Genomic DNA, 115343 nt, shown 5'->3' with positions numbered 1-115343 from the left:
CGTACGCGGCTCCCGCGCCGAGGACAGAGCCGGCGAGCAGCGCCGAACCCAGTACGAGCGCGCCGGTGCGGCGGACCGCGCCGCCATCGAGAAGTGCCACTTTGGATCTCTTTCTGATCGTTCCAGTCCTTCGGGTCTTTCATTTGCCCCGAAGAGCACTTCATCGGAATGTCCGGCACATTGACTTCACCCCTTCCGGGGCTTTTCTGATCGTTGAGGAGCACTTTGCACCTTCGCGTAGAACTCCTCTTCGACGAGGAGAGAATGTGGTCAAAGTGTGTTTGAATTGCGAACAAGTCAGCCAGGTGGCTTGATCCGACCCCTGACGGTTCCTCAGAGGCCTCCCGACCGGAGGGCTGTTCATCGACTCCGCGCCACGGCGCGGTACCGCCCCCCGTCACGCAGGAAAAGGGACGCCCCGTCATGACCGCCAACGTTTCCGATTTCTACTACGGGGCCGCGACCCCGGTCGCGGCCTATCTGATGGCCTGCCTGGGAGCGGCCCTGGGACTGCGCTGCACGACACGGTCGCTGCAGCGCAGACGTCAGGACCGCAAGGCCGGCTGGCTGACGCTGGGCGCGGTGTCCATCGGCTGCGGCATATGGACCATGCACTTCATCGCCATGATCGGCTTCAGCGTCGGGGGCGCGCTGGTGAGCTACGACTCGGCGATGACCGTGCTCAGTCTGGTTGTCGCGATCGCCGTGGTCGCTGTCGGGGTCTTCCTCGTCGGCTATCGGGGCGCCGCGCCGCTGAATCTCGGCGTGGCGGGTGTCATCACCGGTCTGGGCGTGGCCGCCATGCACTACATCGGCATGGCCGCCATCCGTATGCCCGGGACCCTGCGGTACGACGTGCCGACCGTGGCGCTGTCCGTGCTGATCGCGGTGGCCGCCGCCACCGCGGCCCTGTGGGCGGCGGTCTCCATCCACACGCTGTGGTCGAGCCTGGGGGCGAGCCTCGTCATGGGCGTGGCGGTGACCGGGATGCACTACACCGGTATGGCCGCCGTCTCGGTGCACGTCACCCAGCAGGTCACGGCCTCCCAGTCGCCCGCCGGTCTGCTGTCGTTCCTGCTCTTCATGCTCGCCGGGCCCCTCGCCGTCCTCCTGATCGCCGCCGTGATCGTCATGTTCGATCCCGACATGGTGCTGGGGGACGGCGAGTGGAGCCCGCGCTGACCTCCGCCAAGGAGGGCGTTCAGAGGCCTACTCGGCGCAGAACTCCCCCTCGATCACCGCATCGCTGTCCCCGGACCAGTCCCCGTTGAAGTTGAAGGCCAGGGAGTGGCGGCCGTCCGCCGTCGTCACGGCGGAGGACGTCGAGCCGTGGATCCCGCCGTCATGGCCCCATACATGGACCCCGCAGCCGAGCTCGCGGTCGATGAGACCCAGGCCGTAGCGGGCGCCCGGGATCTCGTCGGCCTTCACCGTGGTCTTCATCTCCTTCAGCTGCTTCGGCGGAAGGAGCCGGCCGCCCAGCAGGGCCGTGTAGAAGCGGTTCAGATCGGCGGAGTCGGAGATCATCTCCCCGGCCGAGGAGGCCAGGGAGGGGTTGAGCCGCGTGACGTCGTACATCGGACCCGTCGTCGCCCGGGACAGTTTCGAGTACGCGTGGCCGCTGGGCCGCGGGAGCGTCGTCCGCGTGCCGGGGACGGACGTGGCGCGCAGGCCGAGCGGTTCGATAATGCGGCGGCGGATCTCCGAGGCGTACGAGTGGCCGGTGACCTTCTCGATCACCATGCCGGCCAGCACGTAGTTCGTGTTGGAGTAACTCCAGGACGCGCCCGGCGCGAAGAGCGGCTTGTGGGTCATCGCGATCGCCACGAGCTGCTCAGGGGTCTTCGTGTCGTAGCGGTGATCGAAGAAGCCGTCCTTCAGGAAGTACGTGCGGGCGAAGTCCTCGTCCGCCGTGTAGTTGAAGATGCCGCTGGTGTGGTTGAGCAGCCGGCGGACGGTGATCCGGCGTCCGTCGTGGCCGTGGCCCCGGACCACGCCCGGGAGCCACTTCTCCACCGTGTCGTCCAGCGACAGCCGCCCCTCCGCCTCCAACTGCAACAGCACCGTCGACACGAACGTCTTCGTGATGCTGCCCACGCGGTAGTGGTCGGCCGTGCCGCGGGGTGCGTGCGTGCGCACATCGTCCACGCCCGCCGTGGCCGACCATGTGCCGCCGGCGTCCCGCGCCGTCGCCGTCACACCCGGCACTCCGGCCTTCACCGCGGCGTCCATGGCGGCGCGGGTCGCACCGTGCCGGCCGGTCCCGGCGGGAGCCGCCACCGCGGGCCCCGCCAGAGCGGCCGCCACCGCCACCGCCGTCGCCGCCACCAGTCCCCTACGCACTGACATGTCGTTCCCCCTTCACCGGTGAACCTGGTCGGGGGGAGGGACTCGGCGGGCCGGTGTGAAGGTTGCCCGCCTGTACGCCAGTTGAGTGGGTTTCGGCCGTTCTTCGCGCTTCCTCAGGCCTTCTTCAGCACGAGTTCCGTGTTGCGGTCCCGCGAGGCGCCGGCCAGCTCGGTGCTGCGGCCCGGGGAGTTGAAGGCGAGCTCGCGGTAGAGGGCCGCGAGCCCGGTCTGGCTGAGGTCGGAGAAGTCCGTGCGGTGCGGGGCCGCCGACTCGATGAGGGTGGTGAAGAGGGAGAGCGTGCCGTCCTTGTTGTCGACGACCTCGATGATGCGGGCGAGGTGCGGGAAGTCGACGTGGGAGGCGGTGTTGATCTCCCAGAAGGAGCCGTGGTTCGGCGCGGAGTGCGCGATGATCTCGTTCTTGTGGGTGTGGCCGTTCACCCAGGCCAGCACGTTGCGGTGCTTGGCGAGCGTGGCGACCACGTCCTCACCGCCGTGGCGCTTGTCGCTCGGGTGCGCGGGGTCGGTGCGGCGGTTGGTCATCGACTTGCTGGTGTGGTGGCTGAAGACGATGGCGTACGAGTCCTTGTTGTCGCTCAGCGTCTTGTCCAGCCAGCGCAGCTGGGTCGTCCCGATGGAGCCCATGTAGTGGCCGCCCGGGTCGGTGGTGTCGATGCTGATGCCGATGATGTCGTCGGAGATGCGGAAGGCGTAGTACTGGGTGCCCGCGGCGAGGTTGGCCGCCGAGTAGCCGTGGCCGACCGGGCCGGGGCCGGTGTGCGCGGGGTCGAGGTGCGCCTTGAGGTACTCGGCGGGCGTGAAGGGGGCGCGCGACTCGTCCGGGGTGACCGCGCGCAGCTGCCGCGCCGGAGGTCCCTGAGCTGGGTGCCCTTGGGGTCCTTGTCGTTCTTGATGGCGGCCCGCAGGGCGACGCTCGCCGAGGCGGGCAGCGTCATCAGCTTCTTGCCGCCGACGGCGAACTCGGCGAGGAAGGAGTCGCCGTGCCGGTAGCAGCCCAGCGGCAGCGCGTCGTGGTTGCCGACCGTGGAGTACCACGGCAGGCCGAGGCCGGGGCTGCGCAGCTCGCGGATGGCGGCCGCGAGGAAGCCGTGCAGATGCGGGAAGCCACGCTGCTTGTCGGCGTCGCGCAGGGCCGCGTCAGGCTGCCAGTACAGCTTGAGGCCGCTGTTCTGGACACCCTCGTAGTGGCGCGGGTCGCCGCTGTTGGGGCTGATCCGGCCGCCGCTCATGACCTTCAGGAACCAGTCCAGCTCCGTCTTGGAGTTGTTGTCCGTGTTGTCCCCGGTGGTCATGACGAAGTGCAGTGGGGAGCCGGTGACGGGGGCTCCGCGCAGCGCGTTGACCCGCTCGACGAGCGAGACGGCGCCCGCCACGGTCAGCGACTCGTGCGGACGCCAGGCGTTCGCGGCGCCGGAGCGCAGGTATTCGAGCCGCAGCGGGTGCTGGACGTCGATCAGGTGCAGGTCGGTGAACTGCACGAACGCGGCGAGCGCGGTACGCCGGTCGGCCCGCCCGGACTTGGCCGCGGCCAGGTCGCTACGTACGACCCGCTTCCAGGCGGGGCCGTCGCCGAGCCGCCGGTAGCCGTCCGTGCCGGAGCGCGCCGCGGCCACGCTCTCCAGGGTGGTACCGCGCACGTAGGGGGCGAGGGGTGCGGCGGGTGCCATGGGGGTCCCCCCGCTCGAGCGAAGCCGAGAGTGGGGGAGGGACACGGCGATGGGCGCCTCACCCGCGTCCGTGGTGGCGGCGTGCGCCTCGGAGTCGGGCCGCAGGGCGCAGCCGATGCCCGCGGAGAGGGTCACCGCCCCGGTGGCGGCGAGCAGGGTACGGCGGTTCATGGCGGCGGAAGTGGCGACAGAGCGTATGCGCGACATGGCGCGATCTCCCCGAGTGCGAACGCGTCGGCAGTGGTCGCGGGGGGTTCGTTGCGGTAACTCCCCGCTCACTCTGGATCGTTGGCACCGGGGGTGACCTGGACGTTAACGAGGCGGCAACGGCCGACACCGATCACCGTACGTGGATCTTGGAGCACCCTGCGCGTCCACGGCCCCTCTCCGAACGGCCTAGAGGCGGTCACTCCGTGTTCATTTTCCGGGGTATGGGACCAGTTCCCGGCCGCCCCACCCCGGCCGCTACTCACTCGCCGCTACTCCCCCGCCGTTTCGGAGCCGACGCGCCCGACGGGCGGCCGCTCGCGCCACAGCCGCAGTCCCACGTCGACCAGTGCGACCCGGTCGAGGGCGGGTACCTCGTCGAGGGGGTGCCAGGCCGCCATGTCGGTGGAGCCGTTCGTCTCGTGGCGGAGTTCGCCGCCGGTGACGCGGGCCTCGTAGACGATCCGCAGGGCGTGGAAGTCGCCGGGCGGGCCGAGTCGGCGCGGATGGGAGCGCAGCATGGAGTCGACGCCGAGCAGCACGACGGGCTCGACGGCGTAACCCGTCTCCTCCTCGGCCTCGCGGATGACGGTGTCGTAGGGATCCTCGCCGTGGTCCATGCCGCCGCCGGGCAGGGTCCACCGCCTGCTTCCGTCACCCGCGACCCAGCGGGCCAGCAGCATCCGCCCGTCCCGCACGCATACGGCGTAGGCCGCCACCCTCAACTGCTTCGGCATGCCCAGACGTTACGGCACGGTGGCCCGGCAAGTCGCCTACGGCAGCGCCGGATTGGCCGGTGAGTACTCCGGCGGCGACCAGCACAGCGGGCTGGCGGCGGGCGTCTGAACGGCCTCGGTGACGGTGAAGCGGACCGTGCGCCGCCCGTCGTCCGCGTACTGCGTGCGGGCCCTGCCCGTCAGCTGCAGCACCGACCCCGACACCCAGTCCAGGAAGAGCAGCCCCGCCCGCGGGTCGACCTCCAGGTTGCCGAGGGTCAGGAACATGGAGTTGCCCGGGTAGTCGCGCCAGTGCAGCTCGTGCGGTGAGGGGGCGTGGACGAAGCCGGGGTTGCCGCCCCGGTGGCTGGCGTCGGCGCCGTGCGCGTGGACGGTGGCCAGGAAGAAGGTGTCGGCGGACTCGACGAACCGCCGCTGCCCCAGGGAGAGCTCGGCGGACCGACGGGGCGTGGCGGGCGAACGCTCGGCCTTCTCGTACGTCTCTCTCTTCTGGAGGTACTTCGGGCAGTTGGAGAAGACCTGGTCGGCCTCGACCGCGAAGCCGCGGGGGGTCGGGCGGATCCGGCCGTTGACGCGCATACGCCGGCGGGTGCGCGGGTCGAGCGCGATCGTGCCGACGGAGGTGCCTGGGGTGGCGAGCGCCGGCGCCAGGGGGTCGCCCTCGCGCGGGCCGCCGCCCGTGACCGAGATCTGCCGGACGCCCGTCGCCCGTACGAACCCGGGCTCGCCGGTGAGCAGCGAGGCCCACACCGCTCCGCTCACCGGGTCGGCCGCGCCCACCACCAGCATCGGCTGGAGTTCGAGGAACGCGGCGGCCACGGGACGAATGCCCTGTCCGACGGACCGCCCCACGTGATCGGCGAGCTCGCGCACACCCACCCGGTCCTGTACGGCCCGTGAACCGGAGTGGTAGGTCATGGCGCGCCTCTCTCTCGCGAGATCCTAGAAGAAACCGCAGGTGGGAGCGGTGGCGGACGGCACCGGGGCGTTTTCCGCCCCGCTCGGCGCGTAGATCTCCAGCCGGGTGCCGTCGGGGTCGTGGAAGAAGATGCCGCCGGACGCCGAGCCCTCGCGGTGAGCGACCACGCCCTCGTGCGCGAAGTCGACGCCGTAGTCGCGCAGGGCCGTCTCGTACTCCCTGACCTGGTCGACCGAGTCCACCTCGAAGGAGAGGTGGTGCAGACCGGCGCGGGCCTTGTCGTACGGCTCCCGCGCCTGCTGCCAGAGGGTGAGCACCGGGCGGCCGTCACCGGCGAGGGAGCCGAGGAACGCGTACCGCCGCTCCTCCTCCTTGCCCTCGGAGAGCACGCCGAAGCCCAGGACGTCGCGGTAGAAGGCGAGCGAGCGGTCGAGGTCGGTGACGTTCAGGCCGATGTGGCCGGTGCGCAAGGTCATGACGGTCCCGTCTGTCGTTGGCCGCCCCACGGAAGGACTAACCCTCGTCATCGAGGTTAAAGGTTAGAGTGGAGGGCGTCAACCAGTGACCTACTCTTGAGTGGTTAGCACCGAAGGGAGCTCCTCATGTCCACCACCGCCGACCCCCGTCCACTCACCGGGGAGCCGGTCTCGCTCGACCTGCTCAACACCCGCTGGAACCGCGAGGGAGTGACGCAGGACCTGCTGACGGACACCGAGGGCCTGGCGGTGTGGCTGGCGGCGAACGGGCTGGACTTCCCGGCCGACGACGCCGTGCTGCTGCATGTGCGGGAAGCCCGCGACGCCCTGCGTTCGGCCGTCGACGGGACCCTGGAGGAATCCGCCGCCCGGATCGACGCCGTCCTCGCGCACGGCCGCGTCCGCGTGACACTCACCGCCCAAGGACCCGGCGAGGAAGCGGAGTTCGGCGACCCGTCCTGGGGGCCCGCCTGGCTCGCCGCCCGCGACTACCTCGAACTGCTCGCCACCGCCCCCGACCGCATCCGCCACTGCGCCCACGACGCCTGCGTCCTGCATTTCTTCGACACCTCACGGAACGGCACCCGCCGCTGGTGCTCGATGGCGGCCTGCGGTAACCGCGCGAAGGCGTCCCGCCACTACGCGCGCACACGGGAGGCCTGAGCGGCCGGAGGATGATCGGCGAGCGGTCGCCGATTGGTTGACCATGTCCCGTCATATCATGCTTTGACCGGCGTGGCGTATGGCGGAAGTACGCCATGGTTCCATCCCGCCACGGTCAACTCTCCCCAAACAACTGCCCCTTAGGTAAAGCTGAGCGGTCATCCGGGTCCACATACCGGACTGATGTGATCGTGTCCCGGGGAACGTCGGGACCGGTCACTCCACGCTCGTTCCTTTACCTACAAGGGATGCTGATGACCGATCCTCAGCGCGCACCGATATCGGGCGCGAGACGCGTGGCCCGCATCGCCGTGGCCGCGGGCCTGGTGGCCGCGCTCTCCTCGGCCGGGCCGATACCCATGGCCTTCTCCGCGGACCACGCATCCGCCACGCCCGGCCCGGGCACCAAGTCCGCGAGCGTCAAGCTCGGTTCGGACGACGCGGACCTCCTCGCCGAGGCCAAGGCCGACGGCGCCAAGAACGTCACGATGATGATCGCCACCGCTCCCGGGCAGACCGAACAGGTCGCCAAGGAGATGGACGCGGTCAAGGGCGGCTCCGTCGGCCAGACGTACGACAAGGTCGGTTACGTCCGGGCCACGGTCCCGACCGCCAAGGCCGACGCGGCCATCGCCGCCGCCACCAAGCTGACCTCGGTGCACGGCATCGACCTGCGCCAGGACATCGCGCTCGACGACCCGACGCCGAGCGCCGACACGGCCAAGGGCGCCTCTTCGAAGGCCACGAAGACCTACGCCGCGCCCGACAAGAACACCCCCGCCGAGAACCCGTACAACCCGTCCTTCGAGACGGGCGCCGTCGACTTCGTGAAGAAGAACCCGAAGGCGGACGGCCGGGGCATCACCATCGGCATCCTCGACTCCGGTGTGGACCTGAGCCACCCGGCGCTGCAGAAGACCACCACCGGCGAGCGCAAGATCGTCGACTGGGTCACCTCGACCGACCCGATCCTCGACAACGACCTGAGCTGGCGGCCCATGGTCAGCGCGGTCTCCGGGCCCGCCTTCACCTACGGCGGCCAGAGATGGACGGCCCCGGCGGGCTCGTACGAGATCAGCACGTTCCGGGAGTCCGCGACCGCGGGCGGCGACGCCGCGGGCGACGTGAACCGTGACGGCGACACCACCGACGCGTGGGGCGTCCTGTACGACCCGGCGGCCGGCACCGTCACCGTCGACGTGAACAACAACCACGACTTCACCGACGACACCGCGATGAAGCCGTACAAGGACGGCTACCAGATCGGTCACTTCGGGACCGACAACCCGGCCACCGACGTCGTCGAGAGCCAGCCGTTCGTCGTGCAGATCCGCAAGGACGTGCCGATGGACCCCTACGGGGGCGACTGGGTCGGCAAGAAGGCCGACTTCGTCAACATCGGTCTGATCGCGAGCGAGCACGGCACGCACGTCGCCGGCATCACCTCCGCGAACGGCCTGTTCGGCGGCAAGATGAACGGCGCCGCCCCCGGCGCGAAGATCGTCTCGTCGCGCGCCTGCGTGTTCGGCCCGAGCTGCACCAACGTCGCGCTCACCGAGGGCATGCTCGACCTCGTCGTCAACCACGGCGTCGACATCGTGAACATGTCCATCGGCGGCCTGCCCGCGCTGAACGACGGCAACAACGCGCGCTCCGAGCTCTACACGCGTCTCATCGACACCTACGGTGTCCAGCTGGTGATCTCCGCGGGCAACTCCGGCCCCGGCGCCAACACCATCGGCGACCCCGGCCTGGCCGACAAGGTCATCTCGGTCGGCGCGTCCATCTCCAAGGACACCTGGGCCGCCAACTACGGCTCCGTCGTGGAGAAGAAGTACGCGATGATGCCGTTCTCCTCGCGCGGTCCGCGTGAGGACGGCGGCTTCACACCGACGCTGACCGCGCCCGGCGCCGCGATCAACACCACGCAGACCTGGCTGCCGGGCTCCCCGGTCGCCCAGGCCGGCTACTCCCTGCCGGCCGGCTACTCGATGCTCCAGGGCACCTCGATGGCCTCCCCGCAGGCCGCCGGCGCGTCCGCGCTGCTGCTGAGCGCCGCCAAGCAGAAGGGCATCGCCCTGACGCCCGCCGAGCTGCGCACGGCCCTCACCTCGACCGCCGACCACATCAAGGGTGTGCAGGCGTACGAGGAGGGCGCGGGCCTCATCAACATCGTGGACGCCTGGAAGTCGATCAAGGACGACGCGACCGCCCACGACTACACCGTCAAGGCCCCCGTCGACACCGCGATCGACTACGCGCTGAAGACCCCGGGCTTCGGCACCGGCCTCTACGACCGCGAGGGCGGCCTCAAGGTCGGCGTGAAGAAGTCGTACGAGATCACCATCACGCGTACGTCCGGCCCGGACAAGGCGATCCGCCACGAGCTGCACTTCGAGAACAACGCCGGTGACACCTTCAGCATCGCCGGCTCCGACGAAGTCAAGCTCGAACTGAACAAGCCGGTCACCGTCAAGGTCACCGCGAAGGCCTCCTCGGCCGGCATCAAGAGCGCGATCCTCGAGGTCGACGACCCGCGGACCGAGGGCGTCGACAAGCAGATCCTGACGACGGTCGTGGTCTCCACGCCGCTCAAGTACACGTTCTCCAAGTCGAGTTCGGTGCAGCGCAACAGCACGCAGTCGTACTTCCTGACCGTGCCCGAGGGCGCGAAGGCGCTGGAGGTCGCGATCGGCGGACTGAAGGACCTGAGCCAGACCCGGTTCATCTCCATCCACCCGTACGGTGTCCCGGTCGAGGACACCGGCACGCCGTACTGCTACAGCAACTACCCGAACACCAACGGCTGCAAGCCCGACGTGCGTGCGTACGCGGACCCGCAGCCCGGTGTCTGGGAGGTCGAGGTCGAGGCGCGCCGTACGTCGCCGCTGCTCGACAACCCGTACACGCTGGACGCCACCGTGCTCGGCGCGGCCTTCGACCCGGAGACCGTGACCGTGTCCGAGGCCAAGGTCGGCACCCCGGTCACCGCCTCCTGGAAGGTGACGAACAACTTCGCGGCGCTCGACGGCACCCTGAAGGGCGGCCCGCTCGGCTCCTCGAAGACGGCCCGGCCGACCATCGCCGACGGCGTCACGCAGACCAGCACGGTCGACGTGCCCGCGGGCGCCGCGTCGCTCGACGTCGCGATCGGCAACGTCTCGGACACGGCCGCCGACCTGGACCTGACGGTGTACGACTCCGCCGGCAACCAGGTCGCGCAGTCCGCGGACGGCGACGCGGAGGAGGCGGTCTCCATCCCCAACCCCGCCGCCGGTACGTACACCATCGAGGTCGTGGGCTACTCGGTCCCGTCGGGCTCGACCGCGTACGACTACCGTGACGTGTTCTTCTCCGCCGCGCTCGGCTCGGTCAAGGTCGACGAGTCCACGCCGGTCAAGCTCGCCACGGGCGGCACCGCGACGGTCTCCGGCGAGGTCACCGCGGCCGCGCCGGCTCCCGAGGGACGTGAGTTCTTCGGCCGGGTCCAGCTGGTGAACGCCCGCGGGACGGCCGCCGGCCTCGGCAGCGTGAAGATCGAGAAGGTCACGCCGTAACACCTACGGCGGTGAAGGGGCGGGCGTCCGGGAACGGGCGCCCGCCCTTTTTCACGGGCACGGGAAAGTACGGGTTTTCACGGGCACGTCAGACTGCCGGTTTTCACGGGCACGGGAGAGTGCGGGACTCGGGCAGCGCCTTGACGATCCACGCGCGTTCGTCCGCGATGGCCTTGCGCCCCGTGGTCCAGCCGGTGGGTGTCGCCGGGTCGTCGTGGAGGGCGACGAGCACCTGCTCGCCCTCGCGCGGCCGGGGAGCCACCTCCTCGTCCAGGACCAGGACGACCTCGGCCTTCCCCTTCTCCGGCTTGTAATAGCGGCCCACACGGAGCGTGATCCGGTTCTCCGTGGTGCCGGGGAGGGGCTCGACGTGGGCGACCGTGCCCTCGGCGACCAGCCGGGAGCAGGCGAGGTAACCCGGGCCGCTGAGCGAGTCCCCTGCCCCCGCGCTCCCGTTGTCGTCCGCCTTGGCGTCGCTGCTGTCCGACGTGCTCATCGCCCCGCCGCCCCCGTTGTGCGCGAGGAGCCAGCCCATGCCGACGACCATCGCGGCCACGGTGGCCACGACGAGCGTGCCCAGGGCGAAGGCTAGGGGACGCCGGCCGCGGTTCCTCGGGGCGCCTTCGGGGCGGCGGGTGCGCTTTCTGGGGGCCCGTACCGGGACCGGCTTCGCTTCCTCCGCACGGTCCGCCAGCGCGTCCCCGATGACCGCCAGCTGCTCCCGCAGCAGCGCCACATCGGCCACCGCCGACCGGTGCTCGGCCATGAACTCCGGGTCGTCGCCGACCCCTTCGGGCAGAGGCTCGTCAGTGATCGCGGCCAACAGCGCGTCCACTCCCTCATACTCGGCCACGTCACACCACCTCGTCCTCGTGCAGGCGGGCGCGCAGGGCGCGGACCGCCGAGTGCAGCCTGCTCTTGACCGTGCCCTCCGGGATGCCCAGCTCCTCGGCGATCCCGCGCACGGACAGATCGGCGTAGAAACGCAGGACGAGCACCTGGCGCTGGGCGTCGGGCAGCTCGTCCAGGCCCTGCGCCACGGCGAGCGAGAGCACGCTGGAGTCCTCGTCACGGGCGTCCGCGGGCTGCCGCAGCGAGGCCAGCCGCTCGCCGAGCCGCTCCTGACGCCGCTTGGCCCGGTGCCAGTCCATCGCCAGGTTCGAGGCGACGACCGCCGCCCACGCGGACACGTCACGCGGCGCCTCGTCCCCCTTCGCCGCGCGTTCCAGCAACCGCAGGCGGACCTGCTGCACCCCGTCCGGCAGGTCCGCCTGCGGTACGCCACCGAGCGCGAGCACGGCCCGCACCCGGCGTTCCTGGGCCGCGTCCAGGGGATCGTCCGCCCCCTGGGCACGGCGTGCCTTTCTGCGCAGCACTCCGCCCCTCCCCTCCCGCCGTTTCCTCTACGACGCCGGCGCGGGCCAAAACGTTCGGCCGTACCCCGACGAGTCGTACGTCACACCGGGCCGGGGCCCATGAGGACGTCGACGCCGCACGGCTTGCGGTCCCCGGCGGCCGACGGAAGGGTTTCTTTCGGATGCCGAACGGACACCGGACGGCGGACGCGTCCCATTCCTCGGGCGGTACGGGCAAAGGATTGGACACGCGGGCACAGGTCAGACGCATGATGGAAGCGCTGGACCATGGAAAACGCACGCTAAGGGAGTCGCCGTGAGGGTCGGAATCGTCGGAGCCACCGGTCAGGTCGGCACGGTCATGCGCAGGATCCTCGTCGAGCGGGAGTTCCCCGTCGAGGAGCTGCGGCTGTTCGCCTCGGCGCGTTCGGCCGGGACGGTGCTCGACGGTGTGACGGTGGAGGACGCGGCGACGGCGGACTACTCCGGCCTGGACATCGTCCTGTTCTCCGCGGGCGGCGCGACCTCCAGGGCGCTGGCCGAGAAGGTCGCCTCGCAGGGCGCGGTCGTCATCGACAACTCCTCCGCGTGGCGCAAGGACCCGCAGGTGCCCCTGGTGGTCTCCGAGGTGAACCCGCACGCGATCGCCGACCGCCCCAAGGGCATCATCGCCAACCCGAACTGCACGACGATGGCCGCGATGCCCGTCCTGAAGCCGCTGCACGAGGAGGCGGGGCTCGAGGCGCTGGTCGTCGCGACCTACCAGGCGGTGTCCGGCTCCGGCCTCGCGGGCGTGGCCGAGCTGCACGGCCAGGTACTGAAGGTCGCCGCGGACGCCGACAAGCTGACCCATGACGGCGGCGCGGTCGACTTCCCCGAGCCGGGTGTCTACAAGCGCCCCATCGCCTTCAACGTGCTCCCGCTCGCGGGGTCGATCGTCGACGACGGTCTGCACGAGACGGACGAGGAGCAGAAGCTCCGCAACGAGTCCCGCAAGATCCTGGAGATCCCCGCGCTCAAGGTCTCCGGCACCTGTGTCCGCGTCCCGGTGTTCACCGGCCACTCCCTCCAGGTGAACGCCCGCTTCGCGCGTCCGCTGAGCGTGGAGCGCGCGACCGAGCTGCTGGCCGGCGCCCCGGGCGTCGCCCTCTCCGAGATCCCGAACCCACTCGAGGCCGCCGGCCGGGACGCGTCGTACGTGGGCCGCATCCGCACCGACGAGACGGTCGAGCACGGCCTCGCCCTCTTCGTCTCCAACGACAACCTCCGCAAGGGCGCCGCGCTGAACGCGATCCAGATCGCGGAACTGGTGGCGGCGGAGCTCAAGGGCTGACGCCCGCACCACGTGCCCCAGGGGCGGTCACCGCACGGTGACCGCCCCTTCTCACGCCCGCCGCACCTCGTAGAGGAAGCACCCGTACTCCACGGCCCGCACATGGACCAGCGCCACCTCCGGATCGGCGAAGGCCTCCGCGAAGGCCTCGTCGAAGGCGTCGGAGCTCTCGGCGTTCTCAGCGCTCTCGACGTTCTCGACGTTCTCGACCAGACGACCGCCCAGGATGCGGCCCTCGGCGGAGTAGCGGCGGACCGTGCGGTGGGCGCCCTGGAAGGGGTGGCCGTGCGGGTCGGGGCCCGGGCAGTCGTCGGCGTGGATGAAGACCGGGCCCTGCTCGTCGTACGCGCCCGGGTCGGCGCCCGTGGCGGCGGCCCAGCGGCGCAGCGGCGCGTAGGAGACGAGGGCGATCCGCTCGCCCGGCTCACTGCGCCGAAGGCAGCAGCGCAGCGGTGCGCCGCCCTCCTCGTCCGGGAAGGGAACCATCGGGCGGTCCGCGTCGTCAGCTGTGCGGAGATCCTTCAGGGCCGCCGGGTCGATGGGACGTGCCGTGTACGTCGTCATGTCCGTCGTCGTGTACGTCGTCGTGTCCGTCGTCATGTCTCCAGGCTCGCGCCCGCGCCTGCCTGGCACCGGCGGGAAACGGACATCGCATCCGTGCAGGTCCCATGGAAGGATGGCGCAACCGTCACATAACGAGGAGATGACCGCGTGCCTGGCACAAACCTGACCCGCGAAGAGGCGCAGCAGCGTGCGAAGCTGCTCACCGTTGACTCGTACGAGATCGATCTCGACCTCTCGGGCGCGCAGGAGGGCGGCACCTACCGGTCCGTGACCACGGTGCGCTTCGACGTCGAGGAGACCGGCTCGGAGACCTTCATCGACCTGGTCGCTCCCGCCGTTCACGAGGTGACCCTGAACGGGGACCCTCTCGACCCCGCCGAGGTCTTCGATGACGCGCGGATCGCGCTTCCGGGGCTGCTGGAGGGCCGCAACGTCCTGCGTGTCGTGGCCGACTGCGCGTACACCAACACCGGTGAGGGCCTGCACCGCTTCGTCGACCCCGTCGACCAGCAGGCCTACCTCTACACCCAGTTCGAGGTCCCGGACGCGCGCCGGGTGTTCGCGAGCTTCGAGCAGCCCGACCTGAAGGCCACCTTCCAGTTCACCGTGAAGGCGCCCTCCGGCTGGACCGTGATCTCCAACTCCCCGACGCCCGAGCCCAAGGACGACACCTGGGTCTTCGAGCCGACGCCGCGGATCTCCACGTACATCACCGCGCTGATCGTCGGGCCGTACCACTCCGTCCACAGCGTGTACGAGAAGGACGGGCAGAGCGTTCCGCTCGGCATCTACTGTCGGCCCTCGCTCGCCGAGTTCCTCGACTCGGACGCGATCTTCGAGGTCACCCGGCAGGGCTTCGACTGGTTCCAGGAGAAGTTCGACTACGCGTACCCGTTCAAGAAGTACGACCAGCTCTTCGTGCCGGAGTTCAACGCCGGCGCGATGGAGAACGCGGGCGCGGTGACGATCCGGGACCAGTACGTGTTCCGGTCCAAGGTGACCGACGCCTCGTACGAGGTGCGCGCCGAGACCATCCTGCACGAGCTCGCCCACATGTGGTTCGGCGACCTCGTGACCATGGAGTGGTGGAACGACCTCTGGCTGAACGAGTCGTTCGCGACGTACACCTCCATCGCCTGCCAGGCGTACGCCCCCGACTCCCGCTGGCCGCACTCCTGGACCACGTTCGCCAACTCCATGAAGACGTGGGCGTACCGGCAGGACCAGCTGCCCTCCACCCACCCGATCATGGCCGAGATCAACGATCTGGACGACGTCCTGGTCAACTTCGACGGCATCACGTACGCGAAGGGGGCGAGCGTGTTGAAGCAGCTCGTCGCCTACGTCGGCATGGACGAGTTCTTCAAGGGCGTGCAGGCGTACTTCAAGCGGCACGCGTACGGCAACACGCGCCTCAGCGATCTGCTGGGCGCCCTGGAGGAGACCTCCGGGCGTGATCTGAAGACCTGGTCGGAGAAGTGGCTCCAGACCGCCGGCATCAACATCCTGCGCCCGGAGGTGGAGACCGACGCGAACGGCGTCATCACCTCCTTCGCGATCCGCCAGGAGGCTCCGGCGCTCCCGGCGGGTGCCAAGGGTGAGCCGACCCTGCGCCCGCACCGCATCGCGATCGGCCTCTACGACCTCGACGACGACAGCGGCAAGCTGGTGCGCGGCGAGCGCGTCGAGCTGGACGTCGACGGCGAGCTGACGGCCGTGGCACAGCTGGTCGGCAAGCGTCGCCCGGCGGTCTTCCTGCTCAACGACGACGACCTGTCGTACGCCAAGGTCCGCCTCGACGAGGACTCGCTCGCCTTCGTCACCGAGCACCTCGGCGACTTCGAGTCCTCCCTCCCCCGTGCCCTGTGCTGGGCCTCGGCCTGGGACATGACCCGCGACGGGGAGCTCGCCACCCGCGACTACCTGTCCCTGGTCCTGTCGGGCATCGGCAAGGAGTCCGACATCGGTGTCGTGCAGTCGCTGCAGCGCCAGGTGAAGCTGGCGATCGAGCTGTACGCCGACCCGACGGCCCGTGAGGCGCTGCTGACCCGCTGGACGGACGCGACGCTCGCGCATCTGCGCGCCGCCCAGCCCGGTGGCGACCACCAGCTCGCCTGGGCGCGCGCCTTCGCGGCGACCGCCCGTACGCCGGAGCAGCTGGACCTCCTGGAGGGCCTGCTGGAGGGCCGGGAGACCATCGAAGGCCTCGCCGTCGACACCGAGCTGCGCTGGGCGTTCGTCCAGCGGCTCGCGGCCGTCGGGCGCTACGACGAGGCGGAGATCGCCGGCGAGGCGGAGCGCGACAAGACGGCGGCGGGTGAGCGGCACGCGGAGACGGCCCGGGCCTCGCGCCCCACCGAGGAGGCGAAGGCGGAGGCGTGGACCGCGGTCGTCGAGTCCGACAAGCTCCCGAACGCCGTGCAGGAAGCGGTGATCGGCGGCTTCGTGCAGACCGACCAGCGCGAACTGCTCGCCCCGTACACGGACAAGTACTTCTCCGTGGTGAAGGACATCTGGGACGCCCGTTCGCACGAGATCGCCCAGCAGATCGTGGTCGGTCTCTACCCGTCCATCCAGGTCTCCGAGGAGACCCTCGCCAAGACGGACGCGTGGCTGGCCTCGGCCGAGCCCACCCCGGCCCTGCGGCGCCTGATCTCGGAGTCCCGCTCCGGGGTCGAACGCGCGCTGAAGGCCCAGGCGGCGGACGCGGCGGCGGCGTCCGCGTAGTCGGTCGTACGTGAGTGGGGGCGTCCGGCGTCGTGCCGGGCGCCCCCACTCGTACGCGGACGCGTGAGGTCACACCAGGGCGAGTACGAGCATCGTGCGGATCTGCAGCGCGGTCTGGTCGGCCACCGGGACCCAGCGGGCGTCGAAGGTGCTCGCCAGTTCACGGGACCAGCTCTCCACGAGGGTGTCCAGCGCGGGTGCGCCGCCCAGGCCCTGTCGCATCATGGCCGCCGCGCGCAGCGGGATGCGCCGGGCGGCGACACCGAGGGAGACGGAGTTGCCCACGGTGGTGGCGAGTTCGGCGGAGTTCCAGGTGTCCACGACTCCGGGGCCGATGTCCATGAGCTCGCGGGCGGCGGTGAAGTGGGCGATCTGGTCGGGGGTTCGCGGTGACCTGGGCCCCAGCTCCCCCACCACCGCCTCCAGTTGTTTGGCGCGGCCGAGCAGGATCTCACTCGCCTCCGCGATCTCGCGCCGGGGCTCGGCCACGGGCTGCGGATCGCTGACGCCCGCCACGCTCCAGAAGGGCGCCTCGACGACCGCCGACACGGTGCCGTGCCGCATCGCGTACAGCCAGGTCGCCTGCGAGGTGAAGCCGGACGGGTCCCGTTCCTCGGTGGGGCTCCCGTCCGGCAGGACCAGCACCCCCGGGCTCTCGGCCAGCCATCCCATGCCGTCGAACGGCCGGTGTTCCAGGGGAATGCCGAGGTCAGCCGCGATCCGGCGGTAGGCGGCCGCCGCCCCCGGCAGCGCACGAGTCAACTGCAGAAAGGATCCGCCCACTTCGACACCGTGCAGCGAGAACTGCACGACCGGCCGGAGTTCGTCGAGGAGCCGCACCAGCGCCTCGGACTCCGGCATCGCCGGACGCGGATCACTCGCGACGGGCGGAAACTCGGGCTGAGCGGCGAAGGCGGGCCGGTAGAAGCGCCGGTAGTAACCCCGGAGGGTCGGCGACGCCCCGGTCGCCCGCCCCTCGCCGGACCACCCCGTCATCCATCGCCCGGCGAGACTCGCGCCGTCGGGATCGAGACAGAGCAGGAAGTGCCAGGTGCAGCCGAGCTCCTGGAGCAGCGCCGGCTCCCGCGCGAACCTGTCGACCAGGGAGAGCGAGGTGACCCCGCCCACCGGTTCGTTCGCGTGCGCGCCGGCGACCGTGAGGATGTGCCGGGGGCCGTGTCCGGCCGACAGCAGCCACAGCGGCCGGCCGGCCCGCGAGGTCCCGACGACACGCAACCGCAGTACACCGGGCCGCGCCGCCACCGTCGCGCGAGCACGTCGCAGCAGCTCGCCGAGGGTGGGATACGGGGTTCCCCGCATGCCGGGCTCCGGTCAGGTGCCGTTCGTGTCGCTGTCGCCGGTGGTCTCCTTCTTGTCCAGCGGACGGATCACGATCTTGGCGCGCACACCGGCTCCTCTTCCAGTAGGGACGTTGAGCGCTGCGGCACGATCGCCGACCGCGTCTCGTCAAGACTCGACTTGCGGTATCAGAGTGTCAAGGCATGTCCCTGTAAAGGGGAGGGGTATTCGACCGGGGCTGTTCTTCTCACGGCGAGGGCGTTGGGCTGCTCGTCGGCGACTGCCACATGGGGGAGTCGGCCGCCCGCCACGCGGCCCGAGCTGCCCGAACACCGTCGCCCCGAACGCCAGCACTATCCCTGCCACCTGCACCGGCGTCAGTGTCTGCCCCAGCGCCGCCCAGCCGATGACGGCCGCGGTCAACGGTGACAGCGGGCCGAGGAAGGTGACCTGTGTGGCGCCGAGCCGGCCGATGCCCCTGAACCAGAGCCAGTACGCCACCGCCGTGTTCGCCAGCGCGAGGTACAGGTATCCGCCGACCGCCCGGCCGTCCAGCGCGGGCGGCGCGCCCTCGACGAGGAGGGCCACCGGGACGATCAGCAGCCCGCCCGCCGTCAGCTGCCAGGCGGTCAGCGCCAGCGGACCGACCCCGTCCGGCCGTCCCCACCGCTTGGTGAGCACCGTGCCGGTGGACATCGACGCGGTCGCGCCGAGCGCCGCGAGCACCCCCACCGCGTCCAGCGCACCCGCCGCTTTCAGCACGACGAGGCTGACCCCGAGGGCCGCGGCGATACCGGTGAGGAGCGTCCGCGAGGTCGGCCGGTCACCGAGCAGCGGCGCCGCGAGGCCCGCGACGAACAGCGGCCCGACCGAGCCGACGACCGCCGCCATGCCGCCGGGCAGCCGGTACGCGGAGAGGAACAGCAGCGGGAAGAAGGCGCCGATGTTCAGCGCGCCCAGCACCGCCGCCTTCCCCCACCAGGCGCCGCGCGGCAGCACCCGGGCCGACGCGAGGAGCAGCAGCCCGGCGGGCAGGGCTCGCGTCACCCCGGTGAACAGGGGCCGGTCGGCGGGGAGGAACTCCGTGGTGACGGCGTAGGTACTCCCCCACGAGATGGGGGCCAGCGCGGTCAGGGCTATGAGGGTGGGACGGTTCGTGTTCGCGGCCATGAGGGCACCCGATTCAAAAGTAGGTCAGCGGAAAGTAGCTTAGTTGCAAGTTACTTTCCGTCAAGTCACTTTCTTCCAAGCAACTCCCTCGTCAGCTACTTTCTTGCGGGCGATCGACCCCTCGACGGATACTCGCCCCCATGAAGACGCCCCAGGACCCCGTCGACGCGATCATCGAGCAGTGGGCCACCGTCCGGCCGGACCTCGACACCGCCGCGATGGAGGTCTTCGGCCGCGTCTTCCGGCTCGCGCGCACGATGGGCGACCGGATGGAGAAGGCGTACGCGCCCCACGGGATCTCACGCGGGGAGTTCGACGTACTCGCCACCCTGCGCCGCTCCGACGCCCCGTACACCCTCTCGCCCCGGCAGCTCTCGGCGACGCTCATGCTCACCACCGGCGGCATGACCGGGCGCCTGGACAAGCTCGAACGCGCCGGACTGCTGCGGCGCTCCCCCGACCCGCACGACCGGCGCGGACTCCAGGTGACGCTCACGGACAAGGGACTGCGGCTCATCGACGAGGCCGTCACCGCGGGACTCGCCGTCCAGACGGAGGCCCTGGCCCACCTCGACGAGGAACGCGCCGGTCAACTGGCCGACCTGTTGCGCGAGTTGCTGATGGGTACCGGAGCCTAGTCAGTCGCCCAGCGCCGCCGCCAGGGCCGACGCCACGGCCGGCGCATCGGGGGACTCCGCGGCCCAGGCCGCGTACCCGTCGGGCCGCACCAGCAGCGTCGTACGCCGGTCGCTCGCCCAGCTCTCCACGGTGAGGCGGTCCTCGCGGCCCTTGAGGTCGTCCAGGCCGTACGCCCGGACCACCGCCGCCGGTGCGACGAGGACGAACCGGCCGCCGCGCAGGGCCTCGTAGAGGCGGCCGCCCTTCAGAGCGACATCGGGGACGCGGGTGCCGACGAGGGCGTGGGAGCCGCGCGGGGCCGGGTAGGCGAAGCCGATGCCGGTGATCTGGCCCGCCGCCTTCCGGCCCATGGGACCGACGCCGTTGAGGACCGTGGTGAGCGCGGAGCGCAGCGCCAGCGTCCAGGGGTGCTTGGCCATCGCGAGTCGGACGATCCCGCCACTGCTGCGCAGCACCGCCTTTCCGACGGGGTGGCGCTCGGCCTGGTAGGTGTCCAGCAGGTCCGCACCCGCGTGGCCGTTGACGACCAGCGCGAGCTTCCAGCCGAGGTTCGCCGCGTCCTGAAGGCCGGTGTTCATGCCCTGGCCGCCGGCCGGGGTGTGGACGTGGGCGGCGTCCCCGGCGAGGAAGACCCGGCCCACTCGGTACGAGGGCGCCTGGCGCTCGTCACTGTGGAAGCGGGACATCCAGCGGGCGTCGTGCATGCCGTAGTCGCGGCCGAGGGAGAGCCGGACGATCTCCTTGACCTCGTCGAGTCCGAGCGGCTCGCTGTCGGGGACGTCGCGGCCGCGGTGCCAGCCGATCACGCGGTAGTAGCCGTCCCCGAAGGGCGCGATGAAGGCGAAGGCGTCACCGACGGCGTTGGCGGTGAGGATCGACTCCGGCTCCTCGGCGAGCAGGACGTCGGCGAGGACGACGGACCGGATGACCGACTTCCCGGGGAACGGCAGCCCCACCGCCTCACGCACCGCACTGCGCATCCCGTCCGCCCCGACCACGTACGCGGCCGCCAGCTCCCCCACCTCCCCGTCCGCACCCCGGACTTCGAGCGTGACGCCTGCCGCGTCCTGGCGCAGTCCGGTCACCTCGGTCTCGTACACGAACCGCACCCCGGCCTCGACCGCCCGCCGCTCCAACACCTTCTCCACCTCGTACTGCGGGATCACGAGCAGGTGGTTGAAGCGGGAGGGGAGAGCGTCGAGGGCGACGGAGAGCCGGCCGAAGAGACGGATGCGGTCGAGGGTCCGGCCGTGGCTCTCCAGTTCGTCGGCGAGACCGCGGGCGTCGAGCTGCTCCAGGGTGCGGGCGTGCAGGACGAAGGCGCGGGAGAGGTTGCTGATCTTGTGCGGGCGCTTCTCGACGAGGGTGACGGGGACACCGGCGGTGGCGAGGTCTCCGGCCAGCAGGAGGCCGGTGGGGCCGCAGCCGACGACGATCACGTTCCGGGGCGCGGTGGTGCCGGTGATGCCGGTCGTGTCGTTCGCCTTGCCGTTCATTGCGGCCTCCCTGTGCCAACACTTGTGGACCAACACCCGTGGGCCAACGCTTGTGGGCCAACGCTTGTGGGCCAACGCTTGTGGGCCAACGCTTGTGGGCCAACGCTTGTTCACCAACATAAGGTGACCCCTCTGGACTGTCAACAACTGTTGGCCTACGGTTGTTGGCATGCCGGACAAGGAACTCCCCGCACCCGCCCCGTCCCCCGCGGCCCGCCGCTCGGACACCACCCGCACCACCATCCTCACCGCCGCGCGCGAACGCTTCGCCGCCGACGGCTATGAGCGCGCCACGATCCGCGCCATCGCCAAGGACGCGCGGATCGATCCGTCGATGGTCATGCGGTACTACGGCTCGAAGGAAGGACTGTTCGCCGCGGTCCTCGACGTCGACCTGCGGCTGCCGGGCCCGGACGGGCTGAATCCGCACGAGGTGGGCCGCGTCCTGGTGAGCCACTTCCTCGACCTCTGGGAGGAGAACGAGGTGCTCACCGCGCTGCTCCGGGTCGGCGTGACCAATCCGGCGGGCGCCGAGCGCATGCAGGGCATCTTCCGGGACCAGCTCATGCCGGTCGCGCTGCGGGTGTGCCCCGACCCGGAGCAGGCGCCCGCACGGGCCGCGCTGACCGCCTCACAGGTGCTGGGCATGGCGATGGCCCGCTACGTCCTGCGTTTCCCGCCCGCCGTCGCGCTGCCGCGCGAGGAGGTCGTGGCGTGGCTGGCACCGACGGTGCAGCGGTACCTCACAGCGCCGCATCCGTAACGGGCCCCCGGTCGGCCATGCCGGCTCCTCACCATGTGTGCCGGAAGTCGTGAACACTAAACCGGTTTAGTGTTCACGACTTCCGAGGAGGATGCCCCGCCGGCGGAGCCGCCAACAGGTTCACAACACGTCGGGGTGCTCCGAAAACGCGTCGAGGGAGTCCGCGCACCCGGTGGGTGTGCGGACTCCCTCGATCGAGAAGGATTCCAGAGACCCCGGCGAGAGGCCGGGGCTGCGGGAAGCGGGCCGGAATCAGGTCCGCTTCGGCTGCTTGTCGGACTTGTCCAGGACCACCACGAGGCCCGCGATGATCAGGAACAGGACGATCGGCGTCGCGACGTAGAGGCCGAGCGTTTCGATCACGCTCAGGCCCTTGCCGGGGTCGTCACCGTCGTCTCGGGTCAGCGCGAGCGCGGGGGACGACATGAGCAGCATCATCAGCGTCGTACCGGAAGCCAGGGCGCCGGCGCGCAGGGCGTTCTTCTTGTCCACGGTGCAAACGTAGCGAACACCTGAATGAGTCGCGCGCCCGGGGTGCCGTACGGAGGCCTCACCCCCGCCCGCACCGCCCACCGAGGTCCCCGGACCGTCCTCGCAGCACATCGATCAGCGCGTGCAGCCGGGGCGAGGCCGCCAGCTCCTCCAGGGTCACCGGGCGGCCGTCGGCGTCGGCGATGGGCAGCCGCCAGTTCGGGTACTGGTCCCAGGTGCCCGGCAGGTTCTGCGGGCGCCGGTCCCCGACCGTGTCCGGGAGCCACACGCCGATCATGCGGGCCGGGGTGCGCAGCAGGAAGCGGTGCACGGCCTGGATCTCGGCCTCCTCCGACACCGCCGAACCCGCGTCGCTCGCCCCGTGCAGCAGCCCGAGGCGGGCGAGCAGCGCCAGCCACTCCCCCGTGTCCGCGGTGGCCGCGGTCCGTTCGTCCTCCAGGGAGCCGGTGAGCAGGCCGAGCCGGTCGCGGAGTTCGACGTGGTCGCCGGTGAGGCGGGAGGCGGTGGGCGGCAGGTCGTGGGTGGTGGCGGTGGCGAGGCAGTCGGGGCGCCAGCGCTCGGGCGGCAGGGGCTTCCCGTCGCCGTCCCAGTCGCGTTCGAACCACAGCACCGAGGTGCCGAGCACCCCGCGCTCGTGCAGCGTCTCGCGCACCCCGGGCTCGACGGTGCCCAGGTCCTCGCCGATCACCAGGGCCCCAGCCCGTGAGGCCTCCAGGGTCAGGATCGCGAGCATCGCTTCGGCGTCGTAACGGACGTACGTGCCCTCCGTGGGCGGCTGTCCCTGCGGCACCCACCAGAGCCGGAACAGGCCCATGACGTGGTCGATGCGCAGGGCGCCCGCGTGCCGGAAGAGGGCGCGCAGGAGGTGGCGGTACGGGGCGTAGCCCGAGGCGGCCAGCCGGTCCGGGCGCCAGGGCGGCAGGCCCCAGTCCTGGCCGCGCGCGTTGAACGCGTCCGGGGGCGCGCCCACCGACATGCCCGCCGCGAAGTACTCCTGTTGCGCCCACGCGTCGGCCCCGCCCGGATGCACGCCGACCGCGAGGTCGTGCACAAGTCCCACCGCCATCCCGGCGTCACGCGCGGACCGCTGGGCGGTGGCGAGCTGGGCGTCGGTGAGCCAGGCGAGACGGCTGTGGAAGTCGACGCGGTCCATCAACTCGCCGCGGGCACGGGCGGTCGCGGGTGAGCGCGGGTCACGCAGTCCCACGGGCCACCGCTGCCACTCGGGGCCGTACACCTCGGCGAGCGCGCACCAGGTGGCGTGGTCCTCCAGCGCCTCGCCCTCCTCGGCGAGGAAGTCGACGTAGGCGGCACGTCGGCCGGGCCCCAGCGGCACCTCGCGCACCAGTTCCAGCGCCTCGCGCTTGAGCTCCCACACGGCGTCGCGGTCGATCAACGCCCCCTTGTGCAGCACGGATGCGCGCAGTCGCTCGGCACGCTCCAACAGCGCCCGTACCCGGTCCGGGTCGTCGACATGGGCGAACTCGGGGATGTCCTCGACCCGCAGGTGGACCGGGTCGGGGAAGCGACGGGAGGAGGGCCGGTACGGGGAGGGGTCGGTGGGGGTGCCGGGTACGGCCGCGTGCAGGGGGTTGACCTGCACGAATCCGGCGCCGAGCGCCCGGCCGGACCAGGCGGTCAGTTCGGCGAGGTCGCCGAGGTCGCCCATGCCCCAGGAGCGCCGGGACAGGAGGGAGTACAGCTGGACGAGGAGTCCGTACGTGCGTCCGGGCGGTGCGGGCAGCCGGGCGGGGGCGGCGACAAGGTGAGCCTCGGCGGTGCGGCCGTCGGGGGCTGTGGCGTGCAGGGTGTGGACGCCGGGCGGGAGTTGCTCGGCCGCGGCGTGGGTCTCGCCCTGCTCGGTGGTGATGCGCAGCCGGGTGCCGGCGGGCAGTCCGGCGAGTGCGGCGGGCGGGCTGCCGCCCCAGCACACCACCGTCGGCGGCAGCAGCCGCTCCCGTGTCTCGGCCTCCTGGGCGGCGAGTGCCGCGCGGACGGCGTCCGGGGTGTTCGCGTCGACGCCGAGCGCCGCCAGGGCCGCGACGATCGCGGTGTCCGTGGCCGCGACCGTACGGTCCGGGGAGGGGCTGTAGGAGGTGGCGACGCCGTGCAGTGCGGCGAGCCGCGCCAGTGGTGCGTGCGGGTCCGAAGGCTCGGCCGGCGCGGAACCGGCGGGTGAGTGGTCCGCGGGCGGGCGAGGCGCCATCTATACCCCCGAGGCGTCCGTGGCGGCGCCGGTGGAGACGGGCTCGCTGGTCAGGTGCGCGGCTTCGGCCAGCGGCGGTTCGCTGGTCAGCGGCTCGGCGTCGGGGAGGGGAGGTTCGCTGGTCAGCGGCGGTTCGGTGCTGGCGCCCTCGGCGCTGAAGACGCACACGTGAGGCTCGACGGACGGCTCCGTCGGGCGTTTGGAGAGGGCCGAGAGCAGAAGGTGTGCCGACGCGGCCACGGGGGCCTCCTTGTCGTCGTACGGCGGGAAGTGGGTTATCGCAGCTCTACCCAGTAGGCGCCGGGGCAGACGTATGCGGACGTACAACGTGTGTCTGGTCACATCCTGTTCGGGCGGAGCCGCGACTCCCCCGAGCTTCCTGAGTTCCCGAGAACTTTTCGACGATCACTATTCACTGAGTACATATATCGAGTGCATACTGATCTCCATGAGCACCCGCCACATCCTGTTGGGGCTGCTCGCCGGGGGCCCCAGCCATGGCTACGACCTCAAGCGACGGCACGACGAACGCTTCCCGCAGGCCCGCCCACTGGCCTACGGGCAGGTCTACACGACCCTGCAACGCCTGGTCCGCGACGGACTGGCCGAGATCGACGGGACCGACTCGGACGGCGGCCCGGAGCGCACCATGTACCGCTCCACCGAGGACGGAACCCGTGAACTGGCCCACTGGGCCGGGGAGATCACCCCGCCCGCGCCCTTCGTGACGAACGAGATCTTCGCCAAGGTCGTCGTCGGGATCCTCGCCTCGACGGACGCCGCCGGCTATCTGCGGGCGCAGCGTGCCGCGCACATGGCGCGGATGCGCGAGCTGACCGGGGTGAAGACGAGCCCGGGCGCCGATCTCGCGACCGTGCTCTCCGCCGACTACGCCCTCACCCACCTCGACGCCGATCTCCGCTGGATGGACACCACCGCGGCCCGGCTCACCACTCTGACCGCGGAGGTCGACGCAGCATGAGCAGCAGTACGAGCAGCAGCGGTAGCGGGAGCACGGACAGTAGCTCGGGCACTCCACTGTTGGCGGCCCGAAGCCTGGTCAAGACGCACGGCTCCACCCCGGCCCTGCGCGGCGCCACGCTGGAACTGTGGACCGGCGAGATCCTGGCCGTCACCGGGGCCAGCGGCAGCGGGAAGTCCACGCTGCTGCACTGCCTGGCGGGAATCGTCCGCCCCGACGAGGGCACCGTGGAGTACGCCGGTGAACGCCTCGACCGGCTCCCCGAGAACCGGCTCAGCGAGCTGCGCCGTACCGACTTCGGAGTGGTGTTCCAGTTCGGGCAGCTGATCCCGGAGCTGACCGCCCTCGACAACGTGGCACTGCCCCTGCTGCTCGCGGGCACCGCGCGTACGGCGGCGCGGGAGCAGGCCGGTGAGTGGTTGGAGCGGTTCGGCGTACGGGGGCAGGAGGCGTTGCGGCCCGGCGAGATGAGCGGCGGCCAGGCCCAGCGAGTGTCGCTGGCCCGGGCGCTCGTCACCGGTCCGCGGATCGTCTTCGCGGACGAGCCGACCGGCGCGCTCGACTCGCTCGCGGGCGAGCAGGTCATGACCGCCCTCGCCCACACCGCCCGCGAGTCCGGCACCGCCGTCCTGCTGATCACCCATGACGCCCGGACCGCCGCGTACGCGGACCGCGAGGTGGCGCTGCGCGACGGGCTCGTGGTCGACGACGCGGCGCGGGCCTTCGCAGCCGGGACCTCCGTGGAGGTGTCCCGGTGAGGACCGAACTGCGGCTCGCGCTGCTGCTGACCCGCGGTTCCGACCGGCGGGAGTGGTGGCGGGTCACGCTCACGGCTGTGGGCGCGGGGCTCGCCACGGGCTTCGCCCTGGCCGCCGCCGCGGTCGCCTCGCTCGACGGGCAGAACAGTGTGTCCCTCGGCAACGGCCTGCTGGACCAGCCCGGCGAACGCTCGGGCATCGTCCTCGGGCTGCTGCTCCTGCTGGTCCCGGTGCTGGGCTTCCTCGGGCAGTGCGCCCGCATCGGTGCCCTGCACCGCGACCGACGGCTGGCCGGGCTGCGGCTGGCGGGGGCCTCCGCGGCCCAGGTGCGGCGGATAGCCGCGCTGGAGGCGGGGCTCGCCTGTCTCGTGGGCTCGGCGGTCGCCACGCTCTTGTCCACGCTGCTTCTGCTGAGCCAGTGGCAGCGTCCGCCGGCCGTCGTGTGGGCCGGGTTCGCGCTGATCTCGGTCGCCGTACCCGTGCTGGGCGCGCTGGTGAGCACGCTCGCGCTGCGCCATGTGGTCGCCTCGCCGCTGGGCTGGGTGCGCCGGGTGCATCCACGGACGGGCCGGGGCCCGGGGGGCGCGTTCCTGGTGGCGTCGCTGTTCCTGCTGACCCTGGGAATCGTGATGGCCCCAAGGACCTTCGGCGGGTTCAGTACGGCCCCGCTGCTGGCCTTCGCCCTGGTGATCGTCACCGGTATGGGGGCCGTCTGGCTGACCGGCGCCACGGCCCGACGCATCGGACGTCGGCTCCCGGCCCGTACCGGGAACCCGGCGGTACTGATCGCCGCCGAACGCCTGCGCAGCGACCCGTGGGCCGCCGCCCGCACCCACGCCGCCGTCCTCCTGGTGACCGTCGTCGGAACCGGCTTCCTCGGCATCCGCCAGGTGCTGCTCCAGGAGCTCGAAGGACGCGGGCCCGGCTCCCTCGCCGCGAGCATGTCCTTCTACACCACCGGCATCAACCTGACCGGCGCCGCCGTCCTGATCGCCCTCGCGATCACCCTCTCCGGCCTCGCCGTGGGCACCGCCGAGTCCCTGGCCACCCGCCGCCGGGGCCTGGCCGCGCAGGCCGCCGCCGGGGTGCCGGGGGCCGTACTGGGCCGGGCCCTGCTCCTGGAGACCGCCCTGCCGCTGGCCCCGGCGGTCGCGCTGGCGGGCCTCGGCGGCCTGGGCATCGGCGCCGGGTACGCGTCGGTCGCCGCGGGCGTGGAATCCGTACCGCTGCTCATGCCGCTGCTGGTGCCCATAGCCGTCTACGCGGCGTGTCTGCTCGCCGCGGCCACGTCACTGCCGCTACTGCGCCGCTCCGTGCACCCGGCGGAGCTGCGTTACACCTGACCTGCGGACATGGCCGGCTCCCCGGGAGGCACGGGGGTCCTCCTGGGGAGCCGGAACGGCACGACAGCGACGCGGCGGGAGAGCCGCAGGGAACACAAAGGCCCGGATCGTCAGGCGGAAATGCCGTCGATCCGGGCCATCGCATCCTCCGCGCCGTACGGCTGCAGGTACGGCAGCCAGCGCGGGTCCCTATGCCCCGTTCCGATGATGCGCCAGGCCAGCCCCGTCGGCGGGGCGGGTTTATGGCGCAGGCGCCAGCCGATCTCGACCAGGTGACGGTCGGCCTTGGTGTGATTGCAGCGGCGGCATGACGCCACCACGTTGTCCCAGGCGTGCTGACCCCCGCGGGAGCGCGGGATGACGTGGTCGACGCTGGTTGCGACGCCACCGCAGTACATGCACCGGCCGCCGTCGCGGGCGAACAGAGCTCGCCTGGTCAGCGGAACGGGCCCCCGGTAAGGGACCCGCACGAACCTCTTCAGCCGGACCACGCTGGGTGCGGGGACAGTAACGGTTGCACTGTGCATAAAGGCGCCGGATTCCTCGAGGCAGATGGCCTTGTTCTCGAGGACGAGGACGAGCGCGCGGCGGAGCGGTACGACGCCGAGTGGCTCGTACGACGCGTTGAGGACCAGGACATGCGGCACGGATGCCTCCTTGTACGCCGGCGGCGCGTGGCTCGCGCCGGGACGATCTGCAGTCAGTCTCCCCTCTTGCCTGGTGGAAGCGCCACCATGTCCCGGTAACGGGCTGGGAGTGTTTTCGACCACACCCTCTTTCATCCCCAGGTGAGTACGGTCTCTCCCCCGAACATTGCAACGAGCCTCGCGCGTTGCCCCGTTAGTGTGGTGGTTCTGCCCGCCGCTGCCCTCACTTGTCCCCGAGCCGCGGGCAGACCGCTACGCCTGGAGGTACCTACCGTGTTCTTGACCGCCCTGTCGGCCTTGGGGTCCACCCCGTCGCCGTCCCCCTCGGCGACGACGGACCCGACGACCGCCACGCTTCAGGACGCCCAGCAGAGCGCGACCAACGCCGCCGGCTGGGTCGAGCAGAACTGGTCCACGTGGCTGGCGATCGGTCTGCGCGTCCTGTTGATCCTGGTGGTCGCGGGGGTGCTCAGAGTGGTGGTGCGGCGGGCGATCACCAAGCTCATCGACCGCATGACCCGCACGGTCCAGGCGGTCGACGGCACGGCCCTGGTCGGCCTGCTGGTGAACGTCGAGCGCCGCCGGCAGCGCTCGCAGGCCATCGGCTCGGTGCTCCGCTCGGTGGCGTCCTTCCTGATCATGGGCACCGCCGCGCTGATGATCCTGGGCACGTTCCAGATCAACCTGGCCCCGCTGCTGGCCTCCGCCGGTGTCGCGGGTGTGGCGATCGGTTTCGGCGCCCGCAACCTGGTCACGGACTTCCTCTCGGGCGTCTTCATGATCCTGGAGGACCAGTACGGCGTCGGCGACACGATCGACGCGGGCGTCGCCTCCGGTGAGGTCATAGAGGTGGGCCTGCGCGTCACCAAGCTGCGCGGCGACAACGGCGAGATCTGGTACGTCCGCAACGGCGAGGTCAAGCGCATCGGCAACCTCTCCCAGGGCTGGGCCACGGCCGGCGTCGACGTCACGGTCCGCGCGAACGAGGACCTGGACAAGGTGAAACGCACCCTCGACGAGGTCGCCGAGGCGATGACCAAGGAAGAGCCCTGGAACGAGCGCCTCTGGGGTCCGATCGAGGTCCTCGGCCTCGACAGCGTCCTGCTCGACTCGATGGTCGTCCGCGTCTCGGCCAAGACGATGCCCGGCAAGGCGATGAGCGTCGAACGTGAACTGCGCTGGCGCATCAAGCGCGCCTTCGACGCCGCGGACATCCGTATCGTCGGCGGCCCCACGGCACTGCCCGAGGAGGAGCCCGTCGACCCGACGTCCGCGGTGGCGGCCCCGTCGGCCCTGGGGAACCCGGCCTCCCCTCAGTCGGAGGCGACCGCCCCCATCCCGGCCCCCGCCTCGATCCCGGCCCCGTCGAGCGCCCCGAAGTAGGCCCCGACCGTACGAGAAGGCGAAAGGGGGCGGCACCCGGGTGTTCCGGGCGCCGCCTCCTCGCCTGTACGACACCTTGGCCGCCGTAACGGTTCAGCACGCTCGTTCGAGTGAACGCTCACGCCGTTCCCAGGTCGGACGGCGTATCGGTGCTCCATGGTTCTGCCGCGGCACCCGGAGCGGGCGTAGCCTGGCATCGACGTGGCGAGGAGAACAGCGATGAGCGCCGAACCCATCACGGAGCCGGTCATGACGCAGCAGGACCCCATCGATCTGCTGATCGCGATCGAGGAGGCGTCACAGACGCCGATTCGACCCGAGTACGTCGAGGGGATGGCCATCGTGCCACCGGCACCGAACGACAACCACAACGACGGTACAGGCGAGCTCTTCTTCCAGTTCCGCGTCGCCGGACACCGTCTGGTGGGCATGGGCAACGGCTACCGAGCAGCCCACAGGGACGGCACCACCATGTCCTTGCTCATCCCTGACTTCTACGTCCGCCGCCGCAAGCCGAGCGAGCTCGACGAGTCGTACCTCAGAGCCCACAGGGGCTGGTACCCCATCGACATGATCGCGCTGGTCGGCGAGGTCACCTCCACCAACCACGAGACGGACACCGGCCCCAAGCTGCGCACCTACGCCGCCGCGGGCGTCCCCGTCTACGTCCTGATCAACCGCAACGCCAAGACGGCCCACTGCTACACCGACCCGGTCCTGCCCGGCGACGACCCCACGGAGGCGTACTACGACTCCGAGATCAAGGTCGCCCTGGGCGATCCGCTCCCGCTCCCCGCCCCGTACCCGATCCTCGAGACGGCTCCGTTCCTGGAGGGTTGAGGCGGCTCACGACGGCGTAGGACACACCGGACGCCGCACCACGACGGCTCATCCACGGGCGGTCGCGGACTCCAGCCCGGTGGCCTCGGCTATCTGACACACCGCGGCGAACGAGGACCCATTGCCCAGTCCGGCCACCCCCAGGAGTCCCTCACCGTCCCGGACGTCGAGGACGGCCTCTCCCGAGGGCGCGTCGAAGGACATCGATCCACAGACGGACTGCTTCCCCCGCCCGGGACGCCACCGGAAGTGGATCTCCTCGTGGCCCTTCCCGGCGACGAGGAACGCCCGCTCCGATGCCGCCAGTTCCTCGCGGACCCGCTCCTGCCAGCCGTCCGAGACCGGCGCCGGGCGCAGTACGTGCGTCTGCCGGTCGTCCAGCGCCTCGACGGAGAGCGCGATGCCGGCCGCACCGGCCCGCCGCCGCAGCGACCACACCCCGACGAGCGCCACCGCGAGCGTGAGGATCCCCCACACCAGAGGGGCGAAGACCACTTCCCCGCTCACGGAATCCCATGTGAAACCGTCGTTCACAAGGTCGATGAGCATCATGGTGAGCGCCAGCGACACGCACTTGGCCACGGCCGCGCGCCAGCACGCCATGAGCAGCTTCACGGGCCTCATGATGCCGCCGCCTCGCTCCAAACGGTTCACTCTCATGCGGCCGGATCCTATGAACAAGAACCTGTGAAGGTGACCGGATATCGACCCCGTCACCATCCCCCTCCGGCGTCGCATTACCGCCCTTGGCTGCATAGATCAACCCAAAGCTTCGCACCCCCTCCCACCTGTACATCTGTCGATCGTGACGAAGCCGTGACGCGCCTGCGGAGGCACCCTCGACAGGCCCCCCGCATTTCGGCCACATCCGGCGGCCGTCTGCTGTCGCCCCAACAGCGGGCCCTTGTTCTGGAGCTCCACGCCCAGGGGCCCGCTTCGAATGTGGGGAATCCATGCGCAAGTTCGCCATCGGCGCCGCCGTTTCCGGTGTCCTGGCGCTGTCCGCCCTGGCCGTGCCGTCCGCATCGGCCGCCACGCCGGACCTCACCTTCTCCAACGTGGTGGTCAACAACGGCAAGGCGATCGTTGTCGGCACCACCAGCACGGTGAAGGCCCCGATCACGTACACCCTGACCCACCCGGCCGACCTCGTCATCGACAACAAGACGAACATCGCGGGCATCGCGCTCTACCGCGGATCGTCGCTCTCGAAGATGCAGAACGAGATGGAGTCGGACGACATACCGAGTTGCACCACGGCCTCCACGACCGCCACCACGGTCACGAACTCCTGCACCGAGGTCATCGCCATCGAGCCGCAGGACTACCTCTACAGCGCGTCGGACGCCCGTACCTGGAAGGTGGCCGGCTTCTACGGCCGCGGCACCTCGACCACCGACGACTCCGGCGACCACCTCAGTTTCGAGTACGGCTACGGCATGTGGGGCGGCCTCGGCACCACACAGGTCAAGCGCGCCGCCAAGCTCACCACCGACGCGACCCCCGGGCCGGTGAAGAAGGGCCAGACCCTCACCGTCAAGGGCGCGCTGACCCGCGCCGACTGGGAGACCACCAAGTACTCCGGCTACACGGGCCAGCCGGTCGTCCTCCAGTTCAAGGCCAAGAACGCCACCGCCTACAAGACGGTCAAGCCCGTGACCTCCGCCGCCAAGGGCGCCCTGACCACCACGGTCAAGGCCTCGGCGGACGGCTCCTTCCGCTACCGGTTCGCGGGTACGGCCACCACGGGCGCCGCGACGGCCACGGGCGACTACGTCGACGTGAGGTAACCGAGGACGGGCCCTCACCCGGCTCACCCCAAGTCGCCCCCGCCGCAGACGGATTCGTCCGCGGCGGGGGCGACTTCGTGCGTCCGGGGCAGGCCCGGGGCGAGGTGCGGACCTCCGGCCCAGGTAACGACTCTGTTGCCTCGGGGGTGGTTTCTCTTGACGCCCCCGAGGCCCGCGGCCTACCGTCCTCCCACCAATAGGAAACCTTCCTAACAATGATCTTGCAGTGGACTTCCCCGCGGCCACCCTGGGAAGCTGAGCGACTGGGCAGTTGAAAGGCAGGTGTCGACAAACATGGCAGGATCCGCCGGTACGCCGGGCACCCCGCGCGTCCTGCGCGCCATGAACGACCGCGCCGCCCTCGATCTGCTGCTCGCGCACGGACCGCTCTCGCGGACCAGGATCGGGAAGCTGACCGGGCTGTCCAAGCCCACCGCCTCCCAGCTCCTCGCCCGGCTGGAGGCCGCCGGACTCGTGCTGGCCACCGGCACGAGCGAGGGCCGGCCGGGTCCCAACGCCCAGCTGTACGCCGTCAATCCGAGGGCCGCCCACGCGGCGGGCCTGGACGTCACCCCTGCGCGCATCCTCGCCGCCGTCGCCGATGTCACCGGCCGCACCGTGGGCGAGTACGAGCTGCCCACCCCGGGCCGGCACCCCGCGCACCCTGTCGTACGCCAGGTCACCGACGCCCTCGACGGCGCGGTGAAGGCGGCGGGGCTGGCCCGCGGCGACGTCCACCGGCTCGTCATCGGCACACCCGGCGCCTTCGACCCCAACACCGGCCGCCTGCGGTACGCCTCCCACCTGCCCGGCTGGCACTCCCCCAGCATCCTCGACGAGCTCGCGGCCACGCTGCCGATGCCCGTCGAGTACGAGAACGACGTCAACCTGGTGGCCATCGCCGAGCAGCGGCTCGGGGCGGCGCGGGGACACGAGGACTTCGTGCTGCTGTGGAACGAGGGCGGCCTCGGCGCCGCCCTCGTCCTCGGCGGGCGACTGCACCGCGGCTGGACCGGCGGCGCGGGCGAGGTCGGCTTCCTGCCCGTGCCCGGCGCACCCCTCGTACGCCAGGTGACCAAGGCCAACAGCGGTGGCTACCAGGAGCTGGCGGGCTCCCAGGCCATCCCCAAGCTCGCCCGCGAGCTGGGCATCCAGCCGGTGCCGGCCGGGCCCTACGCCGAGGTCGCCGCCGCCCTCGTCGAACAGGCCGCCCGTATCAACGAGGGGCCGCACCTGCGGCTCCTGGAGACGTACGCGACCGGTCTCGCCACCGGTCTCGCCTCACTCGTCTCCGTGCTCGACCCCGAACTCGTCGTGCTCAGCGGCGCCTCGCTCACCGCCGGCGGCGAACCGCTGCGCGTCCTGGTGCAGGCCGAGCTGGAGGAGCTGGCCGCCTCGCGACCGCGCCTCGTGGTCGGCGACGTACACGAACACCCCGTGCTGCGCGGCGCGTTGGAGAGCGCGCTGGCGGCCACCCGCGACGAGGTCTTCGACACCTCCCGCTGAGTCCCGCCCGCCACCGAGTCCGACCTGCCACCGAGCCCCACCCCTCGACCGACTCCCCCGCTCCGCGAACCGTCCCGCGAACACCACCGCCCCCGCCCTGCCCTAGGGAGATCCCGCCATGCCCGGAATATCCAGGAAAGTCGCCACTGCTCTCGCCGCTTCCGCCTCGCTCGCCCTCCTCACCACCGCCTGTACCGGCCAGTCGTCCTCGGGCGCGAGCGACGACGCCTCCAAGGACACGACAATCAACTTCTGGCACGCCTGGAGCGCGCCCGGCGAGATCGCGGGCGTGAAGGCCCTGGTCGCGGGCTTCGAGAAGACGCACCCCAACATCCACGTCAACATCGTCGCCAACATGACCGACGACAAGATCAACCAGGCCCTGCGCTCCGGCGGCGACAAGGCTCCCGACGTGATCTCCTCCTTCACCACCAACAACGTGGGCAAGTTCTGCTCCTCCGGCGCGCTCGTCGATCTCAACCCCTTCTTCAAGAAGGCGAAGATCGACCCGGCGACGACCTTCCCGAAGGCGATGAACGAGTACACCCAGTTCGACGGCAACCGCTGCACGGTGCCGCTGCTCGGTGACGCGTACGGGCTCTACTACAACAAGAACGCGTTCGAGAAGGCCGGGATCTCCAGCCCCCCGAAGACCTGGTCCGAATTCGAGGCGGACGCCAAGAAGCTCACCGTCTCCAAGGGCGACTCCTACTCCCAGCTTGGCTTCATGCCGACCTACCACGGCTGGGAGACCACCACCGAGCACTACTTCGGCCAGTTCTCCCCGACGTACTTCGACAGCAGCGGCAAGTCGACCCTCGCCAAGGACCCCGCTTTCACCGCCGGATTCACCCTCCAGAAGAAGCTCGTCGACGAACTCGGCGGCTACCAGAAGCTGGAGAAGTACCGCTCCAAGCTCGGTGACGAATGGGGCCCCAAACACCCCTTCCACACCGGCCAGGTCGCCATGCAGCTGGACGGCGAATGGCGGCTCGGCATGGCCGAGGACGCCAAGCCGGACTTCAAGATCGGCGTCGCCCCGCTGCCCGTTCCCGACGACCAGGCAGACCAGTACGGCAAGGGGTACATCACCGGCACCATCGCGGGCATCGCGGCCACCAGCAAGAAGCAGAACGCGGCCTGGGAACTGGTCAAATACATGACCACGGACACGGACGCGGTGGTCGGTTTCGCCAACGCCATTCACAATGTGCCCTCGACGCTGGCCGCGCTCAAGTCGCCGAAGCTGAAGTACGACCCGCGCTTCAAGACGTTCCTGGACATCGCGTCGAACCCGAACTCGACGACGACTCCCGCGTCCATCAACGGCGGTACGTACCTCGTGACGATCCAGCAGTTCGGATACGACTACGAGAGCGGCAAGGCGAAGGATCTGAAGGCGGGTCTGCGGACGACCGCCGCGCAGATCGACACGGACATCGCGCAGGCGAAGTAGCCCACGACCATGAGCACCGTCACTCTGGCTTCGAAGCGGCGCCGATCGGCACTGCGCACCCTCGCCTTCATGTCGCCGTGGCTGATCGGCTTCGCGGTCTTCTTCGCCTATCCGCTGATCTCGACCGTCTATTTCTCGTTCATGCACTACGACGGCTTCAAACCGCCGACGTGGAGCGGGACGAAGAACTGGACCTACGTCTTCGAGCACTACCCGCTGTTCTGGCCCGCGCTGCGCAACACCCTGTGGCTGGTGCTGGTCATGGTCAGCCTGCGGGTCGTCTTCGGACTCGGCGTGGGCCTGCTGATCACGAAGATAAGGACGGGCACGGGCGTCTTCCGCACCCTCTTCTATCTCCCCTACCTCGCCCCGCCCGTCGCCGCGACGATGGCCTTCGCCTTTCTCCTCAACCCCGGTACGGGACCGGTCAACTCGATCCTGGAGAAGGTCGGCATCCCGGCCCCCGGCTGGTTCAACGACCCCACCTGGTCCAAGCCGGCCCTCACCCTGCTCGCTCTGTGGGGCATCGGCGACCTGATGGTCATCTTCATGGCCGCGCTGCTCGACGTACCGACGGAGCAGTACGAGGCGGCGGAGCTGGACGGCGCCTCGGCGTGGCAGCGGTTCCGGTTCGTCACGCTGCCGAACATCTCGCCGATCGTGATGTTCGCCGTGGTCACCGGCGTGATCCAGACCATGCAGTACTACACCCAGCCGCTCATCGCCGGGAAGGTCGCGTCGGGCGTCATCCAGGGCGCCGGCACGCAGTTCGAGCCCGGCTACCCCGACAAGTCGACGCTCACCCTGCCGCAGCTCGTCTACAACCTCGGCTTCCAGCGCTTCGACTACGGCTCCGCCTGTGTGGTCGCGCTCGTGCTGTTCGCCCTGTCCATGGTGTTCACCGCGTTCCTGATGCGGCGCCGGGGCGGTCTCATCCAGGCAGGTGACTGACACCCATGACACAAGTACTCGACAAGCCCGTGGAGTTGCGCGCCCCGGTCTCGCCCGCCGAGCGCACCGCCCGCCGCAAGGCCCTCCTGGAGTGGGTCGCGATCCACGCCCTCGGCGTCGCCGCCGCCCTCTTCTTCGTCCTGCCCTTCGTCTTCGTCCTCCTGACCTCCCTGATGAGCGACTCGCAGGCACTCAGCCGCGATCTGATCCCGCACACCTGGGAGTGGGGCAACTACAAGAAGGTCTTCGACACCCCCGGCTTCCTCACCTGGTGGAAGAACACCCTGCTGTACGCCGGTGCCGGCACCGCCCTGACGGTCGTGTCGTCGATCCCGGTCGCCTACGCCCTCGCCAAGTTCCGCTTCCGGGGCCGGAACCTGTCCCTGATGCTGGTCATCTCGATGATGATGCTGCCGCCGCAGGTCGTCATCATCCCGATGTACCTCTTCTGGGCGAAACAGCTGGACCTGTCCGGCACGCTGTGGCCGCTGATCATCCCCATGGCCTTCGGCGACGCGTTCTCCATCTTCCTGCTCCGCCAGTTCCTGATGACCATCCCGAACGAGTACCTCGACGCGGCGAAGGTCGACGGCTGCGGGGACCTGAGGACCCTGCTGAAGGTCGTCCTGCCGATGGCGAAGCCCGGCATCGCCGCCGTGGCCCTCTTCCAGTTCTTCTACGCCTGGAACGACTACTTCGGCCCGCAGATCTACGCCTCCGAGAACCCCGGCGCCTGGACCCTCTCCTACGGCCTGGAGTCGTTCAAGGGCGCGCACCACACCGACTGGAACCTCACCATGGCCGCGACCGTGCTGGTCATGACCCCCGTGATCCTCGTGTTCTTCTTCGCACAGAAGGCATTCGTCGAGGGCGTCACGCTCACCGGAGTGAAGGGTTGACACACACATGAAACTCACCGTGGTCGGCGGAGGGTCGACCTACACCCCCGAACTCATCGACGGCTTCGCCCGGCTGCGGGACACCCTGCCCATCGAGGAGCTGGTCCTCGTCGACCCCGCCGCCGACCGCCTCGAGCTGGTGGGCGGCCTGGCGCGACGTATCTTCGCCAAGCAGGAGCACCCCGGCCGGATCGTCACGACCTCCGACCTGGACGCGGGCGTCGAAGGCGCCGACGCGGTCCTGCTCCAGCTGCGCGTCGGCGGCCAGGCGGCCCGCCGGCAGGACGAGACCTGGCCGCTGGAGTGCGGCTGCATCGGCCAGGAGACGACGGGCGCGGGCGGCCTGGCGAAGGCCCTTCGTACGGTCCCGGTCGTCCTGGACATCGCCGAGCGCGTCCGCCGCGCCAACCCCGACGCCTGGATCATCGACTTCACCAACCCGGTCGGGATCGTGACGCGCGCGCTGCTCCAGGCGGGCCACAGGGCGGTCGGGCTGTGCAACGTGGCGATCGGCTTCCAGCGGAAGTTCGCCGGAATGCTCGGGGTCGCCCCCGTGGACATCCATCTGGACCACGTGGGCCTCAACCACCTCAGCTGGGAGACCGGGGTGCGCCTCGGCGGCCCCGAGGGCGAGAACGTCCTGCCGAAGCTGCTGGCCGAGCACGGCGACACGATCGCCGACGACCTGCGCCTGCCGCGCACCCTCGTGGACCGCCTGGGCGTGGTCCCCTCCTACTACCTGCGCTACTTCTACGCGCACGACGAGGTCGTACGAGAGCTGCGGACGAAACCGTCACGGGCGGCGGAGGTCGCCGCGATGGAGCGGGAGTTGCTGAAGATGTACGGCGATCCGGCGCTCGACGAGAAGCCGGAGCTGCTCGCCAAGCGGGGCGGCGCCTACTACTCCGAGGCGGCCGTCGACCTCGCCGCCGCGTTGCTCGGCGGGGGAGGCAGCCCCTACCAGGTGGTCAACACCTACAACAAGGGCACCTTGCCCTTCCTCCCGGACGACGCCGTGATCGAGGTGCAGGCGGCCGTCGGTCCGCACGGCCCGACACCACTGCCGGTCCCACCGGTCGACCCCCTGTACGCGGGGCTGACGGCCGCCGTGACGTCCTACGAGGACCTGGCCCTGGAAGCCGCCCTGCGCGGCGGTCGCGACCGGGTCTTCCGGGCCCTCCTCGCCCACCCCCTCATCGGCCAGTACGAGTACGCCGACGCCCTCACCGACCAACTGATCGCGCACAACCGGGAGCACCTCGCGTGGGCATGACGCCATCCGGACCCGGCGCCAAGGCGGCCGCCGGGTCCGCCCCCGCGGGCATGGTCCTGGCCATCGACGCGGGGAACAGCAAGAGCGACGTCGCGGTCGTGTCCGTGGACGGGCGGGTGCTCGGGTCCGCGCGCGGCGGAGGGTTCCGGCCGCCGGTGGTCGGGGTCGCCGTGGCCGTGGACGCCGTGGGCGAGGCCGTCGCCCGGGCCTTCGCCGAGGCGGGCGTCGACTCCGTGGCCCATGTCTCGGCCTGCCTCGCCAACGCCGATCTCCCCGTGGAGGAGGAGCAGTTGGCGGCCGCGCTGCACGCGCGCGCGTGGGGCACGAGCGTGGCGGTGCGCAACGACACGTTCGCGATCCTGCGCGCCGGGGTGGCGGAGCCGCGCGGGGTCGCCGTCGTGTGCGGCGCCGGCATCAACTGCGTCGGCATGCGGCCCGACGGCCGCACCGCCCGCTTCCCGGCGCTCGGGCGGATCTCCGGGGACTGGGGCGGGGGTTGGGGCCTGGCGGAGGAGGCCCTGTGGCACGCGGCCCGTGCGGAGGACGGCCGGGGCGGCCCCACGGCCCTCTCCCACTCCCTCCCCGCGCACTTCGGTCTGCCGTCCATGTACGCCCTGATCGAGGCGCTGCACCTGGAGCACCTGGAGCACGACCGCCGGCATGAACTGACTCCGGTGCTGTTCGCCACGGCGGCGGAGGGTGACGAGGTCGCTCGCGCTCTCGTGGACCGGCTCGCGGACGAGGTCGTCGCGATGGCCACGGTCGCCTTGACCCGCCTCGACCTCCTCGCCGAGGAGACCCCCGTCCTGCTGGGCGGCGGGGTCCTTGCCGCCCGCCATCCCCAGCTCGACGACCGGATCCGCGAACTCCTGTCGGCCCAGGCCCCCAAGGCGGTCCCCCAGGTGATCTCGTCCCGCCCCGTACTGGGCGCCGCCCTCCTGGGCCTGGACCACCTCCACGCCCCCGCCGAGGTCCACACACGCGTACGGGCCTTCTACGAGGGGGGTTGAGAGGCTCCGCCCCAGGCTTTCAGGGGCGCGGGGCTGTGACATATGCGGCTCCGCCGCGTGGGCGCGACCGGCCCCCACCCACCCGCACCCGAAATGACCACCCCTCGCACATACCCCGCGTACCGGCGCATTCGAAAGGGAACCGAACACACACCGGCGGCGTATTCATGGCCAGGGGGGTGGCGCGAAGCGCCGCGATCGCGCTGCCGTCCGAACGGGCCACCACTGTACGAAGGGTGGGCTGCAATCCGAACAAGATCCAGTCAAGGCCTGTGCGGATGTCAGCCCCGGCGGCGATACTTGCGGCCGTGCACCTCTCTTCGTGCTCCCGCGTACGCGGGGGAGGTGACCGACGGATGACCATGGGGGAGGTCAAGTGACACAACCGCCGAAGGGCACCCCGGCGCCACCGGGGCAGCCGGCCACGCCCACGATGCCGGCTGTCCCGCCGCAGTCCGGCGCGACAGCGGCACAGTACGGCGCGACGGCGACAGCGACGGCGCCGCGGTCCGGGCCTTCCTCGCCGCCGGGCAGACCCGCCACGCCCGACGCCACCCCCGCACGCCGCACCGCCTGGGCGGAGGGCGTGGACCGTCTGCACGCCGCGGCGACCACGGAACCGGGTCGGCTGCGCCTCATCGGCGCCGTGCTCGCCCTCCTGGTCGTCGCGTTCGGCACGGTCACCGTCTGGCAGATGACGGAGCGTTCGAGCGCGGCGGACGACGTGCTGCACAGCAGCCAGCCGCTGAGCGCCGGCGCGGCGGACATCTACCGTTCGCTCGCGGACGCCAACACCGCGGCCTCCAGCGGCTTTCTCGCGGGCGGCCAGGAGAGCGCGGACACCCGCGACCGGTACGAGAAGGACATCCGGACGGCCGCGCAGGGGCTGATCACAGCCGCCGCCAACTCCGACCCGGGTTCCCCCTCCGCGGACACCATCGCCAAGCTCAACAAGCTGCTGCCGGAGTACAAGGGCCTGATCGAGCGGGCCCGCGCCAACAACCGGCAGGGCTATCCGCTCGGCGGCGCGTATCTGCGGTACGCGAACGAGAAGATGCAGGGCGGGATGCTCCCCGAGGCCCAAGAGCTCTACACGCGGGAGAACGCCCGGCTGAGCGCCGACTACGCCGACGCGAAGCCCTACCCGTGGGCCGCGATCGGTCTCGGGGTCCTCGCGCTCGGCGGGCTCTTCTGGGCCCAGCGGCGCCATTACCACCGTACGAACCGGGTGTTGAACCAGGGACTGGTCGCCGCCACGGCCGCCTCCGCGGTCGTGCTGCTCTGGCTGGTGGTCGGGCACAGCGTGGCCCGGGCCGGACTGAACTCCTCGTACAACCACGGGGTTCGCTCGCTGAACGCGCTGCACGACGCCCGGATCGCCTCCCTGAAGGCGCGGGGCAACGAGAACCTGACGCTGGTCAGCCGGGGCGCGGAGACCAAGCAGGTGTCCGCGACCGAGTCCGTGGACCTCTACGACTACGACTTCCAGCAGGACATGAAGACCCTCACCAAGGGGCTGGCACTGGCCGAGGGCCTCGCCGACGACACCGCGGGCCAGAAGCCCGTCGAGGCCGCGACGGCCAACATGAAGGTCTGGAAGGTCCGTCACCATGACGCCCGCGTGGCCGACGACGGGGGTAACTACCAGGGCGCCTTGAACAAGGTGATCGGCTCCAAGGCCGACAAGCCGACCGGCGAGTGCTTCGACGGCGTGGACAGGAATCTCGCGGCGGCGCTGACGCACGAGGAGAGTGAGTTCAAGCAGGCGGCCGGCGACGGCCGGGACGCGATGAGCGGGCTCCCGGCGGGCGCGGCCGTCCTCGCGGTGCTGGCCGCGTCGGGCGCGCTGCTGGGCATCGGGCGCAGGCTTTCGGAGTACCGGTGAGAGGGGGAGTGGTGAAAGGGGGCATGGCGATGACCGCACGACGTCTGAGGGCGAGCCTGAAGGGCTGGGGCGGCGTGGGTGCGATGGCCCTCGCCCTGGTCGTCACCGCGGTCTTCGCCCTCCTGTCGCTGCCGCTGAACAGCGCCCACGGGGACGGCAGTACGGGCACCGGCGGCCAGGGCGTGGCCCTGGGCATCCAGGCGAAGGCCACCGCCTGCACCGACCCGCAGGACCGCAGCCCCGCCCCGTCCGCCGACGAAGGCGGCAAGACGATCGCGGCCATCAAGCAGCGCGGCTATCTGTCTGTCGGCGTCGACCAGAACAGCTACCGCTGGGGTTACCGCGATCCGAACAACACGGCGAAGAGCAGCGACCTGGAGGGCTTCGACATCGATCTCGCGCACGAGATCGCGAAGGAGATCCTCGACGACCCGAGCGCCGTCCGCTTCCACGCCATCCCCACCAACCAGCGCATCCCCGCGATCAAGTCCGGCCAGGTCGACTTGGTGGTGCGCACCATGACGATCACCTGCACGCGCCTCAAGGAGGTGGCCTTCTCGGCCCCGTACTTCCTGACCGGACAGCAGGTATTGGCCCCCAAGACCTCGGACATCACAGGGTACGACAAGTCGCTGGCGGGCAAGCGGATCTGCTCGGCGGCGGGCTCGACGGCGCACGACAGGCTGTCGGCCGACAAGAAGGCGGGCACGCTCGCCTCCTCCACGGACATCACCACCACGGTGCCCAACCAACTCGACTGCCTGGTACGGCTGCAGCTCGGTCAGGTCGACGCCGTGGTGACCGACGGCGCGCTCGCCGCCAGCCAGGCGGCGCAGGACCCGACGGTCGAGCTGAAGGGCAAGACGTTCACCGACGACTACTACGGCGTGGCGATGAAGTTGGGCACCGAGGATCTGGTACGCCGGGTCAACCAGGTGCTCGTGGACTACCGCAAGAGCGGCGGCTGGCAGGCCTCTTACACCAAGTGGCTGTCCGCGACCCTGAAGGCGGACTCCCCGTCGGCGACGCCGCCCACGGCGCATTACAAGTAACGGAAACCGAGTAGCGGCAGCGGGGACAACGCTGCCGGCGGGAACGCGGACAACGGGCACGACCGAGAGCGAGAGGTGATCGATGGGCGTCACGGGACCCCCCGGGCCGGTGATGGACCGGGACGAGGTGGACCGTGCGCTGGCGCGGCTCGGCGCGGAGCACGAGGCCATCGAGACCTCGCTCCTCGCCCTGCAGGACCACGCGGGCCGCAGACTCCTCGAGGGCGCCGAGCTCACGGGTACGACCAAGGAGCGCTGGTCGACCGCGGACGCGTCGATCACGCTGCTGTGGGCGTACTTCGACGCGTACACGGACGCGCTGCGCTCCGCCCGTGACATCCGTTCCCGGCGGCGCTGGTCGAGCCGTGAGGACCTGGTCGACCTGACCGAGCTGCTGCGCGGCGCGAGTATCACGGTCGCCGGCTCGGCCACCGCCGCGGCGAACGCGCCGACGCTCGCCGGCACCGGGAAACTCAGCGAGCGGTTCTCGCTGGTGGCGCTGGTGGACCGGATGAACGAGCTGTACGCGTCGTCCCTCGACACGGTCGTCGCCGCGGACGCCGTCTGGTCCGCGCTGCCCGCCCGGATCGATTTACTGGCCGCGGAGCTCCAGCGCACCCGCCAGCTCGCGCACTCCGTGGGCGTACGCCCCGGTGAGCACCCGGCCGGCGACGACCTGGAGCGGATCACCCGAACCCTGAGCACCCTGCGTCAACAGGTCGTCTCCGACCCGCTGGCCTTCTGGACGCCCGCGAAGGGCAGTTCGGCGCCCGGCGGCGGACGTCCCGACACGACGACGTACGACCGCGAGGCGCGCGCCCTGGAGGACGTGCGCCGGGAGATCGACGCGGTGCTCACCGTCCGCCAGGACGCGGAGGCCCGGCTCGTGCGGCTGCGGGACGTGCTCAGCCGCGCCGACCGCACGCTCGCGGAGGCCAGGAGCGCCCGCGGCGAGGTGCTGGCGAAGATCGCCGCGTCCGAGGTGCCGGCCGTCAGCGGGCCGCCGACGGCGCTGCAGGAGCAGTTGGCGATGGCCGCGGAGTACCGCAGACACGCCCAGTGGCACCGTCTCTCGCCGCTCCTGGAGGCGCTGGAGGAGAAGGCCGAGGACGAACTGCTGCGCGCCCGCGATTCGTTGACCGCGGTCACCGCGCCGCTGGCGGTCCGCGCGGAGCTGCGCGGCCGCCTCGACGCGTACAAGGCGAAGGTGGCGCGGCACGGCCTCGCAGAGGACCCGTTCCTCATCGAGCGCTACGACGCGGCCCGGCGCATGTTGTGGAGCGCGCCCTGCGATCTGCGGGTGGCGGGGGAGGCGGTGCTGCGCTATCAGCGGGCCGCCGCCGATCTGCTCAGCCCGCGGGTGCCCGAGCAGGGCGGCCCCACCGACCGTAGGGGGCCCCACGCGTGAGCGTTGAAGGTGATGCAGTGTGAGTGAGCAGCAGAAGTGCCAGCGGCCCGGTTGCCCGGGGTCGTACGAGGACGTGGGCGGCGGCGAGCTGTACTGCGACACGTGCGGTCTGGCACCCGTCGTCTCGGCTGGGGGTCCCCCCTCTGGGGGACAGATGGTGGGCTCGCCCCCGACCGGACTCACCGCGGGCGGCGAGAGCTCGCGCGGCTCCAGCAGCAGTTCGCGGGCGAGTTCCCGCGGCTCCAGTTCCCGTACCTCCTCGCGTTCCTCCCAGTCGCGGCGCTCGGTCTCCGGACGTCTGTCGCGCTCGCTGTCCGGCAACGCGACCGGCCGCTCGGTGTCGGTGCGCAGTTCGGGCTCGACCGCCGCCTCCAGTGGCCGCGGCCGGCTCGGTGCCGGCCTGGTGCAGGTGCCGGACGTGCCGCGGCCCGACCCGCGCGCGATGGTGCTGGAGAACCCGGAGGTGCCCGAGCGGAAGCGGTTCTGCTCGCGCTCCGACTGCGGGGCGCCGGTGGGCCGTGCGCGTGGTGAGCGGGCGGGGCGCACCGAGGGATTCTGCACCAAGTGCGGGCACCCGTACTCGTTCGTGCCGAAGCTGCACGCGGGCGACATCGTGCACGGCCAGTACGAGGTGGTGGGCTGCCTCGCGCACGGCGGGCTCGGCTGGGTCTACCTCGCCGTCGACCGGGCGGTCTCCGACCGCTGGGTGGTTCTCAAGGGTCTGCTCGACACCGGCGACCAGGACGCGATGGAGGCGGCGATCTCCGAGCGGCGCTTCCTCGCGGAGATCGAGCACGCCAACATCGTGCGGATCTACAACTTCGTGGAGCACCTGGACCAGCGGACGGGTTCGCTGGACGGGTACATCGTCATGGAGTACGTGGGCGGCAAGTCGCTGAAGGAGATCGCCAACGGGCGCCGAACGGCGGACGGGAAGCGCGATCCGCTGCCGGTGGAGCAGGCCTGCGCGTATGGCATCGAGGCCCTGGAGGCGCTCGGCCATCTGCACAGCCGCAATCTGCTCTACTGCGACTTCAAGGTCGACAACGCGATCCAGACCGAGGACCAGCTCAAGCTGATCGACATGGGCGCGGTGCGCAGGATGGACGACGACGAGTCGGCCATCTACGGCACGGTGGGCTACCAGGCGCCGGAGGTGGCCGAGGTCGGTCCCTCGGTGGCGAGTGACCTCTACACGGTCGCCCGCACCCTGGCCGTACTGACCTTCGACTTCCAGGGGTACACGAACGTCTTCGTGGACTCGCTGCCGGACCCCGACAACATCGAGGTCTTCCGGACGTACGAGTCCTTCTACCGGCTCCTGGTGCGCGCCACCGATCCCGATCCGGCGCGCCGGTTCGCGTCCGCGCAGGAGATGGCGGAGCAGCTGACGGGTGTCCTCAGGGAGGTCGTGTCCCTCCAGACGGGGCGGGCACGCCCGGCCCTGTCCACCCTGTTCGGGCCGGAACTGAAGGTCACGGACACCGAGTTGTTCGGGAAGCTGGACGGAGACGTGTCGCGACTGGGGGCGCGGGTGGTGCCCCTACGGGGGAGAAAGCGCGCGCCCGCGCCGCCCCCCGGCAGCAACGGAGCGGGGGCGAACGGCACCCCGCCGCTCCCCCCGGCGCCCGCTCCGGCCCCGGCCCCGGCCGCTCTGGTCAAGCCGTTGAACGCCGCGGCCACCGCGCTCGCGCTGCCGGTCCCCCGCGTCGACCCGGGCGACCCCAACGCCGGTTTCCTCGCGGGCCTGATGGCCTCGGCGCCCGCGGAGCTGATCACCGCGCTGCACGCGGCGCCCACCGGCTCCCTGGAGCTGCGCCTGCGCGAGCTGCGGGCCCGGCTGGAGATGGGTGAACTGGCCAGCGCGAGCAGGGCACTGGAGGCGCTGGAGGCGGACCACCCCGACGACTGGCGGGTGGTCTGGTACCGGGGCGTCGCGGCGCTGGCGACCGGGGAGCACGAGACCGCGGCGCTGTCCTTCGACGCGATCTACGACGCCTTCCCGGGCGAGCCCGCACCGAAGCTGGCGCTCGGCCTGTGCGCAGAGGTGCTCGGGCAGCTGGACAACGCGGCCGAGTACTACCGCCTGGTGTGGACGACCGACCCCAGCTATGTCAGCTCGGCGTTCGGCCTGGCCCGCGTCCAGCTCGCGGCGGGCGACCGCCGCGGCTGCGTGCGCACTCTGGAGTCCGTACCGGAGTCGTCGATCCACTACACGGCGGCGCGGGTCGCCGCGGTGCGGGCGCGGCTGCGGCAGCGGCTGGCCGAGGAGGCGGCGGCAGCGGCGTTCCTGGACGATCTGACAGCGGCGGCCGGACAGGTCGAGGCCCTTGACGGATACGGTCTGGACGCGGTGCGACGCGAGCAGTTGTCGACGGAGGTCCTAGGCTGCGCCCTGGACTGGGTACTCTCCGGTAGCCAGAGTTCCGCCCCGCACTCCGGCGGCGGACGGGTGTTGCTCGGCAGTGAGGTGGACGAGCGCGGTCTGCGCTTCGCGCTGGAGCGCTCGTACCGCACGCTGGCCCGCCTCGCGCAGGGCGGCGAGGAAAGGATCGACCTGGTGGAACGTGCCAACCGTTACCGCCCCCGGACGTGGGTGTGATTGATGTCCCAGATGCCCCAGCCCACGGCCCTTTCGCGGTGCCCCAGTTGCGAGGAGCCCCTGGAGGCGGGTGACCGTTTCTGCGGTGCGTGCGGGTACGACCTGTCGGCGGTGCCCGCACCGCCCCAGGACCACCCCACGATCACCATGAACGGCTCGTCGCCACGCCCCTCCGAGGCCGCCGCGGGCCTGGACTGGCCCCTCGCACCGGAGCCCGCGAGCTCCGACACGCCCGCGCCGGTGCACCGGGCCGCCGACATCCGGGGCCTGGACTCGGGCGGCTCCGAACTCCCCCACCCGGATACGGAGTCCGCGGGGGTCCAACAGCCGGGCGGGCACCCTTCGGGCGCACAGCCTTCAGGCGTGCGGTTCGACCGGCGCCCGGAGGCCGACGAGTACCCACTCGCCCCGCCGGCCGGAGCCCCCGCCGGTCCGGTCGTCGATCCGCGGACCGCGGACCTCGGCGCGTCCGTCACGCCCCCCGCGGGCACCAAACTGTGCGTCGCCTGCCGCTCCGGCCATGTGGACAGCGACGGCTACTGCGAGAACTGCGGGCACGCCCAGCCGCGCGAACGGGACCACATGGAGCAGGAGTTGGGTGCGGTGTCCGCGGTCAGCGACCGAGGTCTGCGCCACCATCGCAACGAGGACGCGTTCGCGATCTCCTCGACCGCGCTGCCGGACGGCTCCCCCGCGGTCGTCGCGATCGTCTGCGACGGGGTCTCCTCGGCGACCCGCCCCGACGAGGCCTCGCTCGCCGCGTCCCGCGCGGCGAACGAGGCGCTGCTGGCGGCGCTGCCGCTCGGCACCCACCCGCAGCAGGCCATGCACGAGGCGATCCTCACGGCCGCCGAGGCCGTCAACGCGCTGGCGGAGGCGCCCCCCGCACACGAGGAGCACGCCCCGCACCAGAACGCGCCCGCCTGCACGCTCGTCGGCGCGGTCGTCACCCCCACCCTGCTGATCGTCGGCTGGGTCGGCGACAGCCGCGCCTACTGGGTTCCGGTGGACCGCGCCACACCGCCCGCCCGGCTCACCGAGGACGACTCCTGGGCCGCGCAGATGGTCGCCGCGGGCCTGATGAGCGAGGCGCAGGCGTACGCCGACGAGCGCGCCCACGCCATCACGGGCTGGCTCGGCGCGGACGCGTACGAACTGGAGCCGCACACCGCTTCCTTCAAGCCGGACCGGCCGGGTGTAGTGGTGGTGTGCACCGACGGACTGTGGAACTACGCGGAGGCGGCCGAGGAGATGGCCGAGGTCGTGCCGCTGGACGCCGCCGAGCGGCCGCTGCACAGCGCCCAGGTCCTGGTGGGTCACGCCCTGGACGGCGGGGGCCACGACAACGTAACAGTGGCCGTCGTCCCGTTCCCGGCCCCGCCACAGGGGGCAGGATCGGCCTGAGGCCGCGAAAGGGCGCAATCCGTACCCACGGGGACGGCCTCGGACCGGAGGGGACCGGTCCGCATACAGTCATCACCTCCGCCAACCACCGGAGGTCTTGAGGGGGACGAAGAAGGCATGGCCAATTTCTCGAAGTCGAACGTGCCGCAGTTCTCGGTCGACGTCTACCAGAACGAGTACCTGCCCGAGAGCGGCCGCGAGGTCAACGCGATCGTCACGGTGAGCGCCACCGGCGGCGGCACCATCGGGAGCGCGGTCGGCGCGCCCCACCTGTACGGGGCGGGCCGGGGCCCGGACGCCGCCGTGGCGATCATGGTCGACTGTTCCGGCTCGATGGACTACCCGCCGACCAAGATGCGGGGCGGCCGCGACGCCACGGCCGCCGCGATCGACACCCTGCGCGACGGCGTGCACTTCGCGGTGATCGGCGGCACGCACGTCGCCAAGGAGGTCTACCCCGGCAACGGGCGCCTCGCGGTGGCCGACGCGGCGACCCGCGGTCAGGCCAAGGAGGCACTGCGCAGGCTGAGCGCGGGCGGCGGTACGGCGATCGGCACCTGGCTGCGCCTCGCCGACCGGCTGCTGTCCTCGGCCGAGGTGTCGATCCGGCACGGGATCCTGCTCACCGACGGCCGCAACGAACACGAGTCGCCCGAGGACCTCAAGGCCGCCCTCGACTCCTGTGCCGGACGTTTCACCTGTGACGCGCGTGGAGTGGGTACGGACTGGGAGGTCAAGGAGGTCACCGGGATCGCCTCGGCGCTGCTCGGCACCGCCGACATCGTCGCGGACCCGGCCGCCCTGTCCGCCGACTTCACACAGATGATGGAGACGGCCATGGGCAAGGAGGTCGCGGACGTCGCGCTGCGCCTGTGGACGCCCGTGGGGACCGAGATCAAGTTCGTCAAGCAAGTGGCCCCCACGGTCGAGGAGCTGACCGACCGTCGCACCGAGGCGGGCCCACGCGCCGGCGACTACCCCACCGGGTCCTGGGGCGACGAGTCACGCGACTACCACGTGTGCGTCGAGGTCCCCTCGGCCGGAGTGGGCCAGGAGATGCTGGCCGCCCGGGTGTCGCTCGTCATACCGCAGGGCGACGGAGGCGTGCACAACCTCGGCGGGCAGGGGCTCGTCAAGGCGGTGTGGACCGACGACATGGTGGCCTCGACGAGGATCAACGCCCAGGTCGCGCACTACACAGGTCAGGCGGAACTGGCGCAAGTCATCCAACAAGGACTGGATCTGCGCAAATCGGGGGATGTCGACGGAGCGACGGCCAAGCTGGGCCGGGCCGTTCAGCTCGCGAGCGTGTCGGGCAACGCCGATACTGCGAAACTGCTTGCGAAGGTGGTGGACGTGGTCGACGCCGCGGCAGGTACTGTGCGATTGAAGGCAAGGGTCGAAGAGGCCGACGAAATGACCCTTGAGACGCGGTCCACAAAGACTGTTCGTGTAAAGAAGTAGCGAGCCCGGTTCCCGCTGGGAACTGGAGAAACCCGGTCACAACGGCCGGAAAAGGAGAGGGGGAAGCGCCGACATGCCGACCTGCCCGAACGGACACCAGTCGGGTTCCGACGACTGGTGCGAGGTCTGCGGTCACCGCATGGCCGGTGCCGTGCCTCCGCCCCCTCCACCGCCGCCCCCCGCCGGTTACGGCTATCCGCCGCCCGGCTCGCCCCCGCCCTCCGGCCCCGGTGGCCCCGGGGCCGGAGGCGGGCGCCCGCACCTGTCCGCCGTGCCCCCACACGAGCCGGAGCTCTGCCCGCAGTGCCGTACGCCCCGTGAGGGCGGTGCGCCGTTCTGCGAGGAGTGCCGGTGGAACTTCCTGACGAACACGGCGACCTCGTACACCCCGGCGGCGCCGCGTCCGCAGTCGCCCGCACCCGGGCTGCCCAATCCGGCGCTGCGCTTCCAGCAGCCCCCGCAGGGGCAGCCGGGCGGGACCGGCGCCGGTCCCGGTCCCGGTCCTGGTCACGATCCCTTCGAGTACCAGAGCTCGCGGCCCTCGCAGATGAACCGCCCCGCGGAACCGATTCCGCCCTACGGGCAGGATCCCTCGGGCTTCCGCGGTGATCCGTCCCGTCCGGGCGGCCCGGGTGGCCCCGGCGGTCCTGGTCGTCCTGGTGGTGGTCCCGGCGGCTTCGGCGCGGATCCGTCCCGTCCGGTTCCGCCGCCGCCCGGGCCCACGCCCGGTGGACCCGGTGGACCCGGTGGACCTGGCGCCCCGCAGGCGTTCACCCAGCAGCCGGCCGCGCCCGCGTTCCCGCAGCAGGGCCAGCCCGGGCCCGGCGGTCCGCAGTCCTCGGGCCCGTCCTTCGGCGGCGGTGACGACGACTGGGTGATCTCCCCGCCGGGCGGTTCGCCCGGCGGTCCTGGTGGTCCCGGTGGTCCTGGCGGCCGTCCCGGTGGTCCCGGTGGTCCCGGTGGTCCCGGTATGGGTCAGGGCGGCGGCTACGGCTATCCGCAGCCCGGCTCGACCCAGGCCCCGCCCGGCCCCGGTCCCGCCTACCAGCAACAGCGGCAGTCGCTGTCCTGGAGCGCGACGATCGGTCCCGACCGCGAGTACTTCATGGCGATGATGCAGCGCTCCGGCCCCGAGGCCGCGGGCCTGAACCTGCCCGCGTACTCCCCGGAGCAGCAGCGCCCCCTCACCGGCAACCAGTTGACGATCGGCCGCCGTCGGCACTCAACCGGCGACACCCCGGACATCGACCTCTCGGTGCCCCCCGAGGACCCCGGCGTCTCGCACCAGCACGCGGTTCTGGTCCAGCAGCCCGACGGCAGCTGGGCGGTCGTCGACCAGAACTCGACCAACGGCACCACGGTCAACGGCGGCGAGGAGCCCATCCAGCCCTTCGTGCCGGTCCCGCTCCAGGACGGCGACCGGGTGCACGTCGGCGCCTGGACGACGATCACCATCAGGCGAGGCTGACGGCGAAGCCTGCGGCAGGGGTCACGGCAGCGGCCAGGCGTACGGCCCCTCGGGGTCGTCCAGCCACGCCCAGGCGTCCGCGCCGTCGACCGTGACCCCGTACCGCTCGCGCACGGGCCGGTTCTCGCGCTCCCAGAGCTCGTACGCCTCGTACGGGGCGAGGCTGCGCGCCGCGAGGGTCAGCAGGAACCGGAGCAGCTCGTCGCCGCGGACCCGGCGCGGCAGCTCGCCCAGGTGCTGCGGCTCCAGTTCCTCGGGCCGGCTCGCGCCGCGCAGGGGCACGAAATAGGCGGGCGTGTGCAGGAAGCGCCCCTCGGCGTGCCCGGCGTCCCGGACGCGCAGCGCGATCAGGCCGGTGGCCAGCGGTGCCAGGATGCGGGCGCCGGGGCGGCACTGGGCGAGCCACGGTCGCGGGATCGAGGTCAGCGTGCAGGTCGCGATGATCCGGTCGAAGGGGGCGCGCTCGGGGACCCCGCGAGCGCCGTCTCCGGTGACGACGGTCGGGTGGTACCCGGCGGTGGCCAGGTGCCGGCGCGCGGACTCCGTGATCTCCGGGTCGAGGTCGATCGTGGTCACCAGACGGTCGCCGAGACGGTGGGCGAGCAGCGCCGCGTTGTACCCGGTGCCGGCGCCGATCTCCAGGACGGCGTCCCCCTCCCGTACCTCCAGCGCGGTCAGCATCATCGCCATCAGCGACGGCTGACTGCTGGAGGAGATCAGCTCGCCGTCGCGCACCCGGGTGGCCAGCGGGGCGTCCGCGTAGGCGCCGCGCACCCAGTGCTCCCGGCTGCGCGGGTCGGGGTCCTCGCCCCACACGCGCTCGAAGCCGCCCACGGCACCCACGTAGTAGTACGGCACGAAGAGGTGGCGCGGGACCTCCTCGAACGCCGCCCGCCACACCGGGTCGGCGGCCCAGGCGCCGCTCCGGTCGATCTCGCGCACCAGGGCGGCCCGCGCCAGCGTGGCGAGGTTGTCGAGGTCGTGGTCGTGGTCGTGGTCGAGAGCGTGGGCGCTCATACCTCCACTGTGCGGCGGGACGGGCCGCGAGGCGAATGCCTCACCCGCCGGGTCGCCGGGGCCGCTGGGGCCGCTGGGTCGCTGGTCCTAAGCCTTGCGTCCTCGGCCACCCGGTCTGAGACCATGGTGAGGTGAAAGAGATCCGGCGCGGCACGCTTCAGGAGCAGACCTTCTACGAGCAGGTCGGCGGCGAGGAGACCTTCCGGCGCCTCGTGCATCGTTTCTACGAGGGAGTGGCCGAGGACCCGCTGCTCAAGGCCATGTACCCCGAGGAGGACCTGGGCCCGGCCGAGGAGCGCTTCACCCTGTTCCTGATCCAGTACTGGGGCGGCCCGACGACGTACAGCGACAACCGCGGTCACCCCCGGCTGCGGATGCGTCACGCCCCGTTCGCCGTCGACCAGGCGGCGCACGACGCCTGGCTCGCGCACATGCGGGTGGCCGTCGACGAGCTCGGCCTCTCCGAAGAGCACGAGCACACGCTGTGGAACTACCTGACGTACGCGGCCGCATCGATGATCAACACAGCTGGCTGAGATCAGCGGACGCTGACGTCCAGCGCCCCGAGACCCGCCCTGCGCACGGCGATCGATCCATAGGGCGTACGAAGCCGCAGCCACGCCCCGGACGAGTACAGCCCCAACGGGCTCTCGCCTGGGTCGGCCTGCCGCACCGGGCGCAGGAACCCGAGCGACTGCGCCGCATGGGCGGCCCGTACCGGAAGTCCGGTGTCTCCGACCGGCCGGGACCAGATCTCCCGTCCGATGCGGTCGAGTTCGGCGCGGGTACGGGCCTCGGGCGCCAATTCCTGCGTACGGGACCGGAATTCGGCGACCGCGGTGGCGACCATCGCGCGTACGGCGTCCGGTCCGGGCAGTCCCGGCTCCGGCCGCCAGCCTCCGCGGGGCGGGAGGACCCCGGCCCACGGCGGCCCGGTGACAGCCTCCGGAACACCGACGGTGGCCGCCGACTCGTCGATGGACTCAAGGAGTTCACCGGCGGAGACGGTCACGTCGAGCGTGACGTCGAGCCCGTTCTCGTACGGCTTGGCGAGCCGCGCCGTACGGATCGCGAGGACCTCGAACGACGGCGGCCGGCCGAAGACCGCGAGCGCGGTGCCGTACGCCTGGAGGCGTACGGCGGCGGCGCGGTCGTAGTGGATCAGCCGGGCCAGGAAGGCGGCGAGGTCCGCCGCCTCCCCGTCGTCGGCGAGGTGCAGGGCGGTCACGGTCATGCCGCGACGGCCTCGTCAGGCTGGTCGTCCCGGTACTCCTCCAGGAACTCCCGCTCCTCGGCGGTGAGGCGTCGCGGGCGCTGGGCCTCGAAGTCGAACGGCACGACCACGGTCGCGGCCCGGACGTAGAGCTGGTCCGCGTCCTTGACCTCGTACGTGATCGTGAACGCCGCGGCCCTTATCTGGGTGATCCACAGCTCGATGTCCACCGGCTCGCGCCGGTGGACGAGCTGCCGCTTGTAGTCGATCTCGTGGCGGGCCACCACGGACCCCTGCTTGAACTGCTTGTCCGGGCGGGTCAGGAAGTCGATACGTGCTTCCTCCAGGTAGCGGAGGAAGACCGCGTTGTTGACGTGGCCGTACGCGTCCATGTCCGCCCAGCGCAGCGGGCAGCGGTAGATGTGCCGCAAGATCGATCAGCCCCGGGTCAGCTTCTTGTAGGTGGCGCGGTGGGGGCGCGCGGCGTCCGCACCGAGGCGCTCGATCTTGTTCTTCTCGTAGGACTCGAAGTTGCCCTCGAACCAGAACCACTTCGAGTCACCCTCGTAGGCGAGGATGTGCGTCGCGACCCGGTCCAGGAACCAGCGGTCGTGGGAGACGACCACGGCCGCACCCGGGAACTCCAGCAGCGCGTTCTCGAGCGAGGACAGCGTCTCGACGTCGAGGTCGTTGGTCGGCTCGTCGAGGAGCAGCAGGTTGCCGCCCTGCTTGAGGGTGAGGGCGAGGTTGAGACGGTTGCGCTCACCACCGGAGAGGACACCGGCCGGCTTCTGCTGGTCGGGACCCTTGAAGCCGAAGGCGGAGACGTACGCGCGCGACGGCATCTCGACCTGGCCCACGTTGATGTAGTCCAGCTCGTCCGAGACCACGGCCCACAGCGACTTCTTCGGGTCGATGTTCTCGCGGCTCTGGTCGACGTAACTGATCTTGACGGTCTCGCCGACCTTGATCGTGCCGGAGTCCGGCGTCTCCAGACCCTGGATCATCTTGAAGAGCGTGGTCTTGCCGGCGCCGTTCGGGCCGATGACACCGACGATCCCGTTACGCGGCAGCGTGAAGGAGAGGTCGTCGATCAGGACCTTCTCGCCGAAGGCCTTGGAGAGGTTGTTGACCTCGACCACGATGGAGCCCAGACGCGGGCCCGGCGGGATCTGGATCTCCTCGAAGTCCAGCTTCCGCATCTTGTCGGCCTCGGCGGCCATCTCCTCGTAGCGCGCCAGACGCGCCTTGGACTTGGCCTGCCGCCCCTTGGCGTTGGACCGCACCCACTCCAGCTCTTCCTTGAGCCGCTTGGCGCGCTTGGCGTCCTTCTGGCCCTCGACCTTGAGGCGGGAGGCCTTGCTCTCCAGGTACGTCGAGTAGTTGCCCTCGTAGCCGATGGCGCGGCCGCGGTCGAGCTCGAGGATCCAGCCGGCGACGTTGTCGAGGAAGTAGCGGTCGTGGGTGACGGCGACGACGGTGCCGGGGTACTTCGCGAGGTGCTGCTCCAGCCACTGCACGGACTCGGCGTCCAGGTGGTTGGTGGGCTCGTCGAGGAGCAGCAGGTCGGGCGCCTCGATCAGCAGCTTGCACAGCGCGACGCGGCGCTTCTCACCACCGGAGAGGTTGGTGACCGGCCAGTCGCCGGGCGGGCAGCCCAGGGCGTCCATGGCCTGCTCCAGCTGGGCGTCCAGGTCCCACGCGTTGGCGTGGTCCAGGTCCTCCTGGAGCTTGCCCATCTCGTCCAGCAGCGCGTCCGAGTAGTCGGTCGCCATGAGCTCGGCGACCTCGTTGAAGCGCTTGAGCTTGCCCATGATCTCGGCGGCGCCGTCCTGGACGTTCTCCAGGACCGTCTTGGACTCGTCGAGGGGCGGCTCCTGGAGCAGCATCCCGACGCTGTAGCCGGGCGACAGGAACGCGTCACCGTTGGAGGGCTGCTCGAGCCCCGCCATGATCTTGAGAACGGTGGACTTACCGGCACCGTTCGGACCGACCACACCGATCTTCGCACCCGGCAGGAAACTCAGGGTGACGTCGTCGAGAATCACCTTGTCGCCGTGCGCCTTGCGCGTCTTGCGCATGGTGTAAATGAACTCAGCCAAGAGAAACCGTCCGGACGCTTGAAATCGGCAGTGGGCAGATACACCCCATCTTGCCTGACGGCTACCCCTCGGGGGAAACCCGTTCGGTCAGGGGGCCGTGACCTGGCCGTTCGTCGACCGCCCTGGTAGCTGACCTGTCACTGGTTGTCGCCGCCGGTCACTGTCGAGCGGCCTCGCACGGCCCAGGGACGGCCCAGGAGACCGCCCACGGTCGCCGACGTGACGCAGGTCGCGCCCGCCCAGGGCCGTCACTCGAGCGGCTGGGGAGCGACGGGGAGCTGTTCGCTGTAGAGCCAGGTGAAGGTGCGGTCCGGTTCGAGATGGGCGTCTCCCCAGTGGATGGCGTGGATGCCGTTCTCCGGGTCGGCTGTGAAGAACAGACAGACGAGCCTCGTGGAGACGCCGAGCGCCTCGAACGTCTCGTGCAGCTCCTCGTACTCCTCTGTCGTCAGGTCGTCGTCGAGAGGGAACAGCCCTTCTTGAGGCTGCGGCCCGTGCCCCAGGAGCATCCGGCGGCGCGTAGGGGAAGCGTTGGAAGCCAACCGGGCACGATCAAGCGGCTTCGGACGGTCGGCGTACTTGAAGGGGAAGAGCGCGTGGTCGTTGATGACGGCGTACTCGTACCCACGTACGTCCCGCACGGCTTCCTCCAGCTCCCGCGCCGTATCTGCCAGGTTCTCCCGCACCGCCTCCGCCAGGGTGGCGCCATAGGGACTGCGCTTCTTCAACCGGGCCGTCAGATGCACGGCGTGGGCTCGCGCGTGTGCCCTGGCCAGTTGCACCGGAACCGCGGCAGCGAGCCCGCCGGCACACTGCCCGAACCGCTCTACCGCCCAATCCGACGGTACAACCCGATCCTCACCTGACACAGACACGCAGCGTCCCCCTCCCCCGGTCACCCCGCCTCTCAACTATTTGACACGTACACGAAGTGCCCACAAGGGAGCGATCCGGCCACATGAGACAGAAGGCTTTGCTGCTCACGAGGCAGCAGGCAGTCAGCATGGCCAGCCGTAGATCGAGACCTGGAGGCCTGGTTCGCCATATTGACGTGCGGCAAAGCCGGTGGCGGTGCACACTTTTTCGCCGTGGAGATCATCAAGGGCGAGCTGCGGCGTCTTCAATCCGGTCTCGGGGCCGATGACGGTCGACAGCGGCCGTTTCTCGTGCGGGTCCGGTTCCTTGCCGAGGATCCGGCGCGGGTCATCGCGAATGCCCGTGCCGCGCTGGCGTGTGTGGTCCAGCGGACGGGTGACTGGCCAGCCTTCGGGCGATGGTCCGAGCTGCTGCCGGCGGAGTTCATGCAGCGGTGCGCGCCGGAGCCGGAGCCGGACCCGTCATTCGATGTTCAGGCCTGGCTGCAGACGTGGCAGGCGATGACGCCCGAGCAGAAATCAGCCTTCAACCAAGAGCCTTGGACGCTGTCGGACTGGCTCTACTACTTCGACCCGACCGAGGACGGCATGGGCGACGATCGCAGCTGGTGGTGGTGGGACGCGGGGTCCGATGAGCCAGGCAACGGCTGGGTTGAGGTGGCCACCACCGGCTGGCCGTTCGGCAGCGGCTCACTGTCCTGGATGATCAAGGCCAGCGGTGGCAGGGATCTCGATTATCGAGACTGATCTACAGCTGGAGCATTCGGTGACATCCGCCTTGTAAGTTCGATCCACCAGCCGCCCTGGAGCTCTTAGGCCCTCGTTCGTCGGGCGCGTTCGGTTGCTCAAGGCTGCCTGTGTACGCCGTCGTTGATGTCAGCTGGTGATGTCAGGTTGGATGGTGCGATGGAACGTGTTGAGGCAGAGCTGTTCACGGACGGTGGGAACAACGCTGTGGTGCGCCTGCCACCCCGTCGGTTCCCCGGCGTCTTGATCCAGGGTGACTCTCTCTCCGTCATCCGCAGCGAAGTTGCCGAAGTCATTGAAGCGTGCGACCAGGGCGACCTCGCCGGGGCACAGGAAACCGCCAGCCTTCTACTGGCCGACCTCGATGAGCTGCTGGCGCGGTACACCGTCGCGCTGGATGCCCACAAGGTCCCGCGGCCGTACTGATCGCAAGGCTCTGGTCTTTGAAAGCTGGATCGCTGCTTTGTAAGGGGGGACGTGATCGGCGGCGGAGTTCCCCAGGTCACTCCAGCCGTAGCCGCAGCCCAGTGAACGACGAATCACGACTGCAGCGAGCCGTCGTTGACCGTGGCTGACCGCACGATGTGGCACGACTGTGGCACGTTCCGAACGACAGAGCGCTTAGAAGGGAGCTGTGCGCTCTTAATTGATGATTCGTCTGACCGGAAAACTCAACGGTCAGATGGGGATGGCGAGATAGCCCCTCGATGGTGACGGTCGGGGGCTGGTGTGGGGCGGTGGGGTCGTGGGATGTCAGGCGGCTGCCGGGGTGAGGGTGACGTCGTGGCCGAGGGCCTTGAGCTGGCGGACGAGGTCGCGGCTCTTGCGGGCCGGGTCGAGGTTGCGGGTGTGGAAGTCGGGGCCGAGGTCTCGGTAGCGGGCGGTCGGGTCGTTCATGAGGTGCCAGACGGCGACCAGGATGGAGCGGGCGACGGCGACCAGGGCTTTCATGTGGCCGCGGCGTTTGACGATGCGGCGGTAGCGGGCGCCGAGGAAGGTGTCGGTGCGGGCGGCGGAGATTGCTGCTTCGCCGAGGGCGCCGCGGAGCCAGGGGTTGCCTTTGCCGGTGGGGCCGGAGGTGTTCTTGTTTCCGGACTGGAGGGTGCGTGGGGAGAGTTTCGCCCAGGACACGAGATGGCCGGCGGTGGGGAAGACCGTCATGTCCAGGCCGGTCTCGGCGAGGATGACCTGCGCGGTGCTGGGGCCGACGCCGGGGATCTCGTCGAGGCGTTCGGTGTCGGTGATCGGTATGAGGGTGCCCTGTCCGGGGCCTTCGTCGTCCTCGGTGGTGGACAGCTCGGCCAGACGCAGGGTGATCCGGGCGGTGAGCTTGTCGATCTGCACGGTGAGGTAGTCGACGGTGTCCAGCAGCATCCGGCACATGAAGGCGTGGTGTTCTTCGAACCGGCCGGTCAGGGCCTCGGCCAGGGTGCTGTGGCTGGCCTTGATGGTGCCGTGGGCCAGGTCCGCCAACGCCTTGGGGCTGCGTTCGCCCGCGATCAGTGCCTCCAGCATGGCCCGGCCGGAGACGCCGAAGATGTCGGCGATCACGGTGGACAGCTTGATCTGGGCGTCCTCGAGGAGTTTCTCGGTGCGCTGCTTGTGGCGGGTGCGCTCGTGGGTCATGACGGCCCGGGCCCGGGTCAGATCGCGCAGTTCACGGACCGGCTTCGGGGGTACGAACGAGGGCCGGAGCATGCCGCGTTCGGTGAGCTTGGCCAGCCAGACCGCGTCCAGGCGGTCGGTTTTGGGCCGGCCCGGGACGTTCTTGACGTCACGGGCGTTGACCAGCCAGCACTCCAGACCACGCGATTCCAGCAGAAAGAAGTACGGCTTCCAGTAGGTCGACGTCGCCTCCATCACCACCCGGGTGACGCCCTGGCAGACCAGGTGGTCGGCCAGGTCCAGGATCGCGCCGCTGGTCGCGACGGTGTTGAAGACCCGCTGCACGCGCTTGCCGGGCTTGTCCTCGTGCGGCACCCGCACACAGACCATGCCCGACGCCTTGGCGATATCGATCGCCGCGACACGGGCCACGAGCTCCTCGGCCTGCTCGATCTCCTCGACGCCACCGTCGTCGGTGTCCGCCATGCACAACTCCCTGGTATCGATCCGTACGGGCCGACGCCTGCCCAGGGGGCCGCGGGGGAGCGAAAATCTGACCGGCGTGCTCGATGGCAACAGTGCGTGGCCCCTCTGCGGCCCCGGCACCAGACTGACCTACGGGCTCAACGTCCCAACGAGCTACCGGCGTCGGCGGGCAGGCGCCGCAGCCATGTTTTCACGCCGGCAAGGCGCACCCGAAGGGAACAGGGGGACTGACCTGCGACTTCTTCGGTGACGTCCTGGCCAGACGCCCCACTTCACCGTGCATTCACCGGACGCCTAGATTCCGCGCCCGCCCTCCGGATGCTCGTGCGCACCGGCTGGCCCCTTCCCCCTCCCCGCACACGACACCCCCGTACTCCTCCGTCGGACGAGTACGGGGGGATCCGCCATGCCCAGCAGACGTCAGCCTCGGAAGGTCCTACGGCGTCGCAGCACCAGGTAACCGCCCGCGGTCACCAGCGCCGCCGCGGCGCCCGGCAGCAGGCCCACCGGGGCGCTGCTACCGGTCTCGGCCAGGCCACCGCCGCCCTGCGCGGACGGGGAGGCGGCGGCGGACGGGGCTGCCCCGCCCTCGCTTGAGGAGACACTCGGCGCGGCGGTAGCACCCGCCGAACCTGAAGGCGAGGACGACGCCGGTGAAGAGGGCGACGCTGAGCCGGACGGCGTCGTACCGCCACCACCGCCCCCAGAGCCCTTGCAGTCTGTCCAGAACACCTTGTGCTTGGCGGCTCCCTTCTCGCCGTCGAAGTTCCAGAACAGCTTGTAGTGCCCGTCAGGCAGCGACAGGTCTGCCGTACGGCCGTGACCCTCGGCATCCAGGGTGATCGCCCCGGACTTCATGGTCTCGCCTTTGGCGGCGGCTGTCGGAGCCCAGGCCTCGATGTGCCAGTCGACCTGCTGTATCGCGTCGAAACCGAAGGCGTCGAGGTAGAACGTGCAGACATGCGGCTCGTTGCGGCGCAACTCCTCGCCTGTCCTGGCGTCGTGGATCTTCACTGTCCCGTTGTCACCGGGAGGGGTGGCGTACGCGGTCGGTGCGAGGAGCAGCAGGGATGAAACACCGGCGGTCAGCGCGCCGGCGCGTATGAGAGTACGCATGGGCAGGTCCATCTTCGAGATTCAAACGGGAAGATGTGGAGGGGGCGCCTCAGCGTCCAGCCCGACCTGAGGACAGATAAAGCACGAACAGGCAACGAAAAGAACGTGCCGCCAAAGTGGCGGCCATCCTCAAGACCTCGCGGGCGTCCCCGCTGTGCGGGCCGTCACTCGGGCGGACGGCCACTCGGTGCGTGTCCTCAGCAGGATTCCTGCGCACATGGTTCCGGAGTGATTGTGTCGATCGCACCTCGTAACTCTCTGACCTGCGGCGGAATGCGTGAGGTGGCGCCCGCGACACAGGCTGTGTCGGAGGTGTGTCGGGCGCTCCCCGGGCGGTTCGCCCTGCCGGTCCCTGATGCGCGTGCGGCCCACGCCGGTTGAAACCTGCCGCGTCAACTCTCGCGGCAGAGAGGCTCGGCCGTCATCTACTGGTAGTACCGAACCGCCCCCGGCCACCAGGGCCGGGGGCGGACGGCTTCGCGGGCACACGACCCAGCGCGAGGCTGTGGCGTGAGACGCCGGTTTGGGTGTGGGACAGCCAGGCCCCGGGCTAGTGACGTGCGAGCCCGGAGAACTCTGCTGAGGCCCCGGCCCAGCCGCACACGAGTGGGCGGCCCGATCGTTGCGGAAACAGGGGGCTTCCGTTTCGACTGGCGGAGGCGTAGGTTCCGTTTACCCCGCGGCGGCGTCTTTCGAGGCGTTGGCCCGCCAGTTCCGGGATGGCGGGCCGCGCGGGGGCCAACTGCCCTGTCGTGGCCGTGCCTTGGCAGACGCGGCGAGTGCTCCCGACAGGATTCAACCTGCGCACACAGCTCCGGAGGGCGCTTCGGTCCTAGGAAACTTCGCTGGTCAGGGCAGCGTCCGGGACTGGTCGAGCGAGGCCTGTCCACGGATAGTCCACGACGTCCTGACCATCGCATGCAGGTCGTGGACACGTTGGTCCCCTTGGGCGGCTCAAGACCGCTGGTGCCCTCGGTCGTTGATGTCAGGCCTGGATGTCAGCCGCCCATCAGCTTGGGCCTCTCGATCCCTCTCAGGCGGTCACATGACATTCGATGGCTAGGAGTCATCACGCCAGGCGAGGAAGGCCACGGTTCGCGTTGGCAGGGGCTCTCCGCGGAGTCGAGCTGCGAGGAGGTTGATGCCCTCCTGGGAGATACCCACCATCCTTGCCACCTTTGCCAGTTCTTCTTGCGCGGAGCTATCGGCATATATCGCTGCAGTTACCTCTTGTAGTCGGCTCCGCAACTCCGCGCCAGGAATCAAATGCGACATCATCTCGATTTCACGCAGATGCTCGGACTGACGCGCCCGCCACCCTGAGTTATCAGGGGGGTAGGAACCTGGCGCGATGCGGTCGCGCCGACCGGGCAAGCGGGATGGGTCAGGCGGTGGCGGGGGCTGTCTTGGACAGCGGCACCCGGTCCGAGGGCAGCGCGGCAGTGGCGGGCCGGAAGGCTGCGAGGGCGGGCAGGTCCGGGGTGCGGTCGGCGTGCTTGTTGAAGGCGAGATCTTCGGTCTGGCGGTCGACAACCTCGGTGATCTCGGCTGGCTCTACGTGCGGCAGCAGGTCAAGAAGGTCCGCGGCTCGCTGGTCTTCGCGCCGCCCAAGCGCGGCAAGCTCCGTGACGTGCCGCTGGACCCTGAGGTGTCGGCGGCCTTGGCCGAGCACATGAAGCGCTTCCCGCCGGTTGAGATCACCTTGCCCTGGCTGACGCCGACCGGGCCGAAGGTCACGCATCGGCTCGTTTTCACGAGCGGTGTGGGCGCCGCCCTGTGGAGCAACGGGTTCAACGATCAATCGTGGAAACCCGCGCTGGCGTCCGCCGGAATCATCCCGGTTCCCGAGAAGGGGCAGCGCTACACAGCCGCACGCGAGCACGGCATGCACGCCCTGCGGCACTTCTACGCGTCGGTCCTCCTGGACGCCGGGGAGAACATCAAGGCGCTGAGCCTGTACCTCGGTCACAGCGACCCCGGATTCACGCTCCGCGTGTACACCCACCTGGTGCCGAGCAGCGAGACCCGGACCCGGAAAGCCATCAGTGCGATGTACCGGGCCGCCGGTCACACCCATGACGGCCCAGAGACGGCCCAAGCCGCCTGACACGGCCCCTCATCGACGGGAAACCCGCTGGTGAGGGGCTGTTTCATGCCCTCGTTCGGCAAGTAACACCCCATCTTGCCTGACGGCTACCCCTCGAAGGGAACCCGTTCGGCCGGGGGCCCGTGACCTGGCCGTTCACCGACCACGCTGGTAGCCGCCCCGTCACTGGCCGTCGCCACCGATCGCCACCGGTCACTACCGAGCGACCTCGCGCTCAGCTCTGTCATGCGGCCGTGAGTCTCCGCTCGTGAGCGGTCGGGTCCGCCTGGAAGGATCGCTGTCATGGGCACGGACATACATGGGTTCATCGAGGTCAGAAGCAGCCACATCGACACCTCCGAACCCGACGACGACGAGCCTTTTCTCCGCTGGCACGCGGCCATGGCGCTGGCCCATGTCTACAACGACCGGTCGTACGAGGCATTCGGCTGCCTCTTCGGAGTCCGGAACGGATCCTTCGAGCCCCTTGCGGCGCGGCGGGGTTTCCCGCAGGACGCCTCCCGAGCGGCCGCACGGGCCTACCAGTGGGAACTCGAGGACGCCCACAGTCCCTCTTGGATCGATTGGGCCGAGCTGGAGGCGGCGGAGTGGGACGAACCGGCAGCACCACTCGCGCAGCGGCCGGCGCGTGACGATCGGCTCACCCGGCGACAGGCGGTGCGGGACGAGGACTGGGGCGACGTGTGGACGGTAATGCGCACCCTCGCCGAGCGCCGCGGAGCCGAGAACGTCCGCCTCGTCGTCTGGTTCGACAACTGAGACCACGTGACACCCGCCCCGGTCAGCTCTGGTCAGCTCTGGTCGAAAAAAGACGTGGCCCCGTACGGCCCCACGGTGGGACCATGATCGAATGCTTTTCCGCGCTGCCACCGCAGACCCCGTAGACCTCGACCGCGCCGCCGCCTACCCGGCCGACGGTCCCGTCCCCGCCCTGACCGCGGAAAAGATCCGGGAGGAGCTCGCTAGCGACCAGTTCCGCCCCGAGTGGATCTGGTTCGCCGAGGACGAGAACGGGGAGATCCTGGCTCGCGCCCTGTGGTGGGGCCGTGCCGACAGCGCGCGGCCGATCGCGCTCGACTGCCTCCAGGTACGCTCCGGCGTCGTCGACCCGGTCGCCATCGCCTCCGGGCTGCTGGCCGCCGGCCATGCCGCCTTCGGGGCTCTTCCCGTTTACAACATCTCGCTGCCCCGCGACTGGCGGAGCGACCCCGTGCTGGTCGACGCGGTGGCCTGGCGCAGGGAGGCGGCGCGCAGGTCCGGACTGAGCAGCGAGATCGAGCGTCTGCGGTACGAGTGGACACCGGCCGCCGAGGTCCCCGCGCCCGCGGGGAAGCTGATCTTCCGGGAGGGCACGGACGAGGAGTTCCTCGACGCGTTCATCCGGCTGTCGGCCGGGAGCCTGGATCAGCACACGCGGAACGAGCTCCGCTCGATGGACGCCGAGCAACTGGCCCGCGAGGACATCGAGTTCTACCTCGACTGTCCCGGTGAGCGCTCCTGGTGGCGCCTCGGCGAACTCCCGGACGGCACTCTGGCGGGCCTGGCCATCCCTTCCGCGACCCCCTACCACCGAAACGTCGGCTACCTGGGTGTCGTCCCGGAACAGCGCGGACAGGGCCTGATCGACGAAGTCCTCGCCGAGATCACCAGGTTCCACGCGAGCGAGGGCGCCGACCGCGTCACCGCTACGACGGACACCGTCAACGTTCCGATGGCCGCCGCCTTCGACCGCGCGGGCTATGAGGTGACCGAGATCCGCCTCATCCTGGAAGCCCCACCGCGGTGAGCCGACAAGCTCGTTTCCGACGCGGTTCGTGGTCGTTCCGTCACTTCTTGTCGATATCGGCCGTCATCCCGTGCGGAGTCGGGCGAAGAAGCACACTCTGGTAGTAGGGGCCGAGGCCCGTACCAGGGGCTGGGGCCCGCCTCGGAGGTGATCGCAATGACACAGACGACACAGTCGCAACCGGCCGCGGTGCACGGAATGACCGCCGTCGGCTGGCACGTCGAGATCGAGTTCGAGGAGGACGACCACCGCACCCGCGCCGCCGCTCTCCTTCGGCTCCCCGACGGGAACGAGGTACGCGCCCACGGGTACGCCAGCCGCCACCCCTCCGACGCCAACCAGCCGAGAGTCGGCGAGGAGGTCGCGGGCGCGCGGGCGCTCAACGAACTGGCGATGAAGCTGTTGACCAAGGCGCACGACGAGATCGACGAGGCATCGGGGAGGACCTCGCATCCGCTGAGGTGACCCTGCGCGAATGAGGTGAGCCTGCGCGAAAGGGGCGGGGTGGGGCCGACAGGGGTGGCGTGTGGCCGACAAGGGCAGGGTGGGCCTGGCGCACGCTGTTTCCAGTGATCCGGTCCGCATCCCGTCCCACCCCGAAGGACGCCCATGCGCAAGAAGATCATCATCGACTGCGACCCCGGGCTCGACGACGCCATCGCCATCCTGCTCGCCGCGGGGAACCCCGACGTCGAGATCGTCGCCGTCACGACCGTCGCCGGCAACCAGACCATCGAGAAGGTCACCCTGAACGCCCGCCAGGTGTGCACCCTGGCCGGCCTGCACGGCATACCGGTCGCGGCCGGTGCCGCCCGTCCCCTCGTCCGTGACCAGACCCTCGCCGCCGAGATCCACGGCGACACCGGGATGGACGGCCCCGCCTTCATCCCTCCGGCCATGGAGGCCGACCCCCGGCACGCCGTCGATCTGATCATCGAGACGGTCCTCGCCCACCCCGGTGAGATCACCCTCGTCCCCACCGCACCCCTGACCAACATCGCGCTGGCGCTGCGCCGGGAACCCCGTATCGCCGCACTGGTCAAGGAGGTTGTCCTGATGGGCGGGTCGTACACCCGCGGCAACGTCACACCGGCGGCCGAGTTCAACATCCACGCCGACCCCGAGGCCGCCGCGATCGTCTTCTCGGCGGGCTGGCCCCTGACCATGGTCGGCCTCGACCTGACCGCCCAGGCCGCCGCCACACCGCAACTGCTGGCCCGCATCGGGGCGTTGGGCACAACCGTGTCCCGGTTCGTCGTCGACCTCCTCGACCACTACAACGCCACCGTCGGCAAGGTGCACGGCGCGACGGCCACGATCCACGACGCGTGCGCGGTCGGCCGTGCCATCGACCCGAGCCTGATGGAGGTCACACCGGCCCATGTCGAGGTCGAGCTACGGGGTACGGCGACCTACGGCATGACGGTCACCGACTTCCGCGGCGGCTCCGGCCCGGCGAACACCTCCGTGGCGACCAAGCTGCACACCGAGCGTCTGTGGGACCTGCTCATCAACTCGCTGGAAACCATCGCCGCGACCACCGCACGGACGACCACCTAGCTGCACTGGGGTTCACTCCCGGACGCCCGCCAGTTCCACCGCCCGGCGCCTCAGGGCGAGTGCGGCGGGGATGACGGACGAGACGAAGGCCAGCGCCGCGCAGGCGCCGACGACCGCACCGATGGCCGTCCACGGGACCTCGATCGCGGTCGGGGCCGACAGCAGACCCAGGGCGCTCCACATGCCCAACAGGTTGACCCCTGCGACGAGGAGTCCCAGTACTCCACCGACCGTGACGACCGTCAGCGCCTCCGCACCCACCAGCCGGAGCACCTGCCACCGGGGGGCTCCGGCCAGGCGCAGCACGGCCAGGTCGCGCACCCGGTCGGAGGTCGCCATGACCATGGTGTTGGCCAGGGAGATACCGGTGTAGAGGAGGGCGATGCCCAGGACCAGCAGGAGGCCGAGCCGGGTCGTCCGGTTCGTCTCGGGGTAACTCGCCTGCACCCACTGGTCCTTGGTGAGGACCTGTCCGCCCGAGGTACGCACCGCCGTACGCAGCCCCGCGGCCACGGCGCGCGCGTCGGCACCGGCGGCGAGGGCGACGTCGACCCGGTCGACGGTGGCGCCTGGGGCGTTGCGCGGAGTGACGTACACGCCGTTGTTTCCGGTGCCCGTGGTCATCACCGCGGCGATCCGCAGCGACTTCCTCGTGCCGTCGCCGAGCCACACCAGCACCCGCTGCCCCACGGTGTGACGCTGCCATTCCCGGTTGACGATGATCGAGTCGTCGTCGAGGTCGCTCGTCCTCCCGGCCTCGAGCGGCAGCCGGGTGGTTGCGGCGATCGGTCCGGGATCCGCCGCGCGCGCCTCGGACTTGACCAGTGACACGCCGTCCTCCAGAACGTGGACGGCGCTCGACGAGGTCGCGGACACCTCCGCGCCGGACACCTGGCGCAGCCCGCGCAGTGTCACCGCGTCGAAGCCCGCGCCGTTCGCCGGGGTGACGACGAAGTCGGCGGACGTCTGCCGGCGCGTCTCGTCGGCCTTCGCCTCGTTCAGGGTCGCGGTCGCGCCCAGCAGCGAGCCGGTGAGGGCGACGGTGACCAGGACCGGCGCCGCGATCGCGGCGGTGCGGCGCACACCGGCGGCGGCGTTCTCCCGGACCAGCATGCCGCCGGCGCCGGGGAGTTGGGCCGGGAGCCAGGCGATCAGCCGGGTCAGCGGGCGCACCACTGCCGGCGCGAGCAGGGCGACCGCGGTGATCATCAGCATCGGTCGGCTCACATAGGTCTTCCGGTGCAGCAGTTCACCCGGGGCGCCGACGAGGGCGAGGACGAGCGTCACGGCGGCGGTCGCCAGCAGGGCCAGGCCGGACAGCCTGCGGCCCGTGGTCATCGTCCGGGTGTCCACGGAGGCCTCGCCCAGCGCCTGGACGGGGGCTGTGCGGCCCGCCCGCCAGGAGGCGGCCGCCACGCCGCACAGCGCGACGAGCAGGCCTGTCCAGAACGCCAAGTGGTAGGGCCAGGTGGCGTCGCCGATGGTGAACCAGCTCGGTGCGAGTCCGCCGTCGACCATCCGTGCGGCCAGCCGTGGCGCACCGTACGCGCCGAGCCCGCATCCGGTGGCCGAGGCGAGCGCGCCCACCACCAGGGCTTCGGCGAAGACCATTCGGCGGATCTGTCCCGGGGTCGCCCCGGCCGTGCGCAGCAGCCCGAACTCCCGGCGCCGCTGGGCGACCGCGAAGGCGAAGGTGGACGCCACCACGAAGACCGAGACGAAGCCGGTGACACCGCCGGCCGTGCCGAACAGGGCGTTCATCGCGGTCAGCGCCGCGCTGTCCCGGTCCGGGTCGGCGTCGGCGTAACGGCGCGCGTCACCGGTGAGGACCTGGACGCCCGTACTGGCGCGTACCGCCTCGCGCACGGCCGCCGCGTCGGCCTCCACGACGAGCTGGACGCTGCCGGGCGACAGTGCGGCGGCGCGCTCGTCGACGTAGAAGACCGCGTTCTCGAAGCCACGTCCGGCGGCGGGGCCACCGACCCGTTCTGTGCGGACCACCCGTACGACGCCGACCACCCGTACCGTGCCGCGATCGGTCCGTACGCGCTCCCCCGGCTTCGCCCAGTCGCCGCTGACGACGACCTCGTCGGCCGCCCGGGGCGCGCGTCCCGCGTCGATCTCGTACGGGGCGAAGGCCGCGGTGGACCAGGGGTGGCCCACCAGTTCGCCGCGGCCGCCCCGGGCCCGTACGGCGAACGACCGGTCCTCGACGACCGTGCCGAGCTTCCTCAGTTTCGCGACGGTCCCGGCGGGCATGGCACGCGGCTGGGCGAGCTTGTCGACCCGGACGCCGATCGAGGTGGGCACGCGCAGGGTGTCCGCTCCCCTGACCACGACCGGCGCGGCGGCGAACCGTTCGGGTTTCCCGGCGGGCGCGTTCAGCGACGAGGCGAGGGCCAGGACCGTCACCGCGATCAGCGCGACACCCAGCGAGAGCGCGACGAACGTGCCGGCGAAGGTGACCCAGCGAGTGCGCAGGGTGCGCAGGGCGACGCTCAACACGGCAGTGCCTCCAGTTTGGTCATGCGCGCGGCGATGTCCTCGGCACCGGCCCCGACCACCTCACCGTCGACCCGCCCGTCGACGAGGAAGACCACGCGGTCGGCGTACGCGGCGGCCACCGGATCGTGCGTGACCATGATGATCGTCTGGCGCCCGCCGTCGGCCATGCCGCGCAGCAGGCTCAGTACCTCACGGCCGGTCCGCGAGTCGAGGGCTCCGGTCGGCTCGTCGCCGAAGAGCACCTCGGGGCGGGTGTTCAGGGCGCGGGCCAGGGCGACGCGTTGCTGCTGGCCGCCGGACAGCTCTGTCGGCCGGTGCCCCGCCCGGTCGCCCAGGCCGACCTGTTCGAGGACCTCACGCACCCGGGCCCGGGCGGGGCGGCGGCCCGCGAGCCTCAGGGGCAGCGCCACGTTCTGCTCGGCGGTAAGGGACGGCAGCAGGTTGAACGCCTGGAAGACGAAGCCGATGCGTTCTCGTCGCAAGAGGGTCAGCCTGGTCTCGCTCAGCTTCGTCAGATCGGTCCCGCCCACGGTGACCGACCCCGACGTGGGGCGGTCCAGCCCGGCCGCGCACTGCAGCAGGGTCGACTTGCCCGAGCCGGAGGGGCCCATGACGGCGGTGAACGTTCCCTCGGCGAAGCCGAGCGAGACCTCGTCGAGTGCCGTCACCACGCCGCCGCCCGACCCGTAGCGCCTGCTGACGGAGTGCAACTGGATCGCGTCGATGTTCATGGCTTCACGAAACCGTGTGGAGGTACCGCGGCGCGGTACGGCGGAAGCGAGACTTGAGGTAGGGCCAGGCCTACCTCCGATCCACCCCCTGCCCCGATGGCACCGCCCGGGGCGGCCCTTCTACGGTGACGCCCATGCATCCCCGGCAACGGCCCATGAACCCTCCGCCCGCGCACCCCCGGAATGTCTGGCAGGCCCTGCCCAGGCCGGACTTCCTGCTGTCGTCGTGGCCGTGGCGTTCGGCCGGGTACCTGCTCACCGGCGTCCTGACCGGCGTCGTCGCCCTGGTGGGCATCGTGATCACGGTGGCCGCGGGCGGCATCCTCGCCCTCGTGCTCGTGGGGCTCCCGCTGCTGGTCCTCGCGGCCCTCTCCGGCATCCCGGTGACCTGGGTGGAGCGGCACAGGCTCCGCCTGATCGACCGGGACCCCGCCCCCGTCCGGCATCGGGCGCCCGAAGCGGGAGGTCTGTGGCCCTGGCTGACGACGCGGCTGAGGGAGCGGATGACATGGCGGGAGTTGGGGTACGCCCTGCTGTTCGCGGGGCTGCTGTGGCCGGTCGACGCGCTCGCGATCACCGTCGCCCTGCTCGCCCCGCTGTCCATGGCCGCGACCCCGCTGCTGATGGCCACGGCCGGCGACGGCCGGGAGACCAAGGTGCTCAAGCAGTGGACGGTCACCACCTGGCCGACGGCCTTCGGCACCGCTGTGCTGGGGCTCGTCCTCCTCGCGCTGGGCGCCTATGTCCTGGGGGTCGCGGCCGGTGCCCGGGCGGAACTGACGCGTGTGCTGATCGCGCCGCGCGAGGGCGATTGGGGGGCGAAGGTCGCGGAACTGGCACGCTCACGCGTCCGGTTGGTGGACGCCTTCGAGGCGGAGCGGCGGCGCATCGAGCGCGATCTGCACGACGGGGCCCAGCAGCGCCTGGTGGCCCTGACGATGACGCTGGGACTGGCCCGTCTGGACGCGCCGCCCGGACCACTGGCCGACCAACTCGCCACGGCCCACGAGGAGGCGGGCAGGGCACTCGCGGAGCTGCGCGAACTCATCCACGGCATCCACCCCAAGGTCCTCACGGACTACGGTCTCCAGGCCGCGGTCGCGGACGCCGCGGACCGTTCGACGGTCCCGGTCGACACCGACGGCCTTGAGCTGCCCGGACGGCTGCCCCAGGCGGTCGAGGCCGCCGCGTACTTCGTGGTCTGCGAAGCCCTCGCCAACGTCGCCAGGCACAGTGGGGCGAGCCGCGCGGTGGTGAGCGGGGAGCACCGTGACGGGCGTCTGTTCCTTCAAGTGCGCGACGACGGCCACGGGGGCGCGGACGCCGCAGCCGGCAGCGGGCTGACCGGACTCGCGGACCGGGTGTCGGTGCTCGATGGCAGACTCTCCTTGTCCAGTCCGCGGGGCGGACCGACCCTGTTGCGTGTGGAGTTTCCTTGCGAACGGACCGATCGCTCCGCGTAGTTCTGGCCGAGGACAGCGTGCTGCTGCGGGAGGGCCTCGTCGGCCTGCTCACCCGCTGCGGCCACGAGGTGGTCGCGGCCGTCGGGGACGCCCCGGCTCTGGTCGCCGCGGTCGAGGAGCACGCACCCGACATCGTCGTGACAGACGTCCGTATGCCCCCGGCGTTCCAGGACGAGGGGCTGCACGCGGCGGTGCGGCTGCGCGAGAAGCGGCCCACGCTGCCGGTCCTGGTGCTCAGCCAGTACGTGCAGCGGACGTACGCCTCGGAACTGCTGGACACCGGCGACGGATCGGGGATCGGCTATCTGTTGAAGGACCGGGTGGGGCAGGTCGAGGAGTTCATGGACGCCCTGTGCGAGGTCGCGGACGGCGGCACGGTCGTCGACCCCGAAGTCGTACGCCAACTGCTGCGCCGGCGCCGCGATCCGCTGGAGCGGCTCACCCCACGTGAACGTGAGGTCCTGGCGCTGATCGCGGAGGGCAGGTCGAACGGCGCGATCGCCCGCGAACTGGTGGTGTCCGAGGCGGCCGTGGGCAAGCACATCGGCAGCATCCTCGCCAAGTTGGACCTGCCTCCGGCCGACGCGACCCATCGCAGGGTGCTGGCGGTCCTGGCCTATCTGCGCGCGTGACGCGGGCGGAGCGCATCCTCGGAGTCCTTCCGTCGCAGCCCGGCTGCTGACACTGCGTCATCCCGAGAGAACCCGACCCCGACGTGATCCACCGTCAATCCGCCGGGTTCCGCCCCCCACTCGAGCCGCTCACCTGGCGCACGGACTTTCGGCTCAGCGGCTCGCTCCGCCGTCCAGCAACCGGGCGAGCGCGCTCACCGCCCCGTCGATCTCGCTCGCGCACCCGTGCAGCACGGCGTGGGGCCTCCCCCACGGGTCCGGGATCTCGTCCTCGGCCGGCGGGACCGGGGGGACGGCACCCCGACGGCCGGCCGTGGCCGCGACCACGAGGTCGAAACCGTCCACGGCCCGCGGGACCTGGCCATCCGGTACGCCGCCGTGCGTGGTCGCCGTACCTTCCCCGCCCGCTTCCCCTCCCCGCACCGCGTCGACTCCCCCCACAGCGAGACGTACGAACTCCTTCAGGGTGAAGCAACGCCGCAGCGCCGTCGGCGCGAGCCGTACGGCCGCCTCCCGGTGTTCGTGCGCGAGCCCGAGAACCAGCGCCGCTCCCGCGACGAGCCGCGCGGTGAGCGGGCGGGCCGCGAAGCCGGAGCCGTCACCGCCCATGTCCTCCAGCACCGCCCTGGTGGAGGCCTCCATGCCGGACCAGGGCCGCGCGTGCGTTCCGGCGCTCTCCGGCCGTACGGCCGAGCCAGGCGGAAGCCTCGCGGCCAGCAGCCGCTCGGCGAGCACCGAGCGGTGCACGTTGCCCGTGCAGACGAACAGGACCCGGGTCATTTCCCGCCCGCGAGACGTGTCGCCGCGGCGGTCTCCTTCCGGGGGTCCGACACACGAGGGGCGGGCAGCTCGCCGTACGACCCGTAGGTGCCGTAGCGATCGCCCCGGGGCACCGGAGCCATGTTGAAGACGGTGCCGAGGACGCGGACACTCACGCGGTCCAGCGATTCCGCGGCGGTGCGGACCTGTTCCCGGCTGGTCTTCGAGGCTCGGACGACGAGCAGCGCGCCCTGGGCGAAGGAGGCGAGTCCGAGGGTGTCGGCGACCGGCAGCAGCGGCGCGGTGTCGACGATCACGACCTCGTAGGTGTCCGCCAGTTCGCGCAGTACCTCTTCCATGCGCGCCGAGGCGAGCAGCTCCGTGGGGTTCGGCGGTACGGCGCCGCTGGTGAGAACCGAGAGCCGGCCGTCGGCCTGCTGCATCACGTCCTCGATGCGGGCCTGTCCGATGAGCACGGTGGTCAGACCTGCGTCCTGGACGAGACCGAAGGTCGAGGCCACGCACGGTCGGCGGAGGTCGCCGTCCACGAGGCAGGTGGAGAGACCTGCTTCGGCGAGCGAGAGGGCGAGGTTCACCGCGGTGTTGGTCTTGCCCTCACCAGGCACCGAACTTGTCACCGCGATGATCCGGGGCGGCTCGTCGACCTGCGAGAACTGCAGGTTGGTGCGCAGCTTGCGGAAGGCCTCGGCACGGGGGGAGTGCCCGTCGGCGCTGACGAGCGGTTGCCTGGGGACGTTCCTGTCGTACGGGATGGTGCCGAGACCCGGCAGCGTGGTGAACTCGCCCAGCGCCTCGCTGGTCTTGAGAGTGGTGTCGAGGGTCTCACGCAGGACGACGAGTCCGGCACCGAGCAGCAGGCCGCCGAGCACTCCTGCGGCCAGGTTCAGCAGTGGGCGGGGTGAGACCGGGCCGGCGGGGGCGACTGCTTCCTGGGTGACGCCCAGGGAGACGGGCGAGGTGCCGTCGCCCGTACGGAGGCTCTTACCTGACCGCTCCGAGCCGGGCGCGCGCTTGGGCGCCTCCAGTCGCTCGACGACCGCGCTGAACCGCTGCGCCACGGCGTTGGCGATGCGCGCCGCACGCTTGGGCTCGGTGTCCCGGACGGTGATGTCGATGAGCACGGTGTTGAGCGGGGCGACGGCGGTGATCCGCGATGCCAGTTCCTCCGGAGTGGTGCGCAGTCGCAGTTCCTTCACCACGGGCCGGGTCACCTGACGGGTGGTCACGATCGCGGCGTACGACTGAACGCGCGCCTGCGAGAAGCTCTGCCCCTGGTTCATCTGGGCGGTGTCGTCGCCGGTGCGGGTGGCGACGAAGAGCTGGGTCCTGGCCTCGTAGACGGGTGTGCTCAAGCTCGTCGCGGCGAGCGCCGCCCCGGTCGCGAGAACGAGACAGACCACGACGGTCGGCCAGCGTCTGACAAGAGCCTTCAGGAATCCGTGGAGATCCAAGCTGCACCCCTCATGGGACCGAGGGAACCACCCGAAATGGAATGTTCTGTTCCCTATGTATGCAGCCGACGATAGGGACTCGCGCGCGCCAACCCGGGGAGCCACCCGTGTGTCGGCCCGCCGAACGTGGGCCATTGGGAAGCGGGCACTCCACCATCCGGTGGCTTCTGGCCGCCGTCACGCCAGTCGATGCCTATATATCCCATTTATTCCATGTATCTAGATGTTGGTACCCAGATTTTGCTCACGGCCGACGCTGCGGCTTGGCCCGGACTGAAGTCGAGGAGAGTGAAGAAGATGACGACATCGCCCAGATGGCGGGTTGCTCTGGCATCGGCAGCATCGGCTGCCGTGCTCATCGCGGCACCGCTGGTGGGGGCGCAGACCGCCCAAGCGCAGTACCCGCCACCGCCCCCACGCCTCACCCTAAGCCGCACCACGCTGCCTGCCGGAGGTGCACTGACCTTCGTCGGCACCGGCTTCGCCGCCAGGCAGCTGGTCACCGCGTCGCTGTTCTCGAATGAAGTCGTCCTGGGCAGGTACAGGGCGACCAGGACAGGAGTCGTCACAGGCAAGGTGACCATCCCCAGGCACGCCGTGCTGGGCGGCCACACGTTCAAACTGACCGCCCGCCACCCCGACCTGACGCTTTCCGTCGGCATCAACGTGCAGGGCAGGCTCGGTCGGCCAGGCAGCCAACCTGGCGGCTCGGGGAACCCCCATCACCAGCCGCACCTGGCGGAAACAGGCAATGAAAAGGCCCTGGCGCTGGGCGGCACCGCGGCGGGGCTGGTCGCGGCGGGCGGGGGCACGATGCTGGCCGTGCGCCGTCGCCGCAGTTCATGACGGAGCAAGACACCGGCACGGCGGAACCACGGTATCCCGGCCCCGGCCGAGACGCCTTCCGCATGCGCGGGCCCGGCCGCTCCCGCGAGGGGGCACCGGGCCGCCGTCGTCTGCTCAGGAACACCCTGCTGGCCGCCGCAGCGCTTCCCCTGGCCGGCGCCGTCTGGATCGGCGTCACCGGGCTGCTCGCCCGTTCGGAGCTGATCGCGGCCGGGCGGGACCTCGACGCGCTGCGGCAGTCGGTGGCGCCCGCGCCCGGCGGCGCCTCCGGTGCCGTGCCCGCCTCCGCCCGGGAGCGGGAACGGGAGGTGCGTTCCGCCGCCGCCCACGCCGCTCGGGCGCATCGCCTCACCACCGGCCCTGCCTGGTACCCCGCGGCCGCGCTGCCCTTCCTCGGCGGCCCGCTCAGGATCGCGCGCGGGGCCGCGTACGCGGCCGACCGGCTGGCCGGCGATGTGCTGTCCCCACTGGTGCGAGCCCTGCCGACGCCCACGCCGGACAGCCGCGGTGACGGCATGTCCGAGGCCCTCATGACCTTGCAGAAGCACGCGCCGGAAGTCGTCCGGGCCGCCCGCGCCGCGGCCGAGGTGCGGGCCGATGTGCACGGGCTGCCCCGGTCCACCTGGTTGCCGGCGGCCGACCGGGCCCGGGCCGGGCTCGCGCGGCAGATCGACCGCCTCGGCCCGGTGATGACCGACGCCTCCCTGGCGGCCCGCGTCCTGCCGCCCATGCTTGGCGCCCAAGGGGAACGGCGCTATTTCCTCGCGTTCCAGAACATCGCGGAGGCGCGTGGTACCGGGGGTGTTCCGGGGGCTTTCGCCGTACTGTCGGCCGACCGGGGTCATCTGTCCTTCGAGCGGTTCGGCAACAACACCGAGATGGCCACGGCGAAGACGGACCTCGACCTGGGAGCCGACTTCGCGGCCCGCTACCAGGGCAGCGAGCCCACCCGCGTCTGGGCCAACTCCAACATGAGCCCGCACTTCCCCTACGCGGCCCGCATCTGGGCCGCGGCGTGGCGCGAACACACCGGCGAGCGCGTGGACGGTGTGTTCGCCGTCGACCCCACCACGTTGAGCCGTTTCCTGCGCGTCACCGGCCCGGCCCGCATGGCGGGCGGCACCGAGCTCACCGCCGACAACGTCGTGGACCTCACCGAACGGGCCAGCTACGCGATGTACGACGACGTCGCCCGGCGCAAGGCGTTCTTCGTCGAGGCGGCCCGCGCCGCCGCCGGACCCCTGATCACCGCGACCGGCGACATGCGCCGGCTGCCCGCCCTGCTCGTCGCCCTGAACGACGCCCAGCGGGACGGACGGCTGAAGGTGTGGAGCGCGCACGCGGCGGAGCAACGTCTCATCGAGTCGCGCCCCTACTCGGGCGCGCTCCCGGAGACTCCCGGCCCCTTCGCGGGGCTGGTGGTGAACAACGCGGCCGGCGGCAAGCTGGACTACTACCTCGACCGGAGCCTGGTCTGGGAAGCGAACGGCTGCTCCAGCGGCGACCGTCCGGTCACCGTCACCGTGACCCTGACCAACCGGGCCCCGGTCTCCGGGCTGCCCGGTTACGTCACGCTGCGGGGGGACTCCCCGCCCTACCGCACCCGGCCGGGTGACAACCGGCTCCTGGTGTCGTACTACGCGGGCGTCGGCGCCACCCTGACCGGCGCCACCCTGGACGGCCGCCTGGCGCAGCTCGCGCCCGGCGTCGAACGCGGCCATTCCGTGTACACGCTGGACCTGGAGCTGCCCGCCCGCTCCCGCCGCACGCTGGTGCTGCACCTGCTGGAGCCGCACGCGGACCGCGCCCCGGTCCTTCTGCGGCAGTCCCTGGTGACGCCCCTGCGAGCCACACTGAAACCGGGGGGTTCCTGCCGTGTCTGAGCGCTTGCGCCGTACCGGGGCAGCCGTGCTCCTGGGTGTGCTGCTGCTCGCGTCGTGCGCGACGGGAGAGCGCGCCGCGGACGATCCTGCAGGCGGGGCCGCGGAGGGGCGGCGGGTAGCCGCGCACCGGGTCGAGCACCTGCGGGTCAAGGTGCTGAAGACCTTTCCGCACGACCCGCAGGCGTTCACCGAGGGACTCGAGATGGCCGGCGACACACTCTACGAAGGCACCGGCATCTCCGGCCGGTCCTCGGTACGAGCGGGGCCTTTGGGCAAGAAGCCCACGGTCCGCACGGCCCTCCCCGCACCCTTGTTCGGCGAGGGCATCACCGTGCTCGGCCGAACCCTGTGGCAACTCACCTGGCGGAACCGGACCGCCATCGAGCGCGACGTCAAGACGCTCAAGGAGGTGCGTCGCGTCCCGTACCAGGACGACGGCTGGGGCGTGTGCTTCGATCGGGCCCGGCACCGGCTGGTGACCAGCGACGGCTCGTCACTGCTGACGTTCCGTGACCCCAGGACGCTCGCGAAGAAGGGCGAGGTCGCCGTGACCGAAGGGGGCCGGCCGGTGACGGAGCTGAACGAGCTGGAGTGCGTCGGCGCCGCCGTGTATGCGAACGTGCTCTTCACCGACCGGATCGTGCGCATCGATCCCGCCACCGGAGCGGTGACGGCGAGCATCGACGCCTCGGGCCTGCTGCGCGACGACGAACTCGTCCCGGGGTCCACGCTGAACGGTATCGCTGCGGTCCCCGGCACCCGTCAGTTCCTGATCACCGGGAAGTTCTGGCCCAGAATCTTCCGTGTCGCGCTGACCCCGGCCTGACTCCCCGGCCTGACGGACGCGCGGCCCCGCACACCTTTCCGTGCCCTCCCGACTCCCTTTTCCGTACCCTCCCGGGACCTCTCACCCCCGGCCCGGGCGTCCGCATATGCACGAGGCAAGGCGCTCTGCTCATCGGGTGAGAATTGCCCACAGCCCAGCGTCGCGCCCCACTGTTCACCGGGCAGCCCTTCACACTCGAATAGTCCTTTTTTGATGCGCTTGGAGGGCGAATGTGGCTGTTCGGGGAGACGATGCCCCACGTACCAGTGGCAAGACCTGCGCAGGCACAGGTCATCCGGGAGCAGCCGCCGACCGGCCGCCGCACCGGCAAGCCCGTCTGGTACGCCCCGGCCGCCGTCATCGGCGACGTGACCTGCGCCGCCGTGCCGGTGTATCTGGCCTTCGCGCTGGCCGGCGGCACGCATGCCGCGGCCTACGCGATGGTGGCGGCCGCGGCATGGCTTCTCGTGCGCGGCACACGGGACCGCTACAGCGGGCACCGTCTCGGTGAGCGCGACAACATCGGCTCCGTGCTGCAGGACTGGCCGGTGCTGATCGGACTGCTCGCGGTGGTGCGGGCGGCGACAGGCGAGGAGTCCCCGTTCCTCCTCGCGCTGACGGCCCTGGTGCCCTGCGCCCCGATGAGCGCCGCCGTGCAGAATCTGATCCACCGTCATCTGGTCGCGCGACGCCGCGACGGCCGGGCCGTCCGTAGGGCCCTGGTGATCGGGGAGGCGAACGCTGTCGACGGTCTGGTGAGCCACCTCGCGAAGCGGACCGACCACGAGTTCGTCGTCGTCGGGGTGTGCCCGATCGGCGACGAGGACCCGCACGCACTGGCCCCGGTCGCCACCCGTATCGGCCGGCAGGCACCGCCACGCCCTTCGGCCGACTCCGCCCCGGTGCTGGAGGCGGCCCGGCGGCTCTACGCGGACGTGGTCCTCGTCGTGCCGGGACCGTACATGCACGGAACGCGCCTGCGGCGGCTGTCGTGGGCCCTGCACGGCGAGGAGTGCCCGCTCGTGGTCGTACCGGGTCTGGCCGAGGTCGCCGGGCGTCGGGTGGGCGTCCTCTCCGTGGCCGGGCTCACCATGCTGGCCGTGGCCCCGCCCCTGCGGCGGGGGCTCGCGACGCTGTTCAAGTCGGTGACGGACCGGCTGGGCGCGGCGCTGCTGATCGCGCTGCTCGCCCCGGTGTTCGTGGCGCTGGCCCTCGCCGTACGGATGGACTCCCCGGGCCCCGCCGTGCACCGGCAGACGCGCATCGGACGCGGCGGAAAACCGTTCACCATGGCCAAGTTCCGCACCATGGTCGCCGACGCGGAGCGGCTGAGGTATCAGCTGACCGGGACCAACGAGCAGGACGGCCGCATGTTCAAGATCCGCCGTGACCCGCGGATCACCCGCGTCGGACGGGTGCTGCGCCGCTGCTCCCTGGACGAACTGCCCCAGCTGTTCAACGTGGTGCAGGGACACATGTCCCTGGTCGGTCCGCGACCGCCGCTGCCCGACGAGGCCGCCGGTTACGACGAGGTGGAGCGGCGCCGGCTGGCCGTCAAGCCGGGGCTCACCGGCCTGTGGCAGGTCAGCGGCCGCTCCGACCTCTCCTGGGACGAGACGGTCGCCCTGGACCTCAGGTACGTGGACAACTGGTCCCCGTCGGGGGACCTCGGGGTGCTGTGCCGGACGGTGGGAGCCGTCGTGGCGGGCAGGGGCGCCTACTGAGCGGCTGCCCGCCCCGCCATCACACCCGACAGCACCGACGACATCCGCTGACGTCCACGGACATCCACCAGCACCGGCGATCCTCCTGGAGGGCCCATGCCGACCGGAACCCCCACCGACCACTCACCCCGGGACCGTTTCGGCCCGGACCGCCGCGCCCCGGGCCGCCTCGGCTCGCCCAACGAGGCCACGGACGTGCTCGCCCTGACCGACCGGCTCTTCCGGTGGGCCGACGCCCGCGACTGGGCGGGCCCGGACCCGTACGACGGGCTGACCGGCCCGCTGGGACGGCTGGCCGTGCACCGTGTGCTTCGCCAGGTGCTCCTGCAGACCGTCAAACGCAGCCGGATCGACCTGCGTCCGGTCCTGGGCATTCACCCGCTGCGCACCGCGACGGCCGTCGGCACCGCGGCCGGCGCCTGCGCCAGGCTCTCGGCCTCCCCCGTGTGGCGGGAGCGCGCCCTGCGACTGGGCCGGTCGGCGGCCGCCGAGCAGCTCTCCGGGCGCCACGCCGGGCTGTGGCGCTACGAGTTCGACGTGCAGACCCGCTGGGCGTACTACCCCGCCTCCGTCCCGAACCTCGTGGCCACCACCTTCTGCGCGGACGGCTGTCTGGACACCGGGACGCTCGACGACGAGGCGGTACGGTCCCTTGCGCGCGGGCTCCTGGAACACCTGTACAACGGCGAGTTCTTCACCTACACACCGGCCAGTGACGTCCTCGTCCACAACGCCAACCTCATGGGTGCCGCGCTCGCCGCCCGCCTGGCCCGCACCGGGACGCTGCCCGCCGAACTGGCGAACCGCCTGACCGATGCCGCCCACGGTGCCGTCGAGGTGAGCCTGGACGGGCAGCGCCCCGAGGGCTCGTGGCCCTACGGACGGGACCCGCGGCTGGGCTGGGTGGACGGCTTCCACACGGGGTACGTGCTGCTGCGCCTCGAACAGGCGGGAACGCTGCTCGGCGTCGACGTCCGACGCCCCCTCGAACGGGGAGCGGCCCACTACCTGCGGCACCTGTTCGACGGCCCCCTGCCCCGCTACTTCGCGGACGGCCGGAGCAGACGGGACCCGAACAACGACGCGACAGCGGTACGGATGGCGGCGTGGGCGGCCGAACGCGGCTTCGCCGCTACCGACTTCGCGTACGCCGTGCTAGCGGCCGTGGTGGACCGCTACCCGGGCCTCAACACGGACACGCGGGCGGGCGGCTCCCATGGGAACAGGGCCCTCTGGGAATCACCCAGGTGGAGCACCGCTCCCCTTCTGGACGCGCTGACCGCTCTTCACACCGCCCTGCCAAGGCGGCCACAGCCCGCCGCCGTGGCCGTTCAGCCGACGGCGGCCGCCTCGTAGCCCGCCAGCACGTCGCCGGTCAGCTGAGCGCAGGCATCGTCCAACCGCAGAAGACACTGCGTCGTCGGCCGGGCTCACGCTGCTGGGTATCTCCCGGCCCGCGTCCGAGTGCCCGCGCACTGCTGACAGCAACACCGGCGCCTACCGGTCCTTCGTCGCGGGACCGCACCATTCCGCGGTTGTCTCGGAGGTGCTCGTCGCCGCCGACTCATCAGTCCGCCACTTCGGCCTCATGTGGACCCACAGGTGCCAGCCCGCGACGCGGCCACCGGGAAGAGCGTGGACTGGCAGCGGCGGTGCGTGCATGAAGTGCTTGTGCACCCGAACGAGAGAGAAGTCCGGGAAGTGCTGACGCGCCGTGCGCACGTCGTAGACACGTGAGTGCGGGTTGTCCGGCCCGTCGGTGTTGTGGTGGATGAACTGCCGCATCCTCAGATAGCTGCACAGCCCCGCCCGGCGCGCGTTCCTCACATGTGCACCGACGACGCCGGAGGGCTTGAACAGACCGGCGCGGGCCAGAGGGTAGATCACCGCCAGCGCGGCCCGCCGGAGCAGGCCGATGGACAGCAGATAGTTCAGCGACCATCGCGCATAGAGCATTGCCACCAGTTCGCCTCCGGGGCGGAGCACCCGGTGGATCTCTCGCTGGGCCGCCAGGATGTCTGGAACATGGTGGAGCACGCCGTGGCTGAAGACCAGATCGAAAGAATCCGCCGGGAATGGAAGATCCAGGACATTCGCGCGATGCAATCCCTCCCACGGAAGGTTGCGCTGGGTCAGCCGTGTTCTGACCCTCTCCACAGAAGTCTCGGTGAGGTCGACACCCGTCCACAGCGCACCGCGGCGAATGAGCTGTTCCGACTCCGCTCCTTGGCCGAGGCCGATTTCGAGCACCCGCCGACCGGCGACATCGAGACCATCGAGGCACCCCGGAATGTGCGGCTCCAATCGGTACTTGAATGTGTCATACCGTGTGAAAAATTCTTCGTACTCACATCGGCCACCTCTGGACGCCCCGCCCACAAGATGATCACCGCACGGATGCGCCGACCAGAATTCGGCGATTTCTTTCTCTCGCATGTCGCCCTCTCACTCCGGTGATACAGCAGACGCCGGGACACGAAACAACGGCAATGAATTCCGGCTCACGACGCCACGCCACGTCAGGATGGTCACACAGCCGACAATCTCAAGCAGGTGGACGCAAGGCAGCGCGCCCGAACGAACGGCTTCTTACACGAGCAGCTCATTCGGCGTGGCAATTCAACCGGGAAGGTGCGTCGCCCAGCATCGTAGAGGAGCTTGTGAGACTAGCGTGTCTCTCCGTGACTCGGCACGGAAGTACGACGTGGCCGGACGGATATTTGGAGATCCCGTGAGTGTTTGGAATAGCAGCGATGTGACGGCACGTGAATCCGTATCCCCCCTGGGGCCCCCCGAAGAACTCGAAAAATGTGCTGATCGATTTTTCCGTTTCCGGGACAACGGCGACTGGACCGGACCGGACCTCGCGCCCCATGTGACGGACTCGGCGCGCTCAGCGGTGTCCGTCACCTGGGGCGCAGAGGCAGGACAGCGGTCAGGCGGCTCCTGGCCGTGCGCCGCGTTCGTGAACTGCGTGTCGGCCGCTGTGACTCACGGATCTCCCGACGGGGCGAGTGGGCCACGTTACGCCGCCGTCCCGAGGTCGCCCATGTGGACATCGCCGCGACGGAGTCCGGCCCCGTTTCTCAACGCGCCGACCGGGTTGTGCGTGGCCCGGAGCAACAGGTGAACGCCCCGATGGCGGCGAGGCAGGCCCGGAAAGTCGACCTCTCGACCATCTGCACCGTCCTCTTGGCAGGAGCCGGCACGGCGACACTGGGCGCTTTCCTCCTCTCGCCGAGCGTGCCCTCGACAGCCCTTCTCTCCGTTGTGATGGTGACGGCGTTCGCCCTGGTGGCCAGCCGGTGGCCGCTCGCCGCCGGCCTTGTCTGGCTGGTTCTCTCTCCCGTCCTCTACCCCTTCGCCCGCTATCCGCAGTCGGGGGCGCTGCTGACGTTCGACCGTGCGTACCTGAGTGCCCTGGCTCTCATGCTCCTGTTGACCAGGGGAGTCGGCAGGCCGGGTGCAACCGGTGTGCGAGCCTTCGTCAAAGCGGTCACGGTGTTCGCGGTTGTCTTCCTCTTCCGTGCCCTGACCACTCACCCGGGCACCCTGGGCGCGCTGCAAATCTTCATCGACGCGATCCTGCTCCCCTGTATCGCCTTCGCAGTCTGCCGCCGTACGGCGGACAGCCCCAGGCGACTGCGGGCGTGGGCGGCGGGACTGATGGTCTGCGGCACCTGCGTGGCCCTCCTCGGCATCACGGAGCACTTCTTCGGATACGAGCTGGCGACCCTCAGCGGCGGAGTCGTGCGAACCGACACCGAGGTCGCCGGGTTCGTCCGCGTCTCCGGGCCTTACGCAAACCCGGAGGTCTATTCGCTCACCCTGGCCCTGACGCTCGCCGCGACGCTGTTCTGGTGGACGAGCGCGGGCACCGACGGCTCGCGCCGGAAGGGAGCTCCGGCCCTCGTGGGCCCGCTGCTGGCCGCCGTACAGATCACGGGCATGGCGTTCTCGCTGTTCCGGGTGGCCTGGGCCTGCGCCCTGCTGGTCGTCTTCCTCGGACTCGGCCTACGGGTCGGGAAAAGGCTGAGGCTCGCCGCCATGGCCGTCGCCGTGGCCCTGGGGGCACTGATCCTCTTCGTACCGCTGCAGGACAGCGACATGTTTCGTGCCCGCATGGGCAACACCGCCAACGTGGCCGGCAGGTTCGCGACCTATCAGGTAGGTCTGGACATCTGGCGTTCGGCCCCGATCACCGGAGTGGGGATCAACCAGTTCGTCGAGGCACAAAGAGGGGTCGGCGCCAAGGTGGTGTGGGGTGTGAGGTCGGTGCAGTCTCCTCACAGCTCGTTCGTCGGGACCCTGGCGGAACAGGGTGTACTGGGATTCACGGCCCTCCTCGCCGTATGCGGATATGGCACCAGGATGCTCCGTCGGCTCGGCCGGGCGGCACGTAAGGATGCGACGTGCCAAGTGCTGCACGCCGCCGTGGTCGCCGGGGCCCTGGCCTACCTGGCCTTCTCCGTCGAGCTGACGATGCTGCCGCTGGGGCCGAGCAATGTCGTGCTGGCGGTGCTCCTGGGACTCGCCGCGTCGGCCGTCGACACGGCCCAGCGGCGCCCAGCTCGGCAACAGGCCACGCGGGCGGGCGCGGAACGTGCGGTTCGAGCGCGGCTCGTGGAGTCGGCCTCATGACCGGCGGCGTCGGTGCCGCCGTGCGGACCCGCGCCAAGGTGAGGACCGCCTGTTCCTCCCCGACGATTCGTCAGGCCGCCGGCTTCGCCTGCTCGAGTGCGTTGCTTGGCGGACTCGGCATGCTCACATCGGCGCTGCTCGCCAGGACCCTGAGCGTCGATGCCTACACGAACTACGCCTTCGGCAAACAACTGCTGCTGTTCAGCTCGATGTTCTTCGAGTTCGGGCTGTTTCTGCCCGCGGCGCGGATGCTGGCGTGCTCGGATCGGGCGGAACGGCGTCGCATCACCGGCGCGGTCGTGACGTTCCTCGTGCCGGTGTCGGTCCTGTTCGGCTTCACCGTCTTCGCTCTGTCCTGGATCGTCGACGCCCGCTTCAACGTTCACGCGGGCCCGGCTCTGAGACTGATGGCCCTTGTCTCCGTGGGTTACCCCCTCGACTTCGTGTGCCTGCAAACAGCACAGGGGCTCGGGCGGCTCCACACCTACTCCATCGCCTCCGTACTCTCGCGGACGGGCTTCCTCTGCGTGCTCACGACCATGCCGGCGTTGGGGGTACGGCTGACGCCGTCAGGGGCTCTTCTCACGGACGCCCTGTTCCTGCTCGCCGGGTGGGCTTCGCTCCTGGCGTACCTCCGGCCCTTGTTCCGCGGCCTTCGCGAAACCATGGCGCGGATGGTCCGGGGTGCCCGTGACTTCGGCTTCTCGGCCTACATCGGTCGGGTACTGAGTATGGGTACGTACCACATGGACACACTGATGCTCGGTGCCGGCAGCGATCCGCGTTCGTTCGCCTGCTACATGTGCGCCGCGTCGCTCGCGTTCCCCATCGGGCTTCCGGGTGCGGGGCTGGCGACGGCGCTCTTCGGGCGGTTCACCCGACAACCTCGTGTGGAGCTGCACTGGGTCGCGGCGGTGACGGCGATGAGCGCCGTACCGGCCGTCGCATTGAGCGTGCTGGCCGAGCCATTGGTTCGGCTGGTCTATTCCGAGAAGTTCTTGATGGCGGCGTGCCTGGTACCGGTCCTCGCCGGGGCGCAGGTGATCGGCGCCGTGACCCGACTGTTCAACACCTTCCTGACGGCGCATGGTCTCGGATCCGGCCTGCGCACCGCGGCGATCACCCTGACGGTGTCCAACCTCGTCCTCAATCTCCTGCTGATTCCGGCATTCGGAGCCGCGGGAGCGGCGTGGGCGAGCCTTCTGGCCCTTGCCGTCAACCTGCTCGTCCACCTCATCGGATACCGGCGTGCCGTGAACGCAGCAGAGATCGTCCTCCCAGTCGGCAAGGCAGGCGCGGGGACGAACCCCGGAAACCGTCCGGCGACAGGTCAGGGCGCGGCCGCTCGGTAGCCCTGGAGGGCCTCCTCGACCCCCCCGTCACCGTCGACGTTCCGTTCCCACCACATCGCCGCGCAGAACAGGCCGAAAACGGCGAGTCCGCGCTCGCGTTCCCCCGACACGTGCTCGGATACGAAGCGGTCGGCGGTCCGCCGGTCGAGGAGCTCGTCGAAGATGCCTGCCTGCCGCACCCGCGACCAGAGGTGCCGCCCGTGCTGCCTCAGCAGGGAGCGGACCGGGGCTCCGAAACCCGTCTTCGAACGCCGCGTGACGAAGTCGGGAACCCCCGCGGCCGACGCGGCGGCTCGAAACCGTGCCTTGCCGTTCCCGGGTCGGAGCTGATCCTCTGCCCGCACGGCGAGCGCCGAGGCGATGACCGGTTCGCCGAGGAACGGCACCCGCAGCTCCACGCTGGCCCGCATGGACGCACGGTCCGCGTACAGAAGGTTGAGGCCCGGCAGGAACAGCCGCCGGTCACACTCCGCGACCGCGGTCAGTGGGCTCGCTCCCGCCGCCAGCAGAGGGTCCACGATGTCACGATGGGCTGCCGTGACCTCGTCCAGTTCGACCTTCAAAGACAGTTGTGCCCATTCCTCGGGGCTGAAGTAGGCCTGGCTCCCCCACGCCCAGTCGCGAGGACCGAGGACGCACATGCGGCCGAGCTTGTCCACGCGTTCGCGGAATCTCCCAGGGACCGGACCCGCCGACGCCCGCCCGAGAAGGAGCCGACCGGACGCCGGAATCCGCTGCAGCATCCGCACCGCCTGATACCGCTCGTATCCCAGGAAGATCTCTTCCACTCCGACCCCGGAAAGCAGCACCGTCGCTTCGTCGCGGGCGGCCCGCGCCAGGCGCATGAGCGCGATGGCCGCCGGGTCGCCGAAGGGTAGTTCCATCACCCTTACCATCTCGGGGATCTGTCGCAGTACGTCGACATCGAGATCCACCCAGTGCGGCGGTACGCCGAGGCGACGGGCCACCCTCTCGGCGTACGGGGCGTCACCCTCGAAGGGCTCCGCCGAGCCTTCCCGCGGCAACGCGTCACGCGCCGAGAAGACGGGGCCCGAGAATCCCGCCCGGCGCAGTTCCACGCCCAGCCACGTGCTGTCGACTCCCCCGCTCAGCAGGAGCCCCACCGGGACATCCGCCCTGACCTGACGTCGCACCGACTCGCGCACCGCCTCACCGATGTCCTGCGCCGGCGCGGTGTCTTCCGCCTGCCAGACCAGCCGAGGGCGTGCGTACCTGGGTGGCCGCAGGCAGTGCACGGAGCCGATCGGTGCCGCACGCACGCCGAGCCAGCCCGTGCGAGGGGGAGGCGTCCACAGGAACATCGCCCCCTGCGCGACGGCCACGGGATCGACATGGTCGGCGAGGCCGATCGCGCGTAGCGGAGCGACCTCACTCGCCAGGGCGACGACGCCGCCCGACGTGTCCGAGGCGACGTAGAGAGGCTTGATTCCGAACCGGTCGCGCCCATATCGCACCTGTCCGTCGGGCAGGACCTGAACGAAAGCGAACATTCCGTCGACCTGACCGAGCAGACCTGCGGCATCGGGCTGGAGCAGCAGTTCATAGAGGACTTCGGTATCCCCTTCGGTGGTGAACCGGACGCCCCGGGACCGTAGCGTGCTCCGCATCTGGGGAACGTTGTAGATCTCCCCGTTGTACACGAGGAACCCTCGCTCGGCGTCGCCGAAGGGCTGGTCGCTGCGGGGGCCGACGTCGACGATCGCGAGTCGGCGGAAGTGCAGTGACGCGTGCCAGTCCGGGCCGTGGAGGTCCTGATGCCCGGATGAGTCCGGGCCGCGGTGCTCGATCGTCGTGCAGGGGTCGCACCCGGCCGCACCTCGGTTGAGAACCACCACGAAGCCGCACATCAGGCCTCCGTCTTCGCGCTCGGCGCCGGAACCACTGGCAGGACGGCCGTTCCTCGGGGACTCATGCGCCGGAGCCTCCCGTCGTACCCACGGCATCCGGACGTGTGATGCCGGTTTGCTCCGGAACCCCGCCCTCGGACCTCCCGGCTCCACCGGCGCGGGGTGTGCGCCCGAGGGCCTCCGCGAGCGCCGGGGTGGTGGGCGCGACCTCGACCTGGCCGCCTCCCGCGAGGGCGGTGGCCGCCCGGCATGCGACGAGCGAGCTCCACAACGCCAGCCGGAAGTCCGCCTCAGCGACCTTCTGGCCCCGCAGCAGCCGCGTCAGGGCCCGCATCTCCTCGGCATGTCCCTTCGAGGCTCCCCGATAGACCGACTCCGACTTCTTCCCGCGCTTCCACAGCGTCAAGGAGGCGAAGTCCTCGATCCTGGCGGCGACACCGTCGCCGGCCACCTCGATGAACTCCTTGGGGGCCCCGGGCGGCGTGGTGCCGCCATACACGATGGAAGCGGTCGAGGAGTCCGCGTAGACGACCTGCACAGTCACGCTCTGGGCCGACACCGGGTCCCTGCTGTCCACGCCCGTGGTGGTTACGCTCACCGGCCTGCTTTGGACGAGGAAGTTCGCCGTGTCGATGAAATGGCAGACCTCGCCGAGCAGCCGGCCGCCCTGCCGCTGATCGAAGTACCAGTGATCCTCGGGCAGCCGGCCGGCGAAGACCCGATAGGCGACTTGGAGCGGCGCCCCTTCGGGCAGGGCGGCACGCAAGTCCCGGACGGCCGGCGCGAACCGCCGGTTGAAGCCGGCGAGCGCCGGGACGCCGGACCCGGACCAGGCGGCCGCCACCGCCTCCAGCTCCTGCTCCGAGAGACCCACGGGCTTCTCGCAGTACAACGCGATGCCGCGACGCAGAACTTCTGCCGCATAGCGTCCATGGCTGTCATGACGGGACAGCACCATGACGCAGTCGGCCTCGCCCGACGCGAGTCCGTGCTCGGCGCTCTCTGCGACGCTGCTGAACCCCCACCGCCTGCTCTGCTGGACGGCCGTGAGACCTCGCGCGCTCGCCACCCATGAGAACCTGACATTCCCGTCCCGGCGCAGATGCGGGAACAGCATCTTGGTGGCGAAGTTCCCGGCCCCGATGGCGGCGATCCTCGCTTCCCCGGCAGGTGGTGACCACGTGGCGGGCCTGCCCTGGTACCGCGGGGGCTCGGTCCCCTCGGCGGTACCGGGATAGCGCAACAGCAGTGCGGCGCGCCGTCGTGGCCGTTCCGTGTTCAGGACGCGGTACGCCTCGGCGGCGTCCTCGACGGCGAAGACCCGGGGGTCGAGGCTCTCCAGGTCCAGCCTCGGCACGAGCCTGAGGACTTCGGCCAGGTTGCGGCGTTCGGTCCACGGCACGTAACCCTCGGGGTACTCGTCGCCTGCCTCCTCGAAGCGGGGGTCGTACCGTCCCGGTCCGTACGAGCGGGAGTAACGGACCGACAGTTCCTTGTGGTAGTACGACGACCGGGGCGGGGACACCTTGACGTCTCCCACGATGACGACGGTGGCCCGGTCACGCGCCAGAGTCCCGGCCAGCTCGACCGGGTCGGTGCTCGAGGTCGCCGCGGTCACCAGCACCGCGTCGGCCCGCGCCCCGCCCCAATGACGCGCGACGGTCCCCGCCAGGTCCTCCGTCTGACGGGGGTGGGCGACGAATCCGCCGGTCCGGGCCGCGTCGATGGCCGCGGGATCCTGGTCGACGCCGACCGTGTCGTACCCGTAGGCCCGCAGGATCCGCAGGGTGAGCTGTCCCACCAGCCCGAGGCCGATCACCACGACACGGGATCCCGGAACCGCCTCGGCCTGATGGATTCCCTGGAGTGCGATGGCACCCACGGTGGCGAAGGCGGCCCAGCGGTCCTCCACGCCTTCCGGTACGGGCACGACGAGGTTACGGGGCACGGCCACGATCTCCGCGTGGGAGGCGTAACCGGCTCCGCCCGCGGCCACACGCATGCCGGGGGCGATGTCGTCGACTCCCTCCCCGACCGCGATCACCTCACCGGCGCAGGAGTATCCGAGCGTCATGGGCCGGTCGAGCCGGTCCTGGACCATCCGATATGTCTCGACGACGCCCAGTTGCCGCGCCGTGTTGAGAACCTGCCGGACCTGGTCGGGACGCTGGCGCGCCTTTCCCATGAGGCTGCTGGCGCCCGTCTCGAGGGTCGCCCGCTCGGTGCCGGCGCTGATCAGCGAGTAGGTGTTGCGGATCAGCACGGCGCCACACTGCACCACCGGGGGCGGGATCTCCGCCACGCTGATCGAACCGTCTCGGGCCGACAGCAGTACTGCCTTCACGTCAAGCGCCTTTCGGAAGACTGGACGGCTCAGCCAGCCGCCCCTGTTCGGTATCGGGCCGCACGTCCCCCGCAGTGGCGAGCGCACGGTACAGACGCGTCAGCGTTCTGCTCTCGGTCTCCCAGGAGTAGGTGCCGCGCACCTTCTCGGCATTGCGCCGGAAGATTTCCAGGTCATGGGCGACCTCGCGCAGCGCGCGAGCCACCGACGCGGAACTCGACGGATCGAAGAGCGCGCCCACCGGGCCGACCCCATTGCCGAGCACGGCCCTGCGGACCTCGGGAAAGTCACTGCCCACCACGGGCAGACCGGCCATCAGGTATTCGAAGAGTTTGTTGGTGTCACCCAGGTAACAGTTGAGATGGGCGTTGGTGAGGGCGACGACGCCGACGTCCGCTGCCGCGGTGTAGGAGAGGAGCTGGTCCACCGGTACCGCGGGGAGGATGCTGGTGCGGTACTCGATGCCGCACTCCGCGACGATCTCGTGCAGCTTCCGCACGCTGTCGTCGCGGCCGAACCCGATGATCACCCAGTGCCACTCCGGAAGATCCCGCAGCGCGGCCGCGACGGTGTCGAAGCAGCGGGAGTCGAGGTAGAAGCCTCCTTGGAAGATCAGCACGAACCGGTCGCGCGGAATGCCCAGTCGGCAGCGGAGGTCCTTCGGTTCGACCCCAGCGTCCGGTGTACGGGGGTAGTTGCCGACGACCACGGGCCGGCTTCCGTGCAGTTTCTCCAGGTAGGCCGCCCGCGAGGGATTGGTGGTGATTCTGGCCCGCGAGCGTCGCCAGACCGTCCGCTCCCACCGCTCGATCACCTGTCGCACCGGCCATCGGTGCATGCAGGCCTCCAGCTCGTGTGCGTCGTAGACCAGTGCGGCTCGGTGGCGGCGCGCGCACAGGAGGGCAGGCAGGCTGAGATGGAGGTTGTGACAGTGCACGACGTCCGGTTTTCCGCGGATGATGAGCAGTGAGGCGCGCAGGAGCCCGACGCCCGCAAGAGCCAGCCGCAGCAGCCTGGGAAGGTTCCTCCGTGGAAACGGCAAGACGTCGTAGAGGACGCCTTCCTCGACCAGGCGGTCCCGCCGCGCGACACCGGAATCGAAACCCACGACCCGTACCTGGTGCCCGTCCGCGGCCAGGGAAGCGGCTTCCCGTCGCACACGCGCGTCGCTGCGGAGATCGGAGACCACAGCCATGACGATCTTCATCCCTGTACTCCGTCCGCCAGACGGAACCGCAGTTCCCAGGTGACCGGGCCGTCGATCTGGAGGGTGGCGCGGAGGACCTGTGCGGTGACGACCTGGCCGTAGGCGGGCGACCATGGCATCTCTTCGACGCGGAAGGAGAGCTCGGGTCCGGTGGTCTGACTCATACTGACCAGCTTGTCGTCGGCGATCAGCAGGATGTGGCCGCCATGCGGCTCCGCACGCACGCCCGGTGCCAGAGGAATGTTGACCACGAGTGTGTGCCGGGCACGGCAATCGATGTCGTCCGCGACGGTCAGCCCTTGCCGGTCGAGGGTGAAGCGGCGCCGGTGCACAACCGGGTCACCGAGCCTGCGGTATCCGTCGTGGACCGCCTCCAGGACCTGCCGACCGCTGCCGTCTTCGTGACGATCCACCACCCGGGCCCGATCGTCGTCCCGCATGGTGAACAGTAGGTCGGGGTCGAACCGGTTCTGTTCCTCGCCGTCCACTTCGACCGTGGAGTGCGAACGCGTCGAGCGCAGGAGATTCCGCAGATCCGGATCGGGGGTGTATGCGCCGGTTCCGGGATCCGTGACGATCTCCCGACCGTCCACGCACAGCACGAACGACAGCGTGTCGTTGTGCCCGTGGCCGCCGTTGCCGCGCTGTCCCACGCCGCCGCACTCCGCGAGGCACCAGTACGACCCGGCGGTGAGCACGTACCAGCCGGCCGCCGGAAAGAACGTGGCCGGTGTACAGGCAACGCCGGTACCACCCCGCGCCCCGCACCACTGTGCCAGTTCGGGCCCCGCCGGCTCCTGGGAAGTGCCCGTATCACCCAGAACAGTTGCGGCGGCGAGGATCGAGGACGGGTCACGGGGGTCCCGGCCGGACTGCAGGCCCACCACGAGACCGCTGTCATCATCGCCCAGGGCGGGAAGCAACCCGTCGGGTTTGGTGAGTGCGGACAGCACCCCGACAGCCGACAGCAGACGTTCCCGGACCTCGGGACGAACGGGGATGCCGAGGCGCTGCAGCGCGAGAAGACCCATGAAAGCCAGTTCCGTCGAGAGACGGTGATATCCGGTGGACGCCTCGAAGTTGGAGCCGTCGTCGTGGAACTGCTTGAGGACTTCCCGCTGCAACTGCCGACTGCCCACACGAAGCCACAGCCGGCCGGCGGTGCTGTGGCGCAGGGCTCCGCCCGTGTGGACCAGGCCGACGAGATCGGCAAGGTAGTGGTTGCTGGTCAGTCGTTCGCTGTATTCGAGGTTTTCCAGGATGTAACGCCCGTGATCACGCAGCATTCCGCCGACTAGAGCCGTGAATTCGGAATCACGGAGTACCTCGGCCGACCAGACCAGGTTGGTAGCGCGAATGCCGGCTTCCATCGCATTGGTCCAGTTCGGCCCCCGGCCGGCCGGATTGGCCGCTGTCCACGAGCGCAGCAACCTCTTCGCGCCGTCGCGGTACCGGCGGTCCCCCGTGTACCTGTACGCACGCGCGAGGGCCACCAGCCATTGGAGGCGGCTTACTTCCCATGGAATCTTGATGTCCGCCCGACCCACAACCGGACCGAGGAACCGATGACCGCGGACCGGCCACGTGAAGCCGTGGACCGGGTCGCGATGCCAATCCCGACCGTCCGTGCCCAACGTCACGGTTCCGTATCCGAGTACCGTGAACGTGCTCTCGAGCGCCGCGTCCGCCTCGCGCAGACAGCTCTGGAGCTCCGCGGGAGTCGGTCTCGGTAGGGCGGCCGTGCCCGGACCCAGTACGAACGGCCGCCAACTCTGCGCAGGCGCGGGACGGGGTTGCGCCGTCCGTTCCCGTCTGTCCGCGAGAGTGCGACATCCAGCGCGATAGAGGCGCGAGCCCACAGCGGCGACGAGTACGCGCGGCGGAAGCGCCGAAGCGGTCGCGATCCGTTGCCGCACCTTCGCCAGGCGTGGGACTGGAGGTCGGTAGCGAGCGTCGTCAACCTGCGTCAACGGTGCACCTGCCGAGCATCTTTTCCGTCAACTCATCCGGTGAATCTCCTTCGATCCAAATCCGGTGCCACACAGCGAAGTTGAGGATGGGCCACAAGACCCACTCGTTGCGTGCACGGCCGGCACGGTGGTCGGCGACCATGCCGGCGAGGGTTTCGATACAGAAGTAACGCCTCATCGACGAGCCGGTCAGAAGATCGATGAGCACCTGCCCCATGGTCCCTCGCAGCCAGTGAGCAGTCGGAGCGCCGAAGCCCTGTTTGGGGCGGTTCATCACCCGCTCGGGCATGATGTCGGCGAGGGCGCGGCGCAGGACCACCTTGGTCCGCCCTTCATCCAGCTTGTGGTGGACGGGCAGCCGGTAGGCGAACGCCACGAGATCGGGGTCGAGGAACGGTACCCGCGCCTCCACGGAGTGGGCCATCGAGAAGCGGTCGATCCGCATGAGCAGCAGCTCCGGCAGACGCAGGGCAAACTCGTAGTGCTGGGTGTCGAACGCAAGAGTCTCCATGTGTGTCTCGTCGATCGCCGGCTCGGCCGGTGTCCACGGCGGGTCGTACGGACGAGGCACAAGCACCGCCGAGCGCAGCGACCTGGACAGACCAAGCGGGTAGTGCATCGGGAGCTGTCTGCCGTGCGCGGCTGCAATAAGGGTGTCGAAGGTCCAGCCACGACGTGATGCGGGCACCAGATGCGGTACGACCCGGCGGGCGGCCGCGGGCAGTGCCCGGACGGCTCGGAGCGCACGCTGTAGGCGCATCACACGGGCATAGGCGGGATAGCCCCAGAAGAGCTCGTCGGCCCCCTCGCCCGCCAACACCACGGGGACACCGCGCTGGCGACTCAGCTCGCACACGAACCCCAACGGCATGCAGACTGGATCCGCCAGCGGCTCGTCCTGGTGGTGCACCATCGCCGCCAACGCCTTGATGGCATCACGTGGCGACACTGACACTTCGTGGTGATCAGTGCCGAAGTGTCGTGCCACCCAGCGCGCTTCGTGTCTCTCGTCAAGCGCGGGCGCGTCGGTGAAGCCGACCGAGAAGGTGGACGTGCGAGTGGCCCTCTCTCGGAGCAAGGCGACCAGCGCTGTGGAGTCGAAGCCTCCGCTCAGCAGGACACCGATGGGTACATCACTCATCAGCCGTGCCTGCACCGACTGTTGCAGCAGGTGCCGCACCTGCGACGCCGCCTCCGGGAGGGACACGTCGAGAAAGGTGCGGTCCGCGGTGACGTCCCGGAACCGCCAGGTGCGAACCCCGCTTGCGTCACACGACCCGGCCGTTCCAGGGGCCAGTTTGTTGATGTCCCGGTAGAGGGTCCCCGGCGAGGGCGTGACGAGATTGGCGAGGTAGCTGTCCAGCAGGCTGGTGTTGACCTCTGCCGTGATCCGCGGGTGCGCCAGGATTGCCTTCGTCTCGGAGGCGAACAGGAAGGTGCCGTCCTTGACGGTCCAGTAGAAGGGCTTCTCACCCAGCGGGTCCCTGGCGAACAGCAGGCGCCCCCGGGCCGGATCCCAGAGGGCGAAGGCGAACATCCCTGTCAGATGTTCAACGCACTCGTCGCCGTAGTGCCGGTATGCGTGAAGGATTACTTCGGTGTCGCAGTTGGTGCGGAAGCGTGCTCCTCGGCTTTCGAGACGTCGACGCAGAACCGCATAGTTGTAGATCTCCCCGTTGAAGACCAGGCACTCACCGCGCTCGCCGAACATGGGCTGTGCGCCGTGCGCAAGGTCGACGATCGCAAGTCGCCGGTGCCCCAGGCCCACTCGGCCGTTCTGCGTCACGTGAACCCCCGCGCCGTCCGGGCCGCGGTGTCCCAGCGTGTCACGCATCCGTACGACCGTGTCAGGCGTGACACTGCCCACCGCTCGCCCGTACTCGTAAACCCCTGTAATCCCACACACGGTCAGCCTCTTTCCATTGCCGGACGGGGGACGGACAGCGGTAACCGAGCGAGGATCTGTTCTGCCCGCCGGTCCCACGTGTGTTCTTCGAGAGCCTCACGGCGCGCGTTGGCGCCCCAAGCCGCCCCGCGGTCCGGCATGGCCAGCACCCGGGTGATTCCCCGCGCGATGTCCGCCGGATCGCCCGGCTCCGCAAGTACCGCGGTCACGCCGTCCTGGAGGATCTCGCCGATCTGGCCCAGTCGGCTGGCAACGATCGGCCTGCCCAGCGCCATGTATTCGAAGAGTTTGATGGGTGAGCCGAAGAACGGGCCATTTCCCGCCCATTGGTGTGGAGACACCAGGACATCACATCGGGACAGCACCTGAAGTGCTTCCGTGCGGGGCAAGCGGCCGGTCCAGGTAATGCGGTCGTGGACACCGAGCCGACGGCCCAGTTCCTCGTACCCAGGGCGCTGTTGTCCGTCGCCGATCAGAACAAGCTCAACATCCGCTGGGAGATTCCGAAGGCTCTCGATCGCCACCTCGACGCCGTGCCATGGGTCGAAGCTCCCGCTCCACCCCACCAGCGCGCCCTCGCGGACCGGCATCGACGAAGGTGCCGGAATGGAATCGGCGTCGACTGCGTTGGCGACCACCGCCACGGTTGCCGGGTCGGCTCCCGCGTGCCTGGCCATCTGTGCCGAGGCCTGGGACACCGCCGCCACAACGGTTGCACTGCCAACCGAGTACCGTTCGACCTGGGCCCCTGCCCTCTGGAGCAGCCGGTTCAGCGGGCCTTGCCGGCACAAGTTCCGATTGGCCCAGACGGCCGAGTTGTTCCACTCCAGCACCAGCGGGACGCCAAGCTCCCGGCTCACATCGGCGCCAACGCGGCAGAAGTAGGCGTGGCGCTCGTAGACGAAGGCGGGCGGTGTACGGCGGGCAAGGGCGAGGGCGGCACGACGCATCGAGCTGTTGGCGGCCACCCGGGCGGACCCTCTGGTGAACCGAGCACTGCGTGGCAACGGCGCAGCGACCTCCACCACATCCACCGCGGATCGCAACTGCTCGGGCGGTTCGCCGTTGGTGACCAGGGCAACCTGACAGCCAAGTTGCCGGAACCCGGCGAGGATGCCCGACACATGGCTGACCGCCCCGCCTACCCGGGTCTCGCCCGCGTCCCGCCACAGCGCGAGCACCCACGGCGCCTCGTGCTGTTCGGCCGGGCGTGCGCCCTTTCGGTGGTCGGCCCTGTGGGCGGTCAGGCCCCGCAGGACATGGCTGGGGGCGGTGACGGCGTCCAACGCGCAGCGGAACATCAGCGGCGCCGCACCGCCGACGGGCAACTCCTCACCGGGGCGGCTCGCGTCGATGATTCTCCGCTCACTCACAGGCGACAACGCGACAAGTAGTTCGTAAGGGGTCGCATAGGGTCGGCGGGCCGCGTCGTTGCAGAACAGTGCGACGCCCGAGATGCCATTGCGCCGGAGATTGGCGCAATAGCCGGGGAAGTTCCGGACAGCGTCGGACGCGGCCATGACCAGTACGGGTTCCAGGCCGAAGATGGTGGCGGCCGCAGCGCTGACCCCGACGACGTGGTAGCGCGACTCGGCCAACACCGCCCACCGCCGACGTCCGCTCGAGTCAGCTTGTCGAACATGATGCGCAGTCAGCGGAACCTCCAGGGCGATGTGTGCGCTCCAGCGATGCGAGCGTATGGGCCAAAACTGCGCCAGTTACACCGATACGCACCTTTTAGGTGCATCCTCTCCTAAAGAGTGACGGTGATACTCCGTGTGGATGGCTCCGCATCACAGCCGTCAGACCCTTTCGTTCGGCGCCTCCAGCCGCCGGAACCGCAATGCCCAAGCGGTCGAACCGTCGACAGACAACGTGGCGCGCAGAACTCGACTGCGGGTGACCTGGCCGTAAGCAGCCGACCGCGGCATCTCCTCCACGCGAAAGGACAGCGGAGGGCCGTCGGTCTGGCTCAGACGGACAGCTGTGCCCTGGACGGACAGCAAGACACCGTCCCCGCCCAGTTCGGCCACCACCCCCGGCCCCAGCGGAAGGCTGAGCACGAGAGTATGCGCCGCATGGCAGCTGATCTCGTCGCGGACGATCAGACCGTACTGGGACAGGTCGAACCGACGCCGGTGCAGCACCGGATCGTCCAGCCGGCAGTACCCCTCGTGGACAGCGTCGAGGAAGTGCCTCCCGGAGTCGTCCTCGTGGCAGGCAACCACCCGAGCACGGTCCTCGTTCTGCAGGGCGCACAGGGCCTCTGGGTCGAAGCGGTTCTGCTCGGCTCCGTCCACCTCGACCGTGGAGTGTGAGCGCGTGGCGCGGAGCTCGTTCCGAAGACGGGGATCCGGGGTGTACACGCCTGTGCCAGGGTCCGTGACGACCTCCCTGCCGTCGACGCACAGGACGAATGACAACGTGTCGTTGTGTCCGTGGCCGCCGTTGCCACGCTGTCCGACACCACCGCACTCCGCCAGACACCAGTAGGGCCCGGCGCTCAGCACGTACCAACCGCTGGCGGGGAACGCCGCGGACCGCGGCGCAGCACGCGGCCGGCTCGGGCCCGCACCGCACCACTGTGCCAGTTCGGGCCCGGTCAATTCTGTGGGCACCCGAGCGTTGTGCACTGCCGAGGCGGCCGCGATGACCGGCGAAGTGTCCCGTGCTTCCCGCTCGGACTGCAGACCGACTACGAGACCGCTGTCCTCGTCTCCCACCGCAGGGAGCAGGCCATGGGGTCCGGTCAGGTCGGCCAGCGCCCCAACCGCCGACTCGAAACGCGTCATCACTTCGTGCCGTACGGGGACGCCGAGGCGCCGGAGTGCGAGCAGGCCCATCAGCGCCAGTTCCGTCGAGAGACGGTGATAGCCCAGTGACGCTTCGAAGTTGGAACCGTCCGGGTGGAACTGCTTGAGAATTTCGCGCTGCAACTGCCAGCCGCCGAACCGGAGCCAGAACCGGCCGACCCTGCTGTGGCGCAGAGCCCCGCCCGCATGGACCAGCCCGACAATGTCGGCGAGATAGTGGTTCATCGCCAGCCGCGGAGTGTATTCGAGATGAGCCATGATGTACCGGCCGTGATCACGCAACATCCCGCCGGTCAACGCGGTGAAGGCCGGATCATCGAGGATCTCCGCAGCCCAGACGAGATTGGCGGCGCGGATTCCAGCCTCCATCGCATTGACCCAGTTCGGGCCCCAGCCTGGGGGATTGGCCTCGGCCCAGGAGCGCAGCAGCTCCGTCGCCCCCTTGTGGTACCGGGAATCGGAGGTGTACGCGTGAGCACGGGCGAGTGCGACCAGCCACTGCAGGCGGCTCACTTCCCAGGGGACCTTGATGTCCCCCTGTCCCGGGGCAGAGCCGATGCCCCGGTGGTGGTGAAGGGGCCAGGTGAACCCGTGGACAGGGTCGTGATGCCAGCTTCTGCCTTCGGTGCCCATCGCCAGGGTCCCATAGCCCAGCACCGGGAACCTCCCGTCGAGCGCGGCGTCCGCCTCGCGCAGACAGCGTTCCACCTCCATCGTCGCCGGCCTTGGCCGGGCGCCTGTGTTGGGGCCCAGCAGATAGTGCCGCCAGGGCTCGGCCGACGCACGATGCGCCAGGACAGCCCGCTCCCTGGCGTCGGCGAGAGCCTGGCACCCGGTGCGGAGAAGATGCCAGCCCACTTCGGCGGCGAGCAGTCCCGGACTGAGCCCCGAGGCGATAGCGACGCGCCGCCTCAGCCGCTCCAGCCGGAGCTGGTGCCGTCCCGTGTCGTCAGACGCCGCCAACGGTGCACCTGCCCAGCATGCGATCGGTCAGCTCGTTCGGCACAGGGACGCCGTATTGCCGGGCCGACGCGCAGGCGCCGTACATCCGGGTGATCTCACACATGGTCAGTTCCCGCCCCCGCCAGGTGTGCTGCTTGCATGGGCAGCCGAGCAAGGATCTGCTCCGCTCGCCGTTCCCAGGTGTGAAGCTCCAGTGCTTCCTGCCGCGCGCTTGCGCCGAGCGCCATTCCGCGGTCCGAACGTGCCAGAACGCGAGTGACGCCTCGCGCAAGGTCGACAGGATCACCCGGCTCGGTGAGCACCGCGGTGACACCGTCCTGGAGGATCTCGCTGATCTGTTCCAGGCGACTGGCCACGATCGGGCGTCCCAGCGCCATGTACTCGAACAGCTTGACTGGCGAGCCGAAGAAGGAGCCCTTCGCCGTCCAGCAGTGCGGAGATACGAGGATGTCGCAGCAGGAGAGCATCCGGAGCGCTTCCGAGCGGGGGAGCGCGCCCGTCCAGGTGATGCGGTCGTGGACGCTCAGCCGCCTTGCCAGTTTCTCGCAGGTCCCACGTTCCGGCCCGTCACCGATGAGGAGAAGTTCCACATCGTCGGGCAGGTCGCGCAGGCTCTCGATGGCGACCTCAACGCCGTGATACCGCCCGAAGCCGCCGACCCACCCGAGCAACACCTCCTGTCGGGCTGGAATCGGGGGAGGCGCCGGGACTGACTCGGCGTCCACAGCGTTGGTGACCACGGCGACCGCCGCGGGATCGGCCCCCTGCTCCGTGGCCATTTCTGCCGCCTTGCGTGACACCGCCGCCACGAGTGTGGCGCTGCGCGCCGAATACCGCTCGATCCGGTCTCCGATCATCTGGAACAGCCGGCTCTGGGGTCCCTGCTGGTACCAGTTCCGGTTCGCCCATACGACGGAGTTGTTCCACTCCAGCACCATCGGGACAGCCAACTGTCGGCTCAGGTCGGCACCGACCCGGCACAGGAAGGCGTTGCGCTGATACACGAACGCCGGGGGCATCCGACGAGCGAGTGAGAGCGCGACTTCGTGCATCGCGTTGTTGGACGCGACCCAGGCCGACTCCTTGGTGAACCGGGCGCCGCGCGGCAGCGGCGCGGTGACCTCGAGCACGTCGACCGCGGATCTCAGCTGCTCGGGCGGCTCACCGTTGGTCACCAGGGCTACCTGCCAGCCCAGACGGCGAAATCCGGCGAGGATTCCGGACACGTGATTGACCGCCCCGCCGACGCTCGACTCGGCAGCGTCCCGCCATAGCGCAAGAATCCACCGCGACGTGGAGGGGCTGACCGGTCCGGGGAGCTCGGGGCTGGTGCCGCGGGCCAGCTCCCCCACGACGAGCCCCGTGGCGGTTGCGGCGTCCAGCGCACACCGCGCTCCCAACAACCACGCGTTGCCGACAGCCAGCGGCTTCCCGGGGTGACGGGCATCGATGATCCGCCGTTCCTGAACCGGTGCCAGGGCAAGGAGTAGTTCGTAGACGGTCGTGTAGGCACGGCGGGACGCGTCGCTGCTGAACAGCGCGACTGCCGATACACCGCGTCGCTGGATCTCGGCACGGTATCCGAGGATGTCCCGAAGAGCGTCGGACGCGGCGATCACGAGTTCGGGTTCCCGCCCCAGCGTCGCCACGGCAGCGGCCCGGGCTTCGACGATCTGTGTTCTCGACTCAGCCACTACCGCCCAGCGCCGATGCTTATCCGTCTCGCTTTGCCGGACTTGATGCGTAGTCAGCGGAACCTCCTGTGGCGACCGTGCGGTGCTCGAACACAGGAGAAGATATGAGGCAGATCCCGGGTAATACCCGTTGAATGGCTCGACATAGCAAAGTTGCGCCCATGAGGGCTATTTCATTCCTCTGAACGGGTGACCAGCGCAACCTGTTGGCATGAGGCCGTATCCCGATGCGATCTTCAGCGGGGTCTATTCCTTCGGCGTCCTGCATCACACTGATCACCCGGAGCAGGCCGTATCAGAAATGTGGCGGGTCATACGTCCAGGGGCTACGTTCATGGTGCCGCTCTACCACAAACACAGCATGTTCGCTGCGGAGAAAGCCATCACTTACCTCGTCGGCAAGCGCTGGCGCACGCAGAGCTGGCGCGATTACCTGCCGGAGCTCGAGTTCGGCGCGGCGCAGCTCAAGAACCGTCCACTGGTGCGCCTGTACAGCCGTCGGTCGGCCAAGCAGCTCTTCTCCAGATTCCATGACGTCCGGGTGACCGTCGAACACCCGTCGCTGCACGGCCACCTGCTGCCGCGTTGGCTGCGTCCTTTCGGCTGGTACGTCATCATCACCGGCCGCCGCTGACCGGGCCGGGCCGGGTCCCCCTGTGGTACCCGGCCCCCCGGATGTGCTGTCAGGCACGAGAAACGTCAGTGCCACAGACCGCGGGTGTCGAAGACGACCTTGCCCCGCACCATGGTGCGCTTCACACCGTGGAAGGCGTCGTGGTCGACGAGCAGCACGATCAGGTCCGACTCGTTGAGGGCCGCCTCGAGATCCACGAGCTTCGCCTGACCCGTGTCCGCGAGCACGGAGGGCAGTTCGGTGATGTGCGGCTCGACCACCAGCAGACGACCCACCTCCTGCCGGGCGAGTTCGGCGGCGATGTGCAGAGCGGGACTCTCCCGCAGGTCGTCCACGTTGGCCTTGAACGCCAGTCCAAGGCAGGCGATGACGGGGTCCTTGAAACGCGCCGCGGTCCTCGACACCTCCGCGATCACATGGGTCGGCTTGGCATCGTTGACCTGCCGGGCGGTTCTGATCAGCCGGGCCTGCTCGCCGGCCGCACTGACGATGAACCACGGATCGACGGCGATGCAGTGGCCGCCCACCCCTGGGCCCGGCTGCAGGATGTTCACCCGTGGGTGCCGGTTGGCCAGTGAGATCACGTCAGCTGTGTCGATGCCGAGGTGGTCGCAGATCATCGACAGCTCATTGGCGAACGCGATGTTGACATCGCGGAACGCATTCTCGGTCAACTTGGCCATCTCGGCGGTGGTGGCGTCCGTGACATGGCACTTCCCCTGGGTGAACAGCTCGTACAGGCCCTTCGCCCGAGCGCCGCAGCATTCGCTCACCCCGCCGATCAAACGGTCGTTGGTGACGATCTCGATCATGATCCTGCCCGGCAGGACGCGCTCCGGGCAGTGTGCGACGTGCACGTCCGCGGCACTGCCGGCGCTGTGCGGGAAGGTGAGGTCCGGTCGTCGCTCGGCCAGCCACTCGGAGAGCCGCAGCGTCGTTCCCGGCGGCGACGTCGACTCCAGCACCACGAGAGCGCCCGGTTGCAGCACGTCGGCCACCGATGCCGCCGCGTCCCGGACGTACGACAGATCCGGTTCCCGGTCCTCGCCCACGGGAGTGGGGACGGCGATGATGAAGGCGTCGGCAGGCTCGGTCTGCGAGGAGGCGCGCAGGCGTCCCATCGCAACCGCGCCGCTCACCGCGACGGCGAGGTCCGGTTCCACGAAGGGCGCCTGTCCGGCGTTGATCAGGTCGACTGTGACCTGGTTGACGTCCACGCCGACGACGTCCACTCCCTTGGTGGCGAGTGCGGCAGCGGTCGGCAGCCCGATGTAACCGAGCCCTACAACGGAGACAGTGCTGAACACACGAGTTCCTTTCTGAACTTCGTAAAGGAGCACAGGGGCTGCGGCGGTTCGCCGCTGAAGTGCGGGGAGGGCGGAACAGCCACGGCGCTACCTGTGCGTTTTCCGCTGCATCACGGCGTCGCGCAGGACCAGCAGGACGAACGCGGTATTGCCGATGAGGTAGCGGACGAACAGACGCCGTGGCTCCTGCATGAGCCGGAAGGACCACTCCAGGCCGACATTGCGCATCCATCGGGGCGCACGAGCCCTGATCCCGGCCACCACGTCGAAAGACCCGCCGACGCCCACTGCCAGTCCGCAGTTCAGATCGGCCAGGTGCCGGGCGAGGAAGTACTCCTTCCGCGGCGTCGGCACCGCGAGGAAGAGGAGGTCGGGACGGGCCGCGCGGACGGCGGCCACCACCTTGGGCTCCTGTTCGTCCGACCAGTAGCCGTCGCGGTATCCGACGACGTCCACGCCCCGGCTCGTCGCGATGGCCGCCACCCGGCGCACCACGGCAGGCTCGGCACCCAGCAGGAAGACCCGATAGCGCTCGCACGCCGCTCGCTCCCACAGCGCCAGCATGAAGTCGATGCCGGTGACTCGTTCCGGAAGAGGACGTCCGAGCATCCGGCCGGCCCACACCACAGCTTGCCCGTCGGCATTGACCAGCTCGCAGGAACGGATAATGCGTGCCAGCTCGGAATCCCGTTGGGCCCTGACGATTTTCGCCGCGTTCACCGAGACGTGTTGGTGAGGTCGCCCATCGGCGATCAACTCATCGGCCGCGGCGATACTTTCCGCCAGGGTGAGCGCGTGCACTGGCAACCCGCAGACGGAAACCGGAACTGTGTCACTCAAGCGGTGAGACCGGTCCATCGGTGCGGGAACATTGTCTGGCCCCATAGCCTCCGCCTGGACAGTGGACGTGTCCGCCACGCTAAGTCCAATTGACGCCCACAGGGTCCCAAAGTGCGCCACGGGCCGGAAATGCAACTCGAACGGACCACCGCACGGCGCCGGTTCCTCCTTTCCGACAGTCGACGCCGGACTGCCACGGACGCTTGACGGGCCGTCACGGTGAACCTTCCCCTGTCGAAAGGGAGAGGCAAACAGCGGTATGGCCGATCAAGGACGACCTGAAAGAGCGATTTCTCTCATCCTGCCAGCCGACCGGCGCGCTCGCCTCCGTCCCGGACGCCGTCCGGCGGGATAGCTAGCTGCATACACACCAGTACGCCCACCCCCACAGTCAGAGGCGAACCTTGAAGCGAATCATGGCCGTTTACGGAACCCGTCCCGAAGCGATCAAAATGGCCCCCGCTATCGAGGCACTACGCGAATCGGCCGACTTCGAGCCACTGGTCGCGGTCACCGGGCAGCACCGGTCGATGCTCGACCAGGTGAACCGGCTGTTCGGCATCGCGCCCGACTACGACCTGGACATCCTCACCGCCGGACAGACTCTGACGGACATCACCAACCGCACGCTGCACCGGCTCCGGCCGGTTCTCGAGAAGGAGCAGCCGGACGCGGTGCTCGTCCAGGGCGACACCACCACCACGCTCGCCGGTGCGCTGGCCGCCTTCTACCAGAAGATCCCCGTCATCCATCTCGAAGCGGGGCTGCGAACGCGAAGCAAGTACTCGCCCTACCCCGAGGAGATGAACCGCCGGCTCACCACCCGGCTGGCGGACCTGCATCTGGCACCGACTTCGAGCGCACGGCAGAATCTCCTGCGCGAAGGAGTCGAAGAGAAGTCGGTCGTCGTCACCGGCAACACGGTCATCGACGCCCTGCTGAGGACCCTGGCCCGCACTGCCGGCCAGGTGTCCGACCCCACCGTTGGGCTCCTGGAGACGGACTCCCGGCGAGTCCTCCTGGTCACAGCACACCGCCGTGAGTCCTGGGGCGAGGGCATGGAGTCCATCGGTGGCGCCCTCGCCTCACTGGCCGCGCTCCATCCCGACCTGCTGGTGGTCTTCCCCATCCACCGCAACCCGGCGGTACGGGCCGCCATCCTGCCCAAGGTCGCGGGACTGGAAAATGTGAGGGTCGTCGAGCCGCTGGACTACGAGGGCTTCGCTCATCTGATGAACCGTGCGCACCTGATCCTCACGGACAGCGGTGGTGTCCAGGAGGAGGGACCGAGTCTCGGCAAGCCGGTACTGGTGATGCGCGAGGCCACCGAGCGTCCCGAGGGGGTGACCGCCGGCACCGTGGCGCTCGTCGGCACGGACGCTGCGCGCATCGTGGCGGAGGTGACACGGTTGCTCCGAGACCCCGGGGCACACGCGAAGATGGCGCAGGCGGTGAATCCCTATGGTGACGGGCTCGCGGCGGAACGCACGGTTCAGGCCCTGGGGCACTGGTTCGGACTGTGCGAGGCGCCGGCGGACTTCACCGGTACGGCGGTCACGGCCGCCGCCGCGACGACCGCGGACGACCTCCCGGCGCAGTCCCGTCGGCCCGATGCAGCCGCCACCGACCTCGAAGCGGACGGGCTCCGGTTCTCCCTCTCGGGCAGTGGCAGCAACCTGTAGGGAGGTCGCCTGAAAAGCGCCGAGCGCGTCCGGAGAGCGGGGCAGCTGTCGTCGCCGTGGGGCCGGGCAGCTCGCGGAGCCGTCACGACGGTGTGGCCGCCGCACGCCACCGCCTGGTGAGCGGTCGCGGCCCGAGCGCCCCGAAGCTGCCCGTGCCCCGCGGTACGGGCAGCGAGGTACTTCTCGTACACGATGCCGTCGTTGTGCGTGAAGACGTGGCGGGCAGCCCAGGTTTCCAGTCGGCGGCCCAGGCGCGGCGACAACAGCGTCCCCGTCCTGCTCCCGACCTGCGCCCGCCGCATCCTAAGCCGGCTCGCCGAGCTCCAGCATCGCGTCGAAGCGCCTCAGCGGTTGCCGACGACGCTCCCGACCCAGAGTGACCGCTTCCCGAATTTCGGGACGTTTTCGGGAAGGCCACCCGTCAGATGCCGGACAAAAGCAACTCCAGCCACACTGTCGCCGACTCGGCCAGAGGGTCCAGCAGCTCCCGCGCAACCACTCTGCCAGGCTCATCAAACCGCCCCTAGCGAGTAGCCGGGAGGGATCTCACCTCCCGGCTCTCTCAGAACCGTGCGTGAACCTCTCGATTCACACGGCTCCCATCACCCGGTCGTTCGAGGCCGGAGGAGTTTCCAGTGGGCGAAGAGCCCCGGGTAGAGCTTGGCGGTCTTCTCCAAGCCCTGCCATGCCCGGCTCCGGCGACGCCGGAGCCGCTTGTACTTCTGCACGGCCCATCGCATCAGATACTGATCGATGCCCTTCAGGCTCGGGACCAACGCGGACGGATAGAACCGCCCGTAGTAGCTGATCCATCCCCGCACGACGGGATTGATCTCCCGTGCAAGGTCTGCCAGGGACGACCCACTGCGCAAGTGCAGCCGCCATCGGCGGATCTGCGCCCGGATGCGCTTGGCCGCCTCGTCGCTGATCGCCGGGTTGAAGCCGAAGAAGTAACTCCCCGTCCTCGACCGGACTTTCCGCGAGCGGAACGTGTACCCGAGGAAGGTGAACGAGACGTGCTCGTACGAACCACGCCTCTTGCCATCCTTGCAGTACACGATGCGGGTCTTGTCGGGATGCAGCCGCAAGCCCCCGCACTCGGCCAGCCGCTGGCCGATCGCCTGACGCACCTGGTGCGCCTCGGCCTCGGTGCGGCAGTGAACCACCATGTCGTCGCAGTAGCGCTCGAACCGGACACCCGGGAAGACCCGATCCATCCAGGTGTCGAACGCGTAGTGCATGAACAGGTTCGCCAACAGGGGCGAGATCGCCGAGCCCTGGGGACTCCCACGATCCCGCGCGACCAGTTCGCCACTCTTGTGCCGCAGCGGAGCCTTCAGCCAGCGCTCCACATACAGCAGAATCCACCGCTGGTCGGTGTGGTGGGCCACCGCCTTGAGGACCAGGTCGTGGTCGAGGTTGTCGAAGAACCCCTGGATGTCGATATCGACCGTCCAGTTCGTCCTCCAGCACCGCTCCCGACAGGCCGCGACCGCGTCCAGCGCGCTTCTGCGCGGCCGGTATCCATAAGAATCGGGGTGGAACATCGGTTCCACCTCCGGCTCCAGGACCATGGCCGCCGCAGTCTGCGCGATTCTGTCCGCGACCGTCGGCACCCCGAGAACCCTGACCTTGCCCGATCCCCCAGACTTGGGGATCTCCACCATCCGCACCGGCGGCGGGAAGTAGCTGCCCGACGACAGGCGATTCCACAGTTTGTAGAGGTTGCCCCGCAGGTCAGCCTCAAACCGCTCGATCGACTCGCCATCAACCCCGGCCGCTCCCCCGTTCGCCTTGACCCTGAGATACGCCTCCCAGACCACATGCTTCGAAATCTCGAACGACTTCAGCCCACTCATCCGGCTCCTCCCGGGAACTCCGGTTGACCGCCAAGCAGACCTGGATGATCCGTCCCCTTCGCTCCACCCGCATTACCGGGCTTCCTCACTACTACGAGACGGTCTGCCCCCGTGCCCCGCGTCAGTACTCCGCCCCTTGCGGTGTTGGCCGCTTGGGGATCTCCCTCTCGGCGCCGGCCCCACGGACCAGCAGCAGTATCGGGGCGACAGGTTCTCACGTTCCATGCAAGAGCCCAGGTCAGGCTCGCGCCGCCTACATGCCGGACGCCATCCGGGCAGTCAGCAGGCTCCCCCCGGACTTGTCCCAGAGCCCTGGTCTCGCCCTGGTTTCGACGCCACTGGAATTTGTTACGACACGTCATCAGCGGTTCGCTCCCGCTCGCCTTCCTGACCCACACCTGACGCGATCAGGTCGCGCCTTTTCCCGCAGCGCTCACCACGAACGGCACTTAACCGACGCAGCCTGCGGTGGTTTGAAGCCTCCCCCTGCAGGGCGACCCCGGAGGACCTACCTCCATCTCCTGCACAGCACCGCTTCCAGAAGCTCCTACATCGACGCCTCCTTCAGCGTTCGTGACACACGACCAGCAGAAACGCTCTCCCGATGGATGGGAGGGCGTGGTGTAGGCGCCCCCGGCAGGACTCGAACCTGCGGCCAAGCGCTGAGAAGGCGCCTGCCGTGTTCGCCAGGGATGGGTCACTGACCTGGGCGGCTACCCCTTCCGCCGGCGGCTCGTCACCTGCCGTCGACACACATTCGACACGGGCCGGAGCCGGTCTACGGCGCTTACGGCTCTACGGCCGCCGGTAGGCCGACGGGTCGACACCTGTTTCCGGCTTCCTGCTGAAGGACACGTAGGCGGGGTGCTCAGGGTCTCCCACCTGCATGAGGGCGAAGAGATCAAGGTCATGATTCGCGAACCTGTGGAGGTACTGGAGGAACAGCTCCAACTCCTCGTCCGACAGCCGCTCATCGTGCCTCTCGTTTCGCATGACGTCACGATACGAGCCGAGGGACTACGACCTTGACCCGGAGCTGTCCTGCTAGCGGTTGACGGGGATCTCGTAGACGATCTCGCAGTGAGCGGCGGGCACCACGAAGAACAACAGCCGACGACGTTCCACCACGGTGCTAGGCGCGCGGACAGATCATGCGCGCATGTGCCTCGCCCCCCCAGCCTCAGCCACGCCATTGGGCTTGTCATTGCCCGCCGTAAGCCGCGACGAATGTACGACAATCGCCGCAAAGCCAAGAAGAGACATAGGTAAACGTGCTACGGTTATTTCATCGAACTCGCTGGGGCCGCCCACAGGAGGAGATTCCCTCCTGAAACGGCTGGAAAATGACTGACAAGGCGACATCGAGCGCGACTAAAGGAGAGATCTCATGCCCATGCCACAATCCATGCGCGCGCTCGTAGCCGGAAAGGTCGGCGAGCCGGCCGATGTCCTGCGGCTGGAATCCCGGCCCATCCCCACGCCAGAGGCCGGTCAGGCGTTGATCCGCGTGAAGGCGACTCCGATTCACGCCAGTGATCTGCACGTGCTGCGTGGCCGCTACGGTTTCTCCCCCGAGTTTCCCACTGTCGGGGGTCACATGGAATGCGTGGGCCGTATTGAGGCCCTGGGCCCGGATACCGAGGGACTGAAGATCGGCGAGCGCGTGGTGGCCGTTGCTGTCCCGGCGGTACCCGGGCCGCATGTGGCCGGCACTTGGCAGGAATACCTTGTTGCCGATACACGAAGGCTTCTGCCGGTCCCCGACCATCTGAGCGACTCCAGCGCCTGTCAACTCGCCGTCAACCCGTTGACCGCGCTGCTCCTCGTGTCTCGCGAACTCGACGTACAGCCGGGTGAATGGTTGTTGCAGACGGCCGCGGGCTCCACCGTCGGCCGGCTCGTCATTCAGCTGGCCAGACATCTGGGTATTCGCACGATCAATGTCGTGCGGCGGCGCGATGCCGTCGAGGAGATCAAGGCGCTTGGTGGTGACGAGGTCATTTGCACTGAGGACGAGGACCTGCTGCAGCGTGTGGCCGAGATTGCAGGATCGACTGGCGTGCGCAAGGCCATCGACTGTGTCGCGGGCCACGTGGGTGCCCAGGTATCCCAGACATTGGCTCCGGGAGGAGAGGTCGTGGTCTACGGCGCGCTCTCTACCCATCGGCAGACTGACCCGGCAGCACTGACGATCCCGCTGCTGGCGCGCTCGGTTATCTACGAGACCAAAGCAGTCCGTGGCTTCTGGCTGAACCGCTGGTTCGGCACTGCTTCACCTGCGGATGCACTGCGCGCGCTGTCCGAGGTTCGCAGTCTCGTCGCTGATGAAGTGCTGAGCATCCCCCAAGGCGAGCCGTTCCCGCTCGAACGCTTCACTGAAGCCATCTCGTTCGCCGAAGCACCCGCACATGGCGCAAAACCGCTCTTCGTCTTCGAGGATGGCCAAGACCAAGACGAAAGGTAGGACGCGGTGGGTGTGTCAATTTAACGGCTGATCTTGGTTGTTGAGGTGCCAGTTGTCGCTCGGCGGGGTCAGGCGCCCCGCGAAGGCGATCTGGAAGGCATCGAGTGGGGCCTTCCAGCGCATGGTCCATCGCTTGCGGCCCTTCCCCGTCGGGTCCAGGGACGCCGGTCAGGCGGCGCTGCCGCTTCTTGACGATCTGCGGCTCGAAGGTGCCGGCGGTGTCGCGGGGCACCTTCATCTCGACCGGGCCGACGTCGGTCAGCACGGTCTTGGACCGGGTGCCGTTGCGGCTGTTGCCGTTGTTCTTCCCGGCCGGATCATGTTTCTCGTAGCCGACGTGGTCGGTGATCTCGCCCTCCAGGGCAGGCTCCAGCACCCGCCTAGTCAGCTGCTGCAACAGCCCACCCTCGCCCGGTCAGTTGCAGCCCCTCGTTCCGGGCCCGGTCAACCAGCATCGCAACGAGCTGCTCGTCCGACACCGCACTCGACGGCGCCTGAACCACCTGCTCCGCCTGTTCGTTCTCCACGGCGGTCTCCGTCATCAGACGCATCTCTCACCTACAAGGGCGCCCGGAAGACCACGTACACCGTGCGTTGGGTGGTCGCGGACAAGCGCTGGCGTGAGCCCTTCGGGACTGCCACCCTCGCCGAGGGCTTCCGCTCCGAACTCATCCGGGCAACGGGGAAGGGCGAGGCCTTCGTCATCGCCACCGGGCTGCCGGTGTCCCACCACTCCAAGTCGGCTTCGATGACCTGGTACACGTTGGCCGTCGAGTACGTGAATGCCCGTTGGCCGGAGCTCGGCGGCAACAGCCGTAAGAACACAGCCAAGACCCTGACGGCGGCCACCATCGCACTGCTGCGCGTCCAGCCGACCCAGTTCGCCCCGGTGCCCGTGCGGACCGCGCTGCGCGAATGGGCGTTCGACTCGACCCGCCATGCGGACGCCCCGCGAGAGACGTGGTGACCATTCTCAGGTGGGTGGAGCGCAACTCTCTGCCGGTCTCGGCCTGGGAGGAGGCAGAGAGAGTCGATGGGGCCCTGCGAGCCGTCGACACGCGCCTCGACGGTAAGCAGGCGGCGGCCTGGTCCAGGAAGCGCCACCGCCGGATCCTCAACGTCGTCATGAAGCATGCGATCCGGCAGCGCGTCCTGCGGAGCAACCCCCTCCCCAAGGGGAAGGAGTCAGCGGCTGTCACCAAGATTAGCAACGCCGTGGACAAGCGGTCCTTGCTGAACGCGGACCAGGCGGCGGCGCTCTTCGACTGGATCCGGCGCCGGCCCCGTGGAGGACAGCGGCCGCACGCGTTCTTCGCCCCGTTGTACTACTGCGCTCTGCGACCCGAGGAAGCCGTAGCCATGCGCGTGCAAGACGTGACGCTTCCCAGCCTCGACGCCGGGGACCAGTGGTGTGAGCTGCTGATCCACACGGCTACCCCGGAGATCGGCAAGCAGTGGACAGACACCGGAGAGATTCACGAGGAACGTGACCTGAAGGGCCGCGCCGAGGGCGAGACACGCAGCGCGCCGGGGCATCCCGCGCTGACGCGCATCCTGCGACAGCACATCGAGGACGAGCAGCTCAAGCCCGGTGATCTGCTGTTCCGAGGGGAGACGGGCGGCCCTCTCGCGGGTTCGGTCATCCGCCGGGCATGGCGCAGCGCACGCAAGGCCGTCCTGCCCCCCGCACGTCTTCGAGTCGCCCACAGGGCGGGCGTATGTACGACAACCGGCACACGCGCCTCACGAAGTGGCTCAACGACGGGATCCCGCCCGCCCAGGTGGCGGAATGGGCCGGGATCAGCGTCCCCGTGCTGCTGGCCACCTGCGCCCGGTGCGTCGACGGGCAGCTTCCCGATCTGAAGAAGCGGCTCGAAACCGCCGGGGATCTTCCCGAGCCGCCCGGCGCCGGCTGAGCGCTTCCCAGCCGAGAATTTCGACACGTATTCGACACGGCCACCCGCGAAAACCCGGTGACAGCCGGACAGCCCCGGAGCTTTTCCTTGATCCTCGAGGGGGCGCCCGGGGCTTCTCCGTGTCGAGTGGCACCCGCCCTGACCAGCAAAAAGCCCTCCCGATGGGAGGGCTCTCAGTGGCGCCCCCGGCAGGACTCGAACCTGCGGCCAAGCGCTTAGAAGGCGCCTGCTCTATCCACTGAGCTACGGGGGCCGGGTGTGGTGGCCGGTGTCGTGGTGCCCGGGTGTGGGCTGATCCGTGGCCTTGCCGGGGACAAGGATAGGGCTCCCAGGTCCTCGTCCCTGGCGCTTCGCCTCCGTGGCTCAATGTGGAGGTTCGGTGAAGCGGTCCTGATAATCGCAGGCAGGTACGAATCGTGCACCGCTTTTGGCGTCTCGCGCATCGGGTGTTGTGCACTCGTTATGCCTGCGCCCCAGTCGTCCCTTCCGCCCCGTGTGTCCTGTCGGCGCGCAGACATAGTCATATGCTTCAGAAAGCCTCCAAAGTTGGGCATTCTTCACATGTGGTGACCTTGGACGTACGGCCTCAGCTGCTCGACGCACTCTCCGCCCTGCGCGACCGTGTCGCCGCCGCGCGCTTCCCGCTGCCCCTGGCGGGGGCTCCACGCGCGCGTGCCAACCGCGACGAACTGCTCGCACAACTAGACGACTATTTGGTGCCCCGGTTGAGGGAACCCGAAGCACCGCTTCTCGCCGTGATCGGCGGGTCGACGGGGGCGGGGAAGTCCACTCTCGTCAACTCCCTCGTGGGACGCCGGGTCAGCGAGGCCGGCGTGTTGCGGCCGACGACCCGCACACCGGTACTGGTGTGCCATCCGGAGGACCATCACTGGTTCAGCGGAATGCGGGTGCTGCCCGACCTCACGCGCGCGTGGGTGCCCCATCAGGAACCCGGCGACGACCTGCAGGCCCTCATGGAACGCGGGGAACAGGTGCTGCGCATCGAAACCGTCGACACCCTCCCCCGGGGTCTCGCCCTCCTCGACGCGCCCGACATCGACTCCCTGGTCGCCGACAACCGCGTACTCGCCGCCGAACTGATCTGCGCCGCCGACATCTGGGTCATGGTGACCACGGCCGCGCGGTACGCCGACGCCGTGCAGTGGCATCTGCTGCGTACCGCCAAGGAGCACAAGGCGACCCTGGTCACCGTTCTCGACCGGGTGCCGCACCAGGTCGTGTCCGAGGTCTCACGGCAGTACGGCGCCCTGCTCACCAAGGCCGGGCTCGGCGAGGTGCCCCGCTTCACGGTGCCGGAGCTGCCCGAGTCCGCGTGGGGCGGCGGACTGCTGCCGGCGACCGCCGTCGCACCACTGCGCACGTGGCTCGTCCACCAGACGCAGGACCCCGGGGCCCGGCACGAGGCGATGGCCCGTACGGCCCAAGGAGTCCTCGACTCGCTGAAGTCCCGGATGCCGGAGCTGGCCAGTGCGTCCGCCGCGCAGTACGCGGCCGCGCTGCGGCTCACCGCCGCCGTCGACGGGGCGTACGACAGCGAGCACGCGCGCGTGAAGGGGCGTCTGCAAACCGGCGCCGTGCTCTCCGGCGACGCGCTCAAACGGTGGCGCGCCTACCCGCTCGACTGCACGGCGGATGAACTGCTCGACTCGCTCGTCGAGAGCCTGGCCGCTCTTCTGCTGTGCGCCGTCACGGCCGCCGACGAACGCGTGGACGACGCCTGGCGGCGCGAACCGGCCTCGGGGGCGCCGGGGCTGACGGACCGCGATCCGACGCTGGAGAGCGCCGAGCATCGGATCGGGGTGACCGTAAGGCGTTGGCGGCGGGTCCTCGAGGAGTACGCCGAGGACGAGGTCGGCCGCCTCGACAAGAGCATGGCGCCGGACGCCCAGGTCGCGGCCGCACTGGTGGCCACCACGCTTCTGGGCGGCCACAGGGCACGGAACGCGGGCGAGGGGCTCGCCGAGCGGCTCGGCGCGCACGGCGCCCTGCGGCTGCGCGAGCGGGGCGGGCGCCTCCTCACCGAGTACCTCGACAGGGCCCTGCACACCGAGCGCGAGCGCCGTCTCGCCCCGCTCGACGCCCTCGACGTACATCCAGAGCACCAGGCCGAACTCATCGCCGCGCTGTCCGTACTGCAGAAGGAGAGGTGACCACGGTGACTGCCGTCACAGACCACACGGATCACGCCGACCACACCGGAGACGAGTCACCCGAAGACGGCACGTCCGATCCCGGAAAGTCCGATCAGGACGTGCCCGGTCACAGCGCGTCCAGTCACAGCGCGTCCGACCAGGGCACGTCCGACCAGGGAAGTCCCGAAAACGGCCGCCCTGAAGGCTCACGTTCCGAGGCCGACCCCCCAGAGGCCTTCGCCACGAAAGCCGCGGACGGCGAGCCCACCGCCGGGGAAGCTCCCCTGGAGTACGTGACGAAGGCGGAGCCGGAGGTGGAAGCCGAGGCAGACCCGGAGGCGGAGGCGAAGACGGCGGCGGAGGCAGAACCTGGGGCGGGGACGGAGGCGGAGTCGGATGCGGAGGGCGCAGAGACGGCCCAGGAGGTCACCTTTGACGCCCCGCTCGGCGGCGTGCGCGCGCACGTGAAGGACGACACCGGGCACGCACGCGTGAAGGCCGACGACGCCTCCGCCCGTACCGAGCCGGAGACCGCCTGGGACGACGGGCTGATCGCCCGGCGCGTGTCCGAGTCGACCATCGGCCATGAGGCACCGGCCCCGTCCCTGGTCATCGAGACCAAAGCCGTCGTACAGGCCCCGCCGCCACCGCTCGCGTACGACGGGCCCCTGAGGTCACGGCTGGACGCGCTCCGCGAGCTGGTGGGGCTGTCGCGCGCCCGGCTGGACAGCGGGACGCTCGCCGAAGCCAGCCGGGTCCTCGACGAGGCGGCGGTGCGCCGCAAGCTGTCCGGTGAGCACACCGTCGTCGCCATCGCCGGAGCCACCGGCAGCGGCAAGTCGCAGCTCTTCAACGCCCTCGCCGGGGTGGCCATTTCGGAGACGGGCGTGCGCAGGCCCACCACCGCGGCCCCCATCGCGTGCAGCTGGAGCGACGGCGCGGCGCCCCTCATCGACCGGCTCGGCATCCCGGGGCGGCTGCGCAGGCGTCCGCTGCAGAGCCCCGAGGCGGAGGCGCAACTGCGCGGCCTCGTCCTGGTGGACCTGCCCGACCACGACTCCGCGGCCGTCCAGCACCGCGAACAGGTGGACCGCGTCCTGGCGCTCGTCGACGCGGTCATCTGGGTCGTCGACCCCGAGAAGTACGCGGACGCCATGCTCCACGAGCGCTATCTGCGACCCATGGCGGGCCACGCGGAGATCACCTTCGTGGTCCTCAACCAGGTCGACCGGTTGCCCGGCGAAGCCGCCGAGCAGGTCCTCGACGATCTGCGGCGGCTGCTCGACGAGGACGGGATCGCGCTGGGCGAGTACGGCGAACCGGGCGCAACCGTGCTCGCGCTGTCCGCGCTCACCGGGGACGGCATCGGCGAACTGCGCGAATCGCTCAGCCAGTTCCTGGCCGAGCGGGGCGCCGCCGCCCGACGAATTTCGGCCGATCTCGACGCGGCCGCCATGCGGCTGCGGCCCGTCTACTCGACCGGGCTGCGCACGGGGCTCAGCGAGGAGGCACGCGACGAGTTCGCGGACCGGCTCGCGGACGCGGTGGGCGCCACCGCGGCCGGCCAGGCGGCGGAGCGCGCGTGGCGCCGCAACGCCAACCGCGCGTGCGGCACCCCCTGGCTGCGGCTGTGGCGCTGGGTCCAGGACCGGGGGGACTCGACGACTGGCCGGCTGCCGGTGCGGGCACCCGCGGACGAGGAGGCCACGGCCCGGCAGCGCGTCGAGCAGGCCGTGCGTACGGTGGCGGACCGGGCGGCCCGCGATCTGCCCACGCCCTGGGCGCAGGCGGTGCGCGAGGCGGCCGTGCGCGGTGCGCAGGGGCTGCCGGAGGCGCTGGACGAGATGGCGACGCGCGCCACGACGCCGGCGGGGCGGCCGCCGCGCCCGGGCTGGTGGCCGGCCGCCGTGCTCGCCCAGGCCTCGATGACGATTCTTCAGATCATCGGCGGGCTGTGGCTGCTGGGGCAGATCATCGGGTTCATGGCGCCGAACCTCGGGGTGCCGGTGCTGTTGATGTTGGCGGGCATCATCGGAGGCCCGGGCGTCGAGTGGGGCAGCAGGATGGCGGCGCGCGGACCAGCCAGACGGTACGGGCTCGAAGCGGAACGGCGGCTGCGCGAGGCCGCCGCCGGGTGCGGGAGGGCGCGGGTACTCGATCCGGTGGCGGCGGAGCTGCTGCGGTATCGGGAGGTACGGGAGCAGTACGGGCGGGTCACAGGGGCGTCGGCGCCGGTCGCATGACGCGGAACCACTCCATGGGCTGATGTGTCTCCACCCCATCGGGTGACGCGGTTGTCCACAACCGGCCGGTACCCCACAGGGCTCAGCGGGCTCGGCCCGACGAAGGCAGTCTGAACTCGCGGCGATCGCAGCGCATGCGAGCGCAGAGCGTGTGAACGCAGCGCATGCGAACGCGGAACACGTGCTCGTAGAGCACGTGACGCAGAGCACGTGACGCAGAGCGTGCGCTCGCCGCGGCAGACGCATTCGTACGAGAGAGGGGTCGGACATGAACGAGACGATGGTGTGCGCGGTGGGGAACGTCGCGACGCAGCCGGTGTACCGGGAGTTGGCGAACGGCGCGTCGGTGAGGTTCCGCCTGGCGGTGACCGCGCGGTACTGGGACCGCGAGAAGAGTGCCTGGACGGACGGGCACACCAACTTCTTCACCGTGTGGGCGAACCGTGCGCTCGCCACCAACGTGGGGGCATCGCTGTCGGTGGGCGATCCGGTCGTCGTCCAGGGCAGGTTGAAGGTGCGTACCGAGGTGCGCGAAGGGCAGAGTTGGACGTCGGCGGACATCGACGCGGTGGCCATCGGCCACGACCTCGCGCGCGGCACCTCGGCCTTCCGGCGCCCGAGCAAGGAGGGGGACACGACTGCGGTCTCCCGGCCCGAGCCCAACTGGGAGACGGAGCCGGAAAGTCGGACCCCGGATGCCTCCCAACAGCTCCCGGAGCGCGCCGGAGTGACCTGATGTCAGGTACGGAATCGCCCTGACCTGGCGAGCTGACCGAACTGCGGCTTATCGACAAATGCGGTCCGGACAGTCCCCATTGATTTGTCGATAAGCGCAGCTCATGGGCTCGCCGACCGATAACGATTCCGATTCGGATCGGTTGTCCGACGGCAGGACCGGGAAGCGCGGTGCGCCCGCGTCCTTAGGATGCCGGGCATAGCTCACGGGGCTTCTGATTCTGCTGGCGGGACCGTCCCCCCATGTCAACGGGTCCTGCTCGAAGGGGAATTCTGTGTTTTCTTCGTTCTCTGCGTGGTCCGCGCGCAGGCGAGGGGCCGCTCGCCTCGCCGCCGCGGCGTTGGTGTCGGGGCTGGTCGCCGCGGGGACGCTGGCCGGCGCCGGTGCGGCCGTCGCCGACGAGGCCCCGCAGAGTCAGGGCGGCGCGACCGCGACCATCGGCGGTCTGAAGACCTACGGATCCGCGGTGGTCCACGACAACGGCGTGGACCAGCAGGTGTCCGCCGGTCTGTTCGAGATGTCCGTCGACGGCGGCG

92 protein-coding genes, 1 tRNA gene and 2 pseudogenes (2 of these 95 only partly in view) are annotated in these 115343 nt (G+C 70.0%); 52 read left to right on the top strand and 43 right to left on the bottom strand.

Annotation, left to right across the window (positions count from 1 at the left end; all coding sequences use genetic code 11):
- Positions 1 to 100 carry the beginning of a hypothetical protein gene (locus OG819_RS20455; RefSeq protein WP_266624731.1) on the bottom strand. Its footprint begins 425 nt before the window's first position, so 100 of the gene's 525 nt are visible here — the first part of the coding sequence; it begins with the start codon at positions 98 to 100; its stop codon lies beyond the left edge, outside the window.
- A gap of 323 nt (positions 101 to 423) precedes the next feature.
- On the opposite strand from OG819_RS20455, the gene OG819_RS20450 reads away from it, so the two are divergent.
- Positions 424 to 1182 carry an MHYT domain-containing protein gene (locus OG819_RS20450; RefSeq protein WP_266624732.1) on the top strand — a complete coding sequence of 253 codons (759 nt, stop codon included), beginning with the start codon at positions 424 to 426 and terminating at the stop codon, positions 1180 to 1182.
- A 27-nt stretch (positions 1183 to 1209) separates the two neighbouring features.
- Here the strand turns inward: OG819_RS20450 and OG819_RS20445 are convergent, their stop codons facing one another.
- From OG819_RS20445 to OG819_RS20425, 5 genes and pseudogenes are all read right to left on the bottom strand, one after another.
- Positions 1210 to 2349, bottom strand: coding sequence for a serine hydrolase domain-containing protein (locus OG819_RS20445; protein ID WP_266650778.1), 1140 nt, complete (start codon positions 2347 to 2349; stop codon positions 1210 to 1212).
- Positions 2350 to 2462: 113 nt separating this feature from the next.
- Positions 2463 to 4243 (bottom strand): annotated as a pseudogene (locus OG819_RS20440) (TIGR03767 family metallophosphoesterase).
- 272 nt (positions 4244 to 4515) lie between these two features.
- Positions 4516 to 4980: an NUDIX hydrolase gene (locus OG819_RS20435; RefSeq protein WP_266624735.1), complete on the bottom strand. Its 465-nt coding sequence runs from the start codon at positions 4978 to 4980 to the stop codon at positions 4516 to 4518.
- Between the two features lie 36 nt (positions 4981 to 5016).
- Complete coding sequence (locus OG819_RS20430) at positions 5017 to 5898, bottom strand: pyridoxamine 5'-phosphate oxidase family protein (protein WP_266650777.1); 882 nt, start codon at positions 5896 to 5898, stop codon at positions 5017 to 5019.
- A gap of 24 nt (positions 5899 to 5922) precedes the next feature.
- Positions 5923 to 6375, bottom strand: a complete 453-nt coding sequence (locus OG819_RS20425; RefSeq protein ID WP_266624737.1) for a VOC family protein — start codon at positions 6373 to 6375, stop codon at positions 5923 to 5925.
- Positions 6376 to 6501: 126 nt separating this feature from the next.
- On the opposite strand from OG819_RS20425, the gene OG819_RS20420 reads away from it, so the two are divergent.
- Together OG819_RS20420 and OG819_RS20415 are read left to right on the top strand one after the other, a co-directional pair.
- Complete coding sequence (locus OG819_RS20420) at positions 6502 to 7038, top strand: CGNR zinc finger domain-containing protein (protein WP_266624738.1); 537 nt, start codon at positions 6502 to 6504, stop codon at positions 7036 to 7038.
- A 254-nt stretch (positions 7039 to 7292) separates the two neighbouring features.
- Positions 7293 to 10595, top strand: a complete 3303-nt coding sequence (locus OG819_RS20415; protein WP_266650776.1) for a S8 family serine peptidase — start codon at positions 7293 to 7295, stop codon at positions 10593 to 10595.
- Positions 10596 to 10698: 103 nt separating this feature from the next.
- Here the strand turns inward: OG819_RS20415 and OG819_RS20410 are convergent, their stop codons facing one another.
- Positions 10699 to 11448, bottom strand: coding sequence for a hypothetical protein (locus OG819_RS20410; RefSeq protein WP_266624740.1), 750 nt, complete (start codon positions 11446 to 11448; stop codon positions 10699 to 10701).
- 1 nt (position 11449) lies between these two features.
- Complete coding sequence (locus tag OG819_RS20405; RefSeq protein WP_168508699.1) at positions 11450 to 11971, bottom strand: sigma-70 family RNA polymerase sigma factor; 522 nt, start codon at positions 11969 to 11971, stop codon at positions 11450 to 11452.
- A 295-nt stretch (positions 11972 to 12266) separates the two neighbouring features.
- Between OG819_RS20405 and OG819_RS20400 the strand changes: the two genes are divergently transcribed.
- Positions 12267 to 13283: an aspartate-semialdehyde dehydrogenase gene (locus OG819_RS20400; RefSeq protein ID WP_266624742.1), complete on the top strand. Its 1017-nt coding sequence runs from the start codon at positions 12267 to 12269 to the stop codon at positions 13281 to 13283.
- A gap of 51 nt (positions 13284 to 13334) precedes the next feature.
- On the opposite strand, the gene OG819_RS20395 is transcribed toward OG819_RS20400, so the two are convergent.
- Positions 13335 to 13847, bottom strand: coding sequence for a DUF1203 domain-containing protein (locus OG819_RS20395; RefSeq protein ID WP_266652783.1), 513 nt, complete (start codon positions 13845 to 13847; stop codon positions 13335 to 13337).
- Positions 13848 to 13994: 147 nt separating this feature from the next.
- Between OG819_RS20395 and pepN the strand changes: the two genes are divergently transcribed.
- A complete protein-coding gene (gene pepN / locus OG819_RS20390; protein WP_266650775.1) occupies positions 13995 to 16574 on the top strand; it encodes an aminopeptidase N in 2580 nt (859 codons plus the stop codon).
- Positions 16575 to 16643: 69 nt separating this feature from the next.
- On the opposite strand, the gene OG819_RS20385 is transcribed toward pepN, so the two are convergent.
- A complete protein-coding gene (locus OG819_RS20385; RefSeq protein ID WP_266650774.1) occupies positions 16644 to 17894 on the bottom strand; it encodes a M14 family zinc carboxypeptidase in 1251 nt (416 codons plus the stop codon).
- 147 nt (positions 17895 to 18041) lie between these two features.
- Positions 18042 to 19043 (bottom strand): EamA family transporter, encoded by a 1002-nt coding sequence (locus OG819_RS20380; RefSeq protein ID WP_266650773.1) that lies wholly within the window; start codon positions 19041 to 19043, stop codon positions 18042 to 18044.
- 140 nt (positions 19044 to 19183) lie between these two features.
- On the opposite strand from OG819_RS20380, the gene OG819_RS20375 reads away from it, so the two are divergent.
- Entirely contained in the window at positions 19184 to 19681 is a 498-nt protein-coding gene (locus tag OG819_RS20375; protein WP_266413903.1) for a MarR family winged helix-turn-helix transcriptional regulator, read from the top strand.
- On the opposite strand, the gene OG819_RS20370 is transcribed toward OG819_RS20375, so the two are convergent.
- Positions 19682 to 21178 (bottom strand): FAD-dependent monooxygenase, encoded by a 1497-nt coding sequence (locus OG819_RS20370; protein ID WP_266650772.1) that lies wholly within the window; start codon positions 21176 to 21178, stop codon positions 19682 to 19684.
- 169 nt (positions 21179 to 21347) lie between these two features.
- Between OG819_RS20370 and OG819_RS20365 the strand changes: the two genes are divergently transcribed.
- Entirely contained in the window at positions 21348 to 21941 is a 594-nt protein-coding gene (locus OG819_RS20365; protein ID WP_266624748.1) for a TetR family transcriptional regulator, read from the top strand.
- 252 nt (positions 21942 to 22193) lie between these two features.
- Here OG819_RS20365 and OG819_RS20360 read toward each other — a convergent pair whose 3' ends face one another.
- The 3 genes from OG819_RS20360 to OG819_RS20350 are packed head-to-tail and all read right to left on the bottom strand — an operon-like array spanning position 22194 to position 24879.
- Positions 22194 to 22433: a hypothetical protein gene (locus tag OG819_RS20360; RefSeq protein WP_266413900.1), complete on the bottom strand. Its 240-nt coding sequence runs from the start codon at positions 22431 to 22433 to the stop codon at positions 22194 to 22196.
- A gap of 58 nt (positions 22434 to 22491) precedes the next feature.
- Positions 22492 to 24639: a 4-alpha-glucanotransferase gene (malQ, locus tag OG819_RS20355; protein ID WP_266650771.1), complete on the bottom strand. Its 2148-nt coding sequence runs from the start codon at positions 24637 to 24639 to the stop codon at positions 22492 to 22494.
- Positions 24640 to 24879 (bottom strand): hypothetical protein, encoded by a 240-nt coding sequence (locus OG819_RS20350; protein WP_266624750.1) that lies wholly within the window; start codon positions 24877 to 24879, stop codon positions 24640 to 24642. It lies immediately after the preceding gene.
- A 208-nt stretch (positions 24880 to 25087) separates the two neighbouring features.
- Here OG819_RS20350 and OG819_RS20345 point away from each other — a divergent pair, with 208 nt between their 5' ends.
- The 3 genes from OG819_RS20345 to OG819_RS20335 are packed head-to-tail and all read left to right on the top strand — an operon-like array spanning position 25088 to position 27722.
- Complete coding sequence (locus OG819_RS20345) at positions 25088 to 25621, top strand: PadR family transcriptional regulator (protein WP_266650770.1); 534 nt, start codon at positions 25088 to 25090, stop codon at positions 25619 to 25621.
- Entirely contained in the window at positions 25618 to 26379 is a 762-nt protein-coding gene (locus OG819_RS20340; protein ID WP_266650769.1) for an ABC transporter ATP-binding protein, read from the top strand. Before OG819_RS20345 ends, OG819_RS20340 begins: the two co-directional genes overlap by 4 nt.
- Positions 26376 to 27722, top strand: a complete 1347-nt coding sequence (locus OG819_RS20335; protein WP_266650768.1) for an FtsX-like permease family protein — start codon at positions 26376 to 26378, stop codon at positions 27720 to 27722. Before OG819_RS20340 ends, OG819_RS20335 begins: the two co-directional genes overlap by 4 nt.
- Positions 27723 to 27832: 110 nt before the next feature.
- Here OG819_RS20335 and OG819_RS20330 read toward each other — a convergent pair whose 3' ends face one another.
- Entirely contained in the window at positions 27833 to 28369 is a 537-nt protein-coding gene (locus OG819_RS20330) for an HNH endonuclease (RefSeq protein ID WP_067370302.1), read from the bottom strand.
- 273 nt (positions 28370 to 28642) lie between these two features.
- On the opposite strand from OG819_RS20330, the gene OG819_RS20325 reads away from it, so the two are divergent.
- Both OG819_RS20325 and OG819_RS20320 read left to right on the top strand, forming a co-directional pair.
- The gene (locus tag OG819_RS20325) at positions 28643 to 29752 is read left to right on the top strand and encodes a mechanosensitive ion channel domain-containing protein (protein ID WP_266650767.1); all 1110 of its coding nucleotides are present in this window, start codon (positions 28643 to 28645) and stop codon (positions 29750 to 29752) included.
- A gap of 219 nt (positions 29753 to 29971) precedes the next feature.
- The gene (locus tag OG819_RS20320; protein ID WP_266650766.1) at positions 29972 to 30592 is read left to right on the top strand and encodes a Uma2 family endonuclease; all 621 of its coding nucleotides are present in this window, start codon (positions 29972 to 29974) and stop codon (positions 30590 to 30592) included.
- 48 nt (positions 30593 to 30640) lie between these two features.
- Here the strand turns inward: OG819_RS20320 and OG819_RS20315 are convergent, their stop codons facing one another.
- Entirely contained in the window at positions 30641 to 31252 is a 612-nt protein-coding gene (locus OG819_RS20315; RefSeq protein WP_266650765.1) for a hypothetical protein, read from the bottom strand.
- A gap of 293 nt (positions 31253 to 31545) precedes the next feature.
- Between OG819_RS20315 and OG819_RS20310 the strand changes: the two genes are divergently transcribed.
- From OG819_RS20310 to OG819_RS20245, 14 genes are all read left to right on the top strand, one after another.
- Positions 31546 to 32382 (top strand): hypothetical protein, encoded by an 837-nt coding sequence (locus OG819_RS20310; RefSeq protein WP_266650764.1) that lies wholly within the window; start codon positions 31546 to 31548, stop codon positions 32380 to 32382.
- Between the two features lie 294 nt (positions 32383 to 32676).
- Positions 32677 to 33888 (top strand): ROK family transcriptional regulator, encoded by a 1212-nt coding sequence (locus OG819_RS20305; protein ID WP_266650763.1) that lies wholly within the window; start codon positions 32677 to 32679, stop codon positions 33886 to 33888.
- Between the two features lie 118 nt (positions 33889 to 34006).
- Positions 34007 to 35344, top strand: a complete 1338-nt coding sequence (locus OG819_RS20300; RefSeq protein ID WP_266650762.1) for an ABC transporter substrate-binding protein — start codon at positions 34007 to 34009, stop codon at positions 35342 to 35344.
- Positions 35345 to 35353: 9 nt separating this feature from the next.
- The gene (locus tag OG819_RS20295; protein ID WP_266624762.1) at positions 35354 to 36295 is read left to right on the top strand and encodes a carbohydrate ABC transporter permease; all 942 of its coding nucleotides are present in this window, start codon (positions 35354 to 35356) and stop codon (positions 36293 to 36295) included.
- 5 nt (positions 36296 to 36300) lie between these two features.
- Complete coding sequence (locus OG819_RS20290; protein WP_266413886.1) at positions 36301 to 37194, top strand: carbohydrate ABC transporter permease; 894 nt, start codon at positions 36301 to 36303, stop codon at positions 37192 to 37194.
- Positions 37195 to 37201: 7 nt separating this feature from the next.
- Positions 37202 to 38467 carry a 6-phospho-beta-glucosidase gene (locus OG819_RS20285; RefSeq protein WP_266650761.1) on the top strand — a complete coding sequence of 422 codons (1266 nt, stop codon included), beginning with the start codon at positions 37202 to 37204 and terminating at the stop codon, positions 38465 to 38467.
- Positions 38464 to 39477 carry a BadF/BadG/BcrA/BcrD ATPase family protein gene (locus OG819_RS20280; RefSeq protein ID WP_266650760.1) on the top strand — a complete coding sequence of 338 codons (1014 nt, stop codon included), beginning with the start codon at positions 38464 to 38466 and terminating at the stop codon, positions 39475 to 39477. The genes OG819_RS20285 and OG819_RS20280 overlap by 4 nt, the downstream gene beginning before the upstream one ends.
- Before the next feature lie 433 nt (positions 39478 to 39910).
- Positions 39911 to 41362, top strand: coding sequence for a hypothetical protein (locus OG819_RS20275; RefSeq protein WP_266652781.1), 1452 nt, complete (start codon positions 39911 to 39913; stop codon positions 41360 to 41362).
- Between the two features lie 29 nt (positions 41363 to 41391).
- Positions 41392 to 42414, top strand: a complete 1023-nt coding sequence (locus OG819_RS20270; protein ID WP_266650759.1) for a glutamate ABC transporter substrate-binding protein — start codon at positions 41392 to 41394, stop codon at positions 42412 to 42414.
- An 82-nt stretch (positions 42415 to 42496) separates the two neighbouring features.
- Complete coding sequence (locus OG819_RS20265; RefSeq protein ID WP_266650758.1) at positions 42497 to 43822, top strand: hypothetical protein; 1326 nt, start codon at positions 42497 to 42499, stop codon at positions 43820 to 43822.
- Positions 43823 to 43841: 19 nt separating this feature from the next.
- Positions 43842 to 46424 (top strand): serine/threonine-protein kinase, encoded by a 2583-nt coding sequence (locus OG819_RS20260; RefSeq protein WP_266650757.1) that lies wholly within the window; start codon positions 43842 to 43844, stop codon positions 46422 to 46424.
- Entirely contained in the window at positions 46425 to 47828 is a 1404-nt protein-coding gene (locus OG819_RS20255) for a PP2C family serine/threonine-protein phosphatase (protein ID WP_266650756.1), read from the top strand.
- 117 nt (positions 47829 to 47945) lie between these two features.
- Positions 47946 to 49292: a VWA domain-containing protein gene (locus tag OG819_RS20250; RefSeq protein WP_266650755.1), complete on the top strand. Its 1347-nt coding sequence runs from the start codon at positions 47946 to 47948 to the stop codon at positions 49290 to 49292.
- Between the two features lie 73 nt (positions 49293 to 49365).
- A complete protein-coding gene (locus tag OG819_RS20245; protein ID WP_266650754.1) occupies positions 49366 to 50760 on the top strand; it encodes an FHA domain-containing protein in 1395 nt (464 codons plus the stop codon).
- Positions 50761 to 50781: 21 nt separating this feature from the next.
- Here the strand turns inward: OG819_RS20245 and OG819_RS20240 are convergent, their stop codons facing one another.
- Positions 50782 to 51777, bottom strand: coding sequence for a methyltransferase domain-containing protein (locus tag OG819_RS20240; RefSeq protein WP_266650753.1), 996 nt, complete (start codon positions 51775 to 51777; stop codon positions 50782 to 50784).
- A gap of 131 nt (positions 51778 to 51908) precedes the next feature.
- Here OG819_RS20240 and OG819_RS20235 point away from each other — a divergent pair, with 131 nt between their 5' ends.
- A complete protein-coding gene (locus OG819_RS20235; protein WP_190168926.1) occupies positions 51909 to 52313 on the top strand; it encodes a globin in 405 nt (134 codons plus the stop codon).
- Between the two features lie 2 nt (positions 52314 to 52315).
- Here the strand turns inward: OG819_RS20235 and OG819_RS20230 are convergent, their stop codons facing one another.
- The 4 genes from OG819_RS20230 to OG819_RS20215 form a co-directional block, all read right to left on the bottom strand.
- Positions 52316 to 53005: a hypothetical protein gene (locus OG819_RS20230; RefSeq protein ID WP_266634330.1), complete on the bottom strand. Its 690-nt coding sequence runs from the start codon at positions 53003 to 53005 to the stop codon at positions 52316 to 52318.
- A gap of 2 nt (positions 53006 to 53007) precedes the next feature.
- Positions 53008 to 53421 carry a thioesterase family protein gene (locus OG819_RS20225; RefSeq protein WP_266624772.1) on the bottom strand — a complete coding sequence of 138 codons (414 nt, stop codon included), beginning with the start codon at positions 53419 to 53421 and terminating at the stop codon, positions 53008 to 53010.
- A 6-nt stretch (positions 53422 to 53427) separates the two neighbouring features.
- A complete protein-coding gene (gene ettA, locus OG819_RS20220; RefSeq protein WP_075031883.1) occupies positions 53428 to 55092 on the bottom strand; it encodes an energy-dependent translational throttle protein EttA in 1665 nt (554 codons plus the stop codon).
- A 248-nt stretch (positions 55093 to 55340) separates the two neighbouring features.
- The gene (locus tag OG819_RS20215) at positions 55341 to 55838 is read right to left on the bottom strand and encodes a hypothetical protein (RefSeq protein ID WP_266650752.1); all 498 of its coding nucleotides are present in this window, start codon (positions 55836 to 55838) and stop codon (positions 55341 to 55343) included.
- A 342-nt stretch (positions 55839 to 56180) separates the two neighbouring features.
- Between OG819_RS20215 and OG819_RS20210 the strand changes: the two genes are divergently transcribed.
- Positions 56181 to 56714, top strand: coding sequence for a hypothetical protein (locus tag OG819_RS20210; RefSeq protein ID WP_266624774.1), 534 nt, complete (start codon positions 56181 to 56183; stop codon positions 56712 to 56714).
- A 159-nt stretch (positions 56715 to 56873) separates the two neighbouring features.
- The gene (locus OG819_RS20205) at positions 56874 to 57140 is read left to right on the top strand and encodes a hypothetical protein (RefSeq protein WP_266650751.1); all 267 of its coding nucleotides are present in this window, start codon (positions 56874 to 56876) and stop codon (positions 57138 to 57140) included.
- Between the two features lie 327 nt (positions 57141 to 57467).
- On the opposite strand, the gene OG819_RS20200 is transcribed toward OG819_RS20205, so the two are convergent.
- Entirely contained in the window at positions 57468 to 58805 is a 1338-nt protein-coding gene (locus OG819_RS20200; RefSeq protein WP_266647905.1) for an IS110 family transposase, read from the bottom strand.
- Between the two features lie 420 nt (positions 58806 to 59225).
- The gene (locus tag OG819_RS20195) at positions 59226 to 59921 is read right to left on the bottom strand and encodes a hypothetical protein (RefSeq protein WP_266624778.1); all 696 of its coding nucleotides are present in this window, start codon (positions 59919 to 59921) and stop codon (positions 59226 to 59228) included.
- Between the two features lie 1492 nt (positions 59922 to 61413).
- Here OG819_RS20195 and OG819_RS20190 point away from each other — a divergent pair.
- The 5 genes from OG819_RS20190 (at position 61414) to OG819_RS20170 (ending at position 65374) form a co-directional block, all read left to right on the top strand.
- Positions 61414 to 62028, top strand: coding sequence for a tyrosine-type recombinase/integrase (locus OG819_RS20190; protein WP_323139356.1), 615 nt, complete (start codon positions 61414 to 61416; stop codon positions 62026 to 62028).
- A gap of 282 nt (positions 62029 to 62310) precedes the next feature.
- Entirely contained in the window at positions 62311 to 62787 is a 477-nt protein-coding gene (locus OG819_RS20185; RefSeq protein ID WP_266624779.1) for a hypothetical protein, read from the top strand.
- Positions 62788 to 62878: 91 nt separating this feature from the next.
- The gene (locus OG819_RS20180; RefSeq protein ID WP_266624780.1) at positions 62879 to 63814 is read left to right on the top strand and encodes a GNAT family N-acetyltransferase; all 936 of its coding nucleotides are present in this window, start codon (positions 62879 to 62881) and stop codon (positions 63812 to 63814) included.
- A 156-nt stretch (positions 63815 to 63970) separates the two neighbouring features.
- Positions 63971 to 64279 carry a DUF1876 domain-containing protein gene (locus tag OG819_RS20175; RefSeq protein ID WP_266650750.1) on the top strand — a complete coding sequence of 103 codons (309 nt, stop codon included), beginning with the start codon at positions 63971 to 63973 and terminating at the stop codon, positions 64277 to 64279.
- Between the two features lie 144 nt (positions 64280 to 64423).
- On the top strand, positions 64424 to 65374 hold the full coding sequence (locus tag OG819_RS20170) for a nucleoside hydrolase (RefSeq protein ID WP_266624781.1): 951 nt from the start codon (positions 64424 to 64426) through the stop codon (positions 65372 to 65374).
- A 12-nt stretch (positions 65375 to 65386) separates the two neighbouring features.
- On the opposite strand, the gene OG819_RS20165 is transcribed toward OG819_RS20170, so the two are convergent.
- Complete coding sequence (locus tag OG819_RS20165; RefSeq protein WP_266650749.1) at positions 65387 to 67879, bottom strand: FtsX family ABC transporter permease; 2493 nt, start codon at positions 67877 to 67879, stop codon at positions 65387 to 65389.
- Positions 67873 to 68610, bottom strand: a complete 738-nt coding sequence (locus OG819_RS20160; protein ID WP_266650748.1) for an ABC transporter ATP-binding protein — start codon at positions 68608 to 68610, stop codon at positions 67873 to 67875. Before OG819_RS20160 ends, OG819_RS20165 begins: the two co-directional genes overlap by 7 nt.
- A gap of 155 nt (positions 68611 to 68765) precedes the next feature.
- Between OG819_RS20160 and OG819_RS20155 the strand changes: the two genes are divergently transcribed.
- Positions 68766 to 70073 carry a sensor histidine kinase gene (locus tag OG819_RS20155; protein WP_266652776.1) on the top strand — a complete coding sequence of 436 codons (1308 nt, stop codon included), beginning with the start codon at positions 68766 to 68768 and terminating at the stop codon, positions 70071 to 70073.
- On the top strand, positions 70046 to 70705 hold the full coding sequence (locus OG819_RS20150; protein WP_266624784.1) for a response regulator transcription factor: 660 nt from the start codon (positions 70046 to 70048) through the stop codon (positions 70703 to 70705). Before OG819_RS20155 ends, OG819_RS20150 begins: the two co-directional genes overlap by 28 nt.
- 153 nt (positions 70706 to 70858) lie before the next feature.
- Here the strand turns inward: OG819_RS20150 and OG819_RS20145 are convergent, their stop codons facing one another.
- A complete protein-coding gene (locus tag OG819_RS20145; RefSeq protein ID WP_266624785.1) occupies positions 70859 to 71485 on the bottom strand; it encodes a low molecular weight phosphatase family protein in 627 nt (208 codons plus the stop codon).
- Positions 71482 to 72936 (bottom strand): polysaccharide biosynthesis tyrosine autokinase, encoded by a 1455-nt coding sequence (locus OG819_RS20140; RefSeq protein WP_266650747.1) that lies wholly within the window; start codon positions 72934 to 72936, stop codon positions 71482 to 71484. Before OG819_RS20140 ends, OG819_RS20145 begins: the two co-directional genes overlap by 4 nt.
- A 213-nt stretch (positions 72937 to 73149) precedes the next feature.
- On the opposite strand from OG819_RS20140, the gene OG819_RS20135 reads away from it, so the two are divergent.
- The 5 genes from OG819_RS20135 to OG819_RS20115 all read left to right on the top strand — a co-directional run bounded on the left by OG819_RS20135 (position 73150) and on the right by OG819_RS20115 (position 79571).
- Positions 73150 to 73782 carry a hypothetical protein gene (locus tag OG819_RS20135; RefSeq protein ID WP_266650746.1) on the top strand — a complete coding sequence of 211 codons (633 nt, stop codon included), beginning with the start codon at positions 73150 to 73152 and terminating at the stop codon, positions 73780 to 73782.
- A complete protein-coding gene (locus tag OG819_RS20130) occupies positions 73779 to 75665 on the top strand; it encodes a DUF4012 domain-containing protein (RefSeq protein ID WP_266650745.1) in 1887 nt (628 codons plus the stop codon). Before OG819_RS20135 ends, OG819_RS20130 begins: the two co-directional genes overlap by 4 nt.
- A complete protein-coding gene (locus OG819_RS20125; protein WP_266650744.1) occupies positions 75658 to 76491 on the top strand; it encodes a glutaminyl-peptide cyclotransferase in 834 nt (277 codons plus the stop codon). Before OG819_RS20130 ends, OG819_RS20125 begins: the two co-directional genes overlap by 8 nt.
- A gap of 251 nt (positions 76492 to 76742) precedes the next feature.
- Positions 76743 to 78215, top strand: a complete 1473-nt coding sequence (locus tag OG819_RS20120) for a sugar transferase (RefSeq protein ID WP_266650743.1) — start codon at positions 76743 to 76745, stop codon at positions 78213 to 78215.
- A gap of 96 nt (positions 78216 to 78311) precedes the next feature.
- Positions 78312 to 79571 carry a hypothetical protein gene (locus tag OG819_RS20115; RefSeq protein ID WP_266650742.1) on the top strand — a complete coding sequence of 420 codons (1260 nt, stop codon included), beginning with the start codon at positions 78312 to 78314 and terminating at the stop codon, positions 79569 to 79571.
- A 141-nt stretch (positions 79572 to 79712) separates the two neighbouring features.
- On the opposite strand, the gene OG819_RS20110 is transcribed toward OG819_RS20115, so the two are convergent.
- Entirely contained in the window at positions 79713 to 80651 is a 939-nt protein-coding gene (locus tag OG819_RS20110; RefSeq protein WP_266413859.1) for a class I SAM-dependent methyltransferase, read from the bottom strand.
- 516 nt (positions 80652 to 81167) lie between these two features.
- Between OG819_RS20110 and OG819_RS20105 the strand changes: the two genes are divergently transcribed.
- Positions 81168 to 82856 (top strand): O-antigen ligase family protein, encoded by a 1689-nt coding sequence (locus OG819_RS20105; protein WP_266650741.1) that lies wholly within the window; start codon positions 81168 to 81170, stop codon positions 82854 to 82856.
- On the top strand, positions 82853 to 84208 hold the full coding sequence (locus OG819_RS20100) for a polysaccharide biosynthesis C-terminal domain-containing protein (RefSeq protein ID WP_266650740.1): 1356 nt from the start codon (positions 82853 to 82855) through the stop codon (positions 84206 to 84208). The genes OG819_RS20105 and OG819_RS20100 overlap by 4 nt, the downstream gene beginning before the upstream one ends.
- Here the strand turns inward: OG819_RS20100 and asnB (OG819_RS20095) are convergent.
- From asnB (OG819_RS20095) to OG819_RS20060, 8 genes are all read right to left on the bottom strand, one after another.
- Entirely contained in the window at positions 84187 to 86076 is a 1890-nt protein-coding gene (asnB, locus tag OG819_RS20095; protein ID WP_266650739.1) for an asparagine synthase (glutamine-hydrolyzing), read from the bottom strand. The two genes, OG819_RS20100 and asnB (OG819_RS20095), sit on opposite strands and share 22 nt — an antisense overlap.
- A gap of 61 nt (positions 86077 to 86137) precedes the next feature.
- Positions 86138 to 88420, bottom strand: coding sequence for a bi-domain-containing oxidoreductase (locus OG819_RS20090; protein WP_266650738.1), 2283 nt, complete (start codon positions 88418 to 88420; stop codon positions 86138 to 86140).
- Between the two features lies 1 nt (position 88421).
- Positions 88422 to 89627, bottom strand: coding sequence for a glycosyltransferase (locus OG819_RS20085; protein ID WP_266650737.1), 1206 nt, complete (start codon positions 89625 to 89627; stop codon positions 88422 to 88424).
- Positions 89624 to 91486 carry an alginate lyase family protein gene (locus OG819_RS20080; RefSeq protein WP_266652755.1) on the bottom strand — a complete coding sequence of 621 codons (1863 nt, stop codon included), beginning with the start codon at positions 91484 to 91486 and terminating at the stop codon, positions 89624 to 89626. Before OG819_RS20080 ends, OG819_RS20085 begins: the two co-directional genes overlap by 4 nt.
- A gap of 97 nt (positions 91487 to 91583) precedes the next feature.
- Positions 91584 to 93503, bottom strand: a complete 1920-nt coding sequence (asnB, locus tag OG819_RS20075; RefSeq protein WP_266650736.1) for an asparagine synthase (glutamine-hydrolyzing) — start codon at positions 93501 to 93503, stop codon at positions 91584 to 91586.
- 2 nt (positions 93504 to 93505) lie between these two features.
- Complete coding sequence (locus OG819_RS20070) at positions 93506 to 95101, bottom strand: glycosyltransferase family 4 protein (RefSeq protein WP_266650735.1); 1596 nt, start codon at positions 95099 to 95101, stop codon at positions 93506 to 93508.
- 204 nt (positions 95102 to 95305) lie between these two features.
- Complete coding sequence (locus OG819_RS20065; protein ID WP_266650734.1) at positions 95306 to 97279, bottom strand: alginate lyase family protein; 1974 nt, start codon at positions 97277 to 97279, stop codon at positions 95306 to 95308.
- A gap of 95 nt (positions 97280 to 97374) precedes the next feature.
- Positions 97375 to 98973, bottom strand: coding sequence for a glycosyltransferase family 4 protein (locus OG819_RS20060; RefSeq protein ID WP_266624801.1), 1599 nt, complete (start codon positions 98971 to 98973; stop codon positions 97375 to 97377).
- 211 nt (positions 98974 to 99184) lie between these two features.
- On the opposite strand from OG819_RS20060, the gene OG819_RS20055 reads away from it, so the two are divergent.
- Positions 99185 to 99607, top strand: a complete 423-nt coding sequence (locus tag OG819_RS20055; protein WP_266624802.1) for a methyltransferase domain-containing protein — start codon at positions 99185 to 99187, stop codon at positions 99605 to 99607.
- Positions 99608 to 99672: 65 nt separating this feature from the next.
- Here OG819_RS20055 and wecC read toward each other — a convergent pair whose 3' ends face one another.
- Together wecC and OG819_RS20045 are read right to left on the bottom strand one after the other, a co-directional pair.
- Entirely contained in the window at positions 99673 to 100914 is a 1242-nt protein-coding gene (gene wecC, locus OG819_RS20050) for a UDP-N-acetyl-D-mannosamine dehydrogenase (protein WP_266624803.1), read from the bottom strand.
- Between the two features lie 87 nt (positions 100915 to 101001).
- Positions 101002 to 101832, bottom strand: a complete 831-nt coding sequence (locus OG819_RS20045) for a WecB/TagA/CpsF family glycosyltransferase (protein ID WP_266650733.1) — start codon at positions 101830 to 101832, stop codon at positions 101002 to 101004.
- Positions 101833 to 102170: 338 nt separating this feature from the next.
- Here OG819_RS20045 and wecB point away from each other — a divergent pair, with 338 nt between their 5' ends.
- A complete protein-coding gene (wecB, locus tag OG819_RS20040; RefSeq protein ID WP_323138130.1) occupies positions 102171 to 103436 on the top strand; it encodes a non-hydrolyzing UDP-N-acetylglucosamine 2-epimerase in 1266 nt (421 codons plus the stop codon).
- Between the two features lie 602 nt (positions 103437 to 104038).
- Here the strand turns inward: wecB and ltrA are convergent.
- Entirely contained in the window at positions 104039 to 105295 is a 1257-nt protein-coding gene (gene ltrA, locus OG819_RS20035) for a group II intron reverse transcriptase/maturase (RefSeq protein WP_266649880.1), read from the bottom strand.
- Positions 105296 to 106090: 795 nt separating this feature from the next.
- A complete protein-coding gene (locus tag OG819_RS20030; RefSeq protein WP_266650732.1) occupies positions 106091 to 106288 on the bottom strand; it encodes a hypothetical protein in 198 nt (65 codons plus the stop codon).
- Positions 106289 to 106682: 394 nt separating this feature from the next.
- On the opposite strand from OG819_RS20030, the gene OG819_RS20025 reads away from it, so the two are divergent.
- On the top strand, positions 106683 to 107759 hold the full coding sequence (locus tag OG819_RS20025) for a zinc-dependent alcohol dehydrogenase family protein (protein WP_266650731.1): 1077 nt from the start codon (positions 106683 to 106685) through the stop codon (positions 107757 to 107759).
- A 160-nt stretch (positions 107760 to 107919) separates the two neighbouring features.
- On the opposite strand, the pseudogene OG819_RS20020 reads toward OG819_RS20025, so the two are convergent.
- Positions 107920 to 108214: pseudogene (locus OG819_RS20020) on the bottom strand (transposase); the annotation flags it as partial.
- Positions 108215 to 108357: 143 nt separating this feature from the next.
- On the opposite strand from OG819_RS20020, the gene OG819_RS20015 reads away from it, so the two are divergent.
- Positions 108358 to 108726 carry a hypothetical protein gene (locus tag OG819_RS20015; protein ID WP_266650730.1) on the top strand — a complete coding sequence of 123 codons (369 nt, stop codon included), beginning with the start codon at positions 108358 to 108360 and terminating at the stop codon, positions 108724 to 108726.
- 751 nt (positions 108727 to 109477) lie between these two features.
- Positions 109478 to 109675 carry a hypothetical protein gene (locus OG819_RS20010; RefSeq protein ID WP_266650729.1) on the top strand — a complete coding sequence of 66 codons (198 nt, stop codon included), beginning with the start codon at positions 109478 to 109480 and terminating at the stop codon, positions 109673 to 109675.
- A 177-nt stretch (positions 109676 to 109852) separates the two neighbouring features.
- On the opposite strand, the gene OG819_RS20005 is transcribed toward OG819_RS20010, so the two are convergent.
- Positions 109853 to 109928 (bottom strand) — tRNA-Arg (locus OG819_RS20005).
- A gap of 310 nt (positions 109929 to 110238) precedes the next feature.
- On the opposite strand from OG819_RS20005, the gene OG819_RS20000 reads away from it, so the two are divergent.
- The 4 genes from OG819_RS20000 to OG819_RS19985 all read left to right on the top strand — a co-directional run.
- Positions 110239 to 111846: a dynamin family protein gene (locus tag OG819_RS20000; protein ID WP_266650728.1), complete on the top strand. Its 1608-nt coding sequence runs from the start codon at positions 110239 to 110241 to the stop codon at positions 111844 to 111846.
- Positions 111847 to 111851: 5 nt separating this feature from the next.
- The gene (locus tag OG819_RS19995) at positions 111852 to 114071 is read left to right on the top strand and encodes a YfjP family GTPase (RefSeq protein ID WP_266650727.1); all 2220 of its coding nucleotides are present in this window, start codon (positions 111852 to 111854) and stop codon (positions 114069 to 114071) included.
- A 268-nt stretch (positions 114072 to 114339) separates the two neighbouring features.
- On the top strand, positions 114340 to 114807 hold the full coding sequence (locus OG819_RS19990) for a single-stranded DNA-binding protein (protein ID WP_266650726.1): 468 nt from the start codon (positions 114340 to 114342) through the stop codon (positions 114805 to 114807).
- A 274-nt stretch (positions 114808 to 115081) separates the two neighbouring features.
- Positions 115082 to 115343, top strand: partial view of a Cys-Gln thioester bond-forming surface protein gene (locus tag OG819_RS19985; RefSeq protein WP_266650725.1) — the beginning only. It continues 1148 nt past the right edge of the window; 262 of the gene's 1410 nt are visible here — the first part of the coding sequence; it begins with the start codon at positions 115082 to 115084; its stop codon lies beyond the right edge, outside the window.

Source organism: Streptomyces sp. NBC_01549, assembly GCF_026339955.1.
GTDB lineage: Bacteria > Actinomycetota > Actinomycetes > Streptomycetales > Streptomycetaceae > Streptomyces.
The sequence above is the reverse complement of the archived record's forward strand: the minus strand, read 5'-3'. Positions and strand labels throughout refer to the sequence as shown.

Bases quoted from the DNA above. Each gene is read 5' to 3' on its own strand.
- OG819_RS20450 (WP_266624732.1), top strand. From the start codon at position 424: ATGACCGCCAACGTTTCCGATTTCTACTACGGGGCCGCGACCCCGGTC.
- OG819_RS20445 (WP_266650778.1), bottom strand. From the start codon at position 2,349: ATGTCAGTGCGTAGGGGACTGGTGGCGGCGACGGCGGTGGCGGTGGCG.
- OG819_RS20435 (WP_266624735.1), bottom strand. From the start codon at position 4,980: ATGCCGAAGCAGTTGAGGGTGGCGGCCTACGCCGTATGCGTGCGGGAC.
- OG819_RS20430 (WP_266650777.1), bottom strand. From the start codon at position 5,898: ATGACCTACCACTCCGGTTCACGGGCCGTACAGGACCGGGTGGGTGTG.
- OG819_RS20425 (WP_266624737.1), bottom strand. From the start codon at position 6,375: ATGACCTTGCGCACCGGCCACATCGGCCTGAACGTCACCGACCTCGAC.
- OG819_RS20420 (WP_266624738.1), top strand. From the start codon at position 6,502: ATGTCCACCACCGCCGACCCCCGTCCACTCACCGGGGAGCCGGTCTCG.
- OG819_RS20415 (WP_266650776.1), top strand. From the start codon at position 7,293: ATGACCGATCCTCAGCGCGCACCGATATCGGGCGCGAGACGCGTGGCC.
- OG819_RS20395 (WP_266652783.1), bottom strand. From the start codon at position 13,847: ATGACGACGTACACGGCACGTCCCATCGACCCGGCGGCCCTGAAGGAT.
- OG819_RS20385 (WP_266650774.1), bottom strand. From the start codon at position 17,894: ATGCGGGGAACCCCGTATCCCACCCTCGGCGAGCTGCTGCGACGTGCT.
- OG819_RS20380 (WP_266650773.1), bottom strand. From the start codon at position 19,043: ATGGCCGCGAACACGAACCGTCCCACCCTCATAGCCCTGACCGCGCTG.
- OG819_RS20375 (WP_266413903.1), top strand. From the start codon at position 19,184: ATGAAGACGCCCCAGGACCCCGTCGACGCGATCATCGAGCAGTGGGCC.
- OG819_RS20370 (WP_266650772.1), bottom strand. From the start codon at position 21,178: ATGAACGGCAAGGCGAACGACACGACCGGCATCACCGGCACCACCGCG.
- OG819_RS20365 (WP_266624748.1), top strand. From the start codon at position 21,348: ATGCCGGACAAGGAACTCCCCGCACCCGCCCCGTCCCCCGCGGCCCGC.
- malQ (WP_266650771.1), bottom strand. From the start codon at position 24,639: ATGGCGCCTCGCCCGCCCGCGGACCACTCACCCGCCGGTTCCGCGCCG.
- OG819_RS20345 (WP_266650770.1), top strand. From the start codon at position 25,088: ATGAGCACCCGCCACATCCTGTTGGGGCTGCTCGCCGGGGGCCCCAGC.
- OG819_RS20340 (WP_266650769.1), top strand. From the start codon at position 25,618: ATGAGCAGCAGTACGAGCAGCAGCGGTAGCGGGAGCACGGACAGTAGC.
- OG819_RS20320 (WP_266650766.1), top strand. From the start codon at position 29,972: ATGAGCGCCGAACCCATCACGGAGCCGGTCATGACGCAGCAGGACCCC.
- OG819_RS20315 (WP_266650765.1), bottom strand. From the start codon at position 31,252: ATGAGAGTGAACCGTTTGGAGCGAGGCGGCGGCATCATGAGGCCCGTG.
- OG819_RS20310 (WP_266650764.1), top strand. From the start codon at position 31,546: ATGCGCAAGTTCGCCATCGGCGCCGCCGTTTCCGGTGTCCTGGCGCTG.
- OG819_RS20305 (WP_266650763.1), top strand. From the start codon at position 32,677: ATGGCAGGATCCGCCGGTACGCCGGGCACCCCGCGCGTCCTGCGCGCC.
- OG819_RS20300 (WP_266650762.1), top strand. From the start codon at position 34,007: ATGCCCGGAATATCCAGGAAAGTCGCCACTGCTCTCGCCGCTTCCGCC.
- OG819_RS20295 (WP_266624762.1), top strand. From the start codon at position 35,354: ATGAGCACCGTCACTCTGGCTTCGAAGCGGCGCCGATCGGCACTGCGC.
- OG819_RS20290 (WP_266413886.1), top strand. From the start codon at position 36,301: ATGACACAAGTACTCGACAAGCCCGTGGAGTTGCGCGCCCCGGTCTCG.
- OG819_RS20285 (WP_266650761.1), top strand. From the start codon at position 37,202: ATGAAACTCACCGTGGTCGGCGGAGGGTCGACCTACACCCCCGAACTC.
- OG819_RS20280 (WP_266650760.1), top strand. From the start codon at position 38,464: ATGACGCCATCCGGACCCGGCGCCAAGGCGGCCGCCGGGTCCGCCCCC.
- OG819_RS20275 (WP_266652781.1), top strand. From the start codon at position 39,911: ATGCCGGCTGTCCCGCCGCAGTCCGGCGCGACAGCGGCACAGTACGGC.
- OG819_RS20270 (WP_266650759.1), top strand. From the start codon at position 41,392: ATGACCGCACGACGTCTGAGGGCGAGCCTGAAGGGCTGGGGCGGCGTG.
- OG819_RS20265 (WP_266650758.1), top strand. From the start codon at position 42,497: ATGGGCGTCACGGGACCCCCCGGGCCGGTGATGGACCGGGACGAGGTG.
- OG819_RS20250 (WP_266650755.1), top strand. From the start codon at position 47,946: ATGGCCAATTTCTCGAAGTCGAACGTGCCGCAGTTCTCGGTCGACGTC.
- OG819_RS20245 (WP_266650754.1), top strand. From the start codon at position 49,366: ATGCCGACCTGCCCGAACGGACACCAGTCGGGTTCCGACGACTGGTGC.
- OG819_RS20240 (WP_266650753.1), bottom strand. From the start codon at position 51,777: ATGAGCGCCCACGCTCTCGACCACGACCACGACCACGACCTCGACAAC.
- OG819_RS20205 (WP_266650751.1), top strand. From the start codon at position 56,874: ATGGAACGTGTTGAGGCAGAGCTGTTCACGGACGGTGGGAACAACGCT.
- OG819_RS20200 (WP_266647905.1), bottom strand. From the start codon at position 58,805: ATGGCGGACACCGACGACGGTGGCGTCGAGGAGATCGAGCAGGCCGAG.
- OG819_RS20195 (WP_266624778.1), bottom strand. From the start codon at position 59,921: ATGCGTACTCTCATACGCGCCGGCGCGCTGACCGCCGGTGTTTCATCC.
- OG819_RS20185 (WP_266624779.1), top strand. From the start codon at position 62,311: ATGGGCACGGACATACATGGGTTCATCGAGGTCAGAAGCAGCCACATC.
- OG819_RS20180 (WP_266624780.1), top strand. From the start codon at position 62,879: ATGCTTTTCCGCGCTGCCACCGCAGACCCCGTAGACCTCGACCGCGCC.
- OG819_RS20175 (WP_266650750.1), top strand. From the start codon at position 63,971: ATGACACAGACGACACAGTCGCAACCGGCCGCGGTGCACGGAATGACC.
- OG819_RS20170 (WP_266624781.1), top strand. From the start codon at position 64,424: ATGCGCAAGAAGATCATCATCGACTGCGACCCCGGGCTCGACGACGCC.
- OG819_RS20160 (WP_266650748.1), bottom strand. From the start codon at position 68,610: ATGAACATCGACGCGATCCAGTTGCACTCCGTCAGCAGGCGCTACGGG.
- OG819_RS20155 (WP_266652776.1), top strand. From the start codon at position 68,766: ATGAACCCTCCGCCCGCGCACCCCCGGAATGTCTGGCAGGCCCTGCCC.
- OG819_RS20145 (WP_266624785.1), bottom strand. From the start codon at position 71,485: ATGACCCGGGTCCTGTTCGTCTGCACGGGCAACGTGCACCGCTCGGTG.
- OG819_RS20135 (WP_266650746.1), top strand. From the start codon at position 73,150: ATGTATCTAGATGTTGGTACCCAGATTTTGCTCACGGCCGACGCTGCG.
- OG819_RS20130 (WP_266650745.1), top strand. From the start codon at position 73,779: ATGACGGAGCAAGACACCGGCACGGCGGAACCACGGTATCCCGGCCCC.
- OG819_RS20120 (WP_266650743.1), top strand. From the start codon at position 76,743: ATGCCCCACGTACCAGTGGCAAGACCTGCGCAGGCACAGGTCATCCGG.
- OG819_RS20115 (WP_266650742.1), top strand. From the start codon at position 78,312: ATGCCGACCGGAACCCCCACCGACCACTCACCCCGGGACCGTTTCGGC.
- OG819_RS20110 (WP_266413859.1), bottom strand. From the start codon at position 80,651: ATGCGAGAGAAAGAAATCGCCGAATTCTGGTCGGCGCATCCGTGCGGT.
- OG819_RS20100 (WP_266650740.1), top strand. From the start codon at position 82,853: ATGACCGGCGGCGTCGGTGCCGCCGTGCGGACCCGCGCCAAGGTGAGG.
- asnB (WP_266650739.1), bottom strand. From the start codon at position 86,076: ATGTGCGGCTTCGTGGTGGTTCTCAACCGAGGTGCGGCCGGGTGCGAC.
- OG819_RS20085 (WP_266650737.1), bottom strand. From the start codon at position 89,627: ATGAAGATCGTCATGGCTGTGGTCTCCGATCTCCGCAGCGACGCGCGT.
- OG819_RS20055 (WP_266624802.1), top strand. From the start codon at position 99,185: ATGAGGCCGTATCCCGATGCGATCTTCAGCGGGGTCTATTCCTTCGGC.
- wecB (WP_323138130.1), top strand. From the start codon at position 102,171: ATGGCCGTTTACGGAACCCGTCCCGAAGCGATCAAAATGGCCCCCGCT.
- ltrA (WP_266649880.1), bottom strand. From the start codon at position 105,295: ATGAGTGGGCTGAAGTCGTTCGAGATTTCGAAGCATGTGGTCTGGGAG.
- OG819_RS20030 (WP_266650732.1), bottom strand. From the start codon at position 106,288: ATGCGAAACGAGAGGCACGATGAGCGGCTGTCGGACGAGGAGTTGGAG.
- OG819_RS20025 (WP_266650731.1), top strand. From the start codon at position 106,683: ATGCCCATGCCACAATCCATGCGCGCGCTCGTAGCCGGAAAGGTCGGC.
- OG819_RS20010 (WP_266650729.1), top strand. From the start codon at position 109,478: ATGTACGACAACCGGCACACGCGCCTCACGAAGTGGCTCAACGACGGG.
- OG819_RS19990 (WP_266650726.1), top strand. From the start codon at position 114,340: ATGAACGAGACGATGGTGTGCGCGGTGGGGAACGTCGCGACGCAGCCG.